Source organism: Pseudomonas sp. EB271-G4-1 (assembly GCF_058791355.1).
Genome location: NZ_JBYTEO010000003.1, coordinates 8,708 through 121,519, shown reverse-complemented (window position 1 = coordinate 121,519; position 112,812 = coordinate 8,708). Strand labels below are relative to the sequence as shown.

The window sequence follows — 112,812 nt, the reverse complement described above, 5'->3', positions numbered from 1 at the left end:
GGGTGTTTTCCCGCCTGACCGTCGAAGAAAACCTCTCCATGGGTGGTTTCTTCACCGCCAAAGGCGACTATCAGGAACAGATGGACAAGGTCCTCGGACTTTTCCCACGCTTGAAAGAGCGCTTCAGCCAGCGTGGCGGCACCATGTCCGGCGGCGAACAGCAAATGCTCGCCATCGGCCGTGCGCTGATGAGCAAACCCAAGCTGTTGCTGCTCGACGAGCCTTCACTGGGCCTGGCCCCGATCATCATCCAGCAGATCTTCGATATCATCGAACAGCTGCGCAAGGACGGTGTAACGGTGTTCCTGGTCGAGCAGAACGCCAACCAGGCGCTGAAAATCGCTGACCGCGCCTACGTGCTGGAAAACGGCCGGGTGGTGATGACAGGCACCGGTGAAGCGCTGTTGACCGATCCGAAAGTGCGCGATGCGTACCTCGGTGGCTAAGCCTTTGCGGTAAACAAAAAGACGGCCTTTGCGGGCCGTTTTTTTATGCCCACCAAACTTCAACAACATCGCCCCCCCCTTTAGGAGCGAGCATGTTCGCGAAGAACCTGAGGCCACCGCGGGGCATCAGGCTTCCCGCTTTATCGTTAACGACCATCGCGACGGTGCGACGATTCGACATGCTCGCTCCTACAGGGGGGGCGTGATGGTTTAGAGCCTGTCCAGCGCCTCGCCGCTGCGCTTGAACCAGCCCATCAAATAATCCGCCAGCACCTGCGTACGCCTGGGCAGCCCACCCTGATACGGATGCACCAGATACATCGGCATGCTGCGTGTCTGATAATCACGCAGCAGCCAGCGCAAACGCCCGTCAGCCAATTCCGCCGGCAATGCATAGGACGGCAAGCGGGCAATGCCGGCGCCAGCCAGTGCGGCTTTTTTCAACAGGTTGTAATGATTACTGGCGAACGGTCCCGAAACCCGCACCCGCAACAACTCGTGTTGTTGGTGATACAACCACTCCTCCCGACCGCTGTAGTGGCTGTTGAGCAGGCAGCGATGCCCGGCCAGCGCCTGAGGGGACTGCGGCTCACCGTATTGCTCCAGATAGGCCGGGCTGGCACAGGTCAACTCCCGCCACGCCAGTAGCGGGCGCGCCACCAGGCGCTGGTCAATCGCCACATCGGAGCGGACCGCCAGATCGAAGCCGTCACGGGACAAATCGCGGTAGTTGTTGTTGAGCTCCAGTTCGATCTGCACCTCGGGATACTGGGCCGAGAACTCCAGCAACAAGCCATCGAAGAACGTTTCCCCAAGCGACACAGGTACGGTCATCCGCACAGGGCCCGCCATGTCATCCTTTAACCGTGCCAGGGCCTGGCGCGCGCGCTCGACTTGCACCACCAGCGCCTGGGCTTGGGGCAACAACGCAGCGCCTGCCGCCGTCAGGCTCAAGCGTCGCGTGGTGCGTTGTAGCAGGACCACGGAAAACTGCGCTTCCAACTGACTGATGCGCTTGGACAACTGGCCCTTGCTGCAACCCAATTGCTGCGCCGCCAAGGTAAAGCTGCCTGCTTCGACCAACACGGCGAATGCCGCCAGGTCATCCATCTCGCTCATGGATTGTTTCCATTTGAAAACCAAAGGTTGCCTATTAGCGCGCTTATCCGTGAAAAAAACCACTCTAAACTGAGGCCTCACTCAATCGATACGAGGATCAGCCAGCATGAAAATTCTTTTGATCGGCGCAGGTGGCACCATCGGTTCGGCCGTCGACAAGGAACTGTCCCAGCGCCACGAGATCGTGCGCATCGGCCGCAATAGCGGTGATTTCCAAGTGGACATCAGTGACAGTGCGTCGATTCGCAAACTGTTTGAACAAACGGGCAGGTTTGATGCGTTGGTCTGCGCCGCCGGCAACGTGACCTTCGCGCCACTGGATGAAATGACCGAAGAGAGCTTTACCCTGGGCCTGAAAGACAAGTTGATGGGCCAGGTCAACTTGCTGCTGATCGGTCGCGAGTTCGCGAATGACGGCGCGTCGTTCACCTTCACCACCGGCGTGCTCAGCCACGACCCGATTCGCAGCGGTGCTAGCGCAGCGCTGGTAAACGGTGCCCTGGACAGCTTTGTCCGTGCCGCCGCGATCGAATTGCCGCGTGGCCTGCGGGTCAACTCGATCAGCCCGAACGTGCTGGTCGAAGCCATGGGCAAATACGCACCCTACTTCCGCGGCTTCAAGCCGGTTCCGGCGGCCGATGTGGCATTGGCCTACGCAAAGAGTGTGGAAGGCTTGCAGACAGGTCAGACCTTTCACGTGGGCTAAAGCCTTGTGATGAACGGTCAGGCTGAGTAACGTGACGGCACTTGTCAGGAGACCCCAAGATGCGTGCTGCCCGTTCCTTAGTCGTCGTTGCCCTTCTTCCACTGTTCGCCGCATGCCAGTTGTTCGATGGCTCGAGGGAAAGCGCTTCCCACGTCGGCCAGGCCCGTATGCAGGGCCAATTGAGCGCAGCCGACGGCAAGCTGTTGTTCCAGCCGTGCGGCGAGCAGAAACGTTATGCGGTCAACGACACGGGCGGTACCAGCGTCCTGCAACAGGCCGCGAGCCTGGCCGATGCCCAGGGCAAACTGTTTGCCGATGTGCGCGGGCGGATCGTTTCCGGCTCCGGCGACGGGCAACTGGACCTCGAACAGCTGTATCGCATCGAGCGTTCGGGCAATGCCTGTGCCGATCCCGACTTCAAGAAGCTGATCCTGCGCGCCGCCGGCCAGGCCCCTGAGTGGAGTGTGAGAGTCACCGGCAAAGGCATGGTCCTTGAACGCGCCGGCCAGGCGCCGTTGGCCGTGCCCTATGTCGAGGAGCAGTTGGGCGAAGGCCGTTTCAACCTCAGCACCGAAGCCAACCAGCAGCACATCGAACTCTGGGTCGCACCGCAACGCTGCGTCGACAACAGCACCGGCAGCATCCAGCACATGAGTGCTGAATTGCGAATCAACGGCCAGGTGCAACGGGGTTGTGGGTATTTCGGCGGATCGCGCGACGACTGATCGTTTAAGCCTCACGGGCCTGAGCCTTTGAGGCTTATAATCGCCGGTTTCAAACGCCCTGGCGCAGTTGTGCGCCCCGCGAACCGGATCCTGCCATGTTACGAATCACCGAACTCAAGCTGCCAATCGACCATCCCGATGAAGACCTGCGCCCTGCCATCCTGCAGCGCCTGGGCATCACCAGCGATGACTTGCTCGATTTCACCTTGTTCAAGCGCAGCTACGATGCGCGCAAAAAGTCCTCCGAGCTGTGCTTCATCTACACCATCGACCTCGATGTTCGCGATGAGGCCTCGGTGCTGCACAAGTTCGCCGATGACCGTAACGTCAACGTGGCACCGGATGTCAGCTACAAAATGGTCGGCCAGGCGCCGGCCGACCTGAGTGTGCGCCCTGTCGTGGTCGGCTTTGGTCCATGCGGGATCTTCGCCGGCCTGCTGCTCGCGCAAATGGGCTTCAAGCCGATCATCCTCGAACGCGGCACCGAAGTGCGCCAGCGCACCAAGGACACTTGGGGCCTGTGGCGTAAAAGCGTGCTCAACCCCGAGTCCAACGTACAGTTCGGCGAGGGCGGCGCGGGGACATTCTCCGATGGCAAGCTCTACAGCCAGATCAAGGATCCGAAGTTCATCGGGCGCAAAGTCCTCAATGAGTTCGTCAAGGCCGGTGCCCCGGAAGAAATCCTCTACGTCAGCAAACCGCACATCGGTACGTTCCGTCTGACAGGCGTGGTGGAAAACATGCGTGAGCAGATTCGCGCCATGGGCGGTGAAGTGCGCTTCCAGCAGCGGGTTACCGACGTGCTTATCGAGGACGGCCAACTGGTTGGCGTCGAACTCGATGGCGGCGAGCAGATCCATTCGAAACACGTGATCCTGGCCCTCGGCCACAGTGCCCGGGATACGTTCCGCATGTTGCACGGCCGTGGCGTGTTCATGGAAGCCAAGCCATTCTCGGTAGGTTTCCGCATCGAACACCCGCAGTCGCTGATCGACCGCGCGCGCCTGGGCAAGTACGCCGGCCACCCGAAACTCGGCGCCGCCGACTACAAACTGGTGCACCACGCCAAGAATGGCCGTTCCGTCTACAGCTTCTGCATGTGCCCCGGCGGCACGGTGGTGGCGGCGACGTCCGAGCCAAATCGCGTGGTGACCAATGGCATGAGCCAGTATTCGCGTAACGAGCGCAACGCCAACTCCGGGATCGTTGTCGGGATTACCCCGGAAGTCGATTACCCGGGCGGCCCGTTGGCCGGTATCGAGTTGCAGGAACGCCTGGAATCCCACGCCTTTGTGCTCGGCGGCAGCAACTACGAGGCACCGGCGCAACTGGTCGGCGACTTTATCGCCGGCAAGCCGTCCACCGAGTTGGGCAGCGTTGAACCGTCCTACAAACCGGGCGTTGCCCTGGGTGACCTGGCGCTGGCCTTGCCGGCCTTCGCCATCGAAGCGATTCGCGAAGCCTTGCCGGCATTCGAGAAACAGATTCGCGGTTACTCGCTGCATGACGCGGTGTTGACCGGGATCGAGACCCGCACGTCGTCGCCGTTGCGCATCACCCGCAACGAGTCGATGCAGAGCCTGAACGTCAAGGGCCTGTTCCCGGCGGGTGAAGGCGCGGGTTATGCGGGCGGGATTCTGTCGGCGGGGGTGGATGGCATTCGCATTGCCGAAGCCGTGGCGCGGGACATCCTGGGCTTGCAGGCCTGACACATATCCCTTGTGGGAGCGAGCCTGCTCGCGAAGGCGGATTAACACTCAACAGAAATGTTGACTGATCTACCGCTTTCGCGAGCAGGCTCGCTCCCACAGTGATTTCTGCGCATGATGAATTCAGATATTGGCGCGCAACACCGTTGCCGGTAGCGCCTCGCCGCGCTCGACCGTCGCCGCCACCGCATCGATCAACCCACCCAGCTCAAACCCCTCGGCCTCAAGCCAGGCCTGATCGTAGTACGTCGTGGCATAGCGCTCGCCGCTGTCGCACAGAATCGCCACGATCGACCCCTCCTCCCCCGCTGCAGCCATCTGCTGCGCGGCCATCAAGGCGCCGATCAGGTTGGTCCCGCTCGATCCGCCGACGTGACGCCCCAGACGTTTCGCCAGGTAATGCATGGCTGCCAACGACAACGCGTCCGGCACCTTGACCATCGCATCGATGACCTTGGGCAGGAATGACGCTTCCACCCGGGGCCGTCCAATGCCCTCGACCCGCGAACCGTGAGCCAGGCGCAGGCTGGCATCGCCGCTCTGGTAGTAATCGAAAAACACCGAGCGTTCGGCATCGGCACACAACACGCGGGTGGCGTGCTGGCGATAGCGTACGTAACGTCCCAGGGTCGCCGTCGTGCCCCCGGTACCGGGGCTGGACACCAACCAGCTCGGCTCCGGGTGCTTTTCGAAGCGCATTTGCTGGAAGATCGATTCGGCGATGTTGTTGTTCGCCCGCCAGTCGGTCGCGCGCTCGGCGTAGGTGAACTGGTCGATGAAGTGGCCATCGTGTTCGCGCGCCAGGCGTTCGGATTCGGCGTAGATCTGCGTAGGGTCCGTGACCAGATGCGTTTGCCCGCCATAGAAAGCGATTTGCGCAATCTTCTCCTTCGAGGTGCTGGCCGGCACGACCGCAATGAACGGCACCCCCAGCAAACGCGCGAAGTACGCTTCGGAAATTGCCGTCGAACCGCTGGACGCCTCGATGACTGGCGCTCCGGGCTTGAGCCAGCCATTGCACAGCGCGTACAGGAACAGCGAACGCGCCAGACGGTGTTTCAGGCTGCCGGTGGGATGGCTCGACTCATCCTTGAAGTACAACTCGATGCCGGCAAAGCCTGGCAGCGACAAGGGGATCAGATGAGTGTCGGCGCTGCGCTGGAAATCGGCTTCGATGATCCGGATGGCTTCGCGGGACCACTGTCGGATGTCGCTCATGGTAGTTATCTCGATGGATCGGGCAATTGGCGGCCTTTTCACAAGCCTGAGCCTTCAAGCTTAGGAAAAATCCTACATCCAGCACAGATACAGCTGGGTTCCAATGCATCCGGCAACTGCTAGGCTCAAGACCTTGCCGCAGAATCGTGCTGTTACGACATATAACAAAAAAGAATATAACTTTTGTTTTAACAACTAACGGTACGGGTTAGGGTGTGCCACCTTTTGACTTAATCGATGGAGAGCGACTGTGCCTCTGCGTAGCACGTTCACGCGTTTCTTTCAGCTGGAAGCTGCCAGCGGTCTGTTATTGATCGCCGCGGCTATCCTCGCGCTGATCATCAATAACTCCCCGCTGTCGTGGCTGTACAACGGCCTCCTGGAAACCCCCGTCGTCGCCCAGATCGGCGCGCTGAAAATCGCCAAGCCCCTGCTCCTATGGATCAATGACGGGCTGATGGCGATGTTCTTCCTCTTGATCGGGCTGGAGGTCAAGCGCGAGGTCCTCGACGGGCAACTGTCCAAGCCGTCGCAGATCGTCCTGCCCGGCGCAGCCGCCATTGGCGGCATGGTCGTGCCAGCGTTGATCTACTGGTTCCTCAACCGCGACAACCCGCCGGCCCTGAACGGCTGGGCGATCCCGACAGCCACCGACATCGCTTTCGCGCTGGGTGTACTGGCGTTGCTGGGCAAACGCGTTCCGGTCTCGCTGAAGTTGTTCCTGATGACCCTGGCGATCATCGACGACCTCGGCGCCATCATCATCATCGCGATTTTTTACTCCGGCGAGCTGTCGACCCTGTCCCTGGCACTGGCTGCAGCCTGCATCGCGGCGCTGATCGGAATGAACCGGCTCGGCGTGGTAAAGCTCGGACCGTACATGATCATCGGCCTGATCCTCTGGGTCTGCGTACTCAAGAGCGGTGTGCATGCCACGCTGGCGGGCGTGACCCTGGCCTTCTGCATACCGTTGCGCACGAAAAACGCCGAACCGTCGCCCCTGCTGACACTGGAACACGCGCTGCACCCTTGGGTGGCCTACGGCATCCTGCCGTTGTTCGCCTTCGCCAACGCCGGCCTGTCGCTGAGTGGCGTTACCGCCGAGAGCTTCACCCATAACGTGCCAATGGGCATCGCGATTGGCCTGCTTCTGGGCAAGGCAATCGGCGTCTACGGCCTGACCTGGCTGGCGGTGAAAACCGGCATCGCCGCCCTGCCCCAGGGTGCCAATTGGGGCCAGGTACTGGGTGTCGCGATTCTTTGCGGCATAGGCTTCACCATGAGCCTGTTTGTCGGTTCGCTGGCCTTTGAGCCAGGCGTGAGTGACTACGCGGGGATGGATCGGATGGGGATTCTCACCGGTTCGATTCTGGCGGCCTTGATTGGCTATGCCGTCACGGCTGCGGCGAGTCGCAAGCCTGCACTGCAAACGGCGCACCTGTAGGACCAAGCTGGCTCCAGGCGGCGTTCCGATGGACGTCAACGATGATGCGGGAAATCTGAAACCCAACGGTGTTTTCAGGTTTTTCGCGAGCAAGCTCGCTCCTACAAAAAACCGTACAGAACTTCGGATTCTTCCTACGAGCTTTACGGAAGCTGCCTGCATAAATCCCCAAGCCTTTCTCGTTAACGTTGCGATTTGTGACCGTGCCTTTTGCTTTATGCAGACATGGTCAAATTCAGCAATTTTGGAGAGGGTTATGGCGCTACGTCAGGAACTGATGCCCCCGCACCTTTGCGAAACCAAGGTTGCTCGCCTTGCAAACCTTGCTGCGCAAATTGATGGCGCAAATCAGGATCAGACCAGGGATCAGCTGGCTCAATTCAATCGAGAGGCTATGACGGATCTGACCTCTCTCGATTTTCCAGGTATTGACGAAGCCCAGGATCATGACACTTGGGTTCGCCAGATCCTGATGGGGCCTTATGAGCGCCGCCTGAAGGATATCTCCCAACCTGAAATGATCGAAATGGCTCGAAGAGTCATGGATGCGGATATCCCGGAACACGCCACCTGCTTTTGGCTGCAAATGTTGGCCCTCAATATTCCAGATGCTCGTATTTCCGATCTTTTTATCTGGCCCGGCGAATATTTTGGTGATGGGGACGACGCTCGAGAATTAATACCCGAGCAAGTCATTGAAACAGCCCTAAAGAACGATTTTTAGCCCGATGCCGGAAACCGGCGCAAAAAAAACCCGACCAGTCACCCTGGTCGGGGTTTTCTCTTACCCGTATTACCGCTTAGTGAGAAACGCGACTGGTGCCATCAACCGTGGCAATACGCACGCGCTCGCCGACGCGGAACACTTCGTTTTCCTGAACCTGCTGCACGTAGGCACGCATGCTGCCGTCGTCTTCACGCACGGTGATCTCCACGCCCTGGGTGCGGGTCAGGCCTTCTTCGGTAGCCGAGCCCAGCAGCCCGCCGGCCACTGCGCCGATGACCGCTGCGACGATACTGCCTCGGCCGCCGCCGATGGCACTGCCGCCAACTCCGCCGACCACTGCACCCGCAGCGCCGCCGATCGGGGTCTTGGTACCTTCGATTTTCACCGGCCGCAGGGCTTCGATGGTGCCCATGCGAATCGTCTGCACGCGACGCGCTTCGTCACGGGAATAGGAGTCACCGGTCAAGCTCGATTGGCAGCCAGTGAGCAACATCGCCATGGTGGAAAAGGAAGCAACCAGCAGAACAGACTTACGCATAGCATCAACTCCAAAGGACAAGTAACCATTAAACTCCGCAGCTGAACGCCTGTCACGGCCTTGCCTGGAGAAAATTGCTTCGATTCAGGCTCTGTACAGGCCCCTTGACGAGCTCACCACACAGTTGTGGCTATTTGCAAAACTGCGCAACTGACCAGGGATCTATATGGATTACTTTATCATTGTCGTCACAACCGTCGCTGGACTGTACTTCCATGGGTGGCTATATGTGCGCATCAGACGCTGGATGGACCGTGACCTGGCATTAGCGCTGGCTGGCAAGGACGAGCAGAAAAAAGCCTTCATGCTCGAACAGTTGGCAAGCGCTCATGCGCAGAAAATCAAGCGTCGAGACCTGCCGCGGTGGCTCGAGGCCGCAGCGGCAAGCTATTCCGAGCGGTAGACTGCTTAAGGCGCCAGACGTTCAAGAATCCAGTTGGCGCCCTGCAGACGATAGTTGAGCCGGTCGTGCAGACGGCTTGGACGACCCTGCCAGAACTCGATGCGCTCTGGCAGCAAACGATACCCACCCCAATGTTCAGGGCAATGTGGCTGGGTATCGCTGAAACGCTGCTCGGTATCCTTGAGCAGCGACTCCAGTTCGCTACGATCGGCTATCACCCGGCTCTGCGGCGAAGCCCAGGCACCGAGGCGGCTGCCCAGCGGGCGCACCTGATAATACGCATCGGACTCCTCGGGCGTGACCTTCACCACCCGACCTTCAATCCGTACCTGACGCTCCAGCGTCGGCCAGAAAAACGTCATGGCCGCGAATGGATTCGCCTCCAGCTGCTGGCCTTTGGCGCTGTCGTAGTTGGTGAAAAAGGTGAAGCCCTGCGCATCCAGTCCCTTGAGCAGCAGAATCCGGCAATGCGGCCGCCCGTCCTGGTCGACAGTGGCCAAGGTCATGGCATTAGCCTCCACCGGTGCCTGCTCGGTTTTCACCGCATCGGCAAACCATTGGTGGAACAGCGCAAACGGCTCGGCCGGGGCTTGTGCCTCAGTCAGGCCATCACGGGTGTAGTCGCGGCGCATATCAGCCAGGGCCTTGGTCATGGCGCAATCCTTATGGTTAACGAATCACTTCTTTGTGGTATCGGCGGCGACTTTGGTCGCGTCGGCAGCGGCTTTGGCCGGTGCGGTCTTTTTCGCTGGCGTTGCGGTTTTAGCCGGTGCCTTCTTGGCTGGAGCCTTGGCGGCTTTCTTGGCCGGCGCTTTTTTCGCCACCGGTGCAGCCGCTTTCTTCGCTTCGCTTGGTGCTGGAGTCACAGGCTTGGCCACCGGCTTGATGTCCTGGGTTGCAACCACGCGCACAGGCGCCGGGGCCGGCATATTGTACTTGCTCAGCAACGCGACCATGGTGTTTTGCGGCGTTACCAACAGCTCCACTCGACGGTTCAAGGCGCGGCCCTCAACGCTGTCGTTGGCGGCACGCGGAGCTTCGCCGCCCATGCCACGCAGCATCAGGCGATCACGCTGCAGACCACTGAGGCGGAAGATCGCCGCCACGGACTGCGCACGCTCCTGACTCAGCTTCACATTGGCGGGCGCTGCGCCCGAGGTATCGCTGTGGCCGAGTACCAGCACGGCGGTCTTCGGGTCAGCTTCAAGGATTTTCGCAACGCGAGTGAACGGGCCGAGCGTCACCGGCAAGAGCATGGCCGGGCGGTCCGGGTTGAACGAGCCCTCTACGGGCGCGGTCACCACCAATACGTTTTCACGGCGTTCGAGTTGCAGGTTGCTGTCCTTGATCGCTGTGCGCAGACGCGGTTCGTAGTCGTCCAGCCAAGCCTGGGTGACTTTCGGATCGGGCATCGGCACGGCTTTGGCTGTGCTCTGCTCTTTGCCACCAAACGGCCACCACCACTTGCCATCTGCATCAGCCTCAGCCTTGGCCTTGGCCACTTCGACCGGCTTGGCTGCAGGTTTTACTTCTGGTTTTTTATCGAGCGCTTCCTCGGAACCGAACGGCCAGTACCAAGGGCTGGAACTCTCAGCCTTGGCAACCGGTGCGGCAACGGGTTTCAGCGCTGCCGGGGCTGGCGCTGGCTCCTTGGCCGCGACTTTGTCGGAAGACCCGAACGGCCACCAGCTGCCGCCGTCTACATCACTTTTAGGAGTCTGTGCGCAACCTGTAATAGCGAAGCACAGTGCCAAGGCGAGGGTGGGTTTGGTTGACATTGGATATCCACAAAAATGAAGTAGTTAAAATCAGGCCGGATCGGCCCGCATAAACAGACGGTTGGAAACTGAAAAGGCCATCGGGTTCCAGCTCCGGAACCGTTGAGCGTGATTTACAGACAAGTGGCCAGTACCCGCACAAGCTTTTGTGCGCGCGGATCCATCAAGACGTACGGCCCCAGGGTATTTGTCACAAAACCGAACGCCACATCATGCTCGGGGTCGGCGAAACCAACGGAGCCGCCAGCACCCGGATGCCCGAACGCTCTCGCGCCCAGTCCGAAGGTGGCATTGGGCACATCCGGTTGATCGAGCATGCAGCCCAGGCCAAAGCGCGTTCGAGTCAATAAGGTCTTGTCCTCGCCGAGGCTGTGCTCGCGGGTCAGTTCATCGAGCAACTCGCCTTCGAGCAGGCTGCCATCGAGCAACCCGGTGTAAAACCCGGCCAGGCTACGGGCATTGCCGTGGCCATTGGCCGCCGGCTGCTGCATGCGTCGCCACTCCGGCTTGTTGGTACTGGTCAGAACCGACGGCGGATTGGTGAAAGCGCGGGTGGTCATGGCCGCTGGCTCACGCATGGTCACTTGCAGCAGGCGCTGGGCCGCCGCATCGCCGACATTGCCCTTGCCGCGGGCAATGTGCGCCACGCGATAGAACTCTTCATCGGCCAGACCGACGTGAAAATCCAGGCCCAAAGGCTTGGCAACCCGCGCCACGATGGACTCACCGGGACCACGACCATCCGCACGGCGCAACAGTTCTCCGACCAGCCAGCCATAAGTGATGGCCGCATAACCGTGACCTTCGCCTGGCGTCCACCAGGGCGTTTCGGCGGCCAGCGCCTCGACCATGGTTGGCCAGTCGTACAGCGCTTCGGGAGCAAGCAGCTCGCGCAACGCCGGCAGCCCGGCCTGATGGCAAAGCAGCTGGCGCAAGGTGACCGATTCTTTGCCTGCGGCGGCGAATTCCGGCCAGTAGCGAGCCACCGGGGCATCCAGTTGCAGCTTGCCTTCAGCCACCAGCTGCAGGGCGGTGACGGCGGTGAAGGTCTTGGTGCAGGAGAACAGGTTGGCAATAGTGTCGCTGTGCCAGGCTTCGGCCCCGTCCTTGTCGGCGGTGCCGGACCACAGGTCGACGACGGTTTCGCCGCCGATCTGGATGCACAACGCGGCGCCACGTTCCTGAGGATCGTCGAACAACGCCGCGAACGCTTCGCGCACTGCCTCGAACTTAAGCTCGTAATGACCCTGAATCTGCACCCGCGACTCCCCGAAGAACGTTCTGTAAAAGTGGCCCGCATTGTTCCAGCCCTTGAGGGTTTTGGGAACAGGTGCGGGCTGGGCGGTCAATCACTCGCAAAAATGACTGGACATTTGGAGTGTCTGTTCAGGCGCCTTCGCGAGCAGGCTCGCTCCCACAGGGATCGGACTCAATGACCTTTGCCGGAATGCCCACCAGCGCCCTTCCCCGGGCCTTTCCCGGCTTCGGCCTTGCGCCCGCCCTCGGCGTCGTGGCTGGCTTTGTCGACCTCAGCTGCAGCCTTCCGGGCCTCTTTGCCCAACTGATCAAGCGCCGACAGGTTGCTCTTGCGCACACTGTCGACAAAGCCCTGGAATGGCAGATCGGTAACGCCTACCAAGCCAAAGTGACCATTTTCGCCATCCAGCAGGCGCCCGGTCACGGGTTGGTCAAGGTATTGAAACCAGTGCAACCCGACAATCGACGGTTCGTTCAGCGCCTGTTTCAGGAAATTCGCGTAGGCCGGGCCACGGTCTTCTTCCTTCGCCAATTGCGTCACGCCGCCCCAGAACGGGCCGCGATCGGTTGAGCCAAAGTTGAATTCGGTGATCAACACCGGCTTGTCGAGGCTGCGCAGTTGAGCGAAGTCGTAACCATCCTGCGGTTGCAAGGTGTACATGTTGAAGCTCAGGACGTCGCAATACTGCGCACAGGACTCCACGGCTTCCGGGGTGCTGATGGCGAACCGGCCACCGAGCAGCAACTGGTTGGGCGCGTGCCACTTGAGGGAATCGGAAATGGTCTTGAAGTAGGTGTCGGCGAAAACCTTCTGGAAATATTTGAAGTCAGCCTCGATTTCCGGGTGCTCGGCGCTTGGCAACGGCGGTACGAAGCCTGGGTCTTCCATCAGTTCCCAGGCCGGCAGATCGATACCCCAGGCTTTCGACAAGCCCGCCTGGTTGCGGTATTTGTCGCGCAACTGCTTGAGGAACGCGCGCTTGGCCGGCACGTCGGTGGTCATTTTCAAGGTGGCGTACGCCAGCGCGTAACGGGCTTTCGGGTCGTCGCCGGGACCGGCCCAGGCCAGTTCGTTATCGGCGAAGTAACCGATCAGCCATGGATCGTCACGGTGATCGCGGGCGGCAATGGCCACGGCGCGCTCGGTCGCCATGGCGAAACGCGGGTCGAACGGGTCGGGCATCCCGCCCCACCAGTCGCTGCCGGTGCTGATGCTGGCGTAATCGCCGACGATCGACAGTGGCAAGGTGTAGGGAACGCGTTCCGCGTCACCCAGGCTCGAGGCGCTCCAGTTGCCGAGGGTGTTGAAGCCCCAGGCTTGCAGGCGATCGAGGGTGTGAGCGGTCCAGCGTTGTTCATCAAACGTCGCCTTGCACGGCTCGACAGGTGTTGGCTCCGCGGCTTTCGCCACCGTCGCATCGACGGCGCCGGCCTTGGCGGCTTCGGCGACACCGGATTCGGCGGTTGATGGCGCGACGGTGGGCTCGGCAGCCTTCTCGGCCGTTGCCTCTACCGCGTCAGCCTTGGCCGCCTCAGCGACTCCGGCTTTGTTATTGCTACCCAATGCACAGGGGTCGCCATACAGACGCTGCAGATTGGCGCCGTAGAAGTCGTACCACTGGCCAAAGTTGAAGCCGCGGCCCTGATCCACACCATTACCACCGCGGTTATCACCTTCACCGTAGTGACTGGCCAGCGGCTCGTCAGCCTTGGGCAGGGATTCGAACATCCATTCACGACCGGCGACGTAGGTCTGGTTGACGTCCGCCGTAACGGCATTGACCCCCAGCGAGTAGAACGGGTGACCTTGTGGCGTCACCAGGTACCAGCGGCCGTCGCGTTTTTCTGTGCGAAAAAAGCCGCTGGCCTTGAACGTCGGCCCGTTGGTCCACCCGCCGAACTTGTCCAGGGAAGACTTTTCGCGCTCAGCCAGCCAGGTTTTCAGCTGCTGTTGCTCCTTGGCGGCGACGCTTTTCAGTTGTTCGTCGCTGCTGATTTTTTCTGGCCATTTGGCCCGGGTCGATTGGCCATAAGTGTCCACCAACGCGCCATAGACCGTTTGGGTCACCCCTTCGCCGTCCTGCACCCCAAAACGCTCCAGCAGGATGCTTTGGGCAACTTTCGGCTGATCCATGGACAGGCTGACCGACACTACCTGGCTACGGTCCAGTTCACCGGCACTGCTGGCCAGCAGGACGCGCTGGCCGTCGACCGTCATCGGCATCGGTGGCCCCGCCTTCATGCCTTGGCTGAGCGGCGAAGTCGGCTGCAATGGCACCAGCAGGGTCTGCGCTGGGCCGGCTGGAAGATCGACGCGACTGACCAAAGTCTTGCCGTCGTTGCTCTGGATGGACACGTAGAGGGTCACGGCCCAGTTCATCGCGCTCTGGATCCGCAAGCTCATCACGCCCGACTGCGACCAGTCCCATGCCCCACTCTGCGGAGACAGGCGCAGGGTCGGCCGGGCTACCGGGTTGAACGTCACCCGACGCAGCACTTCACCCTCGGCGGTTTGTTCGGCGTTGGATTGCGGCAGGCTGGCGTCCTGGGTCGCCACCTGGACTACATCGGCGGGGCGCACAAAGTTGAACAGCGTCTGTTGGCCTGCGGGTGCGGCCAACAAGGGCGTTGCGAACAGGGCAAGAACGGCAGGTAGCGAGCGACGCACATAACGGCGAATCATGAGAACGATATTCTCCCTAGCGACCCGGATGGGCCAATGGAAAAGCGATGGTAGAGAGATAGACAGCGCGGTGGGCAAAACTGCCCACCGGTTTATCAGGAAATTTCACGTCGGAAGGGAGGTAACGCATTGAGGATCGCCTTGCCATAGCGCTGGGTGACCAGGCGCCGATCGAGCAAGGTGATGGTGCCGCGGTCCTCTTCGGTGCGCAGCAGGCGGCCGCAGGCCTGGACCAGTTTCAGCGAGGCATCGGGAACCGAGATTTCCATGAATGGATTGCCACCACGGGCCTCGATCCATTCGGCCAATGCCGCTTCCACCGGGTCATCCGGTACCGAGAATGGAATCTTCGCGATCACCACGTGCTCGCAGTACGCGCCCGGCAAGTCGACCCCTTCGGCGAAACTCGCCAGGCCGAACAACACGCTCGAATCCCCGCCATCGACACGCGCCTTGTGCTTGTTCAGGGTTTCCTGCTTCGACAGGTTGCCTTGAATGAACACTTGCTTGCGCCAGTCGCGATCCAGGCCATCGAACACGTCCTGCATCTGCTTGCGCGAGGAAAACAGTACCAGCGTGCCCCTTGAGCCTTCGACCAGTTCCGGCAGATCGCGGATGATCGCCGCGGTATGGGCCGCTGCATCCCGCGGATCGGCGTTCAGGTTCGGCACCCGCAACACGCCGGCGTCGGCGTGATGGAACGGGCTCGGCACCACGGCGGTCACGGCCTTTTTCGGCAGGCCGGCGCGCATGCGAAAGCGGTCGAAGGTGCCCAGGGCAGTCAAGGTCGCGGAGGTTACGAGCGCACCATAGGCCACGTTCCACAGGTTGCGCCGGAGCATTTCCGCCGCCAGGATGGGACTGGCGTTGACCTCGATATCGAACAGCGAGCCGCTTTCCGACAAGGTCAGCCAGCGCGCCATGGGCGGGTTGTCTTCGGGGTCTTCAGCGGTGAACGCGACCCACAACTCCCAGTTGCCCGAAGAACGGGACAACAGGCTGCCGAACAGCGGATACCACTCCTCGGCCTGGTTACTGGCGATGCCGATATTGACCTCGCCGTCCATGCCTTCCTTGAGCAATTCAGTGAGGCGGGTGAACAAATCAGTCAGGCGCGCAAAGCCTTTCTTCAGTTCGATGCCCATTTCGCGCATGTGCTCGGGAATCACCCCGCCGACGAAACGGTGACGCGGGCGTTCGCGGCCTTCGACGTCTTCGCCGGGCTTGAAATCGGCAGCCTGTTCGCAGGCGGTGAACATGAACTGCTGCTGCGTCTTGATCTCCCGCGCCAGCTCTGGCACTTGCTCGATCAGTTTGCCCAGGTCACCCGGCAAGGGATGCTGGGCCAGCAGCTTGGTGAGGTTCTTGGCGGTGGTTTCCAGCCAATCGGCGGTGGAGCGCAGGCGCGTGTAGTGGGCGAAATGACCGATGGCCTTGTCCGGCAGGTGATGGCCTTCGTCGAACACATAGATGGTGTCGCGTGGATCGGGCAGCACGGCACCGCCACCGAGTGCCAGGTCTGCCAGGACCATGTCGTGGTTGGTGACAATCACATCGACCTTGCCCATGCCTTCGCGGGCCTTGTAGAAGGCGCACTGGCCGAAGTTCGGGCAATGGCGGTTGGTGCACTGGCTGTGATCGGTGGTCAGGCGCGCCCAGTCGGCGTCCTCCAGGGCAGTGGACCAGCTGTCGCGGTCACCGTCCCACTTATTGCCGGCGAGTTTCTCGATCATGCTGGTAAACAGCTTCTGACTGGCCTCATCGACCTCGATCTTGAAACCTTCTTCCTCGAACAACTGGGCAGTGGCGGTTTGTGCGTGACCTTCCTGGAGCAACATGTCGAGCTTGGACAGGCACATGTAGCGCCCACGCCCCTTGGCCAGCGCAAAACTGAAATTCAACCCGCTGTTGCGCATCAGGTCGGGCAGATCCTTGTAGACGATCTGCTCTTGCAAGGCGACGGTGGCCGTGGCAATCACCAGGCGCTTTCCGGCCGCCTTGGCCGTGGGGATGGCCGCCAGGCTGTAGGCCACGGTCTTGCCGGTACCGGTGCCGGCTTCCACCGCGACAATCGCGGGGTCGCCACTGCGCCGGCCTTCGTCGTCGGTGTCGATGTCACCGAGGACCTTGGCGATTTCGGCGATCATCAGGCGTTGGCCGTAACGCGGCTTGAGGCTCTTCGCTTCGAGAAAACGCGAATAGGCGCCCTGGATCGTGGTTTTGAGTTCAGTGCTGATCATGAATTGTCGGGCGCAAAAAACGCTGGATAAATTTTCAGTAGTTCGGTTCGGCCGCTATCATACCCCGCTAATGAATCCCGCGCAGAACGGAGTAACCCGATGACACCTTTTAGCCTCATATATAGCCTGCATGTACTGGCGGCCCTGGTCTGGGTCGGCGGCATGTTTTTCGCCTGGATGGTCTTGCGCCCCGCGGCCTTGAAGGCGTTGGAGGGCCCTGCCCGGTTGAAGCTGTGGCTAGAAGTGTTTCAGGGTTTTTTCCGCTGGGTCTGGGTCGCGGTACTGTTGTTGCCGATCAGCGGCGTGGGCATGATTCATCTGCAATACACAGGATTTGAAGCCGCGCCGCGTTACGTGCAGGTGATGATGGGGTTGTATGTGGTGATGACCGCGCTGTTCATACGGATCCAGGCGTTGATGTTGCCGGAGTTGCGCGCCGCGGTGACAACCCAGGATTGGCCGGCGGGAGCTGCGGTGCTGGGGAGGATTCGCCGGTTGGTGGGGATCAATCTGATTGTAGGTCTGGTGTTGGTGGCGATTGCGGCGGTTCGGCCGACGTTGTGATCGGTCCCACGCTCTGCGTGGGAACGATCGGTCTGGGGGATGGGGGTTACAACCGCTGCACCGTCACCGAACCTGCAGCCCCCTCCTCTCCCGGTTGCCCGTCCAGGCCAGGCTTGCCACTCTTGCCGCCATCGGCCTTGTAGACCAGGCAACCCTTGGCTTTACCGCCCGCCCCCGGCTTACCACCTGGCCCGGCCACGCCACCGGCACCGCCGGCCACTTGAACCTTGATCTTGTCTGCGGGGTAATCGCGAGGCACCGCCAGCCTGACCGCCGCGCCAGGCGCACCGGCCTGGCCATTGCTGCCATCGCTGCCGTCGGCACCGCGACCCGCCTGGCCCCAGGCGCAACCTGGTGCCTGGCCGTTGGCCCCGTCGAGGCCGACGAATCCTGGTGCGCCCGCGCCACCGCGACCATCCACCAGCAGTTGCGGTGCCGTCAGTGCCTTGATCTGCAAGTTCAGGTTGCGCCCGGAGCGGGCAGCCTTCTGGTAAGTCCCCGGTGCGCCGCGCGCGGTGATCTGGCTGCCCTCGGACAGCTCGGCTCGGTTGACCTTCAACTCCAGCGCCTGCTCACCAGGGACGATGGTAATCCGCGCGTCACGGCCCAGGCGCAGTTCACCAACGCTGACTTCGGTCACGTTCGAGGGAATCAGCAAGGTGCCGTAGTCGGCCACTTCCAGGCGTTCCAGTTGCAAGGTGCTGGCAGTGTTGGGCAGGCGCATCAGCGAGTTGGTTTCGACACTCACCACCTGGGCGCAAGCCAATGGGCTGATGAGGGCGGCGAGCAGACAGAATTTACGCATGGGAAGCCTTAGACGGGGTGGGAGCCGGGATGGTTTGCAGGTGGAAAACGCCGAAAAAGAGCACTTTCAAGCGATCGAGCCAAGGGTGGGCGCGGCCCCTGAGGCTGCGGTAGCAGAACAGCGCCTCCAGCAGATGAAGCCCCGCCAGCAGGCAGCCGGCCAGGTTGACCAACGGGTGCAGCGGATAGATGAACGGCGTGAGCAGATTGAGCAGCACCACCAGCCAGAACACCAGGGTCAACAGCTTCCCCAGCCCCCATATCACGTTCATACGCACCCCCGATCAGAATTATTATTTGCTCGCACAGTAACGGCTTCCACGCGGGATAAGCCAGAGGGCAAGCGAAAATTCCGGACGAAGATGGCAAATGGCCGACGGAACGACGTAAATCATCGCCCGACGGCTCTATTGCGCGGTTCAGCGATTGATGTGCAACTCCACGCGGCGGTTTTGCGCGCGTCCTTCTTCGGTATCATTATCGGCAACGGGCTCGCTCTCGCCCTTGCCTTCGCTGGTGACTTTATTGGGCGCAACGTGCTGGCTGAGCAGATACTCGGCGACGCTGCTGGCACGTTTTTGCGACAGTTCCTGGTTGTATTCATCCGACCCAACGCTGTCGGTATGCCCGACCACCTTGATGCTCGCGACGCTGGGGTCCTGCAGTTTACCCATCACCGAATCCAACTTGCTTTGCATGCTGGGGGTCAAGTCAGCGCTATTGAAGGCAAACAGCACATCGTCGGCATCGCTCAGGGTAATGACTTCGGCTTGCACAGGTTCAGCCTTCACGCTGGCCGGGTATTGCGGCAGCGGGCAGCCATGATGTTCCACAGGGGTATTGGCGGGCGTGTCGGGGCAGCGATCGCGACGGTCGAATACGCCATCATCGTCTTCGTCGCCATCCTGGGCATAACAGATCAAACCACCGCTCAAGATCCCGAGCGCCGCTCCACCGGCCGCCCAACCGCTACTTTGGATAGCGCCCAGACCTCCACCGACGAGTCCGCCGATGAGGCTGCAGATCGGCCAGGTACGTTGATTGAGGGGGGCGGTGCCATCGCTGTGAGTAGCGCAACCGGTCAACAGGCTGCCAAGCAGCAGAACCGGCAAGACGGTCCTTGTGAAATTGCTCATTTTTGAAAGCTCCTGTGCCACCGGCCGATGCCGGTTACACAGGAGTAAAGACCCGCATCCACGACTGCACAAGCCGTGGATGCGAGGGCTCTAGCGGTTGATTTTGATTTCCGTGCGACGGTTCATCGCGCGACCGTCAGCAGTTTTGTTGTCGGCAACCGGCTGGCTTTCCCCGGCCCCGGAGACCGATACGAAGCTACTGCGAGGCACACCACTTTCGATCAGGTATTCCACCACCGAATGCGCGCGGCGGTCCGACAGTTTCTGGTTGTAGGCATCGCTGCCCACGCTGTCGGTGTGACCGGTCACGGTCAGTTGGGCGCTGGCTGCTTCCTGTTTCAGGCGAGTGGCGATGGTGTTGAGCTTCTCTTTATCGGCGGCTGTCAGCTTGGCCGAGTCGAACTGGAAGTTGACATCGCGGATGACGATGGTTTCTTCCTTGACGACCACGACCTCTTCAACCACTGGAGCAGGCGCTGGTGGTGGGCAACCATCGGCATCGACCTTCACGCCCCGTGGCGTGCCCGGGCACTTGTCGCGGCTATCGAGCACACCATCGCCATCTTCGTCACCATCACCGTGAACCCAGCAATAGGCTGCCGCCGTAGCACCGACTACCAACGCGCCATAACCGGCCCATGATGAACTCTCGGTCGCGCCGAGACCCGCACCTACGACACCACCGACCGCGGCACAGGTCGGCCAGTCGGTTTTCTGCAAACCTGCGCAACCAGTCAACACACTGGTTAGCAGAACCAGGGGTAATGCTGTCCGAACTATGCTCATCTAGTTTTCTCCTGAAGGATCGGCTTAGAACCGATTCAGGGAGTAAAGACCGGAGTTTTAATCTCCGCCAGCAATAGGCCATGGCAGTTTTATCTCGTGTTCACAGGGGATCGTGACTTTTCACGCAAAGCCGCTCTAGGATCGAACAAGCGGGCAGGCTAGTCTTGGCAAATCTGATTGAGGATCTTCAATGAATGCAGGTATTTCTTCACGCACGCCGCAGCAGGCGCTGGCTGCTTTGCTGGACCGTTATGCCCCTGCGCGCCTGTTGTTGATTGGCGCCAGCGAATTCCCCGCGCTTGAGGCCTTCAAGCTTGCGCATCCGGACAGCAGCGTGGCGCATACGGCGCCCGGACCGCTGCCTGCCGAGCTGGCGGCGCGCCGCTTTGACCTCGCGCTGGTGGTCGACTGCCTCGAACACCTGCCCAAGCGAGATGGGCTGAACCTGCTCGGTGGCATTCGCAACCTCAATGCCAGCCGCATCGCGGTGCTGGCCGACTTGCCCGCGAGCGGCTGGCAGGAAACCGATTTTTTCTCCCTGGCACTGCAAGCCAGCGAACGCTTCCAGCGTGACGAGCAGGTGCTGACGCTGTTCACTTATGATCTGCTTGACTACAAACAAGTACCCGACTGGCTCAACTCGCGGTTCTGGGCCAATCCGGAAAACTTTGGGAAATACTGGTGGTAACGCAATGAGTACATCCATTTGCCCTTGCGGCAGCGGCACCCTGCTCGATGCCTGCTGCGGCCATTACCATGCCGGACATCCGGCACCCTGCGCCGAAGCCCTGATGCGCTCGCGCTACAGCGCCTACGTGCTGGGCCTGATCGATTACCTGGTGGCCACCACCCTGCCCGCCCAGCAAAGCGGGCTCGATCGCCAATCGATTACTGACTGGAGTGCCCAGAGCACCTGGCTGGGCCTTGAAGTCGAAAGCTCCGAAGTGCTCGGCGGCCAGCCGGAGCATGCCTTCGTCACGTTCACCGCACGCTGGCACGACGGCAGCGGCGAGCACAGCCATCGTGAACGCTCATCGTTTGTACAGAATGCCGGACGCTGGTACTTCATCGACCCTACCGTGCAACTGGACATCGGGCGCAACGACGCCTGCCCTTGCGCGAGCGGGCACAAGTTCAAGAAGTGCTGTTCGGGGTATTTCGGTAGCTGATACAAGGTCAAAAGATCGCAGCCTGCGGCAGCTCCTACGTCGAATTGACGTACACCTTGTAGGAGCTGCCGAAGGCTGCGATCTTTTAGCGGCTAGACTGGGGTTCTAGGGAGAGAAAAACGACTATGATCACCCAGCAACTCGCACGCATTCTGCTCATACTGGCTCTTTGCCTGGGGCTCGGCGGCTGCGCGTCCTGGTTCAGTAACGATGAGCCAGACCCCGAGGTGCATCTGGTCAGGGTCGAAGTCGTGCGGGCCAAGCTGTTGGAGCAGCGGTTCGTCCTGCATTTTCGCATCGACAACCGCAATGACAGCGAGCTGACCGTGCGCGGCCTGGAGTACCGCATCCACTTGGGCGACATCCTGCTGGCCGAGGGCGAGCACGAGCACTGGATCACCGTAAACCCCAAGAGCAGTCGTTTTTACAAGGTGCCGATCCGCACCAACCTGTGGCCTAAGGTCAGGGACCTGGTCAAACAACTGAAAAACTCCGAGCAGGCCATTCCCTATCGTCTTGAAGGTGAGATGGAAACCGGTTTATTCATCGCTCACTACGTGCACCTGGCGCGTAATGGCGTGATAATCCCCGCCGATCTAATTCCGGAGCAACCTCGATGACCCAGCAACCCCATGTTCATGGCCCAGACTGCAACCACGATCATGACCATCACCAGCATGATCACGACCATGGCCATGTTCACGGCCCGAACTGCGGCCACGCCCACCAGGAACCGGTGCGCAACGCCTTGAAAGACGTCGGCCGCAACGATCCTTGCCCATGCGGCAACGGCAAGAAGTTCAAGAAGTGCCACGGCGCTTGATCGGCTGAATCCGATTCTCTGTAGGGGCTACGGGTGTATCAGGCTGGCCGCCTTCGCCGGCAAGCCGGCTCCTACAGGGTTTCAACCGCGTCCAGGATATGTGCGGTGCTGGTGACGGTGGCGTACTCGCCGTGCAAGTTCCCCAGCGACATCGCATGAACCTCTTCGGCTGAATGGGCATTGCCGAAAAAATCGGCCTTGTCGAAGGTAAAGCAGCCATCCTCCACGACCCAGGTCTCAAACCCCAGATTGCCTGCCGTGCGCGCCGTGGACTCCACCGAGTTGTGAGTCGCCACGCCAACGATAACCAGTTGCTCGATCCCCGCCTCGCGCAAAACGGCTTCCAGCCCCGTCGAACAAAACGCGTCCGGTACCTGTTTTTGAACGTGTCGTTCGCCAGGAGCAGGCAGAAACCGCGTCTGAAACTCCACCCCGGTCTGCCCAGGCCAGAACACTGAATCCTCTGAACGGGACAAATGTTGCACGTGAATCACCGGCCGAGCGCTACGGCGCCAATGGCCGAGCAGTTGCAGCATGCGCTCCTCGGCCTGGAGATTGTTCCGCCGACCGAGTTTGGGATGCAGGATGCCTTTCTGTTGGTCGATGATGATCAGCGTCGCGTTGGTCTTGAGCTCCATGCAGACTTCTCTCAGACGATTCAAAGGGGCAATTTTTGCAGATTTTTTCATAAGGACCGCTCCCATGTTGCATGGGAGCGGCCATCAACGCCGGCTCAGTGACCGAACACGCCTACCTTCTTGGCTTTCTTTTCGGTGCGCTTTTCGATGGCGGTTTTCAGCGGTTTTTTCTTCGCTGCTTTCTTCGAATCCATACCTTTGGACATGATGCGTACTCCACTGACTGGGGATGTGAGATCAGGTATACACCTATCTTCGGCGGCGTGTTCTTTTATAATCACCCGCTTTGCGCACCGACAGTCCAAGACCATGCCCGACACCCAGTACACCCGTCTCGACGAGCCGTCATGGCCGCTGATGAACAAGTTTTATCGCGCCCACCAATCGTCGATGAAGGCGGTCCGCGACGCACAATTGTGGGTTGCGCGGCGCGACGGGATCGTCGCGGCGCTGTGTTTGCGGCCGGTGTCCGGCGGGCATTGGTTGACCGGGCTGTTTGTCGACCCGGCCTGTCGCGGACAGGGTGTCGCCGCGGAATTGATCGCCGCCGCCACCCAAAACATTGAAAGCCCGGTATGGCTGTTCTGTCATCCGGACTTGCGTGATTTTTACCAACGTCGTGGCTTTGCCTTCGATCCGCCAATGCCCTACGCCATGGTCGAGCGCCTGAGTCGCTACGCGCGCAGCAAGCCGATGATTGCCATGGGCCTGGAGCCGTAACAGTCAGTCGTCTGCGTTGGGATCAAGGTCCGGGAACATCACCTCGGTAAACCCGAACTTGCTGAAATCGCTGATGCGCGACGGGTACAACCGACCGATCAGGTGATCGCACTCATGCTGCACCACCCGCGCGTGAAACCCTGAAGCGATACGCACGATCGGCTCGCCCTTGGGGTCGAACCCTTCGTAGCGGATGTGTTGATATCGATCCACCGCGCCGCGCAGGCCAGGCACCGACAGGCACCCTTCGAAACCTTCTTCCATCGTCGGGCTCAGCGGCGTGATCAGCGGATTGATCAGAATGGTCTGCGGCACCGCTTCGGCGTCCGGGTAACGTTCGCTGTGCTCAAACCCGAAGATCACCAGCTGCAGGTCGACTCCGATCTGCGGTGCGGCCAGGCCTACCCCGCCGACGCTTTCCATGGTCTGGAACATGTCGTCGATCAGTTGCCACAATTCGGGGCTGTCGAACATCTCGGCCGGCACTTGCGGGGCGATGCGCAGCAGGCGTTCATCGCCCATTTTCAGGATTTCACGGATCATGGTCAGGTTTCGTCAATGGTCGGTTTGGGTTTTGAATGATCCCGGCCCAGTCCCGACACGTGGTGTTTTTCCTCATGGACGGGTCCATGCTCGCCGGGAACCTTCTCGCCAGGGTCTTTGCCCTCTCGCGACATGTGCTCGATCACCGCATTCATTTCCGCTCCCAGCAGCAACACTGCGGCGGAAATGTAGAAGTACAGCAACAGCACGATGATCGCACCGATACTGCCATACATGGCGTTGTAGTTGGCGAATTCCTTGACGTACAAACCAAAGCCCAGGGACGCGATGATCCAAACCACCACTGACAGCACCGAACCTGGCGTGATGAAGCGGAACTCCTGTTTGACGTCGGGCATGACGTAGTAGATCAAAGCGACGGCAACCATCAACAAAATCACGATCATCGGCCAGCGCACGATGCTCCACAGCGTGACAATGAAGTACTCAAGACCAACTTGCGATGCGATCCAGCTCATCACCTGCGGCCCTAGCACCATCAGGGCGGCAGCGATAAGCAGCATACCGGCGATGCCGACGGTGTAGATGATCGACAGCGGAAAGCGCTTCCACGCCGGCCGGCCTTCAACCACATCGTAGGCGGCATTCATCGCGCTCATCATCAAGCGCACGCCGGCCGACGCGGTCCACAGGGCAATCACGATACCCACCGACAGCAGTCCCCCCTTGGATTGCTGGAGCTGGTCGATCACCGGGTTCACTTGCTCGAGCGCCTGGGGTGGCAACACCAGCTCCGATTGCAGGCGCAACCAGGAAAAAAAGTCTGGCAGATGCAGGAAGCCGATCAGGGCAATCAGGAACAGGATGAAAGGAAACAACGAAAACAGCATCTGATAGGCCAGCGCCGAGGCATAGGTCGACATCTCGTCATCGACGAACTCGGTGACCGTGCGCATCATCACACGGTGGATAGGCAGGCCTCTCATGTCTGGAAAAATCATTAGCGTCTCCATTCGCCGCAATCAAGATAGGGTTGAAGTCGTGGCGACTCAGGGGCTGTTTTCTACATCAAAGCAGTTTACTTGGCGACTTTGAAACGATTTCCGTGCTCAAGTTCAGGCTGACACAAAAACGGCCATCCGTGGATGGCCGTCGCGTTTGCCAATCAGGCCGAATCAGGCCTTGTCGACGCCTTTTTTGACAGCGTCCTTGGCTTTGCCCACGGCTTGCTGAGCTTCGCCTTTCTTTTCCTGCACAACGCCTTCGGCGCGCATCTTGTCGTTGCCGGTAGCCTTGCCAACGCCTTGCTTGACGTTACCAGCGGCTTCATTGGCCATGCCTTTAACTTTATCGCCTGTGCTGCTCATGGTATTTCTCCCGAACATATTGATGAATAAAGTGGTTACAGAAGGTTGACCGGAGGCGTTTGCACGGAGTTTCATTTATTTTTATCGCGACATTTCATCGATCCGAGCAGGTTGGGCTTTATGTTTACCGGCCAACCCCCGAGAATGCGCAACGTATTCAGGCCCTGGCGCTGAAGATCCAATTTTGTAGGAATGTTATGAAACTCGATAAAAAGCAGGCCATTGCCCGCAGAAATCAGGAACTCGGCGGTGCTGTGCTTGGCGTCAACAATTGCCACTTCACCGAACTGAACCGCAACCGCAACATCTGGTGGTTCGACATTCCGGTGTCGCGCCTGGCTGTTGGCCAGTACGAGTGGATTCACCTGCTGATGCACACGCCAGACACCGACGAACTGCTGCACCTGAAAGTGCCGACGGTGTTCCTGCGCGAAAAACTCGAAGGCCTGGTGGTACGCAACGAAGGCAAGCGCAAGGCGGCCCTGAGCCTGGAACTGAGCGCCGACAAGGACTCGTTCCTGCAGGACATGCGCCCGGCGGGCACCAACGTTAATTTCGCGCCGTTCCGCCAATAACGCCCCTCTTGCTTGATCGTTCCCACGCTCTGCGTGGGAACGATCAGAACACAAACAAAAAGCCCCGCATCTGCGGGGCTTTTTGTTTGATTACGCGGCGGTTTTCTTCGCGTTGATCTTCTTCAACTCTTCATCACGCAGTTCACGACGCAGGATCTTGCCGACGTTGGTGGTCGGCAGCGCATCGCGGAACTCCACCGCTTTTGGAACCTTGTAGCCGGTGACGTTGGCGCGCATGTGCTCCATCACCTGCTCCTTGGTCAGGGTCACGCCCGGCTTGGCGACGATGAATATCTTGATCGCCTCGCCCGATTTCTCGTCCGGTACACCAATGGCCGCGCATTGCAGCACGCCCGGCAGGGTCGCCAGCACGTCTTCGAGCTCGTTCGGGTACACGTTGAAGCCGGACACCAGGATCATGTCTTTCTTGCGATCGACAATGCGCATGTAGCCATCCGCCTGGATCAGCGCGATGTCGCCGGTTTTCAACCAGCCTTCGCTGTCGAGGATTTCATCAGTGGCTTCCTGGCGCTGCCAGTAGCCCTTCATGACTTGCGGGCCTTTCACGCACAACTCACCGATTTCGCCCAATGGCTGTTCGACACCGGCATCATTGACGATTTTGCACAGGGTCGACGGCACCGGAATGCCGATGGTGCCGATCTGGATGTTCTGGATCGGGTTGACCGTGGCCACAGGGCTGGTTTCGGTCATGCCGTAACCTTCGCAGATGGCGCAACCGGTGACTGCTTTCCAGCGCTCGGCCGCCGCCAGTTGCAGGGCCATGCCGCCGGACAGAGTGACTTTCAGCGCCGAAAAATCCAGCTTGCGGAAGCCTTCGTTGTTGCACAGGGCCACGAACAAGGTGTTGAGGCCGACGAAACCGCTGAACTTCCACTTCGACAGTTCCTTGACCATCGCCGGCAGGTCGCGCGGGTTGCTGATCAGGATGTTGTGGTTGCCGATCAGCATCATCGCCATGCAATGAAAGGTGAAGGCATAGATGTGGTACAGCGGCAGCGGCGTGATCAGGATCTCGCAGCCTTCATTAAGGTTGGAGCCCATCAACGCCTTGCACTGCAGCATGTTCGCCACCAGGTTGCGGTGGGTCAGCATCGCGCCCTTGGCGACGCCAGTGGTGCCGCCGGTGTATTGCAGCACCGCGACATCGCTGCTGGCCGGGCTGGCTTCGGTCACGGGCTGGCCATGGCCCTTGCTCAGCACATCGTTGAACTTGACGGCTTTGGGCAAGTGATAGGCCGGCACCATCTTCTTCACATACTTGATCACGCTGTTGATCAGCAGGCGCTTGAGCGGTGGCAGCAGGTCCGCCACTTCTGTGACGATTACATGCTTGACCCCGGTTTTCGGCACGACGGTTTCAGCCAGGTGCGCCATGTTGGCCAGGCAAACCAGGGCTTTGGCACCGGAGTCGTTGAACTGGTGCTCCATCTCCCGCGCGGTGTACAGCGGGTTGGTGTTGACCACGATCAAGCCGGCTCGGATGGCGCCGAAGACGGCAACCGGGTACTGCAACACGTTAGGCAGTTGCACGGCGATTCGATCGCCCGGCTGTAAATCGGTATGCTGTTGCAGGTAAGCGGCAAAGGCACCGGACAATTCGTACAGCTCACCGTAGGTGATTGTCCTGCCCAGGTTGCTGAATGCCGGTTTGTTGGCGAAGCGTTGGCAGGACTGCTTCAACACTGCCTGAATATTCGGGTACTCGTCTGGATTGATGTTGGCAGCAATTCCAGCTGGGTACTTATCCTTCCAAAAGTCTTCGATCATGGAAGCCCACTCCTCAGCAACGCGAATTCAACACCGCATTTGATGCGATTATTATTGGTGTTTGTCTATAGGTGAGTCTGGCTTTTACTAGGCCGAGAAGTCACAAAGCGCGCCGAGAGTAGCAGCTTTAAAAAGGGTCGACTAGAGCCAAAATCGGCCTCTACGGTCACAATAGTGACTCAAGATTGCTAATCGGTCATTTTAGAGCAAAAAACCTATATGTCGCTGAAAGCCCCGTAAATCGGGGTATCAAAGCAAAAGATCGCAGCCTTCGGCAGCTCCTACAGGGATCGCGTTCCATTGTAGGAGCTGCCGAAGGCTGCGATCTTTTGGGATCGCCTCAATTTATTGGCGGTTATGCGATATCCCGCAACTCCCGCCGCAGAATCTTGCCGACCGGCGTCATCGGCAGCGATTCACGCAAGACGATGTGCTTGGGCACTTTGTATGCCGTGAAGTTTTCCTTGCAGTAGGCCTTCAGCTCTTCAAGGCTGACCCCTGCCTCACGAGCCACCACGAACAACTTCACCGCCTCGCCCGAACGCTCGTCCGGCACACCGATCACCGCGCAGTTGGCGACTTTCGGGTGAGCCATGACCACGTCTTCGATTTCGTTCGGGTACACGTTGAAACCCGAGACGATGATCATGTCCTTCTTGCGATCGACGATGCGCACAAAGCCGTCCGGGTCGATCACCGCAATGTCACCCGACTTGAACCAGCCCTCGGCATCCAGCACTTCGTTGGTCGCTTCGGGTTTCTGCCAGTAGCCCTTCATGATCTGCGGGCCCTTGATGCACAGCTCGCCCCGCTCGCCCAATGGCTGCTCGACCCCTTCGTCGTTGATCACCTTCAACGTGGTGCCCGGCACGGGCAGGCCGACCGTGCCGATGCGCGACTGGTCGCCGTACGGGTTGGTGCAGGCCACCGGCGAGGTTTCGGTCAGGCCGTAACCTTCGGTGATGCGGCAACCGGTCAACTGCTCCCAGCGCTCGGCCGTGGCCTTGACCAGTGCGGTGCCGCCGGAGTTGGTGAGTTTCAGGCTGGAGAAGTCGAGGGTCTTGAAATCCGGGTGGTCCATCAGCGCGACGAACAGCGTGTTGAGCCCCAGCAATGCCGAGAACCGCCAGTTTTTCAGCTCCTTGATGAAGCCGCCAATGTCCCGCGGATTGGTGATCAGCACGTTGTGGTTGCCGGTCACCATCATGCACATGCAATTGGCCGTGAAGGCATAGATGTGGTACAGCGGCAGCGGTGCAATCATCACCTCCTGACCTTCGCGCAGCAGCGCCTGGCCGTCGGCCGCGAACTGGCTAAGGCAGGCCCGCGCCTGCTGCATGTTCGCCACCAGGTTACCGTGGGTCAGCATCGCCCCCTTGGCCAGGCCGGTGGTACCGCCGGTGTATTGCAGCACGGCAATATCCTTGAGGCCGGCGTTCAGCGGCTTGATGCTCTTCCCTTTGCCCTGATGCAAGGCGCTTTTGAAGGAAATGGCCTGGGGCAAGGAATAGGCCGGGACCATTTTTTTCACCTTGCTCACCAGCGTATTGACCAACCAGCCCTTGGCGGTGGGCATCAGGTCGCCCATCTTCGCTTCGATCAGGTACTGGATGTCGGTGTCCGGGAGCACTTCCTGGACCTTGGCCCCGAACATGTTCAGGTACACCAGTGCCCGGGCACCGGAGTCCTTGAACTGATGGCGCATCTCCCGCGCGGTGTACAGTGGGTTGGTGTTGACCACGATCAGCCCGGCGCGCAAGGCGCCGAATACGGCGATCGGGTATTGCAGGACGTTGGGCATCTGCACCGCGATGCGATCCCCCGGCATCAGGTCGGTGTGAGCTTGCAGGTAACCGGCGAACGCTGCGCTGTAGCGTTCCAGTTCGGCGTAGGTCAGGGTGACACCCATGTTGCTGAATGCCGGGCGATCCGCGAACTTCTTGCAGGAACGTTCGAACACCTCGATGACCGACTTGTATTCAGCGACATCAATGTCCAGGGGTACGCCGGCCGGGCGTTTGTCATTCCAGAAATCAGGTTGCATTGTTCTTGTCCTCTTTACCTGAACCTATCCGGGGCCGCTGCCCTGTCATTTCGCAACAACAGAACGCGGAGCTTCACGGACACTAGCAGCTATGGTGAATCAGGCAAATATGGGCCAAGGCGTCATTGATCGTGTGAATCTTCCCGCCGTGGCGTGGGCTGATGCCAGCGGCTTTATGCGCTATACAATGCAACCACCTCGCGCACCCTGCATGGAAAGGAATCGCCATGATCCACGACACGTTCTGGCTGACCACCAGTGACCGCAACCGCCTCTTCGCCAACCAGTGGCTACCTGCTGGCGAGCTCAAGGCCGTGATTTTGCTGGCTCACGGCATGGCAGAACACAGCGGCCGCTACGCGCGCCTGGCGGAAAAATTCTGCGAGCAGGGCTACGGTATCTACGCGCCGGACCTGCGCGGACATGGCAAAACTGCCGAAAACGGGACGCTCGGCCATTTCGCCGACAGTGACGGCTGGGCCAAAGTGGTGGGTGACCTGGCGTGCCTCAACCAACACATCGGCCAGCAACACCCCGGGGTGCCTATCGTGCTGCTTGGGCACAGCATGGGCAGCTACATCGCCCAGGCCTATCTGTTGCATCACAGTGCCAGCCTGCACGGGGCCATTCTCAGCGGTTCGAACTTCCAGCCGGTGGCGCTTTATCGTGCAGCCCGGCAAATCGCCCGTGTCGAACGCCTGCGCCAGGGCCCCAAGGGCCGCAGCGCCCTGATCGAATGGCTGTCGTTTGGCTCGTTCAACAAAAAATTCAAACCGGCGCGCACCCGCTTCGACTGGCTCAGCCGTGACCCGGTGGAAGTCGACCTGTACGCCAACGATCCGCTGTGCGGCTTTCGTTGTACCAACCAGCTTTGGATCGACTTGCTCGGCGGGTTGCAGCAAATCAGCAAAGCGTCCAATCTCGCCCAGATCGATCCGGGCCTGCCGCTGCTGGTGATTGGCGGCGAATGTGATCCGGTGAGTGAGGGCAAGCGTCTGAAGGATCTGGCCAACGCGCTGCGCAAGGCTGGCAGCCAGAACTTGCAACTGACCGTTTACCCGCAGGCGCGGCACGAACTGTTCAATGACATCAACCGTGATGAAGTGACGAGCGACGTGTTGGCCTGGATCAACCAGGCGTTGAGCAGTCCACGACCACACCGAACCGAATAGTTTTTTGTGAATTTTTTAATTCGTCACAGGAATCGAGAGACATGACCCAGGTTACCAACACCCCTTACGAAGACCTCGAAGTCGGCCAGACCGCCAGCTTCAGCAAAACCGTTGAAGAGCGCGATATCCAGCTGTTCGCCGCGATGTCCGGCGACCACAACCCGGTGCACCTGGACGCCGAATACGCCGCCAGTACCATGTTCAAGGAGCGAATCGCCCACGGCATGTTCAGCGGTGCACTGATCAGTGCCGCGGTGGCCTGCGAGCTGCCTGGGCCGGGCACTATCTACATCGGCCAGCAGATGAGCTTTCAGAAGCCGGTGAAGATTGGCGACACCCTGACGGTGCGCCTGGAAATCCTCGAGAAACTGCCGAAGTTTCGCGTGCGCATTGCCACTCGCGTGTTCAACCAGCGCGATGAGCTGGTGGTGGACGGCGAGGCGCAGATCCTCGCACCGCGCAAGCAACAGTCGGTGACCTTGACCGAGTTGCCGCCGATCAGCATTGGCTGACGTGTCGTTATGATCGTTCCCACGCTCCGCGTGGGAATGCCTCAACGGACGCTCCGCGTTCGGCTTTTTGGGACGCAGAGCGTCCCGGGCTGCATTCCCACGCGGAGCGTGGGGAACGATCAGTGTGAACCCTCCTGCACCTGCACGCTCGCCGTCATCCCCGCACTCAAGTTGAGCCCCTCAGGCACGTTCTCCAACTTGATGCGCACCGGTATCCGTTGCGCCAGCCGAACCCAGTTGAATGTCGGCTCCACCTCTGCCAACAACTGGCCATCCGGCGTGGTATTTCGGTCGGCAATCCCCCGACTGATGCTTTCCACCCGCCCCTGCAAGGCATCCCCGGCGCTCATCAACCAGACTTTCACCGGGTCGCCGACATGGATGCGCGGCAGTTTGGTTTCTTCGAAATACGCCTGCACATAAAAGGTCGAGTCATCGATAAGGGCCATCACCGATTGCCCAGCATTCACATAATTGCCTTGGGCCAGGCGCAGGTTGGTGATGTGCCCGTTGCGCGGGGCTTGCACTTGGCTGCGGTCCAGATTGATTTGCGCAGCCTTGGCTTCGGCCTGGGCTTCGCGCAGTTCGCCACGGGCGATGCCGGCGTTGATCTGCGCGTTTTCCCGCAGCTCCGCACTGATCGCCTGCGGCCCAAGACTGGCGCGCCGGCTGGCTTCGCGCTCGCGTAGATTGAGTTGTTGCTGGCGGGTCTGCACCACGGCTTCAGCCTTTTCCAACGCAGCTTCGAAACGGTCGCGGTCAATGCTCAGCAACAGGTCGCCGGCCTTGACCTGCTGGTTGTCGTAGGCCTTGAGCTCTCGCACCCAACCTGACACATCCGGGGAAATCACCACCACGTCCGCACGGATGCGCGCGTCGCGGGTCCAGGGTGTCAGCATGTAGTACTGCCACAAATGAAAACCGGCAAAAATTGCCACCGCCACCAGGCACAGGGTGACCGCGACACGTACAGAAGTACGCATATTCAACTCCTTACAAAGGTCCGAGGACGACGGTGATCACGGTCAATACGCAGACGTACAAGGCGCAATCAAATAACGCTTCATGCCAGATCCAGCGGCTCACCGGCGTCAGGCGCAACAGCAGGCGCAAGGCGCCGGTCACCAGCAGCGCCAACACCACATAAATCAGGAACGGGCTGAGCAGCACACCGCCCACTGACCACTCACGCAAGCCCATCGATGTCCTCCTGCTGGCGGCACCAGGCGCGCCAGCTGTGTTGCAATTGCAGCACCGCACCCTGGGCCAGTTTCACCGCATCGCCGGGTGGCAAGGCGTACAAGGTTTGCAGCAACGCTGCACTCGGTTCGGCCAATGCCTCGGCGCGACTGCCAGCGGGGCCTTGGCGCAGCACATTTTCCAGGTCATCGAGATAACGCCGTTGCGGCTCTGTGACCGGCACCTGCGCCACCGCCAGGCTCAAGCGCAGGTGCAACAATTCATCGCCGATGTCCAGGCCGAGCAAGCCATCGTCCCAACGACTGCGCGCTGGCTCCGGCAGTTCCGGATAGTGCCGCGCCAATTGCAGCAAGCGGTCGGCCATGCGCCCACCGAACCAGCTTTCAGCGCCCGCCAGGTTACGCCGTGTCAGGCGTACCAGATCGTCCAGGGTTGCCGCCAGCAGGCGTCGGCCATGCCAGGCCGGGTTGCGCAGGATCAGCAAGTGAAACGCCAGCACCGCCGCACCGACACCAATCACCATGGCCTGCGCGCTGTTGAAGAACGTTGCGACGTCGAACTGCATCTGGTTCAACGGGGCGACCAATACGATGAAATGCAGGCAAAACGAGGTGGCAGTAGCGCCGATCTGCGCCTTGGCCATGCCCAAGGCACCCAAAAACAGCGGTACACCCATGCCCAGGCAAAGCATCGCGAAACTGCTCCATTGCGGCAGTAGAATTTGCCCGACGATAAACGCCGCCGGAATAGCCAGAAAAATGCCGCGCATGAAACTCATGCCGATCTGCGCACCGTTCTCGCGACTGGCAAACAGGCTGCAGACCACACAGGTCAATACCAGTGCACCGGCTGCGGCGGGCCAGGCGGTTGCCAGCCAAAAGCTCGACACCACCAGGAAGGCCAATGCGCTGCGGGCGCCGAAGACCAGGGCCAGAGACAGATCGCGATGTGGCGTCAGGGTTCTCGGTGGGTCGAGTGATTGGCCGCCCTGCTCCACCACTTTCAACGCTGCGTTTGCCGCCATGGCGGTATCTATCAACAAGGTGAAACGGACCAGGCAGTAACTCTGCGCAGAACTGATGCCCGGATCATGGGAAGCATCGAGCAAGCGCGGGCGCAATGCTTGCAGGGTCGCGGTATCGGCGTTGTTCAGCGCCTCCTGAACCTCGTTCATCCAGGGCAACAACAGCTCGGACTCTGGCGGCGCCAACTGCTTCCACTGCCTGCGCACCGAACGGGCAATACGCAGCAGCATCAACAGCTTCTGGCTCAAGCCGCTGATGGCCCGCGCACGTTGCCGACCACGGCTGCCTTCGAACCAGGCATGTTCGCGCTGGGCGTCCACCGCGACGATTCGTCCGAGGATTTCCAGCAGCCCCTTGCGCGCCTGGGCATCACCGGCCAGGGTCGCCTGCGCCGCATTGAAACCGCTTTGCCAGGCAGCCCGGGCCTGATCGGCTAATTGCCGTTCGACCCGCAGCGGCCAGAGCAAGGCACTGCTGGCCGTTGCGCAGATAATCCCCAGGCAGATTTCCGTACAGCGCGCCACCGCCTGATCGAACACCGTCAGCGGATGGTTGATAGCGGGCAAGGCAATGATCGCCACCGTGTAGCCGGCCAACACAAATGAATAGGACCAGGCGCTGCGCAACAGCGTTGAACTGGCGGTACACAGCCCTAGCCACAACGCCAGGGCCAGCAAGAACAACCAGGGCGTCTGGGCGAAGACACCCATGAACACGACTGACATTATTGTCCCGACCAGGGTCCCCAGCAGCCGCGCCAGGCCCTTTTGCAGCACCATACCGGACAACGGCTGGGCCACGATGAAGGCCGTCATCAACGCCCAGGCCGGTTGCTCAAGCCCCAAGCGCAACGCCAGCCACAACGCTACGCCCCCGCCGATCAAGGTCTTGATCGCGAATTGCACGGCGCGGCGGTCGGGCAGGAACAAGGCCTGCAAAGTGATAGGCACGGAATGGACTCTTGGGAGCACGATTTAACGAACGATAGTCGGCCTGAGCCGTGTAACTTGAAAACAAATTATTAGCTAGCTATCTATATCGCGTCCAGCAGTAAATCCATAACACAAAAAAACGCCAGACTGGCTGGCGTTTTTGACAGCTAACGGACGCTTACGAGCGTGCGCGAGCCTGGTTGCGCAGGGCTTTCACCTGATCGTGATTGCGTTGTACGCCATGGTACTGACGCTCTACGAGGTCGCGAATGCCCACCAGGTTGTGCTTGTTGATTTTTTCCATGGCGTCCCTGTAGGCCTTCAGTGCATGGTCTTCACCACGCTCGGCTTCATTGAGCACGGCCTCTTCGTCCTTGCCGGTGAACATCGACTTCACGTCGACCCAGCGACGGTGCAGATCACCGCTGACACTGGTGGAAGTTTCCGGATCGCCACCCATGGAGCGCACGGCGCTTTGCAGTTCTGCAGCCGCCGCGGCACAGTCGGCCGAACGTTGCACGAACAGGGTTTTGAGCTCAGGGTGCTTGATGTCTTCAGCGCAAGTCTTGAACCCTTCCTGACCGTCCTTGCTGGTTTCAATCAGGTCGTTGAGTACAGAAATCGCTTCTTTATTCATGTCGGTCATTTTTCAATTCCTTGCGGGTTGATGAAAGATGCAATAGGTATTGCACTGGTCATGCCAGCCTGGAACCGATCGTTAATTTGTTAATTTTCAATAAGTTAGAATAGAACAGAAAATCTGTACCCGTTTTATTTGCATGATCTGTCATTTGGCCTGCATGCAGAATGCCTGTATTTTCCAGACTGATTGATTCAAGGCGACCGATTGATGAACCCTGAAAAGCTCGAATTGCTGATTACTCGCCAAATGCCCTTTGGCAAATACAAGGGGCGAATCATCGCCGACCTGCCCGGCCCCTACCTCAACTGGTTCGCCCGGGAAGGTTTCCCCCATGGCGAACTGGGTGGCTTGCTGGCCCTGATGCAGGAAATCGATCACAACGGCTTGTCCGAGTTGCTCGAACCCTTGCGCGCCAAACATGGCAAACCCGCGCCCCGTCATTGAAATCGCCCACTCATCGAGTAATCCATGCCCGACAACACCCTCCGTGCCCGTGATGAAGCTTTCTGGCGAACCTTTGCCGACCGCTACGAAGTCCAACCTGGCCCGATCAATCTGGAAAACGGTTACTTCGGGCGAATGTCGCGCACGGTGGTCGAGGAATACCAACGCAACATCGAGCTGATCAACCGCAGCAACTCGGTTTATGTGCGCCAGCGTTTCGAACAAGGCGAGAGCCAGAAGATCAGTTCGCAGGTGGCCGGTTTGATTGGCGTTGCCGCAGAAAGCGTGGCCCTCACCCGCAATGCGACGGACGGGCTGCAAGCGTTGATCCGCAACTACAACCGCTTGCAGCCGGGCGACCAGGTTCTTTTCAGCGACCTCGAGTACGACACGGTCAAGGGCGCCATGCGCTGGCTGGCGCGCAATCGAGGCGTCGAAGTGATCGAGATCGAGCACCCGCATCCCGCCAGTTTCGACAGCCTGCTGAACACCTATCGCGAAGCCTTCACGCGTTACCCGCGACTCAAGCTGATGGCCCTGACCCACGTCACCCACCGCACCGGCCTGGTGATGCCCGTCCAGGCGATTGCAGCCGCCGCCAGGGAACATGGCATCGACGTGATTCTCGACGGCGCCCACGCGTTGGGCCAGTTCGAATTCGATCTCAATGAGCTGGGTATCGACTTCGCCGCCTACAACCTGCACAAGTGGATCGGAGCGCCTCTGACCCTGGGTTTCATCTTCATCGCCCCCGAGCGCCTGGCCGACATCGACCCCGACATGGGCGAGATGCACTTCCCGGTGACCGACATCCGCGCCCGCACGCCCTACAGCACACCGAACATTCCTGCCTTGCTGACCCTGCCGCTGGTCATCGAGGAACATCATGCGATGGGCGGTTCGACAGCCAAGGGGACGCGGCTGAACTATTTGCGCAACCTTTGGGTAAAGCCAGCACGCGAACTGTCGGGCATTGAAGTCATGACGCCGGATGACCCGAGGCTGTATTGCGGCATTACGTCGATGCGCTTTGTCGCGCATGCCGACCAACAGCCGATGGTCGAACGCTTGCTGCGCGACTACAACCTGTTCACCGTGGTTCGCAGCGGTGCGGCCTGTGGTCCGTGTATCCGCATCACGCCGGGACTGACCACCACCGCGGCTGACATGATGCTGTTGACCACGGCACTGACTGAACTGCGATAACGGACCATCTGTAGGAGCAAGGCTTGCCCGCGATGAGGGCATCCCATTCAACATTGATGTCGACTGACAGGACGCCATCGCGGGCAAGCCTTGCTCCTACAGAGAAACGCGCCGATACCAGGTTTTTTTTGCGGGCAAAAAAAAACGGTGCACCGACCAAGCGCACCGTAAAGCCGTAAAACACACAACTACGTGTCAGGTAAAGCTGATCAGTCCAGCAGCGCCAAGGCCTCGGCGGTGCATTCCTGAATGCGGGCCCAGTCGCCGTTCTTGATCCACTCCGGATCGAGCATCCAGCTACCGCCCACGCACATGACGTTTTTCAATGCCATGTAGCTCTTGATATTGGCAGGCCCCACGCCGCCGGTCGGGCAGAATTTCACTTCGCCGAACGGACCGCCCAGCGCCTTGATGGCGGCGACGCCACCACTGACTTCTGCCGGGAACAGTTTGAAGCGGCGATAGCCCAGGCCGTAGCCCTCCATGATGCCCGAGGCGTTGCTGATGCCCGGCAACAGCGGAATCGGGCTGGCTACGCTGGCTTCCAGCAAGTCACGGGTGATGCCTGGCGTGACAATGAATTGCGAACCGGCCGCTTCCGCCGCAGCCAGCATGTGACGATCGAGTACGGTGCCAGCACCGGTTACCAGTTCCGGACGCTGCTCACGCAGGACCTGGATGGCCTTGAGTCCGAACTGCGAACGCAAGGTCACTTCCAGGGCGGTCAGGCCACCGGCTGCGAGGGCGTCGGCCAACGGCAGGATGTCCTGCTCGCGGGCAATGGTAATCACCGGCAGGATCCGCGCCTTGGCGCAGAGGCTGTCGATCAGGGCAACTTTATCCGCCATGGAAACGGTCGGGGATGGGTTTGTCATAGCGGCTGTTCCTTGGCTCATGGGCACCAGTAAATCTCTAACGTGGGTTGCAGAAAGGCGCGCACCGGCATTTCGGCGACATCGTCACCGGCCAGCGCGAAACTCAGGGTGGTCAACTTGGACTGACCGGAAATCGACAGAATCTTGTGTTTGGCCGAGGCCAACAGCGCACGGCTCATGGTCAGGCGTTGATGCGGTACGGTCGGTGCGAGCATCGGCCAGCATCGACGAATGCCATCCGCCTTCAAGGCTTCGTCCAGGTTCGGGCTGTTGGGGAACAGCGAGGCAGTGTGGCCGTCATCGCCCATGCCCAGCACCAGCACGTCGATCACCGGCAGTTCGGACAGCAAACGATCGGCCTGCTCGGCGGCCTGCTCCAGGTTGGCGCTGGCGCTGTACAGGCTCAGGAACTGCGCCTTGGCTGCGGGCCCCTGCAACAGGTATTTTTTCAGCAGGCCGGCATTGCTGTCGGCATGCTCGACCGGCACCCAACGCTCGTCGGCAAGGCTGACCACCACGTTCGACCAGTCCAGCGCCTGCTTGGCCAGGTGCTGGAAGAACGCCACCGGGCTGCGGCCACCGGAGACCACCAGGGTCGCCGTGCCTTGGGCCTCTATGGCATCGCTCAGTTGCTTGGCCACGTTCAGCGCCAGGCTTTCAGCCAATAGCACCGGGCTCTTGAACGCATGTGCGTGGACGCCCTTGGGCAGTTTCAAATCAGATATCGCCATACCACGACCTCCCGTCCCGCGTGATCAGAGCAATGGAACTCATCGGTCCCCAGGACCCGGCCGCGTACGGCTTGGGCGCATCACCGGATTTTTTCCACCCGGCGATCAACTGGTCACACCACTTCCACGCGGCTTCGATTTCATCTTTACGGACAAACAGGTTCTGATTGCCACGCATTACTTCCAGCAACAACCGCTCGTAGGCATCGGGGATCCGTGCGCTGCGCCAGGTGTCGGAAAAATTCAGCTGCAACGGACCGCTACGCAGCTGCATGCCCTTGTCCAGGCCTTGTTCCTTGGTCATCACACGCAAGGAAATGCCTTCGTCCGGTTGCAGGCGGATAATCAGCTTGTTGCTGATCTGCAGGCGCTGCTCGGGAGCGAAAATGTAGTGCGACGGTTCCTTGAAGTGGATGACGATCTGCGACAGCTTCTGCGGCATGCGCTTGCCAGTGCGCAGGTAAAACGGCACGCCGGCCCAGCGCCAGTTGCGAATATCGGCACGCAGGGCGACGAAGGTCTCGGTGTCGCTCTGGGTGTTGGAATTGGGTTCTTCCAGGTAGCCAGGCACCGGTTTGCCTTCGCTGTACCCGGCGATGTACTGGCCACGCACTACCTGGGTGGTCAGGCCTTCCGGGCTGATTGGCGCCAGCGCCTTGAGCACTTTGACTTTCTCGTCACGGATGCTGTCGGCGGACAGGTCGGCCGGCGGGTCCATGGCGATCAGGCAGAGCAGTTGCAGCAGGTGGTTCTGGATCATGTCGCGCAGCTGGCCGGCCTTGTCGAAGTAGCCCCAGCGGCCTTCGATGCCGACCTTCTCGGCCACGGTGATTTCCACGTGGGAGATGTAGTTCTGGTTCCACTGGGTCTCGAACAGGCTGTTGGCGAAACGCAGGGCGATCAGGTTCTGTACGGTTTCCTTGCCCAGGTAGTGGTCGATGCGATAAGTGCGGTTCTCCGGGAAGAACTGCGCCACGGCGTCATTGACCTTGCGCGAGGATTCCAGGTCCGAACCGATGGGCTTTTCCAGTACCACGCGGGTATTTTCAGCCAGGCCAACCTTGGCCAGGTTCTCGCAGATCGCGCCGTAGACCGCCGCTGGCGTGGCGAAATAGGCGATGACCCGTTGCGCACTGCCGGCCACTTCAGCCAGGGCGATGTAATCTTCAGGCTTGAGGAAGTCGACGTGCAGGTAGCTCAGGCGCGCAAGGAAACGCTCGACCACGGCTTCGTCCAGCTCCTTGGCACCGACGTAGCGGCGCAGCTCGGAGGTAATGAACGCCAGGTGCTCCTGCGCGCTACCCGGCTCGCGGGCCAGCGCGATAATGCGCGTGTCCTCGTGCAGGAGGCCTGCGCCATCGAGTTGATAAAGGGCAGGAAACAGCTTGCGCAAGGCCAGATCGCCCAAAGCGCCGAACAAGGCAAAGGTGCACGGTTCAACCGTAATCGAAGGCATGATGTTTGTTCTTTTATCAAGTTAAGCTACAAATACCTTTTTTCAAGGCATCACTCAAGGGAAAATGTAGTAATAACCACAACATTTTCGCAAAATACAGATTCCGAGTGGTGGTCGGTCGGAGCCATCAGTAGGATAGGCCACCGTTACGGGCCTCACCAAAGGCCCTTTTTGCATTAGCCGCGCGCTTATTGGCGCAGGTGAATCAAGGAAACTCATATGGACCGCGTGCGAAATTTACTGGAGCAGATCCAGAATCGCCTTGAAGAGCTGAACAAGGCCGAACGCAAAGTGGCCGAGGTGATCCTGCTCAATCCACAGCAGGCCACCCGATTCAGCATCGCCGCCCTCGCCCAGGCCGCCTCGGTCAGTGAACCGACGGTCAACCGATTCTGCCGTTCGTTCGGCGTCAGCGGTTACCCCGAGCTGAAGTTGCAGCTGGCCCAGAGCCTGGCGAGTGGCGCGGCCTACGTCAGCCGTGCGGTGGAGGCCGACGACAACCCCGAAGCCTATACGCAAAAGATCTTCGGTAGCGCCATCGCGTCCCTGGACAGTGCTTGCCAGGCACTGGACCCGAACCTGATCAGCCGCGCCGTCGACCTGTTGATCCAGGCCCGACAGATTCACTTCTTCGGCCTGGGCGCTTCAGCCCCTGTGGCACTGGATGCACAGCACAAGTTCTTCCGTTTCAACCTGGCTGTGACCGCCCATGCCGACGTGCTGATGCAGCGCATGATTGCTTCGGTTGCGCACACCGGCGAGTTGTTCGTGATCATTTCCTACACCGGCCGCACCCGCGAACTGGTGGAAGTGGCGCGCATCGCCCGGGAGAACGGCGCTTCGGTACTTGGCCTGACCGCCGAGAACTCGCCCCTGGCCAAGGCCAGTACCTTGAGCCTGAATATCCCGCTGCCGGAAGACACCGACATCTACATGCCGATGACTTCGCGGATCATTCAGTTGACGGTGCTCGATGTGCTCGCCACCGGCATGACCTTGCGCCGCGGGGTGGATTTCCAGCCGCATTTGCGCAAGATCAAGGAGAGCTTGAATGCCAGCCGGTATCCGGTGGGTGACGAGTTCAGCTGACGACAGCTTCATTGCCTGGCCCGGCCTCTTCGCGAGCAGGCTCGCTCCCACAGTGGACCTTTGTTCAACACAAATACTGTGTTCACTGAAGATCTACTGTGGGAGCGAGCCTGCTCGCGAAGGGGCCAGCCGCAACACCGCAAAATCATGCCCCAACCCGCGCCTGCAAACTCAAATACGCCCGCTCCCCAGGCTTCAGGCACAGGCTGTCGGTGCCGCCGCTAGCCGCCTCTACGCAAACGAATTCAGATATCTCATTCCAACTCACCCCCAGCAACGGCCGCGAGCCCGGATGCCAGACCACCGTGTCGGCAATGGCACCCGTATCGATACATAACGCCCGCTGCCAGGCATGGTCGTTGAGCTGCAGTTCACCGTCATGCTGGAACACCCGCTGACAACCTCCATCGACGCGCAACTCGCCTTCCTGCTGGCAAACCTGGCGGTTCAACTGGTCATAACCCTGCACACCTTCCAGCCCAGACAGCGCTATCTCACTGACATCACCAATACGCCAGTAAGCGTGCAAAGCCTGACTCAATTGGCACGGCATGTCGTCCTGATGCTCAGTGCTCAGACGTAAATCCATGCGCTCACCGAGGTGCGCGTGCAGGTCCACCTGCCAGTCGCACAGCTCAAGCTGCCAATGCAGGCGCACGCCATCGTCATCGCTACTGCTGTCGATCAGTTTCCAGTCAAGCAACCGCGCCCAACCATGGGATGGCCAGGCGTTTTCGCTTGGATGCCGGCCATACCATGGCCAGCACACCGGCACGCCACCGCGAATGGCCCCGACCTGCGGCCACTTCGCCGCGCACCACAGCCAGGGCTTCTGGCCCTTGGGCTGAAAGTGCAGCAACTGCGCCCCCTGACGACTGAACACCGCCTGACACAGCGGATGATCGATCACCAACACGTCGCGCTTCTGATAGCGCTCCCATGCGAACACCGGCCGTTCACGCAGGGATTTGAAGAAGCGTTGTAGCGGATGCTCAAGCATGTGCCACGGTCCTGAAAATCATCTGTTACCGGGGTGCGCGACCCGCAAAAAAAAGCGGACAGCCATAGCCGTCCGCAAAATGCGCACATGGAGAAGAGCTTATCGCAGTCGCGTTAGAACACCGACTGAATTTTCAGGCCGGCGACCAAAGCGTTATCAACTTCATCGACGCCACCTGGGTGAGTGATGTATTGCAGGTTCGGACGCACGGTCAGCCAGTTGGTCACGTGGAAGCCGTAGTTGAGCTCGTAGTTGTATTCGGTGTCACGCAGCGGCGAGAACAGTGGATCGTTGTAGTCGCTGACGCCATTGGAGGCGTTGACCAGTTCAGCGTTCTTCTTCACGTCATCGTTGACATGGATACGGGCGAAACCGATGCCCAGGTCATCTTTGGGACGCGCATCGAACGGCCCCTTGTACACAAACATCAGCGACTGGTAGTTGTCGACGATGTTGGTGTCCTTGTCGTGGAAAGTGGCGTTGGCGGCAATGTTCAGACCGCGGGTCGAGTCACCGTTATGGCTGGTGAGTTGCTGTTGTGCAACGAACCAGTAGCCGTGCTTGCTGCTGTGGCTGCGATAGGCGTTGCCGCTGGTTGCCGCGTTATTGCCGTTGTCGTCTTCAAGAACGTCATCGGCGCTGGCCGTGCTCTTGTAGTAACCGACACGGTATTCGCCCGGCAGGTTGCCAGGGTTAGGCAACCACACCAGCTCGACCGGTAGGACGGTGCCCTCGGTCCCACTGCCGCTGAGCTTGAAGCCATTGCCGTGTTCCAGTTGCGACGGGTTCTGGTTGTAGGCGCCGATCTGCGCATAGAACTCAGGCGAGATGTTCCACTTCAGGCGGATAGCGGCCTGGCTGACCGGCCAGTTGTACCAGATGTTGGTGGCCCAGTTACCCACCTGGGAGCCGCAGAACGCCAGGTTCTGGAATTCGCACGGGAAGGAGTTGAAGTCTTCACCCTCACCGAAGTAACCGGCCTTGATGTCGAGTTTATTGTCGAGGAACTGGTGCTTGATCCACAGTTGGGTCAGCCGGACCATATGCCCACGACCGTAGACTTCCTGCGAGGAACTCAAGGTGCCGGCACGCGGGTCGCCGATACGGTCATTGGAGATGTTTTCACCGTTACGGTTGGTGAGCTGGATCTTGGCCTGGGTGTTATCCCAGCCGAACAGTTTCTCCAGGTCCAGCGCCGCGCCCAGGCCAAACTGGTCACTGTAGCGTGCAGTCTTGTCATCGTTGAACCCGCCGTGGAGGTTGCCGCCCACTTCACCGACGTAGTCCATCTTGATGTCGATGCCCTGCTCGATCAGCCTGGTCCGCTCGCCCCCCCAATCGCCGGTCATCCATTCGGAATCGGCGCTGAACGCTTCAGCCGCGTGAACGCTGCCGGCCAGCATCATGGCTGCAACGGCCGATAACTGGCAGATAAGCTGAGCGCTGTTGTTCTTCTTCATCCCTACTTCCTCGTCTTATTGTTATTAACTTTTGTTTTTCTAACGCGGTTCCATCGGTTGTGGCAGGCGACAGGCCGCCCATCACGGAGCCCCCATGTGGGAGCGAGCCTGCTCGCGAAGGCGGTGTGTCATTCAACGCAAATGTCGACTGATAGACCGCTTTCGCGAGCAGGCTCGCTCCCACAGTTGTTGATCTCTACCTACCCTTGAACTGGGTCACGTTGGCAGGCCGGTGTTCGGCGTGTGCTTGACCGGCAGTCCCCAGGCGCTCGCCGGTCTTGGCATCGAACAGCAGCACTTTGGCCGGATCGAATTGCAGGGTCAGGGTCTCGCCCACGGCCGGTGCGACGTCAGGCGCCAGGCGACAGCAGACCTTGGTGTCGTTGAGATTGACGAACACCAGGGTGTCGGGACCGGTCGGTTCGGTGACCTGGACTTCAGCGCGAATGGTCGGCAAACCATTGGCTTCGCCATTAGCCAGGATGATCTGCTCCGGGCGCATGCCGAGGATGACTTCGCGGTCTTCGAGACCGGCGTCCTGCATGCCCAGCGGCAACTCGCATCGGGCCTGGCCGCTGTCGAGCAACGCCAGCAGACGCCCATCCTTGCGTTGCAGGCGCAGGGGAATGAAGTTCATCGGCGGCGAGCCGATAAAGCTCGCCACGAACAGGTTGGCCGGGTTGTTATAGATGTCCTTCGGCGTGCCGAACTGCTGGATGATCCCGTCCTTCATCACCGCCACTTTGTCGCCCAGGGTCATGGCTTCGATCTGGTCGTGGGTCACGTACACCGTGGTGGTTTTCAGGCGCTGGTGCATCAGTTTCATTTCGGTGCGCATCTCGACCCGCAGCTTGGCGTCGAGGTTGGACAGCGGCTCGTCGAACAGATAAATCTTCGGCCGCCGCGCCAGGGCGCGCCCCATTGCCACGCGTTGTTGCTGGCCACCGGAGAGTTGGCCGGGCTTGCGGCTGAGCAGGTGCTCGATCTGCAACAGCTTGGAAACCCGGGCGACTTCTTCGTCGATGTCGGCGGTCGGCATTTTGCGAATCTTCAGGCCGAAGGCGATGTTGTCGCGCACGCTCATGGTCGGGTACAGCGCGTAAGACTGGAACACCATGGCGATGTCACGATCTTTCGGGCTCATGCCACTGATGTCGGCGTCGTCCACCAGGATCGCGCCGCCGCTGATGGTTTCCAGCCCGGCGATGCAGTTCATCAAGGTGGATTTCCCGCAGCCGGACGGGCCGACCAGGATCAAAAATTCCCCGTCATCGATTTTCAGCTCGATGTTCTTCAGGGTGTCCGGCAAACCGGCGCCGTAGGTCTTGTTGACGTTGCGTAATTCGAGAGTTGCCATGTTCTACCCCTTGACCGCGCCGGACGTCAGCCCACGCAGGAAATACTTGCCAGCGAATATGTAGACCAGCAGTGTCGGCAGCCCGGCGATCATCGCGGCGGCCATATCAACGTTGTATTCCTTGGCCCCGGTGCTGGTGTTGACCAGGTTGTTCAGGGCCACGGTAATTGGCTGGGCATCGCCACTGGCGAAGACCACGCCGAACAGGAAGTCATTCCAGATCTGGGTGAACTGCCAGATCAGGCAGACCATCACGATCGGAATCGACATCGGCAGCAGGATCTTCCAGAAGATCGTGAAGAAGCCCGCGCCATCGAGCCGCGCGGCCTTGACCAGCGCATCCGGAATGCTCACGTAGTAGTTACGGAAGAACAGCGTGGTGAACGCCAGGCCGTAGACCACGTGCACCAGCACCAGCCCCGTCGTGGTGTTCGCCAGGCCGAACTTGCCGAGGGTGAACGACGCCGGCAGCAGCACGGTCTGGAACGGCAGGAAGCAACCGAACAGCAACAGGCCGAAGAACAATTGCGAACCACGGAAGCGCCACATCGACAGCACATAACCGTTCATGGCGCCGATGAAGGTCGAGATCAGTACCGCCGGCACGGTGATTTTCACCGAGTTCCAGAAGTAGCCACCGACCACGTCCCAGGCCTTGATCCAGCCGATGCCGTCGATCACGGTCGGCCAGCTCAACAGGTTGCCGGTGCGGATGTCTTCCGGAGTCTTGAAGCTGGTCAGCAGCATCACCACCAGCGGGATCAGGTACACCGCCGCGGCCAGCAAAAGGGTGGCGTAGATGGCGATGCGGCTGAAGCTGATGCCTGGTTTTGCGAGTTGATTAGTCATGTCGCTTGCCTCGCAGCTCGGAGTACAGGTACGGCACGAGGATGGTCAGCACGGCGCCGAGCATCAGCATGGCGCTGGCCGAACCGATGCCCATCTGGCCACGGCTGAAGGTGAAGGAATACATGAACATCGCCGGCAGGTCGGACGAGTATCCGGGGCCACCAGCGGTCATCGCCGCCACCAGGTCGAAGCTCTTGATCGCGATGTGCGCAAGGATCATGAAGGCGCTGAAGAACACCGGGCGCAGGCTCGGCAGCACGATCTTCAGGTAGATGGTCGGCAGGCTCGCACCGTCGACTTGCGCGGCACGGATGATCGATTGATCGACACCGCGCAGGCCGGCCAGAAACATCGCCATCACGAAGCCGGAGGCTTGCCACACGGCGGCGATCACCAGGCAGTAGACCACGCGATCCTGATCCACCAGCCAGTCCAGGCGAAAGCCTTCCCAGCCCCAGTCACGCAGCATCTTGTCCAGGCCGAGCCCTGGGTTGAGCAGCCATTTCCACGCGGTACCGGTGACGATCATCGACAGCGCCATCGGGTACAGGTAGACGGTGCGGATGAAGCCTTCCTTGCGGATGCGCTGGTCCAGCAGCACGGCGAGGAACACGCCCAGCACCAGGCTGATGCCGATGAACATGCCGCCGAACAGCGCCAGGTTCTTGCTCGCGACCCACCAGCGGTCGTTGTCCATCAGGCGCATGTATTGCTGCAGGCCGACCCACTTGTAGGTCGGCATGAAGCTGGAGTTGGTAAAGGACAGTATGAATGTCCAGATGATGTAACCGTAGAAGCCAACCAACACGATCAGCATGCTCGGCGCGAGTACCAACTTGGGTAACCAGCGTTGCAGCGCATCGAACGGTGAGGCTTTGCTGAAAACCGCCACAGAGCTCATCGGGATAATCCAGGTTAGAGAAATGATCGACACAGTGATCCCTTGTGGGAGCGAGCCTGCTCGCGAAGGCGGTGTTTCAGTCGACATCATTTCTGAATGTCAGACCGCGTTCGCGAGCAGGCTCGCTCCCACAGAGGGGTGCTCGGTGTCAGGGATTACTGGGCCGCTTTGACCGCGGAAGCCAGTTGGGCGCTGGCCTTGGCCGGGTCGGCGTCCTTGTCGTTCATGAAGTTGGTGACGACGTCGAAGATCGCGCCTTGAACGGCCAGGGAGGTGGCCATGTTGTGCGCCATGCTCGGTTGCAGGCCGCCGTTTTTCTCGTCCGCCAGGAAGTCCTTGGCCGCCGCTTGGGCGCAGGAATCGAAGCCCTGGCCAGCCATGTCGTTCAACATGTCGGTACGCACCGGGATCGAGCCCTTGTTGATGCTGAAAACTTTCTGGAAATCTTTACCCAGGGCGACCTTGGCCAGGTCTTGCTGCGCGGCGATATCGCCCTTGCGATCAGCTTTCAACTTGAACACAGCCATGGAGTCGATGTTGTAGGTGAAGGCTTTTTCCGTGCCCGGGAACGCCACGCACTGGTAGTCCTCGCCCGCGACTTTCTTCGCCGCGGTCCATTCGCTCTTGGCCCAGTCGCCCATCATTTGCATGCCGGCCTTGCCGTTGATCACGTCGGCGGCGGCGATGTTCCAGTCACGACCGGCGCGGTTCGGGTCCATGTAGGTGGTGATTTTTTTCAGCTCGGTGAAGGCCTTGGTCATCTCGGCGCCCGAGAGGGTTTTCTGGTCCAGGTCTACCAGGGCTTTCTTGTAACCGTCGGCGCCCATGACCGAGAGCACCACGTCTTCAAACACGGTGCTGTCCTGCCAAGGCTGGCCACCGTGGGCGAGCGCGATGAAGCCGGCGGCCTTGAGCTTGTCGCCAGCGGCATAGAATTCTTCGAGGGTGGTTGGCGCTTTGTCGATCCCGGCTTTCTTGAATACTTGCGGGTTGATCCACAGCCAGTTGACGCGGTGGATGTTCACCGGCACGGCGACGTAATCGCCTTCGTATTTCACGGTGTCGGAGACTTTCACAGGCAGCAGGCTGTCCCAGTTTTCCGACTTGGCGACGTCTTTCAACGTTTCGGTACTGAGCAGGCCAGTGCTGCCCCACTCCTGGATGTCCGGCCCCTTGATCTGGGCAACGCCCGGCGGGTTACCCGCTACAGCGCGGCTCTTGAGCACGGTCATGGCCGTGGAACCGCCACCACCGGCGACTGCGCCATCCTTCCAGGTGAAGCCATCTTTTTCGACTTGAGCCTTGAGGACATCGACCGCTGCTTTTTCACCACCCGACGTCCACCAGTGAACGACTTCCACGGAACCCTTGGATTCGGCGGCAAGCACACTGAGAGGGAGCGCAGACAGGGAGACGAGAGAAATGACAGTAGCGAGGCGAGAAATCGCATTCATCGATAAGTACCTTTCTTGTTGTTATGCATGCAAGTCTGGTGCTTGCGCTGCAGAGGAGTTTAAACAGGGGAAGTCCCTTCGCAGGTAACGAAGGGACGCGCGAATGTCACCGCATGGTTACATGGAAACGCTCTGGGACAACGCTGCCAGCGCACTGGCCATGCTCGGCGCCAGCGGCAGGCGCGGGATCAGCACCGCTTGCCAGGCATGATAGAGATCGGGTTTGCCCGCCCAGATATCGCCGCTGGGGCGGTTCAATGGGTCGAGTTCGTGGTGCCAGCTGCCGCATTCACGGTCGATGAAATGACATTCACAAAATCCCCAAAACAGTCGGTACCAGCGTTCGTACTGCTCATCGCCCGTGCGCTTGAGCAAGGCACTGGCAGCGGCGCTGGCTTCGCAATGGGTCCAGTGCAGGCGATGGCGAACCACCGCCTTGTTGTCCCAGTCGAGGGTGTAGACCATGCCCGGTGCGCCATCGATCTCCCAGCCGTGCAGGCAGTTCTGTTCGAAGAGTTTTTGCGCGTCGGTGAGCAACCAGCCCGGCGTGAGCATGCCGGCGCGCACCCGCGCGGCTTCCAGATGCAAGAGCAATCGGGCCCATTCGAAACCGTGGCCTGGCGTGGTGCCGTAGGGGCGGAAACCGTCGGCCGGGTTGTCGCGGTTGTACTCGCGCAGGGGCTGCCAGTCGCGGTCGAAATGTTCGATCACCAGAAAGCCGTTGGCGGCGGCGCGGCCATGAATCACCCGCTCGACGATGCGCTGGGCGCGGCACAACCAGCGCTTGTCGTCGCTGACATCGGCCAGGGCGAGGAAGGCTTCGGTGGCGTGCATGTTGCTGTTGGCGCCGCGATAGGCTTCCTCGCAGCTGAAGTCGCGATTGAAGGATTCGCGCATGGCGCCCTCCTCCTCACTCCAGAAGTACGTGTCGATGATGTCGACCGCGTCATCGAGCAAGGCTTGCGCGTCGGGCCGTTGTGCAACCACCGCGGAACTGGCGGCCAGGGCCACGAAGGCATGCAGATAGGCATTTTTGCCGGTGTTGCCGTCGCGGTGTTCGGCAACCGCGAACCAACCGCCGTGCACGGCATCGCGCAACGGCCCGCGCAGGGCCCGGATGCCGTGATCCACCAGCTCGGCAAAACCCGGCAGGCCCTGGATGTGCGCCATGGCGAAGCTGTGGGTCATACGCGCGGTGTTCATGGTTTGTGCTTGCGCGTCGCCCGGCAAGCGGCCCTTTTCATCAAGGTTGCCGAAGCCCTCGGGGAGCTTCGAAGCCTTGGCAAATGCCAGCAGCCGCAAGCCTTCGGCGGCGAGCCATTGCTGGTGGGCGGGGGCGTTCAGCCAACTGCTGAAGGCGGGTTGAGAGGAGTCCATGGGGTGCCTTTTTTGTTGTTATGACTGAGGGGCAGTCTAAACAACGGGCGATGGCGGGCTTGTAACGAAGGGGGCGAGTTATGTCACCAAGCTGTGACATTTACCTTGAAGGATGTACTGAATGGCCTGGCGCCTTCGCGAGCAAGCCCGCTCCCACAAAGTCACCACCGATTCCTGTGGGAGCGAGCCTGCTCGCGAAGAACGATGACGCGGTATCCCTAATCAACACTACGAGGCAATTGCAGGGTCACCCGCAAACCGCCCTCGCGCAAATTTTGCAAACTCACTTCACCGCCATGACTATGGGCAATGTTGCGCGCAATCCCCAAGCCCAACCCATACCCCTGCTGCTGCCCAGCCAAGCGAAAGTGCGGCTCGAACACCTGCTCCAGCCGCTGCTCGGGAACCCCCGGTCCTTCATCATCGACATGCAGGACGAAGGCGCTGTCGTCATCGTCGATATGCAGGTGGGCGTTCTGGCCGTACTTCAGGGCGTTGTCGATCAGGTTGCCGATGCAACGCTTGAGCGCCAGCGGTTTGCCCGGATAAGCCGCCAGGGCACGGCCTTGCTGGGTCACGCGACCGTTACCGGTGGGCGACAGGTACGGCTCCACCAGGCACTCGAGCACATGATTGAGGTCCACCTGCTCGATGTTCTCGTGGATGTCGGTGTCTTTCACACACTGCAGTGCGCCCTTGACCAGCAGCTCCAGCTCATCCAGATCGCGACCGAACTTGGCTTGCAGCTTTTCGTCTTCCAACAACTCGACGCGCAATCGCAAGCGGGTGATGGGCGTGCGCAGGTCGTGGGAAATCGCGCTGAACAACTGGCTGCGTTCGGTCAGGTAACGGCTGATGCGTTCACGCATGGTGTTGAAGGCGCGGCCGACCTCGACCACTTCACTGCCGCCACCTTCGGCCACCGGCTCGACGTCGGCACCCAGCGACAGGTCGCGCGCCGCCCGCGCCAGGCGCTTGAGCGGCCGGCTTTGCCAGTGCACCAGCAGGCCGATGAACAACAGCAGGAAACCGCTGGTGAGGACGATGAACCACATTTGCTGCGCCGGCAGCCCCTGCTCTTCGAGGCTGGTGTAGGGTTCGGGCAGCAGCGAGGCGATGTACAGCCATTCCCCCGGCGCCATCTGGATCTGCGTGACCAGCACCGGCGGGTTCACCGGTTCCAGGGTCAATGCGTAGTGCGCCCAGGAACGCGGCAGTTCGTCGAGCTTGAGACCGCCATTGAAGATCCGCAGGTCTTCGGGGCTGACAAAGGTCACCGAGATGTCGGTGTCCTGCCCCAGGGACTGGCGCAGCACTTCGTCCACCGCGTTGATCACCGCCTCCTTGCGCGGGGTGATCGGCAGCACTTCCATGCCCAGGGGTTTGTCATTGAGCGTCACCACGAAACGCGTGCCGCCCATGCTGCGCAACTGGTCGAGCACCAACGGGCGGTACGCCACCGGCAACGAGCGCAGGTAACTGACGCTGGCGTTCATCGAGTGAGCGAGGCTGCGCGCACTGGTGACCAGGCCTTCAAGCTGGGTCGCACGCAGTTGGGAAACCCAGATCACGCTCGACAATGCCTGGGCGAACAACACCGCGAGTAGCGTCAGCAACAACATGCGCCCGAGCAGCGAGCGTGGCACCGGCACGCGGCCGGCCAGCTTGCGCAAGAAATCAGTGACCATTGGAGGCAACCACACTGGCTGCCAACTGATAACCGCTGCCCCGTACAGTGCGAATCAGTCGCGGTGGTTTTTCCGTATCGCGCAGGCGTTGGCGCAAGCGACTGACCGCCATGTCGACGATGCGATCCAGAGGCATCAAGTCGCGGCCACGGGTGGCGTTGCCAATCGTGTCGCGGTCGAGGATTTCCTGCGGATGGTCGAGAAACAGCTTCAACAGGGCGAAATCGGCACCGGACAGAATCACCTCTTCGCCATCGATGTGAAACAGGCGATGGCTGACCATGTCCAGGCGCCAGTCATCGAAGGCCAGCACTTCGCTGCCGGAGCGCTCCTGACCGAACTGCGCCCGGCGCAGCAAAGCCTTGATGCGTGCTTGCAATTCGCGAGGGCTGAAAGGTTTGCCTAGGTAGTCGTCGGCGCCCAGTTCCAGGCCGATGACCCGGTCGGCCTCGTCGGAACTGGCGGTGAGCATGATGATCGGCACCTGCGACTGGCGCGGGTGCTGGCGAATCCAGCGACACAGGCTGAAACCGTCTTCGTCCGGCAGCATCACGTCAAGGATCACCAGGTCGCTGGGGGCCTCGTTGAGGGCCTGGCGAAAGCCCGCTCCATCGGGCGTGGTACGCACCTGGAACCCGGCGCGGGTCAGGTAGGTGTCCAGCAACTCGCGTATCTCTTGATCGTCATCGACCAACAAAATCGACTTGTTGACTGAGCTCACGGGGCGGCGTCCTTGTTGTTTGAATTGGGCGGATTATGCCTGATTGAGCGTAAATCTTTGGTGTCTGTGCGGGCCTCTTCGCGAGCAGGCTCGCTCCCACAAGATTATCGGCGATCCTGTGGGAGCGAGCCTGCTCGCGAATGGCACGACGCGGTCTTATGCCTGCTCCAGCGCCACACCCGCGCCAACCAGCCCCGAATACGGCGCCGTCACCAGCCACACCGGAATTCCCTTGAAGTAATCGCTCATGCACCCCTTGTCGGCAAAGCACCGGGCGAAACCACTTTCGAGGAAGAAATCGGCGAAGCGTGGAATCACCCCGCCAACGATGTACACACCACCGCGCGCACCGGTGGTCAGCACGTTGTTGCCCGCCACGCGACCGAGCCAGCAGCAGAATTGCTCGAGTACTTCCAATGCAATCGGATCACCCGCCAGACCGGCAGCCGTAATCGCTTCTGGCGTGTCGAGCACCGGCTCGTGGCCGTCCACCGCACAGATCGCCCGATAGACTCGGGGCAAGCCGCCGCCGCTCAATGCCGTTTCGGCGCTGACATGTCCGATCTCGTTGAAGATCTGCTGCCACAGTTGAGTCTCGCGCGGACAGCTCAGCGGCAGATCGACGTGACCGCCCTCCCCCGGCAGCGGGGCAAAACGCCCTTCCCCGAGATCTAGCAGGGTGCCGACACCCAAACCCGTGCCCGGGCCAATGACCACCGCCGGGCGCAACGGCTCCGGCGTGCCTTCGCAGACCACGCGGAATTCGCCCGGCTGCAAACGCGTCATGCCCAGGGCCATGGCCGAGAAATCGTTGACCAACAGCAGTTGATCCACCTGCAAGGCCTGGCAAAAACCCTTGCGGCTCAGGCGCCAGTGATTGTTGGTGAACTTGAATTCGTCGCCGCTCACGGGGCCTGCCACCGACAGGCACACCGAACCGATCGCACCCGGCGCCAGGCCCAGCCCGTCCAGGTAGAGGCTGATGGCCTCTTCCGGGCTGGCATGGTCGGCCGTCGCCAGCACCTGGACCGATTCCAGCTGCTGGTTTTTCCACAACGCGAACCGTGCGTTGGTGCCACCGATGTCACCGACCAAAGCCAGTTTCAATTAAGCGTCTCCAGGGCAGAAGTGAAGGCGCTGGCCCCCTGCTCTGCCGAGCTGAAGGCCATGCGCATGAAACCAAACAGTTCGCGACCGGTGCCGATGTTGTTGCCCAACAGGCCCTTGGCCGGCGTGCGCGCTGCGAATTCTTCGGCGTCCACCTTAAGCTCCAGGGTGCCTTTGACGCCATCGACGCGGATGATATCGCCCTCCTGCACCCGCGCCAAAGGCCCACCCACGTAGGCCTCGGGGCTGACGTGGATGGCCGCCGGGATTTTCCCCGACGCGCCGGACATGCGCCCGTCAGTGACCAGGGCAACCTTGAAGCCGCGATCCTGCAGCACGCCGAGGAACGGCGTCATTTTGTGCAATTCCGGCATACCATTGGAACGCGGGCCCTGGAAACGCATCACCGCGACGAAATCCTTCTCCAGCAAACCGGCCTTGAACGCATCAGCCAGGTCTTGCTGATCCTGGAACACCATGGCCGGCGCTTCGACGATCTGGTTTTCCAATGCCACGGCCGACACCTTCATCACGCCGCGACCGAGGTTGCCTTCCATCACACGCAGGCCGCCCTCCGGCGAGAACGCCCGGGCAACCGGACGCAGGATGCTTTCGTCGAGGCTTTCGGTGATGCCTTCGCGCCAGACCAGTTCGCCGTTATCGAGGAACGGTTCCATGGTGTAGCGGCGCAATCCGTGGCCCAGCACGGTGTTGACGTTTTCGTGGAGCAACCCGGCGTCCAGCAGTTCGCGGATCAGGAACGACATGCCGCCCGCGGCCTGGAAGTGGTTGATGTCGGCCTTGCCGTTCGGGTAGACGTGGCTCAGGGTCGGCACGACTTCGGAGAGGTCGGCCATGTCTTGCCAGGTCAACTGGATGCCCGCCGCCATGGCAATCGCCGGCATGTGCAACGTGTGGTTGGTCGAGCCGCCGGTGGCGTGCAGGGCAACGATGGAGTTGACCAGCGAACGCTCGTCGACGATTTCGCCGATCGGCAGGTAGTCGCCGTTCTGTTTGGTAATGCGCGTCACCTGGTGCGCCGCTTCGCGGGTCAGGGCGTCGCGCAGTGGCGTGTTCGGGTTGACGAAGGAAGCGCCCGGCAAATGCAGGCCCATGACTTCCATCAGCAACTGGTTGGTGTTGGCGGTGCCGTAGAAGGTGCAGGTGCCAGGGCTGTGGTAGGAGTTCATTTCCGACTCCAGCAGCTCTTCACGGCTGGCCTTGCCTTCGGCGTAGCGCTGGCGCACGTCGGCTTTCTGCTTGTTGGAAATACCCGACACCATCGGCCCGCCCGGCACGAAGATCATCGGCAGATGGCCGAAGCGCAGCGCGCCCATCATCAGGCCCGGGACGATCTTGTCGCAGATGCCGAGCATCAGCGCGCCATCGAACATGTTGTGCGAGAGCGCCACGGCGGTGGACAGCGCGATCACTTCACGGCTCGGCAGGCTCAGTTCCATGCCCGGCTCGCCCTGGGTCACGCCATCGCACATGGCCGGGGTGCCGCCGGCGAACTGGCCGACGGAACCGATTTCGCGCAGGGCTTTCTTGATCAGCTCCGGGAAGACTTCGTACGGCTGGTGCGCCGAGAGCATGTCGTTATATGACGAAACAATCGCGATGTTGGCGGAGTTCATCATCCGCAGGCTGTTCTTGTCGTCGCTGCCGCAACCGGCCACGCCGTGGGCGAAGTTGGCGCATTGCAGCTTACCGCGCATCGGACCGTCGCTGGCGGCATCACGGATCAGTGCAAGGTAAGCCTCACGCGTGGCGCGGCTGCGGGCGATAAGCCGTTCGGTGACCTCAAGTACGCGGGGATGCATGTGTAGAACTCCAGGCTAACGGATGTGGCGACCTGATTGTCTATGCTGATCAAACACCGGTGTCGATGGGATGACAGACGGCTTTTCTGACCATTCGGACCAGTTGATTCAGGTCACTCGTTGTAGATTGAACAAAATATTGCCATTAAAAAGGCTTGTTTTCTATTTTTTTGCGAATAATCTTGTAATTCCAACAACAAAACGACGGCGGCGCTGACAAATGACTCTACGAATCGCAATCAATGGTTTTGGCCGTATTGGTCGCAACGTCCTCCGAGCACTCTATACCCAAGGCTATCGCCAGGATCTGCAGATCGTCGCCATCAACGACCTGGGTGACAGCGCAATCAATGCGCATTTGCTCAAGTACGACACGGTTCACGGCACGTTCGACGCCGATGTCCAGCATGATCAGGAAAGCCTGACCGTCAACGGCGACCGTATCGCGGTCAGCGCCATTCGCAATCCGGCCGACTTGCCCTGGGCCGCGGAAAAGATTGATGTGGTGTTCGAATGTACCGGTCTGTTCACCGACCGCGCCAAAGCCGCCGCGCATATTACGGCCGGTGCACGCAAAGTGATTATCTCGGCCCCGGCCACGGGTGCCGACGCCACCGTGGTATATGGGGTCAACCACGACATTCTGCGCCAGTCGCACCAGATTATTTCAAACGCCTCGTGCACCACCAACTGCCTGGCCCCGGTGGCCCAGGTGCTGCACCGCGAACTGGGCATCGAAAGTGGCCTGATGACCACCATCCATGCCTACACCAACGACCAGAACCTGACCGACGTCTACCACACCGACCCGTACCGCGCCCGTTCGGCCACGCAGAACATGATCCCGAGCAAGACCGGTGCGGCTGAAGCGGTCGGCCTGGTGCTGCCGGAACTGGCGGGCAAATTGACGGGCATGGCGGTGCGCGTGCCGGTGATCAACGTATCCCTGGTCGACCTGACCGTGCAGCTGAAAAAAGAAGCCAGCGCACAAGAGGTCAATGCACTGCTCAAGCAAGCCAGCCAGCACTCGAAAATTCTCGGCTACAACACCTTGCCGCTGGTCTCCAGCGACTTCAACCATAACCCGCTGTCGTCGATCTTCGACGCCAACCACACCAAGTCCAGCGGCAAGCTGCTCAAGGTGCTGGCCTGGTACGACAACGAATGGGGCTTCTCCAACCGCATGCTCGATAACTGCCTGGCGCTGTGCAACGCCGAATAAGCGATGAATTACGACGACTCGTTCCGCGTTGACGCAATCCTGTAGTAGCTGCCGCAGGCTGCGATCTTTTGATTTTGTTTTTTAGAAACAAGATCAAAAGATCGCAGCCTGCGGCAGCTCCTACACAGGACGCATAAAGCTTTGGAGCTGTACCCATGATCGGCATTACGTTTACCCAAAAAACCATGGCTGCGCGCAAGCGTATCGCCCTGGTCGCCCATGACCACTGCAAAGTGTTTTTGCTGGACTGGGCCGAACGGCAGAAAGACCGGCTCGCGCAACATGAACTGGTCGCCACCGGCACCACCGGTTTGTTATTGCAACAACGTCTCGACCTGCCGGTGGAGAGCATGATCAGCGGCCCATTGGGCGGAGACCAACAGCTCGGCGCGCGAATCGCCGAGCAACGGGTCGACATGCTGGTGTTCTTCTGGGACCCGTTCGAACCTCAGCCACACGACCCCGACATCAAGGCATTGCTACGGGTCGCAGCGGTCTGGAACATTCCGGTGGCGTGCAATGAATGCAGCGCCGACTACCTGCTCAGCAGCCCGCTGATGGATCAGGCACACGGGCATCGGATTCCGGATTACCCCATGTATCTGCAGGGTCGGGCGTAGCCCTTCACAAATCAAGGCTTGACCATTCGAGCGGATGATAAGCATTATCATTCACTCGAAATGGATCAGGTCCTCCCGTGAGTCAATCGCGTTTCAACGACGTCTTCATCTCCCAGCGAATCTCTCTGCTGCGCACGCTGGAACGGATGGTCAACAATCACAGTACCGCCGAAGACCTCTTGCAGGAGACCTACCTGCGGGTGAGTCGTGCGCTTGGCGAGCGGGCCATCGATCACCTGGAACCCTTCGTTTTCCAGACTGCCCGCAACCTGGCACTGGACCATTTGCGCGCGCGGCGCATCCACTCGCGCACCATGGTCGATGACGTGCCACCGGACGTGGTGGACAGCATCGCCGCCCCCGCCAGCAGTGCCGAGGACGCCGCCCATGCCGGACAATTGCTCGAGCGTTTGAATGTGCGCCTCAGTCAACTCAGCTCCCGCCAGCAGCAAATTTTCATCCTCAGCCGCCTGCACGGCCATAGCTATCTGGAGATTGCCGAGAAACTCGGCGTCTCACTCAGTACCGTGCAGAAGGAGCTGAAGTTGATCATGACCATCTGCATCGGCGTCGCCGACCGGTCGAAAGGCCACTGAGCCACCCGCGGCTCGACGACCTTGTTCATCAGGGCTACCCTTGGCCCTCTTTTGCGCTTCACTAAAAAAACAGCCGTGCACAGACACGCCGAGGAAACACCGTGACGGACACCCACCGCGCCCCTTCGCCCTCACCGGCGCAGGCCACAGCCGAGGCGATGGACCAGGCCCTGGACTGGCTGATCGTGTTGGACAGCCCGAGCGAAGAACAGACCCGCCAGTTCCACCAATGGCTCGCGGCAGACCCTGCGCACGCCGAGGCGTTCGCCAGGGCGCAGGCGATATGGAACGGTGCGCAAGTCACGCAATGCGCGCAAAAACTGGCATCGAGCCCAGTCAAAGTCACTGCGCTGTCGCGTCTGCGCCCGCACTGGAGACCCTTGGCCACCGCCGCCGTGCTGATCCTCGGCTTGTTCAGCTTCAGCAATCTGCCGATGCGCCTGCAGGCCGATCACCTGACCGTGGTCGGTGAACGCCAGCGCCTGCAACTGGAGGACGGCTCGAAAGTCCTGCTCAATACCAACTCGGCGTTTTCCAGCACCATCAACGACCAGAAGCGCGTGGCCCGCCTGTATCAGGGCGAGGCGTTTTTCGACGTGCAGCCGCATCGCGGTCTGCCGTTGGAAATTGACGCGGGCCTGGTTACCGCGAGTGTTCGCGATACAGCATTTGCCGTGCGTTACCTCGACGGCGTAACCCAGGTTCGAGTGCAGCGCGGGGATGTCGACTTGCGCGCCACCGGCGACGACGATGCGAGGGTGCGCCTGACAGCCGGGGAAAGCATCCGCATCGGCCCCAATGGTTTCGACCAGCCGGCCAAACTGGATGCGGCCACTGACCTGGCCTGGGTCCAGGGTCGCCTGGTGTTTGAAAACTGCCCGCTGAGCCAGGTGCTGGCAGAGCTGCGTCGCTACTATCCGGGCTGGATCATCAACAACAATGAGCAGTTGGCGAATGTTGCCGTGACCGGAAATTATCGTCTCGACCAGCCGCTGGACGTGGTCCGCTCGCTGGCTCACATTGCCTCGGCACAGCTCAAGGAATACCCGGCGCTGGTCATCTTGAACTAAATGAGAATTATTTTTACTCGATAGCTGAACCTCGTACGTCTCGTTATAGCCAATGCAATTGATTCGCATCTCTAAATGCCAATCAGCACCTATAAAGATTCGTGCGACACGGAGCGCTATCGATGTCCTCTCGCCTTACCCGCCCAGTTAGTTCACCTTCTTGCGTACTGTCGCTGCTGACCGCCGCCATTCTGATGGCCGGTGCTGTGCCCGTCATGGCCGCCACGGCCCCTGAACAGTCGGCGCGCAAAATGGGCGATTACGCATTCGCCATTGCGCCACAGTCGCTGGTGTCGGCACTCAATTCGTTCACCGCAGTGACCGGCTGGCAGGTCGGCTTTTCAGCCGAACTGGCGCAAGGGATGGACTCACCGGGCGTACGCGGATCGCTGCCAGCGGAAAAAGCCCTGGATCGCCTGTTGGTGGGGACCAACCTGAGCTATCGCAAACTCGGCAACAACAACATCGTGCTGGAGCGCCGAAGCAGCGCCGGGACCCTGAATCTGGAACAGGTGACCATCAGCGCCACGCGCCAGGAACAGGACGTGAGCAGCGTGCCCAGCACCGTCACCGTCCACACCCGCGAGGAACTCGACCGCAACAACGTCAACAGCATCAAGGATCTGGTGCGCTACGAACCGGGTGTATCGGTAGGCGGCACCGGGACCCGCGCGGGCCTTTCCGGCTACAACATCCGCGGTATCGACGGTGACCGCGTGCTGACCCAGGTCGACGGAGTCCAGGTGCCCGATGGTTTCTTCAATGGTCCGTACGCCCAGACCAACCGCAACTATGTCGACCCGGAAATCGTCAAGCGCGTGGAAATACTGCGCGGCCCGGCTTCGGTGCTGTACGGCAGCAGCGCCATTGGTGGCGCGGTCAGCTACTACACGCTGGACGCGGACGACATCATCAAGCCAGGCCAGGACGTCGGTGCTCGCCTGAAGACCGGCTACAGCTCGGCCGATGAAAGCTGGCTCACCTCCGGCACCGTGGCCGGTCGCACCGGCGACTTCGACGGCTTGCTGCACCTGAGCCAGCGCAATGGCCACGAAACGCAGTCCCATGGCGAAACCGGTGGAACCGGCCTGGACCGCACCGAAGCCAACCCCGAGGACGTGCGCACCACCAACGTGCTGGCCAAGCTCGACTGGAACTACGCCGACGATGCGCGCTTCGGCTTGACTTACGAGCACTACAAGGACGATCGCGACACCAATCAGCTAAGCGCCGTGGGTGGCCCGTTCAACGCAGGACGCGGCTTCGGCTTCTACAAATCGCGCACCGGCAACGACACCATCACCCGCGAGCGCTTCGGCCTGGATCACCGTTTCGCTGTGGACAGCCTCCTGGCTGACAACATCAAGTGGACGTTGAATTACCAGATTGCCAAGACCGACCAGCGCACCGAAGAAATCTACGCACCGTCACGCACGGTGCTGCGTCACCGCGATACCACCTACAAGGATCGCCAATGGGTATTCGATGCCCAGGCTGACAAGGCGTTTGCCATTGCCGACACCGACCATGCGATCACTTATGGCACCACCATCAAGCAGGACAAAGTCACCGGCCTGCGCACCGGTAGCGGCACCTGCCTGACCGTGGCCGGCGCTTGCCGCGTCATGAATGCTGCGAGCGCTGCCGACACTTTGACCCCGGCCAGTGATTTTCCGGATCCGACCATCAACACCTACAGCCTGTTCGCCCAGGACCAGATCGCCTGGAACAACTGGACCTTCGTGCCCGGCCTGCGCTACGACTACACCCAGCTCAAGCCGCACCTGACCAAAGAGTTCCTGGCCACTGCCGACCAGAGCGGCAACGGTGAGGTGAACGACGACGAAAAAACCTGGCATCGCCTGTCACCGAAATTCGGCACGACCTACCGCTTCGATGACAACTACACCTGGTACGGCCAATACGCTGAAGGCTTCCGCACGCCGACCGCCAAGGCTCTCTATGGTCGCTTCGAAAACCTGGCTGGCGGGTATCAGGTCGCGCCCAATCCCGACCTCGAACCAGAAAAGAGCAAGAGTTATGAAACCGGCCTGCGCGGGCAGTTCGAGGCCGGTACTTTCGATATCGCGGTGTTCTACAACAAATATCGCGACTTCATCGACGAGAACGCCATTACTCCCGGCTACACCGAGACCACCTTCCAGAGCAACAACATCAAGCACGCCACCATCAAGGGCCTGGAGCTCAAGGGGCGCTTGAACCTGGATAGCTTTGGCGCACCGCGTGGCCTCTACACCCAGGGTTCTGTGGCCTACCTGTATGGTCGCAACGATGACAGCGGCGAACCTCTTAACAGTATCAACCCGCTGACCGGCGTATTCGGTCTGGGCTATGACCAGGACAAGTACGGCACATTGCTGAGCTGGACCCTGGTCAAACGCAAGACCCGGGTCGACAGCACCAGCTTCAACACCCCGGACGGCACCAGCACGCAGTTCAAGACACCGGGTTACGGCGTGCTCGACCTGGCGGGTTTCTACAAGGTGACCGACGACCTGACCGTGAATGCCGGCCTGTACAACCTGACCGACAAAAAGTACTGGCAGTGGGATGACGTACGCGGCTACGACAGCGTCGGCGAAGCCTCGGTGACACAGCCCGCCAACCTCGATCGCCTGACCCAGCCTGGACGCAATTTCGCGATCAATCTGGTGTGGGATATCTGACCCCGTGCACCTCACCGGGCGCTGTAACAGCCGCCCGATGAGGATTTTTTACTGTCATGCACCTGCTCATTCGTCTCGTTACCAAGCGCCTCTTCTTTCCCAAGGATCTGCCATGACCACCCAGGACACCGCCCAACGCCCCACCCTGCGCTCGCAACGCTTGAACCAGGTCACCAACGAGCCGCACAGCAAGCTCGATGCATTGGTCAAAGCCCATGCCCCCTTTGAAACCCAGGCCAATTTCGCCCGCTTCGTGGTAGCGCAATACCTGTTCCAGTCGGAACTGGTGGCGCTATACAACGATGCCGAACTGACAGCCGTCGTTCCGGACCTGCCAGCCCGTTGCCGTGCCGAGGCGGCGAAGGCGGACCTGGCGGACCTTGACACCGAGGTGCCGGCGCCGGTTGCAGGCGCACTGCAAAACCCGACCAAGGCCCAGGCCATGGGCTGGCTCTTCGTCTCCGAAGGCTCGAAGCTGGGCGCAGCGTTTTTGCTCAAGCGTGCCGTGGGCCTCGGCCTGAGCGAGACCCTCGGTGCCCGTCACCTTGGCGAACCGGCCGGTGGTCGTGCGCAAGGTTGGAAAAACTTCGTCAAGACCCTCGATGAACTGGAGCTCAGCGCCCAGGAAGAAGCCGAGCTGGACAAAGGCGCCATCGATGCCTTCAACCGCTTCACGGTGTTGCTGGAACAGGCTTACGCCCCAGAACTTGCCTGAAGAAACACCCTCCCCTGTGGGAGCGAGCCTGCTCGCGAAGAGGTCAGCACATGCGACGTTTATGTCGAATGACACACCGCATTCGCGAGCAGGCTCGCTCCCACAATGGATCGAGTCAGTCCATAAATTTCGATCAAGCGCCCCATGCCTGCCTCCTCCAAACTCGCCCGCCTCCTCTTCGGCCTGCTGGCCTATGTCAGCCTCGCCATCGGCCTGGTCGCCATCGTCATACCCGGCCTGCCGACCACCGAATTCATCCTGCTGGCCGCCTGGGCTGCCACCCGAAGCTCGCCGCGCTTGAGTGCCTGGCTGGACAATCATCGGCTGTTCGGCCCTATTCTCAGTAACTGGCGCAACGGCAAGATCATCGCGCGCCGGGCCAAGGTCAGCGCCACCGTCAGCATGCTGCTGTGCGCCACGCTGATGCTGGTCATGCTCGATCACGGCTGGCCGATCTACCTGGCAATTACCGGGATGGGCCTGGGCAATTTGTGGATCTGGTCGCGACCGGAGTCACTGGCGCGACAACCTTAGAGGTCGCCGCGACTTTCTCCGTTTTTTATCCACTTTTCGGCATATTTTTCCGCGCAAACGTTTAACCACGACCGTTCGTCGGACGCGCGCTCATGCAATCTGTGCCCCAGGCCGATGTGCATTGAATGGCGCTAAATGGATTTGGCGTGTCGAGCCGCAATGGCTCACAGCCGCCCCCTCATCCATTCGCGAGCTCGCCCTATGTTCGACTCACTGTCCATCCGCCTGAAAATCGTCCTGCTGTCCGGTCTGTGCCTGCTTGGCGTGGTCGCCTCGATAGTGGGCATGAACCTCTACCAGACCAATCAGAACGATGAACTGGTCAGCGCTTCCAGTAGCAGGATGCTCACCGAGAGCGTACAGAACCTGCTGCAAGCCAAGGCCGCCGAGCAAGGGGTGCGGGTGCAGAAGACGTTTGCTGAGACCCAGACCGTGGTGACCGCCCTGGCGGACCAGATCAAGGACATGCGCAACATGGCCGCCAAGCGGTCGCTTGAGCCCGGCGCCCTGCGTGAAGAGTTGAACCAGAGCCTGAAAACCGCCTTCGAACGCAACGGTAAAGTGCTGGGCATCTGGCTGGCATTCGAACCCAATGGCCTGGACGGCAAAGACAGCGATTTCGTCAATGACGCGGCCCGCCAATCCAACGAAGCCGGACGCTTCGCCACTTACTGGAGCCGTGCCGGGGGCGAAGCGCTGAACACGATCATGGTCGAGGAGGACATGACCAAGACCACCCTGAACCTCAGCGGCACGCCCTACAACGTCTGGTACACCTGCCCTCGGGACAGCAAGCGCACCTGCCTGCTCGACCCTTATGCCGATACCGTTGGCGGCAAGGAAGTGTTGATGACCACCATTTCCGTACCGCTGCTGGTGGATGGCAAGTCCATCGGCGTGGTCGGTATCGACATCGCCCTCGACGCGCTGCAAGCAGCGGCGGTCGACTCCCAGCGTGAGTTGTTCAACAACGCCGGCCACATGCTGATCGTTTCCGGCACCGGCGTGGTGGCGGCGTACAGCGTCGATCCGACGAAGGTAGGCAAGAGCATCGGTGACACCCTGGGTGCGGACGGCAAGGACATCTTGCAATTGCTTGCCAGCGGTGCGCCGAAGATTCTCCAACAGGGCGACCTGATTCGGGCGGTGTACCCGGTCAGTCCGATTGCCGACGCCAAGGCGTGGGCCGTGGTGATCGACCTGCCCAGGCAAGTGCTGCTGGCCGATTCGGTAAAACTGCAAGCGGTACTCGATGACGCCCAGCAGAGCGGCACGATCAAAGCGGTGGGCGTGGCGATCATTGCCGGCCTGATTGGCCTGCTGCTGATGTGGCTGACCGCCTCGGGCGTGACCCGGCCGATCAACAGCGTGGCGCAAATGCTCAAGGCGATAGCCAGTGGCGACGGCGACCTGACCCAGCGCCTGAACTACGGCAAGCGGGACGAACTGGGCGAACTGGTCAACTGGTTCAATCGTTTCCTCGACAAGCTGCAGCCGACCATCGCGCAGATCAAGCAGAGCATCACCGATGCCCGCGGCACCGCCGACCAGTCTTCGGAAATCGCGCGCCAGACCAGCGAAGGCATGCAGGTGCAATTTCGCGAAATCGACCAGGTCGCCACTGCGTCCAATGAAATGAGCGCCACCGCCCACGACGTCGCCAACAGCGCGTCGAACGCCGCCAACGCGGCCAAGGGTGCCGATCAGTCGGCCCGCGATGGCATGCAGATCATCGAGCGCAGCACCCGCGACATCAATCAACTGGCCGACGAAGTCAGTAAGGCCGTGACTGAAGTCGAGGCATTGGCGGTCAACAGCGAGCAGATCGGTTCGGTATTGGAAGTCATCCGCAGCATCGCCGAACAGACCAACCTGCTGGCGCTCAACGCGGCGATCGAAGCCGCCCGTGCCGGCGAGAGCGGTCGCGGTTTTGCGGTGGTCGCCGACGAAGTGCGCAACCTGGCCAAGCGCACCCAGGACTCGGTGGAAGAAATTCGCCTGGTGATCGAACGCATCCAGAGCGGCACCCGCGGCGTGGTCGCCACCATGCACTCAAGCCAGACCCAGGCCCACAGCAACGCCGGGCAGATCCAGCAAGCGGTCCAGGCCCTGGGCAAAATCAGCGACGCGGTCACGGTGATCAGCGACATGAACCTGCAGATCGCCAGCGCCGCCGAACAGCAAAGCGCCGTGGCTGAAGAGGTCAACCGCAACGTTTCGGCGATTCGTACCGTCACCGAAACCCTGACCGGACAAGCCACCGAATCGGCGCAGATCAGCAGCCAGCTCAATGCCCTGACCACCCAGCAGATGAAACTGATGGATCAGTTCAGGGTGTAAAGGTTTTTTGATTTATGCTCGGGCTCTCGTTCCGGAGGGCCCGTCGATGACTGATTTACTCACGTCCATTCAAGCCGAACTCGGCATGCCGCACACCCCTGTTGCGTTCACCTCCAGCGGCGCCCTGCCCTCGGTGTTTGCCGTTACCGACCTGGCTTGCGCCAGCATCGCCGCCGCCGGCCAGGCTGTCAGCGAATTGTTGCACCAGCAAACCGGTCGCTTGCCAGGCCTGGAAGTCGACCGGCGCCTGGCGTCATTCTGGTTCTCCAGCTCGATCCGCCCGCTAGGCTGGAACGTACCACCGCTGTGGGACCCGATCGCCGGTGACTACGCCACCAAAGATGGCTGGATCCGCCTGCACACCAATGCGCCCCATCACCGCGCCGCCGCCGAATCGGTGTTGGGCGCCTGCGTCGACCGCAACGCGATGGCCAGCAAAGTGGCGCAATGGGCCAAGAGTGATCTGGAACAGGCCGTGGTCAAGGCCGGTGGCTGTGCCGCCGAAATGCGCAGCTGGGACCAATGGCAGGTCCATGCGCAAGGACTCGCGGTCAACGCCGAACCGCTGATTCAATTCATCGCCGGCCACAACCGACCCGGCACACCCTGGCAAGGTTCGGTGGCGCGACCACTGGCTGCCATCAAGGTGCTGGACTTGACCCGCGTGCTTGCTGGCCCCGTCGCCAGCCGTTTTCTCGCGGGCCTGGGCGCTGATGTGCTGCGCATCGACCCACCCTCCTGGAACGAGCCGGGCGTAGTGCCGGAAATGACACTGGGCAAACGTTGCGCACGCCTGGATCTGCACGATAAAACCGATCGATTGGTATTCGAAAGCCTGCTCAAGGACGCCGACATCGTGCTCCACGGTTACCGCGCCGATGCCCTGGAGCGTCTGGGCTATGGTGCCGCCGAACGCCAGCAACGGTTCCCTGGCCTGATCGACGTTTGCCTCAACGCCTACGGCTGGAGTGGCCCGTGGCAGAACCGCCGCGGCTTCGACAGCCTGGTGCAGATGAGCAGCGGCATCGCTGACGCGGGGATGCACATCACGCAAGCGGACAAACCGACGCCCTTACCGCTGCAGGCGCTCGATCATGCCACCGGGTATTTGATGGCGGCCAGCGCGATCAAGTTATTGGCAGAACACTTGAACAGCGGACAGGGTGGTTCGGCGCGATTGTCATTGGCGCGTACGGCAAAACTGTTGATCGAAAATGGTCCCGGCAGCAACACGCCATTACGGGCCGAGGATGAGCACGACCAGGGCATGCTGGTCGAGCAAACGCCATGGGGCCCGGCGCATCGCTTGCACGTGCCGCTGAAAATCACCGGGACCCCACTGCAGTGGACGCTTGCGGCATCTGAACTGGGAGCACATCGCGCGCAGTGGTGACCCGGCGACCTTCCGTCTGGCCATGGGCGGGAAATAGCTAAAATCGAAAAATGCGTTTGATCCGGAGCGAAAACAACTGTACAAAAACACAGTACATTTGAATTCAACACTCTCGAGCCCGGAGAACCCCATGGCCTCTCAAGCGATGAAAATCACCCTGGAACGTATCGCCCTCTTCCAGTTCACCCCGGCCCACTGCGCCCAGGCCCGAGCGATGCTGGGCTGGAGCGTGGAAACGTTATCCCGCGAAGCCGGGGTTTCGGTGCAAGCCATTGAGCGCTTCGAGGCGCGGCAGGAGGTGCTGGATGTCACCCGCCTGGCATTGGCGTATCGGCTTGAATCGGAGGGGCTGGTGTTCTTCCCGGGGTTTGCGCCGGGTAGAGGGATGAATGTGCAAGGGTCTACGCCGAATCCGGTGGGGCGGGCGGATTTTGCAATGGTTGAATAAGGTCGCAACTTCAATACTGGAGCTACGACCTGATCCATCCAGGAATGCTCGCCTCTTTTTGTAGATGCTTCACCCGAGGCTTTGTTGGTTCTGGTAGACCTGCTCTTCAACTTCATACCACCACGCAATGCCACGCTTGGCAGCCAGCACATTGAATGCCTCGCCCATCCGTGGCGTGGTGATCGATACATTGCGCTCCCAGGCCAGGGCCAGGATGCGGTCGAAGGGTTCGTACCAGGCATGCATCGACAAATCGAAGGTGCCATTGTGAATCGGTAGCAGCCAGCGCCCCTTGAGGTCGAGATGGGCTTGGAGGGTCTGCTCAGGCTGCATGTGCACATGGGGCCAGTCGACGTTGTAGGCGCCGGTTTCCATGAGGGTCAGGTCGAAAGGGCCGTATTGTTCGCCGATGCGTTTGAAGCCGTCAAAGTATCCACTGTCGCCACTGAAGAAGATCCGCGTATCGCCATCGATCATCACCCAAGAGGCCCAGAGGGTGCTGTTGCCGTCGAACAGGCCGCGACCGGAAAAGTGCTGCGAGGGGGTGGCAACGAACTGGATACCCTCCACCTCGGTACCCTGCCACCAGTCCAGTTGGCGGATTTTACTGGCGTCGATACCCCATTTGATCAGGGTGTCGCCCACGCCCAATGGAGTAAGGAAGTACTTGGCCTTGTCGGCCAGTTTACGCACTGCGTGATAGTCCAGATGATCGTAGTGATCGTGAGACAGGATCACCGCTTCAATCGGCGGCAATTGGTCGAGGCTGATCGGCGGCTGGTGAAAACGCTTGGGGCCGGCCCATTGCACGGGGGAAGCACGCTCGGCGAACACCGGGTCGGTAATCCAGAATCTGTCCCGCAGCTTAAGCAGTACAGTGGAATGGCCCAGGCGATAGACGCTGTGGTTGGGCGCCGCCATCAATGCCGCTTGCGTCAGCGGTTGCACTGGAACAGGCGCCGTCGGGCGGGTGTTGCGTGGTTTGTGAAACATCGCATTCCAGAGGATGCGCAGGGTTTTGCCAAGGCTCAAATGCTGTATCGGCCTGTGGTTTTGAAACTGCCCTTGAGCCTGTCGGGAAGCTTCAGGCCTGGAGGTGCCGTTCGCCGGGGGAGTTGATTTGGCCATGAGGAAATGACTCCAGAAAAACCGCACGTTTCACGATTTTTCGTTTTGGGACGATAAATGGCCAAGGCACGCACGCATCAGCCGAATACTCTATTTTCACCGGGCAGGATTAACAAAACATTACACTGCACAGTGTAGTTTTAAGGTTGCAGCAAAGCCGTCGACAAGTAAACTGCTGAGTGTAATTTTCCTTTTTTTCCTGCCGAAGCGTATTTATGACAGCTCCACAGCGCCTCACCGACCGTAAACGCGAAGCCATCATTCAGGCGGCAATTGTCGAGTTCCGTGCCAATGGTTTCGACATCACCAGCATGGACAAGATTGCCGCCACCGCCGGGGTGTCCAAGCGCACGGTGTACAACCACTTCCCCAGCAAGGAAGAACTGTTCGCCGAAATCCTCAATCAGTTGTGGGTCCGGGTAACGGCGGAACAGGAAGTACCCTACCGCCCCGACCTGCCCTTGCGTGAACAGATGCACCACCTGTTGACGGCAAAACTGCAGATGCTCAGCGATGAAAATCTGCTCGACCTGGCGCGGGTGGCCATAGCCGCCACTATTCATTCTCCCGAGCGCGCGCAAAGCATGGTGACCCGGATGGGTGAGCGCGAAGAAAACCTGACCCTGTGGATTCGCGCTGCCCAGGCCGATGGACGCTTGAAAGCGGTCGACCCGGCGTTTGCCGCGCAACAAGTCTATGGAATGCTCAAGTCCTTTGCCTTTTGGCCGCAGATCTCAATGGGGTTACCGGGCTTGTCGGCCGAGATGCGGAGCACTGTGGTGGAATCGGCGCTGGACATGTTCCTGGCCTGCTACGAGTTGCAATAAATGACAATTCGACGGCGGCGCCGAACGATTGATCGCGGCGTTTTTTACGGGGGTATGTGTTTCAGAATGAAACTCGCGCTGAGGCTATAGTGAATCTCAGTCCTAGGGCCCTGCAGAGAGCATCATGACCTCCTCGAGCAACGAAGCCCCCGCCCCCGTCGATCACCTGCGGTTCCATCGCGCACATGCCCATCTGGCGCCAACCTTTGGCAATGACAAGTTCGCCCTGCGTGCCGAAGCCTTTGCGCGGTTCTTCGGCACACCGACTTTTCTGGGTGCGCAAACACTGATCGTGGTGATCTGGATGTGCCTGAATCTATTTGGCTTCACCCACTTCGACGCCTACCCGTTCATCCTGCTTAACCTGGCTTTCAGCCTGCAAGCGGCCTATGCCGCCCCTTTGATTCTGTTGGCCCAGACCCGCCAGGCCGCACGGGACAAAGCCCAATCCGATGCCGATGCGCAGCACCGCGAAGCGCTGGCGATCGCCAACAGTGAACGACAGGCGGAAGCGGCGAAAAACACCGCACAACTGATGGAACTGCTTGAGCAAAACACCCGCCTCACGCAAATGACCAAAACCCTCAGCGAACGCATCGAGAACCTGACCACAGAATTGCATCAGCATCTGGTGCGCAAGGATGAACCAAAAACGTGATCGGCCCCTACGGCAACTTCAGCTAGCGCTCTGTCAACCTGTGACAGCCTCAAGGTGTGAGGGGGCAAGAAAAGCAAAAGCAGCGACAGTGCACAAAAGCGCAGTAAACATCTGCTTTGAACAGATTTATGTCGGTCTGACGATAGCGCTTGTCCGGTTCACTTGTTAAAAGAGACCTCTTTGAAACCTATCGCGAAAGGATCTCGACCATGCCGGCCACCTCCACCCAAAGCGCCCTACTCCTGAGCTTGCTGCTATTGCTGGGTCAAGCCCAGGCCGCCAGCGAACCCGGCCCCGCTGCATTGGCGACCCGCGCGGGCATTCCACACCCGGCGGTGATTGCCCACCGTGGCGCGTCTTTCGATGCACCGGAATCCACCGCTGCCGCCTATAAATTGGCCCGCGACCTGGGCGTCGATTATCTGGAACTGGACCTGCAGCGCAGCAAGGATGGCGTGCTGTTCGCCCTGCATGACAATAATCTGCAACGCACCACCGACGTCGCCAGCAAGTTCCCCGAACGCAAGGACAGCCCGGCCAACGCCTTCACCATGGCCGAGCTGAAAACCCTGGACGCCGGCAGTTGGTTCAACACGGCCTATCCAGATCGCGCGCAGCCTGCGTTTGCCGGCCTGAAAATCCTCACCCTCGATGAAATCATCGACATCGCCCAAGGCAATCCACTGCACAAGCCTGGCCTGTATATCGAAACCAAGGAGCCAAAGCAGTTTCCCGGCATCGAACACGATCTCAAGGAAAAACTCCAGGATCGCGGCTGGCTGAGCCCCGCGGGGTCGAAGCTGGCCAAAAGCGCACTGGGCGTTGGCCAGGGCAAAGGCAAGGTGGTGCTGCAAACCTTCGAGAAGAGCAGCCTCGAACTGTTGCAAAAGGAAATGCCGCAGGTGCCGAAGATCCTGTTGTTGTGGGTCGGCGAAGGCAGCATCGAGCCAAAATCGACAGTGAGCTTTGCCGAGTCCGGCGAAAAGGATAAGGCCGCTTACTACGCTAAACAGCAACCGAAAGACCAAGCCGAATTCCAGCGTTGGGTCGACTACGCCAAGTCTCAGGGTGCGATCGGCACAGGCCCGTCCGCTGCACTGACCCACGGGGGCGATCAGAGCTACGCCGACCTGGTGCAGCCGTGGATGAACCAGTACACCCACGATCAGGGCCTGCTGGTGCATGTCTACACCATTGATGAGGCGGCGGACTTCCAGAAAGTCATGGATGCCGGGGTCGACGGTATTTTCACCAACCGCGCCAGCGAATTGCTCAAGTTCTACAAGCGCCCGGCGACGGCAAGTGTGGCGCAGGTGCTGCGCAATAATGGGTATTGATCATTCGGTTCAAGGGAATTTAAGCGTGAATTAAGTTGCCACAATTAATCTGATCCCACTTAAACGGCTCAACCAAGGAATGAACCTCATGAGAACCCTGACCGCACTGTTCACCGCTGCCGCCCTGACCTTCACCGCCGGCCTGGCCCAGGCCAAAGACGTGCCCGTCGACCAGATCCCTCAGTTGGTCAAGGATGGCAAGATCAAGCCGCTGGAAGAGCTGAACCAGATCGTAATGAAGCTGCACCCGGGTGCCACGATTACTGACAGCGAGCTGGACAACCACTTCAACGGCTATGAGTACGAAGTCGAGTTGCTCGATGCCAACAAAGTTGAATGGGACGTGGACCTGAATGCCGCCACCGGCGAAGTCCTGAAGAACAAAAAAGACGACTGATGCACACCACAAAAAAGCCGCACGATTTCCCCCTCGTGCGGCTTTTTTGCGTTTGAGTGACCGATCCGGCCACGGTCACAAATTCGTCATCCAGCCTTGCGATGATGCGGCTCACGTGAACCTGTAAAACACGCGACAGGCGCCCCCCATGCGAGCCCTCATGAACCACAGCATCGATCACAGTCATCGCGATCCGGATCTGTTCGGCCTGCTCTACGGTTTCAGCTTTCGTCCCGGTGAGCGCGGCCAGGAAATCGATTCGGCCAGGGCCTTGCAGTACCTGCAACATCCGCAAGACACCGAGCAATTTCTCTGGCTGCACCTGAACCTCGCCCATGCCGCGTGCGAACGCTGGATGAAGAGCCATCTGGAACTGCCCGACGAGTTTTTCGAGGCCCTGCATGAGGGCTCACGGTCGACGCGCATCGAACATGTGGATTCGGCATTGCTGGCGGTGGTCAACGACGTGGTGTTCAACCTCAGCAGCATGACGTCCTCGGATGTCTCGACCCTGTGGGTCTGCGCCCGCAGTCGACTGCTCATCAGCGCACGCCTGCAACCGCTGCATTCGGTGGACAAGCTTCGTTCGTCGGTTAAGGCTGGCGAATGCTTCCGCTCGCCGCTGGAGTTACTGGTGCATCTGCTGCGTGACCAAGGGGAAATTCTGACCCAGATCGTGCGCAAGACCAGCCTGAGCGTGGATCAGGTCGAAGATGAGCTGCTGTCCTCGCGCCTGTCGACCAACCGTGCGGAACTGGGGGCCAATCGTCGGGTGCTGGTGCGTCTGCAACGCCTGCTGGCGCTGGAGCCCGGCTCGTTGCTGCGCCTGCTCAATCGCCCGCCGCCCTGGTTGCAGAAGGAAGACGTCAAGGAGTTGCGCAAGTCCACCGAGGAGTTTGCGCTGATCATCAACGACCTCACGGCACTGGGCGAACGGATCAAGCTGCTGCAGGAGGAAATTGCCGCCAACCTCAACGAACAGAGTAACCGCACCCTGTTCACCCTCACGGTGGTGACGGTGCTGGCTCTGCCGATCAACATCATTGCCGGTTTCTTCGGCATGAACGTTGGTGGGGTGCCGCTCTCACAGGACCCGGAGGGGTTCTGGATTCTGGTGGCGCTGGTTGCGACCTTTACCCTGATTGCAGGACGTTGGGCGTTTCGCAAGCGTCAGGATTTGTAGACGCGAGCGATCTTTCGACGGGTGGTCGCCGCAAAAAAACCAAACCCTGATCCAGCGCAGTTCTCCGGTAAAACTTCGCAACGATCATGGGCGACACTCCTACCCTTCCCAGGAATGTCCGGCATGGCCAGCCCCTCCTTTATTGCCGCCCCGGCGCCCGCCCGTAGCGCCCATCCACATTTCGACAAGAAACCCGGTGTATTCACCCTGGTGGTGTTTTTTGCAGTACTGAGTATCGGACTGCTGTTCACCGCGTACAGCCTGATGCGCGACGTGAATGAACTCGGCACGGTGGTGACCACCTGGACGCCATTCCTCCTGCTGGGCGTGGCCTTGCTGATTGCCTTGGGCTTCGAGTTCGTCAACGGTTTCCACGACACCGCCAACGCTGTCGCCACGGTGATCTATACGCACTCGCTGCCACCGAATTTCGCGGTGGTCTGGTCCGGGTTCTTCAACTTCCTCGGAGTGCTGCTGTCCAGTGGCGCGGTGGCGTTCGGCATCATCGCGTTGTTACCGGTGGAGCTTATCCTGCAAGTCGGCTCCTCGGCCGGATTCGCCATGATCTTCGCCCTGCTGATCGCCGCGATCCTGTGGAACCTCGGTACTTGGTGGCTGGGCTTGCCAGCATCGTCGTCGCACACCCTGATCGGCTCGATCATCGGAGTCGGCGTGGCCAATGCCCTGATGCACGGGCGTGACGGCACCAGCGGTGTGGACTGGGCGCAGGCGACCAAGGTCGGCTACGCCTTGCTGCTCTCGCCACTGGTCGGCTTCGGCTGCGCCGCACTGCTGCTGTTGGCCTTGAGGGTTTTCGTCAAGAATCGCGCGCTGTACAAGGCGCCCAAGGGCAATACACCGCCACCGTGGTGGATTCGCGGCATGTTGATCCTGACCTGCACCGGCGTGTCCTTCGCCCACGGCTCCAACGACGGCCAGAAAGGCATGGGGCTGATCATGCTGATCCTGGTCGGGACCTTGCCGATGGCGTATGCGCTGAACCGCACCATGCCCGCAGATCAGACGTTGCAGTTCGCCGCGGTCGCTGAAGTGACCCAACAGGCGCTGGTCAAGAGTGCGCCGTTGCCGGCTCCGGCCGACCCGCGAGCGATCCTCTCCGATTTCGTGCGCAGCAAGGATGTCACGCCGCAACTGATCCCCGCCCTCGCGGCGCTGGCCGGCAACATCGGCAAAGAAGTGAAGGGGTATGGTTCGCTGTCCAAAGTGCCGGCCGAGGCCATGGGCAACGTGCGCAACGACATGTACCTGACCAGCGAAACCATTCGCCTGATGGACAAGAACAAGGTCGGTAACTTCGACGCCGACACCACCGGCAAACTGCAGCTGTTCAAGCAGCAAATTGACAACGCCACGCGCTTCATCCCGTTGTGGGTGAAGATCGCCGTAGCGATAGCGCTGGGCCTGGGCACCATGGTCGGCTGGAAGCGTATCGTGGTGACCGTGGGCGAGAAAATCGGCAACACCCACCTGACGTACGCGCAAGGTGCCTCGGCGGAGACCGTGGCCATGCTGACCATCGGTGCCGCCGACATGTTCGGCTTGCCGGTCTCGACCACCCATGTGCTGTCTTCGGGGGTGGCCGGGACCATGGTCGCCAATGGCGCAGGCTTGCAGATGAAGACCATCCGCAATCTGCTGATGGCCTGGGTGTTGACCTTGCCGGCGGCGATTGTGTTGTCGGGCAGTCTGTATTGGCTGTTTACCCAGATTTTCTAGCATTCTACCTGTAGGAACGAGCGTGCTCGCGATGGTCGTCAATGATACCGCGGGGAGCCTGACACCCCACGGCGTTCTCGAGTCCATCGCGAGCGTGCTCGCTCCTACAAAAAGTCATGCGTTACAGGATTCGCGCATCAGCACCCGCTCGCGCACCACGTCATACACCCAGTGGTAAACGTAGGTGTACGGCAGGAAAAACAGCAGCACGCCGATATCCAGCAGGAACGCTTGCCACAGGCTGACATTCAGCCACCACGCAATCAACGGTACGCCGAGGGCGACCAGGCCGCCTTCGAACAACAGCGCGTGCACCACGCGGACCCAGGCGTTGTGCGCAATGGCGAAACGCTTGAGCACGCGGTCGAACAGGCCGTTGAAGACCACGTTCCAGGCCAGGGCCAATACGGCAATGACGACGGTGACGACGCCCATTTCCACCATGGGTTTGTCCATGATCCATGCCAGCAAAGGCGTACAAATCAGGATCGCCAGCAGTTCGAAACCAATGGCCTGGAAAATACGTTCGGTAATGGATTTATTGGCGCTCATGGCCTGACTCCTTGAGTGACGACGATTGCCATCATCCAACTTCAGACCGATACTTCATAACCAATAACCATCGATCAAGGCGATAGTTCATGGCGTCCCAGGAAGTGTTGCAGGCGTTCGTCCAGGCGGCGACCCAAGGCTCGTTTTCCGCGGCAGCGCGCAAGCTGGGCCGCAGTCAGTCGACCATCAGCGCCGCCGTCGCCAGCCTGGAAATCGATCTGAACCTGACGCTGTTCGACCGCAGCAGCCGCAAGCCCAGCCTGACCCCGGCCGGGCACGTGATGCTGCAACGGGCCGAAGAGATCCTGGCCGCCACCAGCCGCCTGGAAATGACCGCCAGCCAACTGTCCCAAGGCGTCGAGGCGAAGCTGACCGTGGCGCTCTCGGACACTTATCAATCCGACCGCTTCGAAGCCTCGCTCAGTGCGTTCGAACAGCGTTATCCGGACCTGGAGCTCGAATGCCTGATCGCCGAATGCGACGATCTGGTGGCCTTGGTGCAGAGTGGCCGGGCGCAGATAGCCTTTGCCGAAATGCAGGACAGTTATCCACCGGACCTGGTCAATTCGACGGTGGACGAACGCACGGAAATCGCCCTGTTCGTGTCACCCGAACATCCTCTGGCGACGCTGGAACACATCGACCAGGACGTACTGCAACAGCATCGCGAACTGCGCCTGGCGACCATCGTCAATCCGTATGAGAGCCGTGCAAAGGGGCGCGTCTGGTCGGCGCCGAGTTATTTGATGCTGCTGGAAATGGCCCAGGGTGGTTTTGGCTGGGCGCCGCTGCCACGCTGGCTGGTGGCGCGCTTCGGCCCGGGAACCTTGCAAGAGCTGCAGGTGCGTGGCTGGCCAAAAACGGTGTCGGTGGATGCGCTGTGGTCACGCTTGCATCCGCCGGGGCCGGCTGGGAGTTGGTTGCTGGGCAAGATGCTGGAATAGGGGTGTCGCTACTGGCCTCTTCGCGGGCAAGCCCGCTCCCACAAGGGGTTTGTGGTGCACGTCATTCCCTGTGGGAGCGAGCCTGCTCGCGAAGAGGCCAGCAAAAATCACATCACTCCAACGACCGCAATCGAGCCTCAATAAACCGCCGCTCCGGTTCTTGCTGCGTCAATTCCAGCGCCCGCTCATAGGCGGCCCGCGCCTGCTCCACCCTGCCCAACTGTCGACAGAACTCCGCCCGCGCCGAATGCGCCAAGTGGTACTCGAGCAGCTCACCACGCGCCAGAATCCCCTCGACCAGCGTTAGCCCTGCCAACGGTCCATCGCGCCTGGAGATCGCCGCCGCCCGGTTCAATTCGATCACCGGAGACGGCCACGCTCGCAGCAACACCTCATACAGCCCGACGATCTGCGCCCAGTCGGTTTCCTCGATCGACGGCGCTTCGGCGTGCACCGCCGCAATCGCCGCTTGCAGGCAATACGGACCAAATCGTCTGGAGCCCAATGCCCGCTCCACCAGTGCACAGCCTTCGGCAATCATTTGCGCGTCCCACAGCGTGCGGTCCTGGTCGTCCAGCAAAATCAGGTCGCCGTCCGCGCAGGTCCTGGCGAGGCGCCGAGACTCGTGTAACAACATCAGGGCCAGCAAGCCCATGACCTCCGGTTCCGGCAGCAACTCCATCAACAAACGCCCCAGGCGGATCGCTTCACGGGTCAAGTCTTCGCGGGTCACTTGCGCGCCGACGGACGCCGAATAGCCTTCGTTGAACACCAGGTAAATCACCCGCAGCACGCTGTCGAGGCGCTCGGGCAGTTCCGCAAGGGATGGCACCTGATAGGGGATTTTCGCATCACGGATTTTCGCCTTGGCGCGCACGATGCGCTGGGCGATGGTGGCCGGCGCCGATAGAAAAGCCCGGGCGATTTCTTCCGTGGTCAGGTCGCAGACTTCGCGCAGGGTCAACGGCACCTGCGCGTCAGGCGCCAATGCCGGGTGGCAACAGGTGAAGATCAGGCGCAGGCGATCGTCTTCCACGTCTTCGTCACTCCAGTCGGCCTGCTCCAGTGCCTCCAGCTGCGCGACCAGCAGCGGTCGGGACGCGGCAAAACGTGCGCGCCGGCGCAGCACATCGATGGCCTTGAAGCGCCCGGTGGAGACCAGCCAGGCGCGCGGATTGTCCGGCACACCGTCCTGCTGCCAGCGTTCGACCGCTACGAAAAACGCCTCATGCAACGCCTCTTCGGCCAGGTCGAAATCGCCGAGCAGGCGAATCAGGGTCGCAAGAATGCGTCGCGATTCCTGGCGATAAACCTGCTCGACCCTGGCCTGTACCGACAGCGCCGGCATCTTAAGGATTCAACTGTCGGACGGGGCGCACTTCGACACTGCCAACCCTCGCCGCCGGGATGTTCCCGGCAATCTGGAGGGCTTCGTTGAGGTCCTTGGCATCGATCAGGTAAAAGCCGGCCAACTGCTCCTTGGTTTCGGCGAACGGGCCGTCGGTGATCGACATCTTGCCGTTGCGCATGCGCACCGTGGTGGCGGTCTGCACCGATTCCAGGGCCTCGGCGGCGATCATCCGGCCGCTGCCCTGGACAGCCTCGGCATAGGCCAGGCATTCCTCGTCCTTGGGGCTCTCGGGCAGCGAATGCAGCAAGTGCTCTTCGCTGTAGACCAGGCATAAATACTTCATCGCACTCTCCTGATTGAACGGATAACTATGGCTGCAGATCGGCAGTTTCGTGCGGTTTCCCGATGATCAGGGTTCCAGATTGAACAAGGTCGTGCCGCTCGTCATGTCGAACGGGGCCGACCAGTGTTCATGGACGATGCGCCATTGCCCGGCTTCGCGCCGATAGCAGGCGGTCACGCGCATCCAGCAGGCCTGGGTTTCGCCCTGCTCGTTAGTGCCGCCGCAATGGGCCAGCCAATGGGCGAAGGCGATGTGCTCATCGGCCACGATGTTCATGTGGTCGAAGTCGAATGTGTGCTGGCCCTGGCACATTTCCATGCACTCCAGCCAATGCGCGCGGTAGGCGGCCTTGCCGCGAAATTGCAGGGCCTTGACGGCGTCGTAGGAGACGATGTCGTCGGCGTACAGGGCCATGATTTTCTCGACGTCCTTCGAGATGACCGCTTCACGGTAGGTGGCGATCAGGGTCTGGATTTCATAGGTATCGCTCATGGTGGTTCTCCGTGGTTTTTAGAGTGAAGACACCCTTAGTCGACTGGCGATCCGCCTGATCGACAGTCGAAATAAAAATAATCCATGAACGCAAACTCGCTAGAATCCAAGACTCATTTCTGTTGGAAAAAGGACACTCCAGTGACAGCCCGACTCGTGCCTTACGAAAGCCTGAACGCGCTGCAGCGCCAGCAGGTCGAGGCCATCGAAGTGCATCCGGAACAAACCAGGTTTTCAGGCGACATTCACGGTGCGTTGCACACCCTGTTGTCCAGGCCAGGCCCCGGCGTCAAGGGATTTGCCCTGCTGGCCGATGCGGTGCCCGTGGCCTTCCTGCTGCTCAAACGCCCACCGGTATTGCCCGCCTGGGCCAACGAACACAGCGCCACACTGCACGCCTTGCAAGTCGATCAGCGCGCTCAAGGCAAAGGTTACGGCAAGGCTTGCCTGCAAGCGCTACCTGAGGTTGCGCGCCAGGCGTGGCCGGAAATCCGTGGGCTGGAGTTGTCGGTGGATGCGGACAATGAGTCTGCGATTGCGTTGTATGCCAAGTATGGATTTGTCGACAGTGGCGAGGCATACAAGGGGCGGATCGGCTATGAGCGGCGGATGGGCCTGGTGTTCTGACTGGCACACACGCCCCCCTGTAGGAGCGAGCATGCTCGCGATGGAGGTCAACGATGACGCGGGAAACCTGACGCCCCGCGGTGCCCTCTGGTTTTTCGCGAGCAGGCTCGCTCCTACAAGGATTCTGCGTCGGGTTTAGAGATTCAGCACCATCTCATGCCACGCCATGCCGCCATGGTCGGACGCCGATGGCTTGATGTAGGCAAAACCAAAGCCCGCATACAAAGGAATATGTCGTTCCTTGCACATCAGGTTGATGCTGACCTTGCCCATCGCACGCATACGTTCGATGAACTCGCCCATCAAGCGCTTCGCCAGGCCCTGCCCCTGGTAATCCGGGTGCACGACCACCGACATGATCACCACGTGCGGGCCCGCCGGGTCGTGGCCGATCAGTTCCTTGAACGCTTCGTCGGACATTTCCACCTGGAACGCCGCTCCGGAATTGATGAAACCGGCTACAACGCCGTCCACTTCGGCGACGATGAAACCCTCGGGCCAGGTGGCGATGCGGGTGGCGATTTTCTCTCGGGTGGCGGCTTCGTCGCCTTCGTAGGCAACGGTTTCAATGGCGAAGCAACGGTCCAGATCAGCGGGCGTGACGTGACGGATGACGGTGTTCATGGCGAGTCGCAAATCAGTTGGAAAGGACGTGGATCATAAAGCAGCGTCATCGAGAGACGAATCGTTTTTGATCCGCCTCCCGACGCCAGGGTGTCATGCCTTGATCGGCAACCAGATTTCCAGCTTGCCGGTATTGAGCTTCGGGTTGAAGTCTTCGCTGTAGCGTTCGAATTCCGGTGCGTCCAACAGCTCGCGACCGGACTGTGGCAACCACGTGCCATGGATGTGCTGGAAGGTCTGCGGCAACGACTGCAGCGCCCCCTTGTGTTCGAAAACCACATACAGCTGAGGCTGGACCTCGACCCAGCGGTAAGTGTCCGGCAAGTCGTCGAGTTTGCTGATCTCGACACCGGCGATGTAATCAAAGCCACCATTGCCGTCGAAATTGCAGCAGACGCCGTAGGTCACTTCGCCCTTTTGCCCTGGAACATTGCCAATATGAGGAATGAATTTTTCCCAGAGATCGGGAATGTCTTTTACGGTTTGCTGGGTGAAGTGTCCGCCAAGCCCTGCGATCAGCAGGAAGTGTCCATGTTCGAAGCGGGGTTCCGTCACTTCGACGTTTGTTTGTTCTTCCATGACTCGACTCCTGGAAGGTAAAAAGTGGGTTCGGCTGGGAGTATAGAAGCCAAACCCGATTCGCCCACTTACAGGGCGTGCAACTGCTCGACGGCACCTGCGCCAACAAATTCGTTGTAACCCGATAGAATCACGTACACCGCGAAATAGCAGAAGATCGCCGCCGATGCCAGGTAGGAATAACGCAGCAGCTTGTCGCCGAGCATCTTGCCGCCGTGGCTCGCTGCGAAACATAGGCCGGCGGACCACAGCAAGCCAGCGCAGAGAAACCCGCCAAGAAAGAGCGCGGAGCTGAGCGTACCGCCGCCACCGGAACGGGCGATCAACGTGCCGCCTACTGCGGCAAACCAGAGAATGGCACTGGGCGACGACATGGCGAGAAAAATCCCACGGAAAAATTCCTTGCGATGGGAGTTGTGGCCCACCTCGGTGGTTTCGGCCAACAGCGCCTCATGGTGGATCGCCGAGTAAATCATCTTCGCCGCGAAATAGACCAATAGCGCCGAACCGCCGATCCACAGCACCCAGCGCACGGTTTCGTATTGCAGCAAAACCGTCATGCCGGCCAGTGCCAGCACGGCGTAGATCAGGTCACCGACGCAGGTGCCCAAGCCCAGGGCGAAGCCTTGAAAATAGCCGCGCTGCATCGCCAACGTGATCATCGCGATATTGGCCACGCCGATGTCCAGGCACAGCGACAGGCTCAACAAAAAGCCACTGGTAAATTCCATCAGACCCTTTCCTTCGGAAAAATTTGTTTACGTTGAGGCTGGACAGCCTGCCATAGCTGATCGTACATTCCGCCACAGGCCACCGCAGTGGCCAGCGTCGCTCGGACGGTTCCGGGCGCTTACGTTATCCGAGGCAACAATGGCCGAACAAGGTTCGCCGCGCCGCTTTGCGCGCATCGATCGACTCCCCCCTTACGTTTTCAACATCACTGCCGAGCTGAAGATGGCCGCCCGTCGTCGTGGCGAAGACATCATCGACTTGAGCATGGGCAACCCCGATGGCGCCACCCCGCCACACATCGTCGAAAAACTGGTCACTGTCGCCCAGCGCGCAGACACCCATGGCTACTCCACGTCCAAGGGTATTCCGCGCCTGCGCCGAGCCATTTCCAATTGGTACAAGGAGCGCTACGAGGTCGACATCGACCCGGAAAGCGAGGCCATTGTCACCATCGGTTCCAAGGAAGGCCTGGCACACTTGATGTTGGCCACCCTCGACCAGGGCGACACCGTGCTGGTACCCAACCCGAGCTACCCGATCCACATCTACGGTGCCGTTATTGCCGGCGCCCAGGTGCGTTCAGTGCCGCTGGTGCCGGGCGTGGATTTCTTCGCTGAACTGGAACGAGCCATTCGCGGTTCGATCCCGAAACCGAAGATGATGATCCTTGGTTTCCCGTCCAACCCCACCGCCCAGTGCGTGGAGCTGGATTTTTTCGAACGGGTGATCGCTCTCGCCAAGCAGTACGACGTGCTGGTGGTGCATGACCTGGCCTACGCCGACATCGTCTACGACGGCTGGAAAGCCCCGTCGATCATGCAGGTGCCCGGCGCAAAGGACATCGCCGTCGAATTCTTCACCCTGTCCAAGAGCTACAACATGGCGGGCTGGCGTATCGGTTTCATGGTCGGCAACCCGGAACTGGTCAACGCCCTGGCGCGGATCAAGAGCTACCATGACTACGGCACCTTCACCCCGCTGCAAGTGGCGGCCATTGCGGCGCTTGAAGGCGATCAGCAATGTGTGCGCGATATCGCCGAACAGTATCGGCAGCGCCGTAACGTGCTGGTCAAAGGCTTGCATGAATTGGGCTGGATGGTGGAAAACCCGAAAGCGTCGATGTACGTCTGGGCCAAGATTCCCGACGCGTACGCGCACCTGGGCTCGCTGGAGTTCGCCAAGAAACTGCTGGCCGAGGCCAAGGTCTGCGTCTCGCCGGGTGTGGGCTTTGGTGAGTATGGTGACGATCACGTGCGCTTCGCGCTGATCGAAAACCAGGACCGGATTCGTCAGGCCGTACGCGGGATTCGCGGGATGTTCCGGGCGGATGGGCTAGGCACCAAAACCAACGCCTGACACAAAACCCTGTGGGAGCGAGCAAGCCCGCTCCCACACTGGATCTCGTTCTTCCTGAGATCATCACCCACAAAAAAACCGCATCGCTGCGGTTTTTTTTTGTCTGGCGAAACGCTTAGACGAACAACGACAACAACAGGATAAAGCCCAACCCCACCACCGACAGGATGGTTTCCATCGCTGTCCAGGTCTTGAACGTCTCTGCCACGGTCATGTTGAAGTACTGCTTCACCAACCAGAAACCGGCGTCGTTCACGTGAGACAGGATCAAGGAACCGGCACCGGTGGCCAGGACCAGCAGCTCACGGTTCACACCCGGAATCATCCCCACCACCGGCACCACGATGCCCGCGCCAGTAATGGTTGCAACGGTCGCCGAACCGGTGGCAATACGAATCACCGCCGCCACCAGCCACGCCAGCAGGATCGGCGAAATCTGCGCGGCCACCGCCATGTGGCCGATCACGTCACCCACGCCGCTGGTCACCAGCATCTGCTTGAAGCCACCACCGGCACCGATGATCAGGATGATCGCGGCAGTCGGTGCGAGGCTCGCGTCCAGCCATTTGAGCATCTGTTGCGAACCGATGCCCTGCTTGTAGCCGAAGGTGTACAGCGACAGAAGCAACGCCAACAGCAGCGCGGAGATCGGGTGACCGATCAGGTCCATGAAAGTGCGGAAGAAGTTGCCGTCCGGCAGCACCACATCGGCAAAGGTTTTCAGCAGCATCAAGAACACTGGCGACAACACGGTGACCAGGGTGATGCCGAAGCTCGGCAGATCGCCTGCATCCGACTCACGCGCCAGTTGGTCCACCAGTTCCTGATTCGGATGACCGGGAATGTGCTTGGCGATGAACGTACCGAAGATCGGGCCGGCAATGATCGCCGTCGGCAGCGCAACGATCAGGCCGTACAGAATGGTTTTACCGATGTCGGCACCGAACACACCGATGGCCAGCAACGGACCCGGGTGCGGCGGCACCAGGCCATGCACCGCGGACAGACCAGCCAGCAGCGGGATACCGATCTTGATGATCGACACGCCAGTGCGGCGGGCAACGATGAACACCAGCGGGATCAACAGTACGAAGCCGATTTCGAAGAACAGCGGGATGCCCACCAGGAAGGCAGCGAACATCATTGCCCACTGCACCTTGTCCTTGCCGAAGGCGCGGATCAGGGTCTGGGCGATCTGGTCCGCCCCGCCCGACTCGGCCATCATTTTTCCGAGCATGGTCCCCAGCGCCAGGATGATCCCGACGAAACCGAGCACGCCACCGAAGCCGTCCTGGAACGCCTTGATGATGGTGCCGATCGGCATGCCTGAGGTCAGCCCGAGGAAAGCGGCGGCGATGATCAGGGCAATGAAAGGGTGGAACTTGAACTTGGTGATCAGGACGATAAGCCCGATAACCGTGACCACTGCGTCAAGCAGCAGAAACGTCTCGTGGGACATGCCAAACATTAGGGGTGTCTCCTGGTTGTTGTTGTTATTAAAGCGGGTAATTCGAAAGCCATAAGGACAGCGCTATCTCTACAAGCAAAAAATTAACTGGCGCGCTTCAAGCCATGCTCGAGCCACCAGAGGTGTGCCTGGACAGCCAGTTCGTCAACGCTGTGGATCGAGGCATTGAGCGCCAATGTCAGTGGCTCGCCCTTGGGAGACTCGAGGGTGGCGAACTGACTTTCGATCAAGGTTGCCGGCATGAAATGGCCTGGCCGATGGGAGACGCGTTCGGCGGCGACTTCCGGGGTCAGCTCCAGGAACACAAAACCCAGGCCTGGCAAGGCACTGCGCAGGCGTTCGCGGTAGATGTGCTTGAGCGCCGAGCAGGTCAACACCGGGCGCTGACCCAGCGCATCGATGCGGCGCAACTCATCGCACAGGCTGTCGAGCCAGCCGGCACGGTCTTCATCGTTCAGGGGAATTCCCGCGCTCATCTTTTCGATATTGGCGGCAGGATGGAAAGAGTCGCCTTCAATGGCAGTGGCGCCGCTCAGTTGGCACAGGGCTTCGCTGACGCACGTCTTGCCGCAACCGGCAACGCCCATGATGACCAGGGCGGTGATGGGATGATTCATGTAACACCTCAGCGCGCAGACAGCGCTACCTTTGCAAGCTATGACACTGGATCAAAAGTAGAAGTTGCCGACGCCTTCTTGTCATTTTTGTGGGTTGCAGCATGTTTGTCCCAATGCCAAAAAGCGAGGATCAGGCGAACCCCCACTTACGCATTTGCAGCTGCATCGAGACAGCGCTACCTTAGTGCCTTGAATTTTGTTTGGCAAGCCGTCGATGACTTCAACTAAAAACGATAAAAATACCCGCACCACTGGCCGCCCAACCCTGAACGAAGTGGCACGCCTGGCCGGTGTCAGTCCGATTACCGCTTCGCGCGCCTTGCGCGGGGTCAGTACGGTGGCCACCGAACTGGTGGAAAAAGTCCAGAAAGCCGCGCTGGAACTCAACTACGTGGTCAACCCCGCGGCCCGTGCCTTGGCTTCGGCGCAGAGCCATTCGGTGGTGGTATTGGTGCCGTCCTTGTCCAACCTGCTGTTCATCGACACCCTGGAAGCCATTCATCAGGTGTTGCGCCCCAAGGGCTTCGAGGTGCTGATCGGCAACTTCCATTACTCGCGCGACGAAGAAGAAAACCTGCTGCGCAACTATATGGCCTATCAACCCCGAGGCTTGCTGCTGACCGGCTTCGACCGCACCGAAAGTTCGCGACGGATGATCGAAGCCAGCAACATCCCGTGCGTGTACATGATGGAGCTCGACAGTGCTGCCGGGCTCAATTGCGTCGGCTTCTCGCAACTGGCTGCCGGCGAAACGGCGGCCGAGCATTTACTCTCGCGTGGGCGCAAGCGCCTGGCCTACATCGGTGCGCAGCTGGACCAACGCACTCTGTTGCGCGGTGAAGGTTTTCGCAAAGCCCTGAAAAAGGCCGGCCTGTATGACCCCGACCTGGAAGTGCTGACCCCGCGCGCCTCGTCCGTCGGCTTGGGCGGCGAGCTGTTTCTGCAACTGCTGGCCAGTCACCCGGACGTCGATGCGATTTTCTTCGGCAACGACGACCTGGCCCAGGGCGCCCTGCTTGAGGCCATGCGCTGCGGGATCAAGATTCCCGAACAGGTGGCGATTCTTGGCTTCAACGATTTGCCGATGTCGGAACACATGGTCCCGCGCCTGAGCAGCATCAACACACCGCGCGAAGCCATCGGCCGTCGTGCGGCGGAGCAGATGCTCACATTGATGGCCGGTAACACCGTGGCCAAACCGGTGCAGGACATGGGGTTTGAGTTGAAGGTGCGCGAGAGTACGTGAGACCGGTGCTTCCCCGCTGTGAAACGATAGCGCCGCGAAACCGGATGCCTCCTGGTGACCACGCCTACGAGGCAGTCCGGCCCCGCAGCGGTATTTCGAAACACATTTTGTCCTGCGCTTCACGGATGGCGGATACAGAATCCGCAAATTCCGTTCCCGGCTGACATTCCTATGCGCAAGACGATCTTCATGACCTCCCTGCTGATGCTCTCGCTCGGACAGGTATCTGAGGCGCAAGTGTCGCAGCCGAGTGATTGGACTCACCTCCTGACAGATCCACACTTCATTCCAGCGATAAAAAACTGTCTGGCCGCTCACCCGAAGGGCGAGGGCCCTGCCGTCGTAATGGATGTCTGGCATTCGAGCATGGAAGATGCAGGCGTCATGACCACTGACCTCACAGGACGTAGAAATGAATGCTACGCCAGCAAGGACACAGGCTTGGTAAGCCGGTCCAAGACCGTGTTCGATCTGCCTGGTCCGCTGTTCGTTTCAGTGGATCAAGCCAAGGTTGCGCCCCAAGGCGAGTGCATCGTATCCACCCCGGTGTTCATCGACCAACAGCTTCAGGGCTGGGTCCTGCGCCAACCCATCCTCAACCAACAGATTCCCAGCGCCTGCTCTTGGCCTATCTGGACCGGTCTATTCCAAGGCGAGAAATAAGGAGCGAAAGTCACCCGATCCAACACGCCGTACCGTCAAGCGGTGCGACGCCCATGCCTTGGGATTTCAACTAGTCTTGAATGTGTTTCTCATCCCGCTGAGTGCTCGCTGTGGCTGAAAAACTGTTAATTTCCTGAAGCGCACATACGCTAACGGAGTAGCACAATGGAACACACACTGAAGATTCTGGGAAAAGCCTCGTCGATCAACGTCAGGAAGGTCCTGTGGACCTGTGAGGAGTTGGGCCTTTCCTACGAACGCGAGGATTGGGGCAGCGGTTTCGCCTCGACCCACAGCCCTGAGTTTCTCCGGTACAACCCCAACGCACAGGTACCGGTGATCATCGATGAGGCCGGTGTGCTGTGGGAGTCCAACACCATATGCCGCTACCTCTGCGCCAGGCACCAGCATCACCACACGGAGCTGCTACCCGGCGAACCGGCCGCCCGCGCCCGGGTGGAACAGTGGATGGATTGGCAAGCCACTGATCTCAACTCGTCGTGGAGTTATGCGTTCATGGCGCTGGTGCGCAAGGATCCGGAATACCAGGATGCTCATCGCATCGACATCAGTGTGCGCGGCTGGAACCAGAAAATGGCCATCCTCGAACATCAGCTCGCAACCACCAAGGCGTATGTCGCCGGGGCAAAATTCACCGTGGCCGACATTGTCATCGGCCTCTCGGTCAACCGTTGGCTGATGACGCCCATCGAGCGTCCCGACTATTCGGCCGTCGACGAGTATTTCAAACGCCTGGCGCAACACCCGGGTTTTCTCAAACACTGCTGTAACGGCTTGCCTTGAGCCACTTCCGATAGCGGTCGACCGCTGCCGCCCGGCGGCAAGGCCTGACCGCAAACCCACCTTGCCTACCGGGTTAAATAATTCTAACAATCTGATTTAATTGATATTTTATCTACGGGCATACTATTTGCTGAAGCACTGTACCGCCAATACCTACAAGGTCTGCTTATCATGTTGGTCAGTGCAAAATCAAACCTGGTAACCCCCCTTCCCAAGCGCCCCGGTGAGGATCCGACAGCTGAAGCCGCCGCCGGCCTGCAAAGCGTCATGACGCAGGCCTTGCAGAACAACCTGCAGGCGCAAACCACGCAAACCAGCACCCAGGTCGAGGAATCCGCCACGCAACTGTCCACGCAACAGGTGAATGAGGCCACTCGCATCAGCGATAACGTCGACGAAGCGTTCGCCAAGACCCGCGTTGGCCTGCAGGCAACCTCCGCGCCGCTGCCCGACGACGTCAAGGACAGGATCGGCGATGGTTCAGCGACAGCCGAATTCAAGGACTACATGAGCAAGACCCCGGAACAGCGCATGCGCGATGCGATCCTGCAAGAGATGGGCTTGACCCAGGAGGAGATCGATCAGATGCCACCGGAGAAACAACAAGCCATCGGCGAAGAAATAGCCCAGCGCGTGCGGGAGAAGGCGCAGATGGCTGCAGCCGAGAAAGACCAGCGCAAGGGTGAACACACCAGAATCGAGGGTGTGGACAAGCTCATCGCCTCGCTGTAACAACGCGGTGATGGTTGTTGTAGGAGCGAGCATGCTCGCGATGAACCCGAGAATGACGCGGGGCGCCAGGCTCCCCGCGTAATCGTTGACGAGCAGAGCTCGCTCCTACAGGGAAATCAAGGGGGTGATCAGTTCAACTGCAAGGTCGAGTTGAACTGGCTGATCGCGTCCACCACATGTCGCGATCCCTGCTGGATTTCCAGGATCACCTCCCCCGCCTCGTTCGCCAGCTCCACGCCCAGCCCGGTTCGACTCAGGCTCGACTGCATGCTCGACACCGCACTCAATGACAGGTCGTGGTTCTTGCGCACCACATCGACAATTTCCAGGGTGGCCTGGCTGGTGCGTGCGGCAAGGCTGCGCACTTCATCGGCCACCACGGCAAACCCTCGCCCATGCTCGCCGGCACGGGCCGCTTCGATGGCGGCGTTGAGCGCCAGCAAGTTGGTCTGATCGGCAATCCCGCGGATGGTCTGGACGATGGTGCCGATGATGTCGGACTGTTGGCTCACCGCATCGATGCTCAGCGCCGCCTGGTTCAAGTCCCTGGAGATGTCCTGGATGATCTGCACCGTTTGCTGCACCACCTCGGAGCCCTTTCGCGCGCAGGCGTCGTTTTGCACCGAGGTACTGTGGGCCGAATCCGCGGCGGTTTGCAGGGTCGTCATTTGTTGGGTGATGTCGCTGGCGAACTTGACCACTTTGTACAGGCGGCCCTTGGCGTCGAATAACGGATTATAGGAAGCTTCCAGGTATATCGTCTGGCCCTGCTTGTTCTTGCGCTCGAAACGATGCGAGTGATATTCGCCTCGGTTCAGCGAGGCCCAGAAATTCCTGTAGCCCTGGGATTCCGCTTCGGCACGATGACAGAACATGCTGTGATGCTGACCGACGATTTCATGGAGCGAGTACTGGGTGGTTTTCAGGAAGTTTTCGTTTGCGCTGATCACTCGGCCTTCCGGGGTGAATTCGATCACTGCCATGGAGCGACCAATGGCGGCGAGCCGGCTTTCGTTTTCGTGTTCCTTGATGACCCTGGCAGAAATATCGGTGGCCACCTTGATCACGCTGCGCACCTGCCGATCAGGTCCCAATACCGGCATGTAGCTGGCTTCGAGCCAGATCTCCTTGCCACTTTTGTCCAAGCGCAGAAAGGTTCCGCTGATCGGTTCGCCCCGAGCCAGATCACGCCACAATTTGGCGTACTCCTCGCTGCGGTAAAACGCCTCTTCACAGAACATCCGGTGATGTTTGCCGCGCACTTCGTCGGCGCTGTAACCCATGACCTTGCAAAAATTCTCGTTGGCATCGAGGACAATGCCATCGGGACTGAATTCAATCATCGCCATCGACCGGCTGACGGCAGCCAGCTTGGCGTTGGCCTCAGTCAGCGCGCAGCTGAAACGTTCGATTTCCAGCAGGTCAGCCTTGTGATGCAGGTTAAACATGGTCGTACCACCTATGCGCGTTTATGAAAGTTGCTGGTCTTTCAAATCCACCACTACGTTCAATAGAACAGGTACACGCATCCCTCCAAAAAGGAGGAATGAACAGGTGATAGGTGATGTTCGATCGAAGGAAGTCCTTATCGCGACACTCCCATCAAGACATCCTTCTCTTGATAGCCCGGCGTCGGGCCAGCCCTAACGTGCTCATAAGCGGACTCCATTTCCAGACAGCTTCCTGCAAGTGTGTCGGTGCCTTGAATTGCGCACTCTGGCAGCTTGGCTCGATGATCCAATGCCGGCGATAACGGTCGGCATGGTTAGTTAGACGTCAGCATAGACATCGGTCTTCGGCTTGCAAGGCCACTAGTCGGCCAGTATCGAGGACAAAATCGGTTCAGCGCGCACAAGGGCTGCTCCGGTGGGAAGCTCGACCTCTAATGGGCAAATAACATGAACATGGGCGCAAACGCGATGCTCATGATCCTATTGTTATTCTCGGTCAGTCGGCTCTGGGCATTGATCTCCGTCCAGGTACCGACGACGCGGGCATCTTCGGGAACGCTGAACGGACAACAGCCCTTGCCCAGGATCACCTCCCTGATATTGCTCATCACCATGTTGCCCTTCGCGCCCGGCCCATCCACTCCGAAGATCTTTACTGTGCCGGTCTTGTTGTTGTGCTGCCAGGAGAAGACCTGGGCGCTCATGTCATAGTCGGACAGATTGACGGACCCGTTTTTCGCCGTACTGAGCAATGACAGTTTCCTGCCGGCAAAATCCGACGCGGTCCAGAAACAGACGTAACCGTAATCACAGTTGCGATCGGACTGACCTGCGTCGCCGGGTACCGGGAACGTCACCACAGCGGCACCATTGTCATATACCACTTGAGTGGTACTGATTTGCTTGCCTCCCGATTTTCGACTGAGCTGGCGCTCGATTTGTCGTTGCACCATGACTTTTTGCTCAGTCGTCATGCCGGGCTCGAACAACGCATAGGGGCTGCGCTCGACTGTCGCCTGTTTCGCCGAAAAAAACAGTGCGCCAACACCGAGGCAGAGTGCCACGAACGCAACCAGCCATTTGCTGTTCATGTAGAGACTCCATTTGCCAGGAACGCTGAACACAGTCAGCGTGAGCAGGAAAACAGCGTCTGCCCGGCACAATGGATTGTCTACTGTCAGAAATAACAGGCTCGACCGATGGCACCGCCCGGCCGATTGTTGAAATAACCCCGCATCCCGCTTGCGCGCCCCCCTCCTGCTCACTAACGTAGCGCCTTTATTGCGCGCCGCCGCCTTTACCCCCCCGCAGGAGCTTTGCCATGGCCTCGCCAGCCCTTTCACATTTTCTACCCCGGTTCGGCGTTGCCGCAGCAGTGGCGGGTGTCTTGAGCCTGACCGGTTGTCAGAGCTTCAATGCCCAGGACACCCTCCCGCCCACCTCCGGCGTACAGCCGCTCAAAGGCCTGGCGCAGAACGTTTCGGTTCGGCGCAATGCGATGGGCATGCCGTTGATCGAAAGCAGCACTTTCCACGACGCACTGTTCTCCCTCGGCTATGTGCACGCCAGTGACCGCATCACCCAGATGGTCACCCTGCGTTTGCTCGCCCAGGGTCGATTGGCCGAGATGCAGGGAGCGGACCTGTTGGACGCCGACCGCTATATGCGCGCGGTCAACCTGAAGAAGAGCGCTGGCGAGCTGTACAAGGCCTCCTCACCGCGACTCAAGCGCTTCTTCGAAGTCTATGCCCGCGGGGTCAACGCCTATCTGTTCCGCTACCGCGACAAGCTGCCTGCCGACCTCGCCGCCACCGGGTACAAGCCCGAGTACTGGAAGCCGGAAGACTCGGCGCTGATTTTCTGCCTGCTCAACTTCAGTCAGTCAGCCAACCTGCCCGAGGAAATTGCCTCGCTGGTGCTGGCCCAGAGCGTCACTACCGACAAACTGCCGTGGCTGACCCCTTCGGCCCCGGATGAAAAACTGCCACTGGCCGAAAGTGAAAAGCTGCAAGGCATCAAGCTCAGCGGGCAGGTACCGGGGCTGGCCGAGATCAGCAAGGCCACCGGCCAGCTGTCCGAGCTTAATCTACTGGGCGCCACCTCATCGAACAACTGGGCCATTGCCCCGCAGCGCAGCCGCAGCGGTAAAAGCCTGTTGGCCAGCGACAGCCACGGGCCGATGGGGGTACCGGCGCTGTTTAGCTACGTGCAGATCCGCACATCGAAGTACCAGGCTTCCGGTGTGACCCTCGCCGGGTTGCCGATGATCCTGGGTGGTTTCAATGGCAAAGTGGCCTGGAGCATGACCAGCGTCATGGGCGACAACCAGGACCTGTTCCTGGAAAAAATCAAACGCCAGGGTAATGGGCTGTCCTACGAAACCGCTGGCAAGTGGCAGCCGGCGATCGTGCGCAATGAAACCTACTTCGTCAAAGGCCAGCGGCCGATTCGCGAAGCGATATTCGAAACCCGCCACGGTCCCCTGCTCAACAGTGCCCAGGGCCTGGCGCAGGGCAGCGGTTTCGGCCTGGCCTTGCAAACGCCGAACTTTACCGACGACAAGAGCCTGGACGCCTTCTTTGACCTGTCCCGGGCGCAGAATGTCGAGAAAGCCTCGGACGCCAGCCGCGAGATTCGCGCCATTACCTTGAACCTGATGTTCGCCGATGCCAGCCACATTGGCTGGCAAGTCACCGGCCGCTATCCAAACCGCCGCGAAGGCGAAGGCCTGTTGCCCTCGCCTGGTTGGGAGGGACGTTACGATTGGGACGGTTACGCCGACCCGATGCTGCACCCCTACGATCAGGACCCGGCCCAAGGCTGGCTCGGCACCGCCAACCAGCGGGTCATTCCCCATGGCTATGGCATGCAGCTATCCAACTCCTGGTCGGCACCGGAACGTGGCGAGCGCCTGGCCGAACTGGCCGGCGTGGGCAAGCACGACACCCGTAGCCTGATCGCCATGCAGTACGACCAGACCACCACCTTCGCCGCCAAACTGAAGAAAATGTTCGAAGCACCGGGGATGTCACAGCCGCTCAAGCAGGCCATCGAGGCCTTGCCCGTGGCGGATCGCGGCAAGGCACGCGAGGCCCTGACCCGCTTGATGGCATTTGACGGCAAACTCAGCCCGACCTCCGCCGATGCGGCCATCTACCAGCTGTACCTGCAGGAAAGCACCCGGCAGATTTTCCTCGATGAATTGGGGCCACAAGGCAGCCCGGCGTGGCAAGCTTTCATCGCCAATGGCAGCTTGTCTTACGCGGCGCAGGCCGATCACTTGCTGGGGCGCGAAGACAGTCCATTCTGGGATGATGTGCACACCGCGCAGAAAGAAGACAAACCGGCGATCCTCGCCCGCAGCCTGGCGGCGGCGATCACCGCTGGCGACAGTCAGTTGGGTGGCGATCATAAAGCCTGGCAGTGGGGCAAACTTCACCGCTATGAGTGGAAGAACGCCAGCGGCCAGACCGTGCGAGGTCCGCAGCCAGCCGGCGGCGACCACACCACCCTCAACACGGCCGCCTATTCCGTGGGCCAAGACTTCAACACCACACGGGTGCCGGCCATGCGCCTGATCGTCGACTTCGGCCAACCCGAACCGCTGATGGGCCAGATCGCCACCGGCCAGTCCGGCAACCCGGCCAGCCCGAACTACCTCAACGGTATCGAGCCATGGCTGAAGGGGCAGTATCAGAGCTTGCCAATGCAGCCGGAGAATTTCGACCGGGTGTATGGAACCAAGCGCCTGACCCTGACACCTGGAAAATAACCACATTCCCTGTAGGAGCTGCCGCAGGCTGCGATCTTTTGATCTTGATCTTTGAAAAAACAAGGTCAAAGATCGCAGCCTGCGGCAGCTCCTACAGGGGGTAGGTTGTTTACCCGGGAATTCCCGATAGAACTTCTTCGCCCGCGCCAGCCTCCTAGCTAACAAGCCCCTGCACTTGGACAGCAACGTGGACCTTGTCATCGCGCGCCCTGAAGGCTTGTATTGCCCCGCCGGCGATTTCTACATCGATCCGTGGCGGCCGGTCGAGCGTTCGGTCATCACCCACGCCCATGGCGACCACGCCCGCACCGGCAACCAGCACTACCTGGCGGCAGCACCCGGTGAAGGGATACTGCGAGCACGACTGGGCCAGGACATCGACCTGCAAACCCTGGCGTATGGCGAGCGGTTGCTGCATCACGGCGTTACCCTGAGTTTCCACCCCGCCGGCCATGTACTCGGCTCGGCCCAGGTGCGCCTGGAATATGGCGGGGAAGTCTGGATGGCGTCAGGTGACTACAAGATCGAACCCGACGGCACCTGCGCACCGTTCGAACCGGTGCGCTGTCACACCTTCATCACCGAGTCGACATTCGGCCTGCCGATCTATCGCTGGCAGCCCCAGGCGCAGGTCTTTACCGAGATCAATCAATGGTGGCAGGCCAATGCCGAGCAAGATAAAGCCAGCGTGCTGTTCTGTTATTCCTTCGGCAAGGCCCAGCGCATTCTCCATGGCATCGATGCCAGCCTCGGGCCGATCCTGACGCATGGCGCGGTGGAGCCGCTGAACCGTGTCTATCGCGAGGCCGGCATAGACCTGCCGCCAACGCTCTACGCTGGCGATTTCCAAAAAAACGATCCGATTCTGCGCAAAGCGCTGGTCATCGCTCCGCCTTCGGCTGGTGGCAGCACCTGGATGCGCCGTTTCGGCGACTACAGCGACGGTTTCGCCAGCGGCTGGATGCGCTTGCGCGGAACGCGTCGGCGACGTGGGGTGGATCGCGGTTTCGTGTTGTCCGATCACGCAGACTGGCCGGGATTGCTGTGGGCCATCGAACAGACTGGCGCTGAGCGGGTAATGGTCACGCACGGTTCCGGCGCGGTATTGGTGCGCCACCTGCGTGAACAAGGCCTCGATGCCCAGGGCTTTCGCACCGAGTACGGTGACGATGAGGAGGCATCGACCGCCGAAACCGAGAGCGTCGAGGCACTGCCATGAAGGCTTTCGCCCAGCTGTACGCCGAACTCGACGCCACGACATCGAGCAACGCCAAGCTGGCGGCGATGCAAGAGTATTTTGCTCAGGCCGCGCCGGAAGATGCCGCGTGGGCGGTGTACTTTCTGTCCGGAGGACGCCCAAGGCAATTAGTGCCGGTGCGCGTCCTGCGGGAGTTGGCAGTCGCGTATTCCGGGCTTTCGGCGTGGCTGTTCGAAGAAAGCTACCAGGCGGTGGGCGACCTGGCGGAAACGATTTCCCTGGTGTTGCCCGAATCGCCTTATCGCTCCAGCGACGGATTGGCGGTATGGATCGAAGAAAAACTGCTGCCATTGCGCGGCGAATCCCCGCAGGTGCTCGCCGAACGCCTGCCCGCTCTCTGGTCGCAACTGGACCGCCCCAGCCTTATGCTGTGCATCAAGTTGATCACCGGCAGCTTTCGCGTCGGTGTCTCGAAGTTGCTGGTGACCCGAGCGCTGGCCTCCATGACTGGCCTGGACAGCAAGCGCGTGGCCCAACGAATGGTCGGCTACACCGATTTGTCCAACCGCCCCACTGCCGCCAGCTACTTGAAGTTGGTCGCCGCGCAATCTCCCGACGAACATGCGCAACGCGGCGGTCAGCCGTATCCGTTTTTCCTCGCCCACGCCCTGGCACAACCGGTCGAACAATTCGAAGCGCTGCTCGGCACCGCCAGCCAGTGGCAGGTCGAATGGAAGTGGGATGGCATCCGCGCCCAGATCGTCAAACGCGAAGGACGCCTATGGATCTGGTCGCGCGGTGAAGAATTGGTCACCGATCGCTTTCCTGAATTTGACAGTATGATCCACTGCTTGCCCGACGGCACCGTGATCGACGGCGAGATCGTCGCCTGGAAAGCCGCTCACACAGGGACCGAAGATGCCTTCGATCCGCCTCCGGATTCCCCTGCCGTACAACCTTTCGCCCTGTTGCAGCAGCGGATCGGCAGGAAAAACCTCACCCGCAAGATTCTCAATGACGTGCCGGTGGTCATCCTCGCGTACGACTTGCTGGAATGGCAAGGCGAGGATTGGCGCAATCAGCCGCAAAACCGGCGGCGCAGTCAACTGGAGAAGGTAATCACCCAGGCCAACAATCCTCTGCTGCTCGCCTCGCCCTTATTGACCGGCGAAGACTGGTTCGACCTCGCCCGCCAGCGGGAAGCATCGCGCCGGCTCGGGGTCGAAGGCATGATGCTCAAGGCTCGGGACGCGCTCTACGGCGTCGGTCGCACCAAGGACATGGGGGTCTGGTGGAAATGGAAAGTCGACCCGTTCAGTGTCGACGCGGTGCTGATTTATGCGCAGCGCGGCCATGGCCGCCGCGCCAGTCTCTACAGCGATTACACGTTCGCCGTCTGGGACGCGCCACCCGACGCCAGCGAACGCGCGCTGGTGCCGTTTGCCAAGGCCTATTCAGGGTTGACCGATGAACAAATGCGCCAGGTCGACAACATCGTGCGCAGAACCACGGTAGAAAAATTCGGCCCGGTGATCAGCGTCAAGCCGAGCCTGGTGTTTGAACTGGGTTTCGAAGGCATCGCCTTGTCCAAACGGCACAAAAGCGGGATTGCGGTGCGGTTTCCGCGGATGCTGCGCTGGCGGCAGGACAAATCGGTCGAAGAGGCTGATCACCTGGGTACATTACAGGATCTGCTCGGCTGAACCGCTGTATGCGATCGCTGTGCAGAACCAGAAAAGTGCAGGCTTTTCACGACGCCCATTTTCGTGCACTAATCCCCTCCTGCAATTTCCCGAATACCTTTTAAACGCTTGTTCGGTACTCTGGTTCGGAAATTGCTACTTTCATTAGGGCTTACGCTTACCAGTAACAATAATTCTGCGCCACAAGCGCTCATATTGGTTCTTAGGGATTGAATAATGAAAAAAGCATTGCTGACCCTTTCTGCACTGGCGTTGTGCGTGGCAGCCGGTTCCGCGCTGGCAAAGGAATACAAGGAATTGCGTTTTGGTGTTGACCCTTCCTACGCGCCGTTCGAGTCGAAAGCGGCCGACGGCAGCCTGGTAGGCTTCGACATCGACCTGGGGAACGCGATCTGCGCTGAGCTGAAGGTCAAGTGCAAATGGGTCGAAAGCGACTTCGACGGCATGATTCCTGGCCTCAAGGCCAATAAATTCGACGGCGTGATCTCTTCGATGACCGTCACCCCGGCCCGCGAAAAAGTCATCGACTTCTCCAGCGAACTGTTCTCCGGTCCAACCGCCTACGTGTTCAAGAAAGGTTCCGGCCTGACCGAAGACGTCGCGTCGCTCAAGGGCAAGACCGTCGGCTACGAACAAGGCACCATCCAGGAAGCCTACGCCAAGGCTGTGCTGGATAAGGCCGGCGTGAAGACCCAGGCCTATCAGAACCAGGACCAGGTGTATTCCGACCTGACTTCCGGCCGTCTGGACGCCGCGATCCAGGACATGCTGCAAGCCGAACTGGGCTTCTTGAAGTCGCCAAAAGGTGAAGGCTACGAAGTCAGCAAGCCGGTTGACAGCGAACTGCTGCCCGCCAAGACGGCAATCGGCATTAAGAAAGGTAACACCGAGCTGAAAGCACTTTTGGATAAAGGTATCAAAGCGTTACACGATGATGGCACCTACGCCACTATTCAAAAGAAACACTTCGGCGATCTGAACCTGTACAGCGGCAAGTAATGCCCGGCGCCCATCTCGCGATGGGCGCTTTTTTCATCCGATCAGGTTGCTGATTTATGTTCGAAAACCTCTTAAACACACTGGGGCTCTCCGCCTTCAGCCTCAAGGGCTTTGGCCCGCTGCTGATGGAAGGCACCTGGATGACCATCAAGTTATCGGCGATGTCACTGCTGGTGGCCGTATTGCTCGGTCTACTCGGCGCCAGTGCCAAGCTGTCGAAAGTCAAACTGCTACGCCTGCTTGCACAGTGCTACACCACGCTGATTCGCGGGGTGCCAGACCTGGTGCTGATGCTGCTGATCTTCTACAGCCTGCAAACCTGGCTGACGTCGCTCACCGATTACATGGAATGGGAATACATCGAGATCAACCCGTTCAGCGCCGGGGTACTGACCCTGGGCTTCATTTACGGCGCCTACTTCACCGAAACCTTCCGCGGCGCGATCCTCGCCGTGCCTCGCGGGCAGGTCGAAGCAGCCACGGCCTACGGACTCAAGCGCGGCCAGCGGTTCCGTATCGTGGTGTTTCCGCAAATGATGCGTTATGCCCTGCCGGGTATCGGCAACAACTGGATGGTCATGCTCAAGGCCACTGCACTGGTGTCGATCATCGGCCTCGCCGACTTGGTCAAGGCGGCCCAGGATGCGGGTAAAAGCAGCTATCAGCTGTTCTACTTCCTGGTGCTCGCCGCCCTGATCTACCTGGCGATCACCAGCGCCTCCAACGTCATTCTGCGCTGGCTCGAACGCCGCTATGCCGCGGGTACCCGGGAGGCCGTGCGATGATCGAACTCCTGCAGGAATACTGGAAAGCCTTCCTCTACACCGACGGTCAGAACATCACCGGCCTGGCCATGACCCTGTGGTTGCTCAGTGCATCGATTTTCATCGGCTTCATCGTCTCGATTCCGTTGTCGATCGCCCGGGTTTCACCGCACTTCTACATTCGCTGGCCGGTGCAGTTCTACACCTACCTGTTTCGCGGCACGCCTTTGTATATCCAGCTGCTGATCTGCTACACCGGGATCTACAGCCTGGCCGCCGTGCGCGCGCAACCGCTGCTCGACAGCTTCTTTCGCGATGCGATGAACTGCACCATCCTGGCGTTCGCCCTGAACACCTGCGCCTACACCACGGAGATTTTCGCCGGGGCGATCCGCAGCATGGCCCACGGCGAAGTCGAAGCCGCCAAGGCCTACGGCCTGACAGGCTGGAAGCTGTATGCCTACGTGATCATGCCTTCGGCGCTGCGTCGCTCGTTGCCGTACTACAGCAACGAAGTGATCCTGATGCTGCACTCGACCACCGTGGCGTTCACTGCGACTATCCCGGACATCCTGAAAGTCGCTCGGGACGCCAACTCGGCGACCTTCCTGACCTTCCAGTCGTTCGGGATCGCCGCGCTGATCTACCTGACCGTCACCTTTGCGCTGGTCGGCCTGTTCCGCCTCGCCGAACGCCGATGGCTGGCCTTCCTCGGGCCGACTCACTAGGACCCCGCTTCGGGAAACACGACAAATGCGCCACCAGATACATGACTTGCTGGCCCCACTGCCGGGGACCGCACGACAGATCCACAGTTTTCACTTCGGGCCGCAACCGGCCAACGGCAAGATCTACATCCAGTCGTCCCTGCACGCCGATGAAATGCCCGGCATGCTGGTGGCGTGGCACCTCAAGCAACGCCTGGCGGAGTTGGAAGCCGCCGGCCGGCTGCGCAGTGAAATCGTCCTGGTGCCCGTGGCCAACCCGCCGGGCCTGGAGCAAGTGTTGATGGATGTACCGCTGGGGCGCTATGAGCTCGAAAGTGGGCAGAACTTCAACCGCTGGTTCATCGATTTGAGCGAAGAGGTGGGCAACGCGATCGAAGGCCAACTCGGCGACGACCCGCAGCGCAACCTCGAACTGATCCGCAACAACCTGCGCCAGGTATTGGCGCGGCAGACCGCCAGCACCCAGCTGCAATCCCAGCGCCTGACCCTGCAACGGCTGGCCTGCGATGCCGACATGGTGCTGGACCTGCATTGTGACTTCGAAGCAGTGGCGCACCTGTACACCACGCCCGAAGCCTGGCCACAGGTCGAGCCGCTGGCTCGCTACATCGGTTCCGAAGCCAGCCTGTTGGCCACCGACTCCGGTGGCCAGTCGTTCGATGAATGCTTCACGCTGCTCTGGTGGCAATTGAAGGAGCGCTTCGGCGAGCACTTCGATATTCCGCCGGGGAGCTTTTCGGTCACCGTCGAGCTGCGCGGCCAGGGCGACGTCAACCACCCGCTGGCCAGCCAGGACAGCCAGGCGCTGATCGACTATCTGATTCATTTCGGCGCGATTGCCGGTGAGTCGGCGCCATTGCCCGACCTGCCCTACCCGGCCACCCCCCTGGCCGGAGTGGAACCCGTGGCGACGCCTGTTGGCGGGCTGCTGGTGTTCAGTGCGCTGCCGGGGCAATACCTGGAAGCCGGGCAACTGATCGCCGAAATCATTGACCCCATCAGCGACCGTGTCACGCCTGTCCATTGCACTGCCGCCGGCCTGATGTACGCCCGCTCGCTGCGCCGCATGGCCACCGCCGGCATGGTGATCGCCCACGTCGCGGGCGCCGAAGCCTATCGCAGCGGCTACCTACTTTCGCCTTGAGGATGCATGCTCCATGTACAAACTGACCATTGAAGGCCTGCATAAAAGCTATGGCGATCATGAGGTGCTCAAGGGCGTGTCGCTCAAGGCCAACACGGGCGATGTCATCAGCCTGATCGGTGCCAGCGGCTCCGGAAAAAGTACCTTCCTGCGCTGCATCAACTTCCTCGAACAGCCCAACGATGGGGCCATGAGCCTCGACGGCCAGGCAATTCGCATGATCAAGGATCGTCATGGCATGCACGTGGCCGATGCCGATGAACTGCAAAGAATTCGCACCCGCCTGGCCATGGTGTTCCAGCATTTCAACTTGTGGAGCCACATGACGGTGCTGGAAAACATCACCATGGCCCCGCGCCGGGTGCTGGGCTGCAGCAAGCAGGAAGCCGAAGATCGCGCCCGACGTTACCTCGACAAGGTCGGGCTGGCAGCACGCGTAGCGGATCAATACCCGGCATTCCTTTCCGGTGGCCAGCAACAACGGGTGGCGATTGCTCGCGCGTTGGCCATGGAACCGGAAGTGATGCTGTTTGACGAACCGACCTCGGCGCTCGACCCGGAACTGGTGGGTGAAGTGCTCAAGGTGATCCAGGGCCTGGCCGAAGAAGGCCGGACCATGATCATGGTCACCCATGAAATGAGCTTCGCGCGCAAAGTATCGAGCCAGGTGTTGTTCCTGCACCAGGGCCTGGTGGAGGAAGAAGGCGCGCCGGAGGATGTGCTGGGCAACCCGAAGAGCGAGCGTCTGAAACAGTTCCTCAGCGGCAACTTGAAATAAGCGTTCAACCCTTGAAACGGGAGCCAGGCTGACTGGCTTCCGTCACTCAACTGGCTTCACGCTCAAGCCTGAAGCTGCCGTTTTCCACCTCGATGCCGTCGGCATCCAGGCCGCGGAAACTTCCGGCAAACTGTGCGTCGCCTCCCACCGTCAATTCAAGCGCGCCTCGATACAACTCCGCTTCCGAACTGCCCGTCACGTGAATGATCATCGGGGAGCGTTCACTCAATCCCAGATGAAACCTGCCGCTGTCGATACCCTGCGGCAGATAGAGATAAAACGCCTTGTCCAGACCATCGCTCGCGCCAAGGCAGTGCAAGCCTGGCTGTTCGAAATAGTCGAGCGTTGGCGCTGCCCGAAACGCGAGGAGCTTCCCACTCTCCGTGATCAAATCGGCGCGCAAATGCCCTGCACGAACTGACTTCATCTGAATGTTCCTTTTCATATTCATGGTCGACGGCTCGCTGTCGGCCCTGGCAAGACGCGGCAGGACGAACAGCGCAGCGATAAAACCACGGCCCATCGGCCAATAGGTTTCAACGACAAACACAGTTATTTCCGAATATGAGAACTGCTCGGCGAAGACCGCACGCATCAGTCATTAAACCTTTCGCGTTGCGCCGTGGTCAGTCAAAGAACACTCTCAGAGCGCACGCCGCCGGTATGGGAACCACCACCGACTTCGCCAAACGCTGGTTCACCGCTCGCGGCTGGAAGCCGTTCACCTTTCAGAAACAGGTGTGGGCAGCCGTCAAACAAGGACAATCCGGTCTGCTGCACGCCAGCACCGGCGCCGGCAAAACCTATGCGGTCTGGTTCGGCGTGCTCAATCGCTTCGCACGCTCTGCACCTGCGGTTGAAACACCACGCAAACGAAAACCCGTAGTCGATCCCTTGACCGTTCTCTGGATAACCCCGATGCGCGCCCTGGCTGCCGACACCGCCCGTGCACTGCAGGCGCCGCTGCTCGACTTGCAGATCCCCTGGAACGTCGGCCTGCGCACGGGTGATACCAGCAGCAGCGAACGTGCACGCCAGAGCCGACGCTTGCCTACCGCGCTGATCACCACCCCGGAAAGCCTGACGTTGATGCTCGCCCGAGCGGATGCACACACAGCACTCTCGACCTTGCGCATGGTCGTGGTCGACGAATGGCACGAATTGCTCGGCAACAAGCGCGGCGTGCAACTGCAACTTGCGCTCGCCCGCCTGCGCCGCTGGAACCCGCAATTGATCGTGTGGGGCGTTTCCGCGACGCTGGGCAATCAGGACCACGCCGAGCAGGTATTAATCCCACAGGGCGGCGGTATCAACGTTCAAGGCCCGACGGATAAAAAACTGCAGGTTGATACGCTGCTGCCGCCCGCGATCGAGCGCTTTCCATGGGCCGGACATATCGGCCTGAAAATGTTGCCGCAGGTCGTCGCGCAACTGGATGACAGCGCCAGCAGCCTGGTTTTCACCAATACGCGTGCGCAATCGGAAATCTGGTATCAAGCGTTGCTTGAAGCCCGACCGGACTGGGCGGGGGTGATCGCGTTGCATCACAGTTCGCTGTCCCGTGAAACCCGTGACTGGGTGGAGCGTGCCCTCAAGGAAGGTCACCTCAAAGCCGTGGTCTGCACCTCCAGCCTGGATCTGGGCGTGGATTTCCTGCCAGTGGAACGGGTGCTGCAAATTGGCTCGGCCAAAGGCGTGGCCAGCCTGATGCAGCGCGCCGGGCGTTCCGGGCATGCGCCGGGACGCGTTTCCCGGGTGACGCTGGTGCCGACGCACAGCCTGGAGCTGATCGAAGCCGTAGCGGCACAGGATGCAGTGGCGCAGCGACGGATCGAACCTCGAATATCACCGCATAAACCCTTGGATGTGCTGGTCCAGCATCTGGTCAGCATGGCACTGGGTGGCGGTTTTGTGCCCGATCAGTTGTTTGATGAGGTACGCACCACCTGGGCTTATCGTGATCTCACTGAGGCGGATTGGACCTGGGCGCTGGCTTTCGTACGTCACGGCGGGCTTTCCCTGACAGCCTATCCGGATTACCGCCGGGTCGAGCCGGATGAACAGGGAATCTGGCGTGTACCCGATGCACGATTGGCCCGCCGCCATCGCATGAGCATCGGCACGATTGTCAGCGATGCGAGCATTCAGTTGAAATTCTGGAGCAAGGGCGGCGGCGGCAAACAACTGGGCAGTGTTGAAGAAGGTTTCATCGCGCGACTCAAGCCGGGCGATGGCTTTCTGTTTGCCGGGCGGCTGCTGGAGTTGGTACGCGTGGAAAACATGACCGCCTATGTCAAACGCAGCACCGTAAAGAAAGCCGCGGTGCCGCGGTGGAATGGCGGTCGCATGCCCCTCTCCAATGAGCTGGCGCAAGCGGTGGTCACGCGCTTTAGTGAGGCGGCGCGCGGCGAGTTCAGCGGCCCGCAAATGCAGGCATTGCGCCCGCTGCTGGAGGTACAGCAACGCTGGTCTGGCTTGCCAACGTCGCAATCGTTGCTGGCCGAGGCGTTGAAGTCCCGTGAGGGCTGGCATCTATTCCTGTATCCCTTCGCCGGCCGTCAGGTGCATCTGGGCCTGGGCAGCTTGCTGGCGTGGCGAGTCAGTCAGCAGCAGGCCGTGACGTTTTCCATCGCGGTCAATGATTACGGGCTGGAATTGCTGAGCGCCACCCCGGTGGACTGGGTGCAAGCCCTGAGTCCTGACTTGTTGAGCCCAGACAATCTGCTCAGGGACGTACTCGCCAGCCTGAATGCCGGAGAGCTGGCCTTGCGGCGCTTTCGGGAAATCGCCCGGATCGCCGGACTGGTGTTCGCCGGTTACCCCGGTGCAGCCAAGAGCACGCGCCAGGTTCAAGCCTCGAGCGGGTTGTTTTTCGAAGTGTTCAAACAGTACGACGCGGGCAATTTGCTATTGGCCCAGGCCGGAGAAGAAGTCCTGCGCGAGGAACTGGATATTCATCGCCTGGAACAGACGTTGGCGCACATCAGTCAGCTACGTCTCGACCTGCATCAAGTCAAACGTCCTACACCCCTCGGGTTTCCGCTGCTGGTGGAACGTATGAGAGAGAGCATGAGTTCAGAAAAACTCGCCGACCGCATCCGACGCATGGTCAGCGACCTTGAGATAACAGCCGGAACAGGGAAAGCCTGATGAGTACGCCCTACCCCGTGCGACTGGCCGGCGAAGAGCTTTGGCTGCTGCCGGAAAAAGCCCTCTACTGGCCTGCTCAGCAAGCGTTGTTGATCGCTGACGTGCACTTCGGCAAGGCCGCCGCTTACCGAAGCCTTGGCCAACCAGTCCCCCAAGGTACCACCCGCCGCAACATCGCCGTGCTTGACGAACTGCTGGCCACATTGCCCTGCCGACAGCTGATTTTCCTAGGCGATTTTCTTCACGGACCGGGTTCCCATGCCAGCGCCACGCTGCAAGCATTGATTGACTGGCGAACACGCAATGCCAAGCTGGCCATGACGCTGATTCGCGGCAACCATGACAAGCGTGCCGGGGACCCGCCGGCCTCGCTGAACATTCGAGTGGTGCCTGAGCCGTTGCTGCTGGGGCCGTTCGCTTTGCAGCACGAACCCCAGCCGCATGCGGATCGACATGTACTCGCCGGTCACGTGCATCCAGTTTATCGACTCAACGGTCGGGGTCGGCAGAGCCTGCGGCTGCCATGTTTCAGACTGGGCGGGGACATCAGCCTGCTACCGGCCTTCGGGGCGTTTACCGGAGGTTATCTGGTGGAACAGGACGACGACTGTAGGATTTTCGTCATCGGCGACGACGAAATCTGGCCGGTGTCCCTGTAGGAGCGAGCCTGCTCGCGATGGAAGTTAACGTTAATGCGGGCTTTCTGGAAAACTCAGCGCCCTCACGTTCTTCGCGAGCATGCTCGCTCCTACAGAAGAAGGCAGCGGGTCTCAGACAACTGGCGCGGGAGGTGGCTCATCCGGCAGGGTCGGCTCACCGGGTTCGCTCGGTTGTTCATTGGGCGTATCAGGATCAGGTTGGCCGGGGATGCCCCCCGCCATGCTGACGGGCGGATGTGCCAACAAGGACCAGGCCAGGACGCCAACCTGATTGGGCTCAAGCCTTGCCAGTTCGGCACTTATACGCGGATCGATCTTCATAAAGCACTCCTGGGCGATGGCCCGATCCGCCTTACGCGAATCGGAACAGTACATTCCATAGAGTGTACGCTCGCCCAGGAATTCCCAAGGTTCGTCGGACGGCTGACTCAGGTGCGTGGCAGGGTGACGCCACGTTGGCCCTGATACTTGCCGCCACGGTCCTTGTAGGAGACTTCGCACTCTTCGTCAGATTCGAGGAACAGCATCTGCGCGACGCCTTCGTTCGCGTAGATCTTCGCTGGCAGGTTGGTCGTGTTGGAGAACTCCAGGGTCACGTGACCTTCCCACTCAGGCTCGAGCGGCGTGACGTTGACGATGATGCCACAGCGCGCGTAGGTGCTTTTACCCAGGCAAATGGTCAATACATTACGCGGGATGCGGAAGTACTCGACGGTGCTGGCCAAGGCGAAGGAGTTCGGCGGAATAATGCACACGTCGCTATGGATGTCGACGAAGCTGCCGGCATCGAAGTTTTTCGGGTCGACGATCGCCGAGTTGATGTTGGTGAACACCTTGAAGTGATTGGTGCAACGCACATCGTAGCCGTAGCTGGACACGCCGTAGGAGATCACGCGGCTGTCATCGCTGCCGCGCATCTGGCGCTCGACGAAAGGCTCGATCATGCCGTGTTCCTGCGCCATGCGGCGAATCCACTTGTCCGATTTGATGCTCATGGCGGGTGTCCTGAATAGCGAGGTCGAAAAAATCTGTCCGGCATCTTACCGGGCGCGCCGCCGGGTTCAAAGTCCGCGCTGCAATTCTCGCCAAACAGCCAGGAATTACCTGTAATGGCGACGAAGCGTCACACCGTCGATCCTTAAAACAGATAAACCTTCGCAAGAAGCATTGGCACGTTCCGGAAAAAGGGTTAAGGTGGCGCCACTGTGCTGCTTGTGTCACTGAGAATCTCTACACGATATGTTGAATTTCGATCCAACCATCTACAAGAATTTTTCCTGCTCTTTGCACTCAGTCTCGGCCAGGGTTCTTCCTGAGTCGCAGTTATCTTTGTTCAAGGAGTTACACCATGTCTAATCGCCAAACCGGTACCGTTAAGTGGTTCAACGATGAAAAAGGCTTCGGCTTCATCACTCCACAATCCGGTGACGACCTGTTCGTTCACTTCAAAGCTATCCAATCCGACGGCTTCAAAAGCCTGAAAGAAGGCCAACAGGTTTCTTTCATCGCTACCCGCGGTCAGAAAGGCATGCAAGCTGAAGAAGTTCAAGTTATCTAACTTGTACTTGCTTTAGTAAAAGGCCCCGCTCTCAAAAGCGGGGCTTTTTTGTGCCTGCAGGTTTTTCGCAGGCCAAAAAAGATCGCAGCCTGCGGCAACTCCTACCGGATGTACATCAATCCTCTGAGCTTCCGCAGGCTGCGATCTTTATGCGTCTTACCAGGTCACGCCAAATCCTGCCGTGTAGCGGGTCTTGTCCAGATCGGCATCGTCAGTTCCGTCGATAATATCTCGCTCGGCCTTGAGGTTTAGCGACGCCCAGTCCGTAACCTTGTAACGCAGGCCCATCTCGGCATCCAGTGCATACTCAGCCACGCCCGACAACGGCTTGCCCACCTCGCCATTGGTGAAGAACTCCACTTTCTTGCCAATCAGGTAACGGTTGTAGTCCCACTTCATCGCGACAGAGTAGAAGTTTTCCTTGCTGCCATCGCTGAATTGGTAATCAGTGCGGTTGATCAGAGAGCCCAGGGAGAATGCCCCCAGCTCGTTATCCCAAAATTGATAACCTGGACCGGTACCGACAGTACGCTGGCGGGAGAGGTCTTCGACCTTGTCACGCTTGTACACCAGGCGACCTTGCCAGAACCATTTTTCCGTCAGGAAACGGTCTAGCGAGTATTCTCCCCGCCAATTGTCCGTAGTCACCACGTCATCCTGGAATTCTCGGTTGTACTCGCCTTCCGCAATATGCCTCCATCGACCATGGCGCGCCGTCGTCTTGAAGTCGATGTCGTAGTCGTCGGTATCCTTGTCTGCCCGCTGATAATCCAGCGCCGCATCGATATTGCCTTTCCACACCAGATCCTCGACCACAGGCTTGGGCTTGAGGATTTGCTGGACGCTCGCCAGCTCAACAGTCTTGGGCGCCTCGCCGTTTTCCAGGGTTACCTTGCCATCTTCCGCCGCGTGCAGCGACTTGGCCTTCTCGCCGGTGTAGGCGTCCTGCTTGACCAGCAGCTCCTGATCGCTTTCCAGGGTCTTGACCTGTTTCCAGTCGATCGGCACGGCACCGGCGTACTCCGTCTGGACCAACAGCTTGCCACCGTCGAACAGGATGATCTTGCCGCTCAGCTTGTCACCGTTCTTCAACCAGACGGTGTCCGCGAGCAAGGGAGTGGAAGCACTGACGACAGCGAGGCATAGCAAGGTTCTGGACAACATAAGCAAATACAGGCTCAGGTTCGCGAAAAAAAGTCGGCATTATCCTCAGGAATAAGACCCTAGCAAGGAGTGACCCAACTTTTTCTATTGAGTTCATTTCTCAACTGGCAATCCAGCATTTACTCTACAGACGGTACTGCGAACGACTTCAGGAACTGCGAACGTGATCGAGCTGACCGAAAAACCCGAGAGTGCCGCGCAAATCCGACGCACGGCGCTGTACCTGACGCTCGCGCAAGTACCCGAAGGCAAGGTCGTGAGTTATGGTCAACTCGCCGAACTGGCGGGACTGGGACGCGCCGCTCGCTGGGTCGGCAGGACATTGAGTCAATTGCCCGGCGACAGCAAATTGCCCTGGCACCGCGTACTCGGTGCCGGCGGGCGCCTGAGCCTGCCCGTAGGCAGCCCATCCGGGGACGAACAGCGCGCGCGACTGCGCATGGAGGGCATCAGTATCCAGAACAATCGTGTTGATATTCAGCGTCATGGGTGGCGCCCGGTAGAGCACAGCGGTTAGAGTGCGCGCTTTGTTTCCGTATTTCTTGAGGCAGACTCCAGCCCATGCCCCGTAAAACCTGGCGCGCCGCGCTTGCTGCCTATGCCAGCCCTTCGACGCTCGTACTGTTATTGCTGGGTTTCGCCGCCGGCTTGCCCTACATGCTGGTGTTCTCGACGCTTTCGGTCTGGTTGCGTGAAGCCGGTGTGGCGCGCGAAACCATCGGTTATGCAAGCTTGATCGGACTGGCATATGCCTTCAAATGGGTCTGGTCCCCCCTGCTCGACCAATGGCGCCTGCCGTTGCTCGGCAAACTCGGCCGACGACGTTCCTGGCTGGTGTTGTCGCAAGCACTGGTCATTCTTGGCCTGGTCGGGATGGGCTTCTGTGACCCGCAAAAGCATTTGTCCTGGCTGATCGCCATCGCAGTGGTCGTCGCCTTCGCCTCGGCGACGCAAGACATTGCAGTGGACGCCTACCGACTGGAAATCGCCGAAGACAGTCGCCAGGCAGCGCTCGCCGCCAGCTATATGTCCGGCTATCGCATAGCAGCACTGCTGGCCACGGCCGGCGCGCTGTTCTTCGCCGAGGGCTTCGGTTCAACCGGCTTCAACTACAAGCATTCGGCATGGGCTGGCACTTACCTGCTGTTCGGCGCCTTGATGGTGCCGGCGTTGCTCACCTCGCTGTTCATGCGTGAACCTGCGGTGCCTCTGCGCACGCAATTGCAGGCCGGGCGCTACAGCTTTGTGCATCAACTGGCCTCGGTTTTCGTCCTGATCGTACTGCTGGTGTCCGTGCCGGCCATGTTTACGCAGCTCTATAACACCGACTTTGCCAGCGTGCTGTTCGAAGGCGTGAGCCTGCTCGACCTGCTGCTCGAAGACCGCGCGCTCCTGCGCGCGATCCTCTACACCACACTCACCGCCCTGTGCCTGTCGGCCATGGGCCGTCGCGGCCTGGCCCCCGTGCTGACGCCGGTCAACGACTTCATTCTGCGTTATCGCTGGCAAGCGCTGCTGCTGCTGGGGCTGATCGCCACCTACCGGATGTCCGATACGGTGATGGGCGTGATGGCGAACGTGTTCTACATCGACCAGGGTTTCACCAAGGACCAGATCGCCAGCGTCAGCAAGATCTTCGGCCTGATCATGACCTTGGTGGGCGCCGGCATGGGCGGCCTGCTGATCGTGCGCTTTGGCATCTTGCCGATCCTGTTCATTGGTGGTGTCGCGTCGGCGGGCACCAATATATTGTTCCTGTTGCTCGCCGACATGGGCGCCAACCTCAACATGCTGGTCCTCACCATCTCCCTGGACAACTTCAGTTCAGGCCTGGCGACCTCGGCGTTCGTTGCCTACCTGTCGAGCCTGACCAACCTCAAGTTCTCCGCCACCCAATACGCTCTGCTCAGCTCGATCATGCTCTTGCTGCCGCGCCTGATCGGCGGCTATTCAGGCGTCATGGTAGAGAAGTTCGGCTATCACAACTTCTTCCTGATCACCGCCCTGCTCGGGGTTCCGACGCTCCTGCTGATCGCCTTGCACTGGTTCCAGGAGAACCGTCGCGCCGGTCCGACACCGAAACCGGAGCCGGCGCCTACCCAGATCATGGAAGAATCGTAGGGAACACGCGCAGAAATCCTACAGAGGACGGGGTCAATCCCGTCCTCCTGCCACCGCACCGACCGCACGCCTGTACGGCAGCGGAACTCGCCCGTACAATGCTCCGTCATTTCTCGTCATCAGCAATCGATAACGGCCAACCATGCGCACCAGTCAATTTTTGCTTGCCACACAGAAAGAAACGCCTTCCGACGCGGTCGTGATCAGCCATCAGCTGATGCTGCGCGCCGGCATGATCCGCAAACTCGCCTCGGGCCTGTATACCTGGCTGCCGATGGGCTTGCGAGTGATGCGCAAGGTCGAAGCCGTCGTTCGCGAAGAAATGAACGCCGCCGGCTCGCTCGAAGTGTTGATGCCGAGCACTCAACCGGCTGAGCTGTGGCAGGAATCCGGGCGCTGGGAAGAGTACGGCCCTGAATTGCTGCGCTTCAAGGATCGCCACGGTCGCGATTTCTGCGCCGGCCCGACTCACGAGGAAGTCATCACCGACCTGATGCGCAACGAGTTGAGCAGCTACAAGCAGCTGCCAATCAACCTGTATCAGATCCAGACCAAATTCCGTGATGAGATCCGTCCGCGCTTCGGCTTGATGCGCGGTCGCGAATTCATCATGAAGGACGCCTACTCGTTCCACGCCGACCAGCCATCGCTGCAGGTCACGTACGACCGCATGCATCAGGCGTATTGCAACGTATTTACCCGCCTGGGCCTGAAGTTCCGCCCGGTTGAGGCCGATAACGGCTCCATCGGCGGCGCCGGCTCCCACGAGTTCCACGTACTGGCCGAGTCCGGCGAAGACGATATCGTCTTCAGCAACGGTTCCGACTACGCGGCGAACATCGAGAAAGCCGAAGCCGTGCCGCGTGAGACTTCCCGTCCGGCACCGGCTGAAGAGCTGCGTCTGGTCGACACGCCAGAGACCAAGACCATTGCCGCGCTGGTGGAAAAATTCAATCTGCCGATTGAAAAGACCATCAAGACCCTGGTGGTGCACGCTGAAGAGAAAGGCAAGCTGATTGCCCTGATCATCCGTGGCGACCACGAGCTGAACGAAATCAAGGCCGCCAACCAGCCTGGCGTCGCCAGCCCGCTGGTCATGGCTTCCGAAGCGGAACTGCGCGACGCCATTGGTGCCGGCGCCGGTTCCCTGGGCCCGCTGAACCTGCCGCTGCCAATCATCATCGACCGTTCCGTCGAGCTGATGAGCGACTTCGGCATCGGTGCCAACATCGACGACAAGCACTACTTCGGTGTGAACTGGGAACGCGACCTGCCCGTGCCGACCGTGGCCGACTTGCGTAACGTGGTCAGCGGCGACCCAAGCCCGGACGGCAAGGGCACCCTGGAAATCAAGCGCGGCATCGAAGTCGGGCACATCTTCCAGCTGGGCAACAAGTACAGCAAGGCGATGAAGTGCGAAGTACTGGGGGAAAACGGCAAGCCGGTCACCCTGGAAATGGGCTGCTACGGCATCGGCGTTTCCCGCGTGGTTGCGGCTGCCATCGAGCAGAACAACGACGACAAGGGCATCATCTGGAGCGACACCCTGGCACCCTTCCAGGTTGCCCTGGTACCCCTGCGCTACGAAACCGACCTGGTTCGCGAAGCCACCGACAAGCTGTATGCAGAACTGACTGCGGCAGGCTTTGAAGTGTTGCTGGACGACCGCGACAAGAAAACCAGCCCGGGCATCAAGTTCGCGGACATGGAGCTGATCGGCATTCCTCACCGGATCGTGGTCAGTGACCGCGGCCTTGCCGAAGGCAACCTGGAATACAAGAGCCGTACCGAGGCCGAGCCGCAAGCGCTGCCGGTCGCCGACGTGCTGCCTTTCCTTCAGGCCCGTATCCGCCGCTGAAACCAGATAGAGACGTCATGTTCAAGCGAAACACCTTAGGCCTCGGTGGTGCCGCCCTGTGCGGCACCCTGCTGGTCAGCGGCTGTGCCAATCACATGTCACAACGCAGCGAGCACGAGGAACGCATCGAGCGCAAACTGCTTGATCACAGCCTGCAGATCGATGTGGGTGAGCCCAAGGTGCTTGAGCTGCCTCAACGCCGGGTGAAAATCCACGAGCAGAAGACTTTCGAAGTCACCGAGTTCGAGGTTACCCGCCATTACGATCGCTACACGCCGTACCAACCCTGGCGGGAGGTCTATGAGATCCCGCTGGGCGCGGTCGCGGTGGTGGCCGGGGTCGGCGCCAATGTGGCCAACGTGTTTGCCCTGGGCAATCTGCCAGACAGCATGACCAGGGACTGGTTCAGCTACGGCTTCGCCGGGCTCAACCCGTTCATGAACGTGCAGTCCCATGGACGCGCCCAGCAGAACCTGGCGGGCATCGACGAAGTGCAACTCGACAAGCGCACGGAGTACTCGAGCCTGCCCTGGAGCGAGCGCCCGGTCGAAGTCAAGGCTGGCAAGGAAACCTTCCAGTTGAGCACCGACAAGAATGGCGTATTGCGCCTGAACCTGTTGGACAGCCCGTTCGCCGAACATGACCTCAATCACCTGAGCAAGCTGCAGATCAACGTCCAGGACGCCAAGGACGATGTGCACAGCGATTCGTCGCTGGCACTGAGCAACACCTTGCGCGGCAAGTTGCTCGAAGCCCACGGTTTGATTTACGACGACCTTGAAGATGACGAAGTGAGCCAGTGGGTTCACCGGGTCAAGCGCCTGTCGGAGCTGGGCCTGGAGGAAGAAGCCACCGAGCTTGAACAGAGCCTGATCGAACTGACTCGCAACGACCCGGAGCTGCAGACCGAATTCCTCAAGTCCTTGACCAAGGATGCCGGGCGGCTGGTGGCGGATCCGGGACCCAATTAAGGCCTTTTAAAAGATCGCAGCCTTCGGCAGCTCCTACAGGGGAACGCGCGCTCATGTAGGAGCTGCCGTAGGCTGCGATCTTTTGACTTTAAGGTTGTTAACGCTCAAACAACTCCATTTGCTCAAACCCGCCCCGCAAATCCTCCAGCCTCACCCCTACGCCCAACAACCGCACCGGCTTACCGCCACGGTTGAACGCCTGCGTCAGCAACAACTGATAACTGCCCAAATCCCGCCCCGCCCCCGCCTGCTCCAGCGTGGTCTGGGTGAAATCATGAAATTTCACTTTGACGAAGGGTTTGCCCGGCCGATAACTGCTGTCGATTCGCGCCATGCGGGATGCAAGGGTATCCAGCAGCTCCGGCAGTTTTTCCAGGCAACTGCGCAGGTCCGGCAAGTCAACGTCGTAGGTGTTTTCGACACTGATGGACTGGCGGCGACTGTCGTTATGGACCAAGCGATCATCGATCCCACGTGCCAGGCTCCAGAGTCGCTCGCCAAAGCTGCCGAATTCGCGCACCAAAGCCAACTTGTCCCACTCGCGTAGCTGTGAGCAGTCGACAATACCGAGCTTGCCCAGCCTTTCGGCAGTGACTTTACCGACCCCGTGCAGCTTGCTCACCGACAAGCCACTGACAAACGCCTCGACCTGATCCGGGGTGATCACAAATAACCCGTTGGGCTTTTTCCAGTCGCTGGCAATCTTGGCCAGAAACTTGTTGGGGGCCACGCCGGCGGAGACGGTGATATGCAACTGATTGGAGACACGCCGGCGAATGTCCTGGGCAATTCGCGTCGCACTGCCGCCAAAATGCGCGCTGTCCGACACATCGAGGTAAGCCTCGTCCAGGGAAAGCGGCTCAATGATCTCGGTGTAGTCGCGAAAGATCGTGTGAATTTCCCTGGACGCTTCTCTATAGGCGTCCATTCGTGGCTTGACGATCGTCAGGTCCGGACACAGCTTCAATGCGTGCCCCGAAGACATGGCTGAGCGCACGCCATAAGCCCGGGCTTCATAGTTGCAGGTGGCGATCACCCCGCGCCGGTCCGCCGACCCGCCGACCGCCAGGGGCTTTCCAGCCAAGCGCGGGTCGTCCCGCATCTCGATGGCGGCGTAAAAGCAATCACAATCGACGTGGATGATTTTTCGCTGGGTCATTTCAACGCGGTGTTCATGGAGTAGAAATAGCGTCACGCGATGTAGGAAAAACAGTATCTCACTGACAACTGTATATAGCACCAGTACCTTGACGGTTCTTTTCAGTCGTAGGCGAACCACCATAAATTTATTTTCTCAATCGAAAAGTCACCTCTAATAGAGCCGCAGGCCTTGCCAGGCCTGCCTCTCAGGCCGATCGAGTGCCCCGATTTGCAGCTAAGCGATTGAACAGGAACAGGTTTTATCAAAATTGCAGGTTGACACCCCCGCGCATTTCTATAGAATTGCCAACACAGACGCGGGATGGAGCAGTCTGGTAGCTCGTCGGGCTCATAACCCGAAGGTCGTCGGTTCAAATCCGGCTCCCGCAACCAAACATCAAAAAAGGCTACTCGAAAGAGTGGCCTTTTTTGTGCGCGTCAGTTTTGTCCTAAGGCCCCCTCTCCCCCCTCATGGCCGCCTAGAGCACGTGGACAAGAGAAATCGTTGTGATTCCGAAACTTACGCCCCTGCGCCTGCTGTTTTGCCCTTTCTCACACTTATTTGATTCATTTCTGGATTAACGGTTGACACCCCAGCGATTCTCTATAGAATGCCGCCACACAGACGCGGGATGGAGCAGTCTGGTAGCTCGTCGGGCTCATAACCCGAAGGTCGTCGGTTCAAATCCGGCTCCC

The 112,812-nt window shown here is 60.1% G+C and carries 109 protein-coding genes, 1 tRNA gene and 3 pseudogenes (1 of these 113 running past the window's edge); 59 read left to right on the top strand and 54 right to left on the bottom strand.

Annotated elements, in window-relative coordinates; genetic code table 11:
* A protein-coding gene (locus AC3WWR_RS02560) for an ABC transporter ATP-binding protein (protein WP_020798122.1) crosses the window boundary here: on the top strand, positions 1-446 show its 3' portion. It extends 256 nt beyond the left edge of the window; the window shows 446 of its 702 coding nt (coding positions 257-702); its start codon lies beyond the left edge, outside the window; the stop codon is at positions 444-446.
* Between the two features lie 210 nt (positions 447-656).
* On the opposite strand, the gene AC3WWR_RS02555 is transcribed toward AC3WWR_RS02560, so the two are convergent.
* Positions 657-1,565: a LysR family transcriptional regulator gene (locus tag AC3WWR_RS02555; RefSeq protein WP_020798121.1), complete on the bottom strand. Its 909-nt coding sequence runs from the start codon at positions 1,563-1,565 to the stop codon at positions 657-659.
* A gap of 106 nt (positions 1,566-1,671) precedes the next feature.
* Here AC3WWR_RS02555 and AC3WWR_RS02550 point away from each other — a divergent pair, with 106 nt between their 5' ends.
* The 3 genes from AC3WWR_RS02550 (at position 1,672) to AC3WWR_RS02540 (ending at position 4,705) form a co-directional block, all read left to right on the top strand.
* Positions 1,672-2,271: a short chain dehydrogenase gene (locus AC3WWR_RS02550; RefSeq protein ID WP_492598433.1), complete on the top strand. Its 600-nt coding sequence runs from the start codon at positions 1,672-1,674 to the stop codon at positions 2,269-2,271.
* A gap of 59 nt (positions 2,272-2,330) precedes the next feature.
* Complete coding sequence (locus AC3WWR_RS02545) at positions 2,331-2,996, top strand: COG3650 family protein (RefSeq protein WP_432669118.1); 666 nt, start codon at positions 2,331-2,333, stop codon at positions 2,994-2,996.
* A 95-nt stretch (positions 2,997-3,091) separates the two neighbouring features.
* Positions 3,092-4,705: an NAD(P)/FAD-dependent oxidoreductase gene (locus AC3WWR_RS02540; RefSeq protein ID WP_020798118.1), complete on the top strand. Its 1,614-nt coding sequence runs from the start codon at positions 3,092-3,094 to the stop codon at positions 4,703-4,705.
* A gap of 123 nt (positions 4,706-4,828) precedes the next feature.
* On the opposite strand, the gene AC3WWR_RS02535 is transcribed toward AC3WWR_RS02540, so the two are convergent.
* A complete protein-coding gene (locus AC3WWR_RS02535) occupies positions 4,829-5,923 on the bottom strand; it encodes a PLP-dependent cysteine synthase family protein (RefSeq protein ID WP_492598432.1) in 1,095 nt (364 codons plus the stop codon).
* A gap of 250 nt (positions 5,924-6,173) precedes the next feature.
* Here AC3WWR_RS02535 and nhaA point away from each other — a divergent pair, with 250 nt between their 5' ends.
* Together nhaA and AC3WWR_RS02525 are read left to right on the top strand one after the other, a co-directional pair.
* On the top strand, positions 6,174-7,367 hold the full coding sequence (nhaA, locus tag AC3WWR_RS02530) for a Na+/H+ antiporter NhaA (protein WP_020798116.1): 1,194 nt from the start codon (positions 6,174-6,176) through the stop codon (positions 7,365-7,367).
* Between the two features lie 28 nt (positions 7,368-7,395).
* Positions 7,396-8,091 carry a hypothetical protein gene (locus AC3WWR_RS02525; RefSeq protein ID WP_225441878.1) on the top strand — a complete coding sequence of 232 codons (696 nt, stop codon included), beginning with the start codon at positions 7,396-7,398 and terminating at the stop codon, positions 8,089-8,091.
* Between the two features lie 76 nt (positions 8,092-8,167).
* Here the strand turns inward: AC3WWR_RS02525 and AC3WWR_RS02520 are convergent, their stop codons facing one another.
* Positions 8,168-8,632: an outer membrane lipoprotein gene (locus AC3WWR_RS02520; protein WP_020798113.1), complete on the bottom strand. Its 465-nt coding sequence runs from the start codon at positions 8,630-8,632 to the stop codon at positions 8,168-8,170.
* Positions 8,633-8,798: 166 nt separating this feature from the next.
* Here AC3WWR_RS02520 and AC3WWR_RS02515 point away from each other — a divergent pair, with 166 nt between their 5' ends.
* A complete protein-coding gene (locus tag AC3WWR_RS02515; protein ID WP_033043204.1) occupies positions 8,799-9,035 on the top strand; it encodes a hypothetical protein in 237 nt (78 codons plus the stop codon).
* A 5-nt stretch (positions 9,036-9,040) separates the two neighbouring features.
* Here the strand turns inward: AC3WWR_RS02515 and pdxH are convergent, their stop codons facing one another.
* From pdxH to dinG, 5 genes are all read right to left on the bottom strand, one after another.
* A complete protein-coding gene (pdxH, locus tag AC3WWR_RS02510) occupies positions 9,041-9,688 on the bottom strand; it encodes a pyridoxamine 5'-phosphate oxidase (protein WP_020798111.1) in 648 nt (215 codons plus the stop codon).
* A gap of 24 nt (positions 9,689-9,712) precedes the next feature.
* A complete protein-coding gene (locus AC3WWR_RS02505; RefSeq protein ID WP_432669117.1) occupies positions 9,713-10,813 on the bottom strand; it encodes an OmpA family protein in 1,101 nt (366 codons plus the stop codon).
* A 113-nt stretch (positions 10,814-10,926) separates the two neighbouring features.
* On the bottom strand, positions 10,927-12,072 hold the full coding sequence (locus tag AC3WWR_RS02500) for a serine hydrolase domain-containing protein (RefSeq protein WP_020798109.1): 1,146 nt from the start codon (positions 12,070-12,072) through the stop codon (positions 10,927-10,929).
* A 170-nt stretch (positions 12,073-12,242) separates the two neighbouring features.
* Positions 12,243-14,753: a beta-agarase gene (locus tag AC3WWR_RS02495; RefSeq protein ID WP_454866632.1), complete on the bottom strand. Its 2,511-nt coding sequence runs from the start codon at positions 14,751-14,753 to the stop codon at positions 12,243-12,245.
* A gap of 95 nt (positions 14,754-14,848) precedes the next feature.
* Positions 14,849-16,993, bottom strand: coding sequence for an ATP-dependent DNA helicase DinG (dinG, locus tag AC3WWR_RS02490; RefSeq protein WP_008056816.1), 2,145 nt, complete (start codon positions 16,991-16,993; stop codon positions 14,849-14,851).
* 99 nt (positions 16,994-17,092) lie between these two features.
* Between dinG and AC3WWR_RS02485 the strand changes: the two genes are divergently transcribed.
* On the top strand, positions 17,093-17,557 hold the full coding sequence (locus tag AC3WWR_RS02485) for a CopD family protein (protein WP_033043209.1): 465 nt from the start codon (positions 17,093-17,095) through the stop codon (positions 17,555-17,557).
* A 46-nt stretch (positions 17,558-17,603) separates the two neighbouring features.
* Here AC3WWR_RS02485 and AC3WWR_RS02480 read toward each other — a convergent pair whose 3' ends face one another.
* The 4 genes from AC3WWR_RS02480 to AC3WWR_RS02465 form a co-directional block, all read right to left on the bottom strand.
* A complete protein-coding gene (locus AC3WWR_RS02480; RefSeq protein WP_020798104.1) occupies positions 17,604-18,362 on the bottom strand; it encodes a collagen-like triple helix repeat-containing protein in 759 nt (252 codons plus the stop codon).
* A complete protein-coding gene (locus tag AC3WWR_RS02475) occupies positions 18,355-18,633 on the bottom strand; it encodes a DUF1145 domain-containing protein (protein WP_454866631.1) in 279 nt (92 codons plus the stop codon). The genes AC3WWR_RS02480 and AC3WWR_RS02475 overlap by 8 nt, the downstream gene beginning before the upstream one ends.
* Before the next feature lie 147 nt (positions 18,634-18,780).
* Positions 18,781-19,497 (bottom strand): PA1041 family peptidoglycan-binding anchor lipoprotein, encoded by a 717-nt coding sequence (locus tag AC3WWR_RS02470; protein WP_033043213.1) that lies wholly within the window; start codon positions 19,495-19,497, stop codon positions 18,781-18,783.
* A gap of 90 nt (positions 19,498-19,587) precedes the next feature.
* Positions 19,588-20,283: a PA1041 family peptidoglycan-binding anchor lipoprotein gene (locus AC3WWR_RS02465; RefSeq protein WP_020798101.1), complete on the bottom strand. Its 696-nt coding sequence runs from the start codon at positions 20,281-20,283 to the stop codon at positions 19,588-19,590.
* 190 nt (positions 20,284-20,473) lie between these two features.
* Between AC3WWR_RS02465 and AC3WWR_RS02460 the strand changes: the two genes are divergently transcribed.
* The 4 genes from AC3WWR_RS02460 (at position 20,474) to AC3WWR_RS02445 (ending at position 22,275) form a co-directional block, all read left to right on the top strand.
* A complete protein-coding gene (locus AC3WWR_RS02460) occupies positions 20,474-20,971 on the top strand; it encodes a DUF6231 family protein (protein WP_020798100.1) in 498 nt (165 codons plus the stop codon).
* Positions 20,972-20,975: 4 nt separating this feature from the next.
* Positions 20,976-21,452 carry a YchJ family protein gene (locus AC3WWR_RS02455; protein WP_008056808.1) on the top strand — a complete coding sequence of 159 codons (477 nt, stop codon included), beginning with the start codon at positions 20,976-20,978 and terminating at the stop codon, positions 21,450-21,452.
* Between the two features lie 125 nt (positions 21,453-21,577).
* Positions 21,578-22,072, top strand: coding sequence for an LEA/WHy family protein (locus AC3WWR_RS02450; protein ID WP_020798099.1), 495 nt, complete (start codon positions 21,578-21,580; stop codon positions 22,070-22,072).
* The gene (locus AC3WWR_RS02445) at positions 22,069-22,275 is read left to right on the top strand and encodes an SEC-C metal-binding domain-containing protein (RefSeq protein WP_008056806.1); all 207 of its coding nucleotides are present in this window, start codon (positions 22,069-22,071) and stop codon (positions 22,273-22,275) included. Before AC3WWR_RS02450 ends, AC3WWR_RS02445 begins: the two co-directional genes overlap by 4 nt.
* Before the next feature lie 71 nt (positions 22,276-22,346).
* Here the strand turns inward: AC3WWR_RS02445 and AC3WWR_RS02440 are convergent, their stop codons facing one another.
* Positions 22,347-22,913 (bottom strand): cysteine hydrolase family protein, encoded by a 567-nt coding sequence (locus AC3WWR_RS02440; RefSeq protein WP_454866687.1) that lies wholly within the window; start codon positions 22,911-22,913, stop codon positions 22,347-22,349.
* A 309-nt stretch (positions 22,914-23,222) separates the two neighbouring features.
* Here AC3WWR_RS02440 and AC3WWR_RS02435 point away from each other — a divergent pair, with 309 nt between their 5' ends.
* Positions 23,223-23,633 (top strand): GNAT family N-acetyltransferase, encoded by a 411-nt coding sequence (locus AC3WWR_RS02435; RefSeq protein WP_492598431.1) that lies wholly within the window; start codon positions 23,223-23,225, stop codon positions 23,631-23,633.
* A 3-nt stretch (positions 23,634-23,636) separates the two neighbouring features.
* On the opposite strand, the gene def is transcribed toward AC3WWR_RS02435, so the two are convergent.
* The 3 genes from def to AC3WWR_RS02420 all read right to left on the bottom strand — a co-directional run bounded on the left by def (position 23,637) and on the right by AC3WWR_RS02420 (position 25,504).
* Entirely contained in the window at positions 23,637-24,176 is a 540-nt protein-coding gene (gene def / locus AC3WWR_RS02430) for a peptide deformylase (protein WP_020798095.1), read from the bottom strand.
* 2 nt (positions 24,177-24,178) lie between these two features.
* The gene (locus AC3WWR_RS02425; protein WP_020798094.1) at positions 24,179-25,138 is read right to left on the bottom strand and encodes a YihY/virulence factor BrkB family protein; all 960 of its coding nucleotides are present in this window, start codon (positions 25,136-25,138) and stop codon (positions 24,179-24,181) included.
* A 174-nt stretch (positions 25,139-25,312) separates the two neighbouring features.
* Positions 25,313-25,504 carry a CsbD family protein gene (locus tag AC3WWR_RS02420; RefSeq protein ID WP_020798093.1) on the bottom strand — a complete coding sequence of 64 codons (192 nt, stop codon included), beginning with the start codon at positions 25,502-25,504 and terminating at the stop codon, positions 25,313-25,315.
* A gap of 197 nt (positions 25,505-25,701) precedes the next feature.
* Here AC3WWR_RS02420 and AC3WWR_RS02415 point away from each other — a divergent pair, with 197 nt between their 5' ends.
* The gene (locus AC3WWR_RS02415) at positions 25,702-26,079 is read left to right on the top strand and encodes a hypothetical protein (protein ID WP_008019269.1); all 378 of its coding nucleotides are present in this window, start codon (positions 25,702-25,704) and stop codon (positions 26,077-26,079) included.
* Between the two features lie 90 nt (positions 26,080-26,169).
* On the opposite strand, the gene fadD1 is transcribed toward AC3WWR_RS02415, so the two are convergent.
* Positions 26,170-27,870, bottom strand: a complete 1,701-nt coding sequence (gene fadD1 / locus AC3WWR_RS02410) for a long-chain-fatty-acid--CoA ligase FadD1 (protein ID WP_020798092.1) — start codon at positions 27,868-27,870, stop codon at positions 26,170-26,172.
* Between the two features lie 355 nt (positions 27,871-28,225).
* The gene (fadD2, locus tag AC3WWR_RS02405) at positions 28,226-29,914 is read right to left on the bottom strand and encodes a long-chain-fatty-acid--CoA ligase FadD2 (RefSeq protein ID WP_033044979.1); all 1,689 of its coding nucleotides are present in this window, start codon (positions 29,912-29,914) and stop codon (positions 28,226-28,228) included.
* Positions 29,915-30,141: 227 nt separating this feature from the next.
* On the opposite strand from fadD2, the gene AC3WWR_RS02400 reads away from it, so the two are divergent.
* Positions 30,142-31,086, top strand: a complete 945-nt coding sequence (locus tag AC3WWR_RS02400; protein WP_179055422.1) for an alpha/beta hydrolase — start codon at positions 30,142-30,144, stop codon at positions 31,084-31,086.
* Between the two features lie 41 nt (positions 31,087-31,127).
* The gene (locus AC3WWR_RS02395) at positions 31,128-31,598 is read left to right on the top strand and encodes a MaoC family dehydratase (protein WP_008056792.1); all 471 of its coding nucleotides are present in this window, start codon (positions 31,128-31,130) and stop codon (positions 31,596-31,598) included.
* A 119-nt stretch (positions 31,599-31,717) separates the two neighbouring features.
* On the opposite strand, the gene AC3WWR_RS02390 is transcribed toward AC3WWR_RS02395, so the two are convergent.
* From AC3WWR_RS02390 to AC3WWR_RS02375, 4 genes are all read right to left on the bottom strand, one after another.
* Positions 31,718-32,581: an efflux RND transporter periplasmic adaptor subunit gene (locus AC3WWR_RS02390; RefSeq protein WP_020797025.1), complete on the bottom strand. Its 864-nt coding sequence runs from the start codon at positions 32,579-32,581 to the stop codon at positions 31,718-31,720.
* Between the two features lie 10 nt (positions 32,582-32,591).
* Positions 32,592-32,798 (bottom strand): DUF1656 domain-containing protein, encoded by a 207-nt coding sequence (locus AC3WWR_RS02385; RefSeq protein WP_020797026.1) that lies wholly within the window; start codon positions 32,796-32,798, stop codon positions 32,592-32,594.
* Positions 32,785-34,773, bottom strand: a complete 1,989-nt coding sequence (locus AC3WWR_RS02380; RefSeq protein WP_151140700.1) for an FUSC family protein — start codon at positions 34,771-34,773, stop codon at positions 32,785-32,787. The genes AC3WWR_RS02385 and AC3WWR_RS02380 overlap by 14 nt, the downstream gene beginning before the upstream one ends.
* 160 nt (positions 34,774-34,933) lie before the next feature.
* Complete coding sequence (locus AC3WWR_RS02375; RefSeq protein WP_020797028.1) at positions 34,934-35,401, bottom strand: ferritin-like domain-containing protein; 468 nt, start codon at positions 35,399-35,401, stop codon at positions 34,934-34,936.
* A 204-nt stretch (positions 35,402-35,605) separates the two neighbouring features.
* On the opposite strand from AC3WWR_RS02375, the gene AC3WWR_RS02370 reads away from it, so the two are divergent.
* The gene (locus AC3WWR_RS02370; RefSeq protein WP_008056784.1) at positions 35,606-35,842 is read left to right on the top strand and encodes a DUF3820 family protein; all 237 of its coding nucleotides are present in this window, start codon (positions 35,606-35,608) and stop codon (positions 35,840-35,842) included.
* A 24-nt stretch (positions 35,843-35,866) separates the two neighbouring features.
* Positions 35,867-37,048 carry an aminotransferase class V-fold PLP-dependent enzyme gene (locus tag AC3WWR_RS02365; RefSeq protein WP_033044990.1) on the top strand — a complete coding sequence of 394 codons (1,182 nt, stop codon included), beginning with the start codon at positions 35,867-35,869 and terminating at the stop codon, positions 37,046-37,048.
* Between the two features lie 209 nt (positions 37,049-37,257).
* Here AC3WWR_RS02365 and AC3WWR_RS02360 read toward each other — a convergent pair whose 3' ends face one another.
* Genes AC3WWR_RS02360 through zwf form a run of 3 tightly spaced genes read right to left on the bottom strand, consistent with a single transcriptional unit; the run spans position 37,258 to position 40,110 of the window.
* Complete coding sequence (locus AC3WWR_RS02360; protein WP_020797030.1) at positions 37,258-37,923, bottom strand: bifunctional 4-hydroxy-2-oxoglutarate aldolase/2-dehydro-3-deoxy-phosphogluconate aldolase; 666 nt, start codon at positions 37,921-37,923, stop codon at positions 37,258-37,260.
* Between the two features lie 17 nt (positions 37,924-37,940).
* Positions 37,941-38,654 (bottom strand): 6-phosphogluconolactonase, encoded by a 714-nt coding sequence (gene pgl / locus AC3WWR_RS02355; protein ID WP_020797031.1) that lies wholly within the window; start codon positions 38,652-38,654, stop codon positions 37,941-37,943.
* A complete protein-coding gene (zwf, locus tag AC3WWR_RS02350) occupies positions 38,641-40,110 on the bottom strand; it encodes a glucose-6-phosphate dehydrogenase (RefSeq protein WP_020797032.1) in 1,470 nt (489 codons plus the stop codon). The genes pgl and zwf overlap by 14 nt, the downstream gene beginning before the upstream one ends.
* 228 nt (positions 40,111-40,338) lie before the next feature.
* On the opposite strand from zwf, the gene AC3WWR_RS02345 reads away from it, so the two are divergent.
* Positions 40,339-41,199 carry a MurR/RpiR family transcriptional regulator gene (locus tag AC3WWR_RS02345; protein ID WP_173667176.1) on the top strand — a complete coding sequence of 287 codons (861 nt, stop codon included), beginning with the start codon at positions 40,339-40,341 and terminating at the stop codon, positions 41,197-41,199.
* A 145-nt stretch (positions 41,200-41,344) separates the two neighbouring features.
* On the opposite strand, the gene AC3WWR_RS02340 is transcribed toward AC3WWR_RS02345, so the two are convergent.
* The 11 genes from AC3WWR_RS02340 to edd all read right to left on the bottom strand — a co-directional run bounded on the left by AC3WWR_RS02340 (position 41,345) and on the right by edd (position 54,936).
* Positions 41,345-42,199, bottom strand: coding sequence for a D-hexose-6-phosphate mutarotase (locus AC3WWR_RS02340; RefSeq protein ID WP_492598430.1), 855 nt, complete (start codon positions 42,197-42,199; stop codon positions 41,345-41,347).
* 113 nt (positions 42,200-42,312) lie between these two features.
* On the bottom strand, positions 42,313-43,659 hold the full coding sequence (locus AC3WWR_RS02335; protein WP_020797035.1) for a carbohydrate porin: 1,347 nt from the start codon (positions 43,657-43,659) through the stop codon (positions 42,313-42,315).
* Positions 43,660-43,855: 196 nt separating this feature from the next.
* Positions 43,856-45,016: an ABC transporter ATP-binding protein gene (locus tag AC3WWR_RS02330; RefSeq protein ID WP_151140691.1), complete on the bottom strand. Its 1,161-nt coding sequence runs from the start codon at positions 45,014-45,016 to the stop codon at positions 43,856-43,858.
* A gap of 3 nt (positions 45,017-45,019) precedes the next feature.
* The gene (locus AC3WWR_RS02325; RefSeq protein WP_020797037.1) at positions 45,020-45,865 is read right to left on the bottom strand and encodes a carbohydrate ABC transporter permease; all 846 of its coding nucleotides are present in this window, start codon (positions 45,863-45,865) and stop codon (positions 45,020-45,022) included.
* Positions 45,858-46,766, bottom strand: a complete 909-nt coding sequence (locus AC3WWR_RS02320) for a carbohydrate ABC transporter permease (protein ID WP_033041184.1) — start codon at positions 46,764-46,766, stop codon at positions 45,858-45,860. The genes AC3WWR_RS02325 and AC3WWR_RS02320 overlap by 8 nt, the downstream gene beginning before the upstream one ends.
* 155 nt (positions 46,767-46,921) lie before the next feature.
* Complete coding sequence (locus AC3WWR_RS02315) at positions 46,922-48,220, bottom strand: ABC transporter substrate-binding protein (protein ID WP_033043396.1); 1,299 nt, start codon at positions 48,218-48,220, stop codon at positions 46,922-46,924.
* 117 nt (positions 48,221-48,337) lie between these two features.
* Complete coding sequence (locus tag AC3WWR_RS02310) at positions 48,338-49,597, bottom strand: D-mannose isomerase (RefSeq protein ID WP_492598429.1); 1,260 nt, start codon at positions 49,595-49,597, stop codon at positions 48,338-48,340.
* Positions 49,598-49,815: 218 nt separating this feature from the next.
* Entirely contained in the window at positions 49,816-51,285 is a 1,470-nt protein-coding gene (locus AC3WWR_RS02305) for an ATP-binding protein (RefSeq protein ID WP_168757341.1), read from the bottom strand.
* Positions 51,275-52,006 carry a response regulator gene (locus AC3WWR_RS02300; protein ID WP_020797042.1) on the bottom strand — a complete coding sequence of 244 codons (732 nt, stop codon included), beginning with the start codon at positions 52,004-52,006 and terminating at the stop codon, positions 51,275-51,277. Before AC3WWR_RS02300 ends, AC3WWR_RS02305 begins: the two co-directional genes overlap by 11 nt.
* Before the next feature lie 156 nt (positions 52,007-52,162).
* Complete coding sequence (locus AC3WWR_RS02295; RefSeq protein ID WP_492598428.1) at positions 52,163-53,113, bottom strand: glucokinase; 951 nt, start codon at positions 53,111-53,113, stop codon at positions 52,163-52,165.
* On the bottom strand, positions 53,110-54,936 hold the full coding sequence (edd, locus tag AC3WWR_RS02290; protein WP_020797044.1) for a phosphogluconate dehydratase: 1,827 nt from the start codon (positions 54,934-54,936) through the stop codon (positions 53,110-53,112). Before edd ends, AC3WWR_RS02295 begins: the two co-directional genes overlap by 4 nt.
* A 220-nt stretch (positions 54,937-55,156) precedes the next feature.
* On the opposite strand from edd, the gene gap reads away from it, so the two are divergent.
* From gap to AC3WWR_RS02235, 11 genes and pseudogenes are all read left to right on the top strand, one after another.
* Positions 55,157-56,158 (top strand): type I glyceraldehyde-3-phosphate dehydrogenase, encoded by a 1,002-nt coding sequence (gap, locus tag AC3WWR_RS02285; RefSeq protein WP_020797045.1) that lies wholly within the window; start codon positions 55,157-55,159, stop codon positions 56,156-56,158.
* Between the two features lie 155 nt (positions 56,159-56,313).
* Positions 56,314-56,778 carry a methylglyoxal synthase gene (locus AC3WWR_RS02280; protein ID WP_020797047.1) on the top strand — a complete coding sequence of 155 codons (465 nt, stop codon included), beginning with the start codon at positions 56,314-56,316 and terminating at the stop codon, positions 56,776-56,778.
* 77 nt (positions 56,779-56,855) lie between these two features.
* The gene (locus tag AC3WWR_RS02275; RefSeq protein WP_492598427.1) at positions 56,856-57,374 is read left to right on the top strand and encodes an RNA polymerase sigma factor; all 519 of its coding nucleotides are present in this window, start codon (positions 56,856-56,858) and stop codon (positions 57,372-57,374) included.
* A gap of 101 nt (positions 57,375-57,475) precedes the next feature.
* Positions 57,476-58,444 carry a FecR family protein gene (locus AC3WWR_RS02270; RefSeq protein WP_033043401.1) on the top strand — a complete coding sequence of 323 codons (969 nt, stop codon included), beginning with the start codon at positions 57,476-57,478 and terminating at the stop codon, positions 58,442-58,444.
* 122 nt (positions 58,445-58,566) lie between these two features.
* On the top strand, positions 58,567-61,131 hold the full coding sequence (locus AC3WWR_RS02265) for a TonB-dependent receptor (RefSeq protein WP_492598426.1): 2,565 nt from the start codon (positions 58,567-58,569) through the stop codon (positions 61,129-61,131).
* Positions 61,132-61,243: 112 nt separating this feature from the next.
* Positions 61,244-61,846, top strand: a complete 603-nt coding sequence (locus AC3WWR_RS02260; protein WP_020797051.1) for a biliverdin-producing heme oxygenase — start codon at positions 61,244-61,246, stop codon at positions 61,844-61,846.
* A 144-nt stretch (positions 61,847-61,990) separates the two neighbouring features.
* A complete protein-coding gene (locus tag AC3WWR_RS02255; protein ID WP_083348347.1) occupies positions 61,991-62,380 on the top strand; it encodes a YbaN family protein in 390 nt (129 codons plus the stop codon).
* 135 nt (positions 62,381-62,515) lie between these two features.
* Positions 62,516-63,862: pseudogene (locus tag AC3WWR_RS02250) on the top strand (methyl-accepting chemotaxis protein); the annotation flags it as partial.
* 102 nt (positions 63,863-63,964) lie between these two features.
* Positions 63,965-64,720 carry a methyl-accepting chemotaxis protein gene (locus tag AC3WWR_RS02245; RefSeq protein ID WP_371259762.1) on the top strand — a complete coding sequence of 252 codons (756 nt, stop codon included), beginning with the start codon at positions 63,965-63,967 and terminating at the stop codon, positions 64,718-64,720.
* Positions 64,721-64,766: 46 nt separating this feature from the next.
* The gene (locus tag AC3WWR_RS02240) at positions 64,767-66,113 is read left to right on the top strand and encodes a CoA transferase (RefSeq protein WP_492598425.1); all 1,347 of its coding nucleotides are present in this window, start codon (positions 64,767-64,769) and stop codon (positions 66,111-66,113) included.
* A gap of 130 nt (positions 66,114-66,243) precedes the next feature.
* Complete coding sequence (locus AC3WWR_RS02235) at positions 66,244-66,561, top strand: helix-turn-helix domain-containing protein (RefSeq protein ID WP_020797056.1); 318 nt, start codon at positions 66,244-66,246, stop codon at positions 66,559-66,561.
* A gap of 69 nt (positions 66,562-66,630) precedes the next feature.
* On the opposite strand, the gene AC3WWR_RS02230 is transcribed toward AC3WWR_RS02235, so the two are convergent.
* Entirely contained in the window at positions 66,631-67,689 is a 1,059-nt protein-coding gene (locus AC3WWR_RS02230; RefSeq protein ID WP_033043405.1) for an MBL fold metallo-hydrolase, read from the bottom strand.
* Between the two features lie 215 nt (positions 67,690-67,904).
* Here AC3WWR_RS02230 and AC3WWR_RS02225 point away from each other — a divergent pair, with 215 nt between their 5' ends.
* From AC3WWR_RS02225 to AC3WWR_RS02200, 6 genes are all read left to right on the top strand, one after another.
* Positions 67,905-68,516 (top strand): TetR/AcrR family transcriptional regulator, encoded by a 612-nt coding sequence (locus AC3WWR_RS02225; RefSeq protein ID WP_083348344.1) that lies wholly within the window; start codon positions 67,905-67,907, stop codon positions 68,514-68,516.
* A 124-nt stretch (positions 68,517-68,640) separates the two neighbouring features.
* Positions 68,641-69,174: a DUF1003 domain-containing protein gene (locus tag AC3WWR_RS02220; RefSeq protein ID WP_020797059.1), complete on the top strand. Its 534-nt coding sequence runs from the start codon at positions 68,641-68,643 to the stop codon at positions 69,172-69,174.
* Between the two features lie 209 nt (positions 69,175-69,383).
* Entirely contained in the window at positions 69,384-70,511 is a 1,128-nt protein-coding gene (locus tag AC3WWR_RS02215) for a glycerophosphodiester phosphodiesterase (protein ID WP_033043407.1), read from the top strand.
* A gap of 88 nt (positions 70,512-70,599) precedes the next feature.
* A complete protein-coding gene (locus AC3WWR_RS02210) occupies positions 70,600-70,908 on the top strand; it encodes a PepSY domain-containing protein (RefSeq protein WP_020797061.1) in 309 nt (102 codons plus the stop codon).
* Between the two features lie 160 nt (positions 70,909-71,068).
* Positions 71,069-72,091, top strand: coding sequence for a transporter (locus AC3WWR_RS02205; RefSeq protein ID WP_033043412.1), 1,023 nt, complete (start codon positions 71,069-71,071; stop codon positions 72,089-72,091).
* A 123-nt stretch (positions 72,092-72,214) separates the two neighbouring features.
* The gene (locus tag AC3WWR_RS02200) at positions 72,215-73,828 is read left to right on the top strand and encodes an inorganic phosphate transporter (protein WP_432669094.1); all 1,614 of its coding nucleotides are present in this window, start codon (positions 72,215-72,217) and stop codon (positions 73,826-73,828) included.
* A 114-nt stretch (positions 73,829-73,942) separates the two neighbouring features.
* On the opposite strand, the gene AC3WWR_RS02195 is transcribed toward AC3WWR_RS02200, so the two are convergent.
* Complete coding sequence (locus AC3WWR_RS02195) at positions 73,943-74,380, bottom strand: multidrug/biocide efflux PACE transporter (RefSeq protein WP_020797064.1); 438 nt, start codon at positions 74,378-74,380, stop codon at positions 73,943-73,945.
* Positions 74,381-74,469: 89 nt separating this feature from the next.
* On the opposite strand from AC3WWR_RS02195, the gene AC3WWR_RS02190 reads away from it, so the two are divergent.
* On the top strand, positions 74,470-75,324 hold the full coding sequence (locus AC3WWR_RS02190; RefSeq protein ID WP_020797065.1) for a LysR family transcriptional regulator: 855 nt from the start codon (positions 74,470-74,472) through the stop codon (positions 75,322-75,324).
* A 112-nt stretch (positions 75,325-75,436) separates the two neighbouring features.
* Here AC3WWR_RS02190 and AC3WWR_RS02185 read toward each other — a convergent pair whose 3' ends face one another.
* From AC3WWR_RS02185 to AC3WWR_RS02175, 3 genes are all read right to left on the bottom strand, one after another.
* Positions 75,437-76,672, bottom strand: coding sequence for an RNA polymerase sigma factor (locus AC3WWR_RS02185; protein WP_020797066.1), 1,236 nt, complete (start codon positions 76,670-76,672; stop codon positions 75,437-75,439).
* A 1-nt stretch (position 76,673) separates the two neighbouring features.
* The gene (locus tag AC3WWR_RS02180; protein ID WP_020797067.1) at positions 76,674-77,018 is read right to left on the bottom strand and encodes a YciI family protein; all 345 of its coding nucleotides are present in this window, start codon (positions 77,016-77,018) and stop codon (positions 76,674-76,676) included.
* 66 nt (positions 77,019-77,084) lie between these two features.
* Entirely contained in the window at positions 77,085-77,510 is a 426-nt protein-coding gene (locus AC3WWR_RS02175) for a YybH family protein (protein WP_020797068.1), read from the bottom strand.
* Between the two features lie 141 nt (positions 77,511-77,651).
* On the opposite strand from AC3WWR_RS02175, the gene AC3WWR_RS02170 reads away from it, so the two are divergent.
* On the top strand, positions 77,652-78,137 hold the full coding sequence (locus tag AC3WWR_RS02170) for a GNAT family N-acetyltransferase (protein WP_033043411.1): 486 nt from the start codon (positions 77,652-77,654) through the stop codon (positions 78,135-78,137).
* Positions 78,138-78,272: 135 nt separating this feature from the next.
* Here AC3WWR_RS02170 and AC3WWR_RS02165 read toward each other — a convergent pair whose 3' ends face one another.
* The 3 genes from AC3WWR_RS02165 to AC3WWR_RS02155 form a co-directional block, all read right to left on the bottom strand.
* Complete coding sequence (locus AC3WWR_RS02165) at positions 78,273-78,761, bottom strand: GNAT family N-acetyltransferase (RefSeq protein ID WP_020797070.1); 489 nt, start codon at positions 78,759-78,761, stop codon at positions 78,273-78,275.
* Between the two features lie 93 nt (positions 78,762-78,854).
* Complete coding sequence (locus tag AC3WWR_RS02160; RefSeq protein WP_492598424.1) at positions 78,855-79,340, bottom strand: GyrI-like domain-containing protein; 486 nt, start codon at positions 79,338-79,340, stop codon at positions 78,855-78,857.
* A gap of 68 nt (positions 79,341-79,408) precedes the next feature.
* Positions 79,409-80,071, bottom strand: coding sequence for a LysE family translocator (locus AC3WWR_RS02155; protein WP_492598423.1), 663 nt, complete (start codon positions 80,069-80,071; stop codon positions 79,409-79,411).
* A gap of 139 nt (positions 80,072-80,210) precedes the next feature.
* Here AC3WWR_RS02155 and alaC point away from each other — a divergent pair, with 139 nt between their 5' ends.
* Positions 80,211-81,428, top strand: a complete 1,218-nt coding sequence (gene alaC, locus AC3WWR_RS02150) for an alanine transaminase (protein WP_020797073.1) — start codon at positions 80,211-80,213, stop codon at positions 81,426-81,428.
* Positions 81,429-81,543: 115 nt separating this feature from the next.
* Here the strand turns inward: alaC and AC3WWR_RS02145 are convergent, their stop codons facing one another.
* Complete coding sequence (locus AC3WWR_RS02145) at positions 81,544-82,896, bottom strand: GntP family permease (RefSeq protein WP_020797074.1); 1,353 nt, start codon at positions 82,894-82,896, stop codon at positions 81,544-81,546.
* Positions 82,897-82,979: 83 nt separating this feature from the next.
* Entirely contained in the window at positions 82,980-83,513 is a 534-nt protein-coding gene (locus AC3WWR_RS02140; protein ID WP_020797075.1) for a gluconokinase, read from the bottom strand.
* Positions 83,514-83,727: 214 nt separating this feature from the next.
* On the opposite strand from AC3WWR_RS02140, the gene gntR reads away from it, so the two are divergent.
* The 4 genes from gntR (at position 83,728) to AC3WWR_RS02120 (ending at position 86,958) form a co-directional block, all read left to right on the top strand.
* Positions 83,728-84,759: an HTH-type transcriptional regulator GntR gene (gene gntR / locus AC3WWR_RS02135; RefSeq protein ID WP_020797076.1), complete on the top strand. Its 1,032-nt coding sequence runs from the start codon at positions 83,728-83,730 to the stop codon at positions 84,757-84,759.
* A gap of 171 nt (positions 84,760-84,930) precedes the next feature.
* Complete coding sequence (locus AC3WWR_RS02130; RefSeq protein WP_168757330.1) at positions 84,931-85,422, top strand: hypothetical protein; 492 nt, start codon at positions 84,931-84,933, stop codon at positions 85,420-85,422.
* Between the two features lie 165 nt (positions 85,423-85,587).
* Complete coding sequence (locus tag AC3WWR_RS02125; protein ID WP_020797078.1) at positions 85,588-86,226, top strand: glutathione S-transferase family protein; 639 nt, start codon at positions 85,588-85,590, stop codon at positions 86,224-86,226.
* Positions 86,227-86,397: 171 nt separating this feature from the next.
* Positions 86,398-86,958 (top strand): hypothetical protein, encoded by a 561-nt coding sequence (locus AC3WWR_RS02120; RefSeq protein WP_033043529.1) that lies wholly within the window; start codon positions 86,398-86,400, stop codon positions 86,956-86,958.
* Positions 86,959-87,086: 128 nt separating this feature from the next.
* Here AC3WWR_RS02120 and AC3WWR_RS02115 read toward each other — a convergent pair.
* The 3 genes and pseudogenes from AC3WWR_RS02115 to AC3WWR_RS02105 all read right to left on the bottom strand — a co-directional run.
* A pseudogene (locus AC3WWR_RS02115) lies at positions 87,087-87,503 on the bottom strand (methyl-accepting chemotaxis protein); the annotation flags it as partial.
* Between the two features lie 129 nt (positions 87,504-87,632).
* Positions 87,633-88,301: pseudogene (locus AC3WWR_RS02110) on the bottom strand (PAS domain-containing protein); the annotation flags it as partial.
* A 539-nt stretch (positions 88,302-88,840) separates the two neighbouring features.
* A complete protein-coding gene (locus tag AC3WWR_RS02105; RefSeq protein ID WP_033043528.1) occupies positions 88,841-89,500 on the bottom strand; it encodes a peptidase inhibitor family I36 protein in 660 nt (219 codons plus the stop codon).
* Positions 89,501-89,730: 230 nt separating this feature from the next.
* Between AC3WWR_RS02105 and AC3WWR_RS02100 the strand changes: the two genes are divergently transcribed.
* The 8 genes from AC3WWR_RS02100 to AC3WWR_RS02065 all read left to right on the top strand — a co-directional run bounded on the left by AC3WWR_RS02100 (position 89,731) and on the right by AC3WWR_RS02065 (position 99,495).
* Complete coding sequence (locus AC3WWR_RS02100) at positions 89,731-92,181, top strand: penicillin acylase family protein (RefSeq protein ID WP_492598422.1); 2,451 nt, start codon at positions 89,731-89,733, stop codon at positions 92,179-92,181.
* A 187-nt stretch (positions 92,182-92,368) separates the two neighbouring features.
* Positions 92,369-93,400, top strand: coding sequence for a ligase-associated DNA damage response exonuclease (locus tag AC3WWR_RS02095; protein WP_492598421.1), 1,032 nt, complete (start codon positions 92,369-92,371; stop codon positions 93,398-93,400).
* A complete protein-coding gene (locus AC3WWR_RS02090; protein WP_033045306.1) occupies positions 93,397-95,082 on the top strand; it encodes an ATP-dependent DNA ligase in 1,686 nt (561 codons plus the stop codon). The genes AC3WWR_RS02095 and AC3WWR_RS02090 overlap by 4 nt, the downstream gene beginning before the upstream one ends.
* Positions 95,083-95,298: 216 nt before the next feature.
* The gene (locus AC3WWR_RS02085) at positions 95,299-96,081 is read left to right on the top strand and encodes a transporter substrate-binding domain-containing protein (protein WP_020797085.1); all 783 of its coding nucleotides are present in this window, start codon (positions 95,299-95,301) and stop codon (positions 96,079-96,081) included.
* Positions 96,082-96,137: 56 nt separating this feature from the next.
* Positions 96,138-96,866: an ABC transporter permease gene (locus AC3WWR_RS02080; protein ID WP_020797086.1), complete on the top strand. Its 729-nt coding sequence runs from the start codon at positions 96,138-96,140 to the stop codon at positions 96,864-96,866.
* Entirely contained in the window at positions 96,863-97,573 is a 711-nt protein-coding gene (locus AC3WWR_RS02075) for an ABC transporter permease (protein ID WP_020797087.1), read from the top strand. Before AC3WWR_RS02080 ends, AC3WWR_RS02075 begins: the two co-directional genes overlap by 4 nt.
* A 25-nt stretch (positions 97,574-97,598) precedes the next feature.
* Complete coding sequence (locus AC3WWR_RS02070) at positions 97,599-98,717, top strand: succinylglutamate desuccinylase/aspartoacylase family protein (protein WP_492598420.1); 1,119 nt, start codon at positions 97,599-97,601, stop codon at positions 98,715-98,717.
* A 13-nt stretch (positions 98,718-98,730) separates the two neighbouring features.
* The gene (locus AC3WWR_RS02065) at positions 98,731-99,495 is read left to right on the top strand and encodes an ABC transporter ATP-binding protein (protein ID WP_020797089.1); all 765 of its coding nucleotides are present in this window, start codon (positions 98,731-98,733) and stop codon (positions 99,493-99,495) included.
* A gap of 46 nt (positions 99,496-99,541) precedes the next feature.
* Here the strand turns inward: AC3WWR_RS02065 and AC3WWR_RS02060 are convergent, their stop codons facing one another.
* Positions 99,542-100,090 (bottom strand): hypothetical protein, encoded by a 549-nt coding sequence (locus AC3WWR_RS02060; RefSeq protein ID WP_020797090.1) that lies wholly within the window; start codon positions 100,088-100,090, stop codon positions 99,542-99,544.
* A gap of 68 nt (positions 100,091-100,158) precedes the next feature.
* On the opposite strand from AC3WWR_RS02060, the gene AC3WWR_RS02055 reads away from it, so the two are divergent.
* Both AC3WWR_RS02055 and pdeM read left to right on the top strand, forming a co-directional pair.
* Positions 100,159-102,645, top strand: coding sequence for a ligase-associated DNA damage response DEXH box helicase (locus AC3WWR_RS02055; RefSeq protein ID WP_492598419.1), 2,487 nt, complete (start codon positions 100,159-100,161; stop codon positions 102,643-102,645).
* The gene (gene pdeM / locus AC3WWR_RS02050) at positions 102,645-103,304 is read left to right on the top strand and encodes a ligase-associated DNA damage response endonuclease PdeM (RefSeq protein ID WP_020797092.1); all 660 of its coding nucleotides are present in this window, start codon (positions 102,645-102,647) and stop codon (positions 103,302-103,304) included. The genes AC3WWR_RS02055 and pdeM overlap by 1 nt, the downstream gene beginning before the upstream one ends.
* Before the next feature lie 111 nt (positions 103,305-103,415).
* Here pdeM and AC3WWR_RS02045 read toward each other — a convergent pair whose 3' ends face one another.
* Together AC3WWR_RS02045 and dcd are read right to left on the bottom strand one after the other, a co-directional pair.
* Positions 103,416-103,625, bottom strand: a complete 210-nt coding sequence (locus AC3WWR_RS02045; protein WP_020797093.1) for a hypothetical protein — start codon at positions 103,623-103,625, stop codon at positions 103,416-103,418.
* A 107-nt stretch (positions 103,626-103,732) separates the two neighbouring features.
* Positions 103,733-104,299, bottom strand: a complete 567-nt coding sequence (gene dcd / locus AC3WWR_RS02040) for a dCTP deaminase (RefSeq protein WP_007940589.1) — start codon at positions 104,297-104,299, stop codon at positions 103,733-103,735.
* Between the two features lie 353 nt (positions 104,300-104,652).
* Here dcd and AC3WWR_RS02035 point away from each other — a divergent pair, with 353 nt between their 5' ends.
* On the top strand, positions 104,653-104,862 hold the full coding sequence (locus AC3WWR_RS02035; protein WP_002554837.1) for a cold-shock protein: 210 nt from the start codon (positions 104,653-104,655) through the stop codon (positions 104,860-104,862).
* A 156-nt stretch (positions 104,863-105,018) separates the two neighbouring features.
* Here AC3WWR_RS02035 and AC3WWR_RS02030 read toward each other — a convergent pair whose 3' ends face one another.
* Positions 105,019-106,026: a DUF481 domain-containing protein gene (locus AC3WWR_RS02030; protein WP_033045526.1), complete on the bottom strand. Its 1,008-nt coding sequence runs from the start codon at positions 106,024-106,026 to the stop codon at positions 105,019-105,021.
* 136 nt (positions 106,027-106,162) lie between these two features.
* Between AC3WWR_RS02030 and AC3WWR_RS02025 the strand changes: the two genes are divergently transcribed.
* The 4 genes from AC3WWR_RS02025 (at position 106,163) to AC3WWR_RS02010 (ending at position 110,976) form a co-directional block, all read left to right on the top strand.
* Positions 106,163-106,543: an MGMT family protein gene (locus AC3WWR_RS02025; RefSeq protein ID WP_492598444.1), complete on the top strand. Its 381-nt coding sequence runs from the start codon at positions 106,163-106,165 to the stop codon at positions 106,541-106,543.
* A 44-nt stretch (positions 106,544-106,587) separates the two neighbouring features.
* Positions 106,588-108,147 carry an AmpG family muropeptide MFS transporter gene (locus AC3WWR_RS02020; RefSeq protein WP_020797097.1) on the top strand — a complete coding sequence of 520 codons (1,560 nt, stop codon included), beginning with the start codon at positions 106,588-106,590 and terminating at the stop codon, positions 108,145-108,147.
* A gap of 142 nt (positions 108,148-108,289) precedes the next feature.
* Positions 108,290-110,005 (top strand): proline--tRNA ligase, encoded by a 1,716-nt coding sequence (locus tag AC3WWR_RS02015; protein ID WP_020797098.1) that lies wholly within the window; start codon positions 108,290-108,292, stop codon positions 110,003-110,005.
* Positions 110,006-110,022: 17 nt separating this feature from the next.
* A complete protein-coding gene (locus AC3WWR_RS02010; protein WP_020797099.1) occupies positions 110,023-110,976 on the top strand; it encodes a hypothetical protein in 954 nt (317 codons plus the stop codon).
* 97 nt (positions 110,977-111,073) lie between these two features.
* On the opposite strand, the gene dinB is transcribed toward AC3WWR_RS02010, so the two are convergent.
* A complete protein-coding gene (gene dinB, locus AC3WWR_RS02005; RefSeq protein WP_033045757.1) occupies positions 111,074-112,135 on the bottom strand; it encodes a DNA polymerase IV in 1,062 nt (353 codons plus the stop codon).
* Positions 112,136-112,432: 297 nt separating this feature from the next.
* Between dinB and AC3WWR_RS02000 the strand changes: the two genes are divergently transcribed.
* A tRNA-Met gene (locus tag AC3WWR_RS02000) sits at positions 112,433-112,509 on the top strand.
* The last annotated feature ends 303 nt before the right edge of the window (positions 112,510-112,812 follow it).

Bases quoted from the DNA above. Each gene is read 5' to 3' on its own strand.
- AC3WWR_RS02555 (WP_020798121.1), bottom strand. From the start codon at position 1,565: ATGAGCGAGATGGATGACCTGGCGGCATTCGCCGTGTTGGTCGAAGCA.
- AC3WWR_RS02550 (WP_492598433.1), top strand. From the start codon at position 1,672: ATGAAAATTCTTTTGATCGGCGCAGGTGGCACCATCGGTTCGGCCGTC.
- AC3WWR_RS02545 (WP_432669118.1), top strand. From the start codon at position 2,331: ATGCGTGCTGCCCGTTCCTTAGTCGTCGTTGCCCTTCTTCCACTGTTC.
- AC3WWR_RS02540 (WP_020798118.1), top strand. From the start codon at position 3,092: ATGTTACGAATCACCGAACTCAAGCTGCCAATCGACCATCCCGATGAA.
- AC3WWR_RS02535 (WP_492598432.1), bottom strand. From the start codon at position 5,923: ATGAGCGACATCCGACAGTGGTCCCGCGAAGCCATCCGGATCATCGAA.
- AC3WWR_RS02525 (WP_225441878.1), top strand. From the start codon at position 7,396: ATGGACGTCAACGATGATGCGGGAAATCTGAAACCCAACGGTGTTTTC.
- AC3WWR_RS02520 (WP_020798113.1), bottom strand. From the start codon at position 8,632: ATGCGTAAGTCTGTTCTGCTGGTTGCTTCCTTTTCCACCATGGCGATG.
- AC3WWR_RS02515 (WP_033043204.1), top strand. From the start codon at position 8,799: ATGGATTACTTTATCATTGTCGTCACAACCGTCGCTGGACTGTACTTC.
- pdxH (WP_020798111.1), bottom strand. From the start codon at position 9,688: ATGACCAAGGCCCTGGCTGATATGCGCCGCGACTACACCCGTGATGGC.
- AC3WWR_RS02505 (WP_432669117.1), bottom strand. From the start codon at position 10,813: ATGTCAACCAAACCCACCCTCGCCTTGGCACTGTGCTTCGCTATTACA.
- AC3WWR_RS02495 (WP_454866632.1), bottom strand. From the start codon at position 14,753: ATGATTCGCCGTTATGTGCGTCGCTCGCTACCTGCCGTTCTTGCCCTG.
- dinG (WP_008056816.1), bottom strand. From the start codon at position 16,993: ATGATCAGCACTGAACTCAAAACCACGATCCAGGGCGCCTATTCGCGT.
- AC3WWR_RS02485 (WP_033043209.1), top strand. From the start codon at position 17,093: ATGACACCTTTTAGCCTCATATATAGCCTGCATGTACTGGCGGCCCTG.
- AC3WWR_RS02480 (WP_020798104.1), bottom strand. From the start codon at position 18,362: ATGCGTAAATTCTGTCTGCTCGCCGCCCTCATCAGCCCATTGGCTTGC.
- AC3WWR_RS02475 (WP_454866631.1), bottom strand. From the start codon at position 18,633: ATGAACGTGATATGGGGGCTGGGGAAGCTGTTGACCCTGGTGTTCTGG.
- AC3WWR_RS02470 (WP_033043213.1), bottom strand. From the start codon at position 19,497: ATGAGCAATTTCACAAGGACCGTCTTGCCGGTTCTGCTGCTTGGCAGC.
- AC3WWR_RS02465 (WP_020798101.1), bottom strand. From the start codon at position 20,283: ATGAGCATAGTTCGGACAGCATTACCCCTGGTTCTGCTAACCAGTGTG.
- AC3WWR_RS02460 (WP_020798100.1), top strand. From the start codon at position 20,474: ATGAATGCAGGTATTTCTTCACGCACGCCGCAGCAGGCGCTGGCTGCT.
- AC3WWR_RS02455 (WP_008056808.1), top strand. From the start codon at position 20,976: ATGAGTACATCCATTTGCCCTTGCGGCAGCGGCACCCTGCTCGATGCC.
- AC3WWR_RS02450 (WP_020798099.1), top strand. From the start codon at position 21,578: ATGATCACCCAGCAACTCGCACGCATTCTGCTCATACTGGCTCTTTGC.
- AC3WWR_RS02445 (WP_008056806.1), top strand. From the start codon at position 22,069: ATGACCCAGCAACCCCATGTTCATGGCCCAGACTGCAACCACGATCAT.
- AC3WWR_RS02440 (WP_454866687.1), bottom strand. From the start codon at position 22,913: ATGGAGCTCAAGACCAACGCGACGCTGATCATCATCGACCAACAGAAA.
- AC3WWR_RS02435 (WP_492598431.1), top strand. From the start codon at position 23,223: ATGCCCGACACCCAGTACACCCGTCTCGACGAGCCGTCATGGCCGCTG.
- def (WP_020798095.1), bottom strand. From the start codon at position 24,176: ATGATCCGTGAAATCCTGAAAATGGGCGATGAACGCCTGCTGCGCATC.
- AC3WWR_RS02425 (WP_020798094.1), bottom strand. From the start codon at position 25,138: ATGATTTTTCCAGACATGAGAGGCCTGCCTATCCACCGTGTGATGATG.
- AC3WWR_RS02420 (WP_020798093.1), bottom strand. From the start codon at position 25,504: ATGAGCAGCACAGGCGATAAAGTTAAAGGCATGGCCAATGAAGCCGCT.
- AC3WWR_RS02415 (WP_008019269.1), top strand. From the start codon at position 25,702: ATGAAACTCGATAAAAAGCAGGCCATTGCCCGCAGAAATCAGGAACTC.
- fadD1 (WP_020798092.1), bottom strand. From the start codon at position 27,870: ATGATCGAAGACTTTTGGAAGGATAAGTACCCAGCTGGAATTGCTGCC.
- fadD2 (WP_033044979.1), bottom strand. From the start codon at position 29,914: ATGCAACCTGATTTCTGGAATGACAAACGCCCGGCCGGCGTACCCCTG.
- AC3WWR_RS02400 (WP_179055422.1), top strand. From the start codon at position 30,142: ATGATCCACGACACGTTCTGGCTGACCACCAGTGACCGCAACCGCCTC.
- AC3WWR_RS02395 (WP_008056792.1), top strand. From the start codon at position 31,128: ATGACCCAGGTTACCAACACCCCTTACGAAGACCTCGAAGTCGGCCAG.
- AC3WWR_RS02390 (WP_020797025.1), bottom strand. From the start codon at position 32,581: ATGCGTACTTCTGTACGTGTCGCGGTCACCCTGTGCCTGGTGGCGGTG.
- AC3WWR_RS02385 (WP_020797026.1), bottom strand. From the start codon at position 32,798: ATGGGCTTGCGTGAGTGGTCAGTGGGCGGTGTGCTGCTCAGCCCGTTC.
- AC3WWR_RS02375 (WP_020797028.1), bottom strand. From the start codon at position 35,401: ATGACCGACATGAATAAAGAAGCGATTTCTGTACTCAACGACCTGATT.
- AC3WWR_RS02370 (WP_008056784.1), top strand. From the start codon at position 35,606: ATGAACCCTGAAAAGCTCGAATTGCTGATTACTCGCCAAATGCCCTTT.
- AC3WWR_RS02365 (WP_033044990.1), top strand. From the start codon at position 35,867: ATGCCCGACAACACCCTCCGTGCCCGTGATGAAGCTTTCTGGCGAACC.
- AC3WWR_RS02360 (WP_020797030.1), bottom strand. From the start codon at position 37,923: ATGACAAACCCATCCCCGACCGTTTCCATGGCGGATAAAGTTGCCCTG.
- pgl (WP_020797031.1), bottom strand. From the start codon at position 38,654: ATGGCGATATCTGATTTGAAACTGCCCAAGGGCGTCCACGCACATGCG.
- zwf (WP_020797032.1), bottom strand. From the start codon at position 40,110: ATGCCTTCGATTACGGTTGAACCGTGCACCTTTGCCTTGTTCGGCGCT.
- AC3WWR_RS02340 (WP_492598430.1), bottom strand. From the start codon at position 42,199: ATGCTTGAGCATCCGCTACAACGCTTCTTCAAATCCCTGCGTGAACGG.
- AC3WWR_RS02335 (WP_020797035.1), bottom strand. From the start codon at position 43,659: ATGAAGAAGAACAACAGCGCTCAGCTTATCTGCCAGTTATCGGCCGTT.
- AC3WWR_RS02330 (WP_151140691.1), bottom strand. From the start codon at position 45,016: ATGGCAACTCTCGAATTACGCAACGTCAACAAGACCTACGGCGCCGGT.
- AC3WWR_RS02325 (WP_020797037.1), bottom strand. From the start codon at position 45,865: ATGACTAATCAACTCGCAAAACCAGGCATCAGCTTCAGCCGCATCGCC.
- AC3WWR_RS02320 (WP_033041184.1), bottom strand. From the start codon at position 46,766: ATGAGCTCTGTGGCGGTTTTCAGCAAAGCCTCACCGTTCGATGCGCTG.
- AC3WWR_RS02315 (WP_033043396.1), bottom strand. From the start codon at position 48,220: ATGAATGCGATTTCTCGCCTCGCTACTGTCATTTCTCTCGTCTCCCTG.
- AC3WWR_RS02310 (WP_492598429.1), bottom strand. From the start codon at position 49,597: ATGGACTCCTCTCAACCCGCCTTCAGCAGTTGGCTGAACGCCCCCGCC.
- AC3WWR_RS02305 (WP_168757341.1), bottom strand. From the start codon at position 51,285: ATGGTCACTGATTTCTTGCGCAAGCTGGCCGGCCGCGTGCCGGTGCCA.
- edd (WP_020797044.1), bottom strand. From the start codon at position 54,936: ATGCATCCCCGCGTACTTGAGGTCACCGAACGGCTTATCGCCCGCAGC.
- gap (WP_020797045.1), top strand. From the start codon at position 55,157: ATGACTCTACGAATCGCAATCAATGGTTTTGGCCGTATTGGTCGCAAC.
- AC3WWR_RS02280 (WP_020797047.1), top strand. From the start codon at position 56,314: ATGATCGGCATTACGTTTACCCAAAAAACCATGGCTGCGCGCAAGCGT.
- AC3WWR_RS02265 (WP_492598426.1), top strand. From the start codon at position 58,567: ATGTCCTCTCGCCTTACCCGCCCAGTTAGTTCACCTTCTTGCGTACTG.
- AC3WWR_RS02260 (WP_020797051.1), top strand. From the start codon at position 61,244: ATGACCACCCAGGACACCGCCCAACGCCCCACCCTGCGCTCGCAACGC.
- AC3WWR_RS02255 (WP_083348347.1), top strand. From the start codon at position 61,991: ATGCCTGCCTCCTCCAAACTCGCCCGCCTCCTCTTCGGCCTGCTGGCC.
- AC3WWR_RS02245 (WP_371259762.1), top strand. From the start codon at position 63,965: ATGCAGGTGCAATTTCGCGAAATCGACCAGGTCGCCACTGCGTCCAAT.
- AC3WWR_RS02240 (WP_492598425.1), top strand. From the start codon at position 64,767: ATGACTGATTTACTCACGTCCATTCAAGCCGAACTCGGCATGCCGCAC.
- AC3WWR_RS02235 (WP_020797056.1), top strand. From the start codon at position 66,244: ATGGCCTCTCAAGCGATGAAAATCACCCTGGAACGTATCGCCCTCTTC.
- AC3WWR_RS02230 (WP_033043405.1), bottom strand. From the start codon at position 67,689: ATGGCCAAATCAACTCCCCCGGCGAACGGCACCTCCAGGCCTGAAGCT.
- AC3WWR_RS02225 (WP_083348344.1), top strand. From the start codon at position 67,905: ATGACAGCTCCACAGCGCCTCACCGACCGTAAACGCGAAGCCATCATT.
- AC3WWR_RS02220 (WP_020797059.1), top strand. From the start codon at position 68,641: ATGACCTCCTCGAGCAACGAAGCCCCCGCCCCCGTCGATCACCTGCGG.
- AC3WWR_RS02215 (WP_033043407.1), top strand. From the start codon at position 69,384: ATGCCGGCCACCTCCACCCAAAGCGCCCTACTCCTGAGCTTGCTGCTA.
- AC3WWR_RS02210 (WP_020797061.1), top strand. From the start codon at position 70,600: ATGAGAACCCTGACCGCACTGTTCACCGCTGCCGCCCTGACCTTCACC.
- AC3WWR_RS02205 (WP_033043412.1), top strand. From the start codon at position 71,069: ATGAACCACAGCATCGATCACAGTCATCGCGATCCGGATCTGTTCGGC.
- AC3WWR_RS02200 (WP_432669094.1), top strand. From the start codon at position 72,215: ATGGCCAGCCCCTCCTTTATTGCCGCCCCGGCGCCCGCCCGTAGCGCC.
- AC3WWR_RS02195 (WP_020797064.1), bottom strand. From the start codon at position 74,380: ATGAGCGCCAATAAATCCATTACCGAACGTATTTTCCAGGCCATTGGT.
- AC3WWR_RS02190 (WP_020797065.1), top strand. From the start codon at position 74,470: ATGGCGTCCCAGGAAGTGTTGCAGGCGTTCGTCCAGGCGGCGACCCAA.
- AC3WWR_RS02185 (WP_020797066.1), bottom strand. From the start codon at position 76,672: ATGCCGGCGCTGTCGGTACAGGCCAGGGTCGAGCAGGTTTATCGCCAG.
- AC3WWR_RS02180 (WP_020797067.1), bottom strand. From the start codon at position 77,018: ATGAAGTATTTATGCCTGGTCTACAGCGAAGAGCACTTGCTGCATTCG.
- AC3WWR_RS02175 (WP_020797068.1), bottom strand. From the start codon at position 77,510: ATGAGCGATACCTATGAAATCCAGACCCTGATCGCCACCTACCGTGAA.
- AC3WWR_RS02165 (WP_020797070.1), bottom strand. From the start codon at position 78,761: ATGAACACCGTCATCCGTCACGTCACGCCCGCTGATCTGGACCGTTGC.
- AC3WWR_RS02160 (WP_492598424.1), bottom strand. From the start codon at position 79,340: ATGGAAGAACAAACAAACGTCGAAGTGACGGAACCCCGCTTCGAACAT.
- AC3WWR_RS02155 (WP_492598423.1), bottom strand. From the start codon at position 80,071: ATGGAATTTACCAGTGGCTTTTTGTTGAGCCTGTCGCTGTGCCTGGAC.
- alaC (WP_020797073.1), top strand. From the start codon at position 80,211: ATGGCCGAACAAGGTTCGCCGCGCCGCTTTGCGCGCATCGATCGACTC.
- AC3WWR_RS02145 (WP_020797074.1), bottom strand. From the start codon at position 82,896: ATGTTTGGCATGTCCCACGAGACGTTTCTGCTGCTTGACGCAGTGGTC.
- AC3WWR_RS02140 (WP_020797075.1), bottom strand. From the start codon at position 83,513: ATGAATCATCCCATCACCGCCCTGGTCATCATGGGCGTTGCCGGTTGC.
- gntR (WP_020797076.1), top strand. From the start codon at position 83,728: ATGACTTCAACTAAAAACGATAAAAATACCCGCACCACTGGCCGCCCA.
- AC3WWR_RS02130 (WP_168757330.1), top strand. From the start codon at position 84,931: ATGCGCAAGACGATCTTCATGACCTCCCTGCTGATGCTCTCGCTCGGA.
- AC3WWR_RS02125 (WP_020797078.1), top strand. From the start codon at position 85,588: ATGGAACACACACTGAAGATTCTGGGAAAAGCCTCGTCGATCAACGTC.
- AC3WWR_RS02120 (WP_033043529.1), top strand. From the start codon at position 86,398: ATGTTGGTCAGTGCAAAATCAAACCTGGTAACCCCCCTTCCCAAGCGC.
- AC3WWR_RS02105 (WP_033043528.1), bottom strand. From the start codon at position 89,500: ATGAACAGCAAATGGCTGGTTGCGTTCGTGGCACTCTGCCTCGGTGTT.
- AC3WWR_RS02100 (WP_492598422.1), top strand. From the start codon at position 89,731: ATGGCCTCGCCAGCCCTTTCACATTTTCTACCCCGGTTCGGCGTTGCC.
- AC3WWR_RS02090 (WP_033045306.1), top strand. From the start codon at position 93,397: ATGAAGGCTTTCGCCCAGCTGTACGCCGAACTCGACGCCACGACATCG.
- AC3WWR_RS02085 (WP_020797085.1), top strand. From the start codon at position 95,299: ATGAAAAAAGCATTGCTGACCCTTTCTGCACTGGCGTTGTGCGTGGCA.
- AC3WWR_RS02080 (WP_020797086.1), top strand. From the start codon at position 96,138: ATGTTCGAAAACCTCTTAAACACACTGGGGCTCTCCGCCTTCAGCCTC.
- AC3WWR_RS02075 (WP_020797087.1), top strand. From the start codon at position 96,863: ATGATCGAACTCCTGCAGGAATACTGGAAAGCCTTCCTCTACACCGAC.
- AC3WWR_RS02070 (WP_492598420.1), top strand. From the start codon at position 97,599: ATGCGCCACCAGATACATGACTTGCTGGCCCCACTGCCGGGGACCGCA.
- AC3WWR_RS02065 (WP_020797089.1), top strand. From the start codon at position 98,731: ATGTACAAACTGACCATTGAAGGCCTGCATAAAAGCTATGGCGATCAT.
- AC3WWR_RS02060 (WP_020797090.1), bottom strand. From the start codon at position 100,090: ATGCGTGCGGTCTTCGCCGAGCAGTTCTCATATTCGGAAATAACTGTG.
- AC3WWR_RS02055 (WP_492598419.1), top strand. From the start codon at position 100,159: ATGGGAACCACCACCGACTTCGCCAAACGCTGGTTCACCGCTCGCGGC.
- pdeM (WP_020797092.1), top strand. From the start codon at position 102,645: ATGAGTACGCCCTACCCCGTGCGACTGGCCGGCGAAGAGCTTTGGCTG.
- AC3WWR_RS02045 (WP_020797093.1), bottom strand. From the start codon at position 103,625: ATGAAGATCGATCCGCGTATAAGTGCCGAACTGGCAAGGCTTGAGCCC.
- dcd (WP_007940589.1), bottom strand. From the start codon at position 104,299: ATGAGCATCAAATCGGACAAGTGGATTCGCCGCATGGCGCAGGAACAC.
- AC3WWR_RS02035 (WP_002554837.1), top strand. From the start codon at position 104,653: ATGTCTAATCGCCAAACCGGTACCGTTAAGTGGTTCAACGATGAAAAA.
- AC3WWR_RS02030 (WP_033045526.1), bottom strand. From the start codon at position 106,026: ATGTTGTCCAGAACCTTGCTATGCCTCGCTGTCGTCAGTGCTTCCACT.
- AC3WWR_RS02020 (WP_020797097.1), top strand. From the start codon at position 106,588: ATGCCCCGTAAAACCTGGCGCGCCGCGCTTGCTGCCTATGCCAGCCCT.
- AC3WWR_RS02015 (WP_020797098.1), top strand. From the start codon at position 108,290: ATGCGCACCAGTCAATTTTTGCTTGCCACACAGAAAGAAACGCCTTCC.
- AC3WWR_RS02010 (WP_020797099.1), top strand. From the start codon at position 110,023: ATGTTCAAGCGAAACACCTTAGGCCTCGGTGGTGCCGCCCTGTGCGGC.
- dinB (WP_033045757.1), bottom strand. From the start codon at position 112,135: ATGACCCAGCGAAAAATCATCCACGTCGATTGTGATTGCTTTTACGCC.